The 112,836-nt window shown below is 70.9% G+C and carries 105 protein-coding genes, 1 tRNA gene, 1 pseudogene and 1 riboswitch (1 of these 108 only partly in view); of the genes and pseudogenes, 57 read left to right on the top strand and 50 right to left on the bottom strand.

Features of this window, described 5'->3' with window-relative positions; genetic code table 11:
- The 7 genes from AB0E90_RS34445 to AB0E90_RS34415 all read right to left on the bottom strand — a co-directional run.
- Positions 1 to 607: the 5' portion of a polysaccharide deacetylase family protein gene (locus AB0E90_RS34445; protein WP_360415324.1), read on the bottom strand. It extends 257 nt beyond the left edge of the window; the window shows 607 of its 864 coding nt (coding positions 1–607); the start codon lies at positions 605 to 607; its stop codon lies off the left edge, out of view.
- Positions 604 to 2,064: an amidohydrolase family protein gene (locus AB0E90_RS34440; RefSeq protein ID WP_360415322.1), complete on the bottom strand. Its 1,461-nt coding sequence runs from the start codon at positions 2,062 to 2,064 to the stop codon at positions 604 to 606. The genes AB0E90_RS34445 and AB0E90_RS34440 overlap by 4 nt, the downstream gene beginning before the upstream one ends.
- Positions 2,061 to 2,732, bottom strand: coding sequence for an aspartate/glutamate racemase family protein (locus AB0E90_RS34435; protein WP_360415320.1), 672 nt, complete (start codon positions 2,730 to 2,732; stop codon positions 2,061 to 2,063). The genes AB0E90_RS34440 and AB0E90_RS34435 overlap by 4 nt, the downstream gene beginning before the upstream one ends.
- Positions 2,729 to 3,643, bottom strand: coding sequence for a carbohydrate kinase family protein (locus AB0E90_RS34430; RefSeq protein WP_360415318.1), 915 nt, complete (start codon positions 3,641 to 3,643; stop codon positions 2,729 to 2,731). Before AB0E90_RS34430 ends, AB0E90_RS34435 begins: the two co-directional genes overlap by 4 nt.
- Positions 3,640 to 4,755 (bottom strand): SIS domain-containing protein, encoded by a 1,116-nt coding sequence (locus tag AB0E90_RS34425; RefSeq protein WP_360415316.1) that lies wholly within the window; start codon positions 4,753 to 4,755, stop codon positions 3,640 to 3,642. The genes AB0E90_RS34430 and AB0E90_RS34425 overlap by 4 nt, the downstream gene beginning before the upstream one ends.
- Before the next feature lie 138 nt (positions 4,756 to 4,893).
- Positions 4,894 to 5,859, bottom strand: coding sequence for an alpha/beta hydrolase fold domain-containing protein (locus AB0E90_RS34420; protein WP_360415314.1), 966 nt, complete (start codon positions 5,857 to 5,859; stop codon positions 4,894 to 4,896).
- An 18-nt stretch (positions 5,860 to 5,877) separates the two neighbouring features.
- The gene (locus AB0E90_RS34415; protein WP_360415312.1) at positions 5,878 to 6,639 is read right to left on the bottom strand and encodes a glucose 1-dehydrogenase; all 762 of its coding nucleotides are present in this window, start codon (positions 6,637 to 6,639) and stop codon (positions 5,878 to 5,880) included.
- Positions 6,640 to 6,755: 116 nt separating this feature from the next.
- Between AB0E90_RS34415 and AB0E90_RS34410 the strand changes: the two genes are divergently transcribed.
- Positions 6,756 to 7,301, top strand: coding sequence for a TetR family transcriptional regulator (locus AB0E90_RS34410; RefSeq protein ID WP_360415310.1), 546 nt, complete (start codon positions 6,756 to 6,758; stop codon positions 7,299 to 7,301).
- Between the two features lie 343 nt (positions 7,302 to 7,644).
- Here AB0E90_RS34410 and AB0E90_RS34405 read toward each other — a convergent pair whose 3' ends face one another.
- From AB0E90_RS34405 to AB0E90_RS34380, 6 genes are all read right to left on the bottom strand, one after another.
- Positions 7,645 to 8,394 carry a sulfite exporter TauE/SafE family protein gene (locus tag AB0E90_RS34405; protein WP_360415308.1) on the bottom strand — a complete coding sequence of 250 codons (750 nt, stop codon included), beginning with the start codon at positions 8,392 to 8,394 and terminating at the stop codon, positions 7,645 to 7,647.
- A gap of 21 nt (positions 8,395 to 8,415) precedes the next feature.
- Positions 8,416 to 9,747 carry a serine hydrolase domain-containing protein gene (locus tag AB0E90_RS34400; protein ID WP_360415306.1) on the bottom strand — a complete coding sequence of 444 codons (1,332 nt, stop codon included), beginning with the start codon at positions 9,745 to 9,747 and terminating at the stop codon, positions 8,416 to 8,418.
- Between the two features lie 81 nt (positions 9,748 to 9,828).
- Complete coding sequence (locus tag AB0E90_RS34395; protein ID WP_360415304.1) at positions 9,829 to 11,391, bottom strand: beta-galactosidase; 1,563 nt, start codon at positions 11,389 to 11,391, stop codon at positions 9,829 to 9,831.
- Complete coding sequence (locus AB0E90_RS34390; protein WP_360415302.1) at positions 11,388 to 12,335, bottom strand: carbohydrate ABC transporter permease; 948 nt, start codon at positions 12,333 to 12,335, stop codon at positions 11,388 to 11,390. Before AB0E90_RS34390 ends, AB0E90_RS34395 begins: the two co-directional genes overlap by 4 nt.
- Positions 12,332 to 13,324, bottom strand: a complete 993-nt coding sequence (locus AB0E90_RS34385; protein ID WP_360415300.1) for an ABC transporter permease subunit — start codon at positions 13,322 to 13,324, stop codon at positions 12,332 to 12,334. Before AB0E90_RS34385 ends, AB0E90_RS34390 begins: the two co-directional genes overlap by 4 nt.
- Before the next feature lie 59 nt (positions 13,325 to 13,383).
- The gene (locus AB0E90_RS34380; RefSeq protein ID WP_360415298.1) at positions 13,384 to 15,075 is read right to left on the bottom strand and encodes a hypothetical protein; all 1,692 of its coding nucleotides are present in this window, start codon (positions 15,073 to 15,075) and stop codon (positions 13,384 to 13,386) included.
- A gap of 248 nt (positions 15,076 to 15,323) precedes the next feature.
- Here AB0E90_RS34380 and AB0E90_RS34375 point away from each other — a divergent pair, with 248 nt between their 5' ends.
- The 8 genes from AB0E90_RS34375 (at position 15,324) to AB0E90_RS34340 (ending at position 24,227) form a co-directional block, all read left to right on the top strand.
- Entirely contained in the window at positions 15,324 to 16,478 is a 1,155-nt protein-coding gene (locus AB0E90_RS34375) for an ROK family transcriptional regulator (protein ID WP_360415296.1), read from the top strand.
- Between the two features lie 160 nt (positions 16,479 to 16,638).
- Positions 16,639 to 19,407, top strand: a complete 2,769-nt coding sequence (locus tag AB0E90_RS34370) for a glycoside hydrolase family 3 C-terminal domain-containing protein (RefSeq protein WP_360415294.1) — start codon at positions 16,639 to 16,641, stop codon at positions 19,405 to 19,407.
- A gap of 72 nt (positions 19,408 to 19,479) precedes the next feature.
- On the top strand, positions 19,480 to 19,815 hold the full coding sequence (locus AB0E90_RS34365) for a helix-turn-helix domain-containing protein (RefSeq protein WP_360415292.1): 336 nt from the start codon (positions 19,480 to 19,482) through the stop codon (positions 19,813 to 19,815).
- Positions 19,812 to 20,279 carry an SRPBCC family protein gene (locus tag AB0E90_RS34360; protein WP_360415290.1) on the top strand — a complete coding sequence of 156 codons (468 nt, stop codon included), beginning with the start codon at positions 19,812 to 19,814 and terminating at the stop codon, positions 20,277 to 20,279. Before AB0E90_RS34365 ends, AB0E90_RS34360 begins: the two co-directional genes overlap by 4 nt.
- The gene (locus AB0E90_RS34355; protein ID WP_360415288.1) at positions 20,266 to 20,838 is read left to right on the top strand and encodes a TIGR03086 family metal-binding protein; all 573 of its coding nucleotides are present in this window, start codon (positions 20,266 to 20,268) and stop codon (positions 20,836 to 20,838) included. Before AB0E90_RS34360 ends, AB0E90_RS34355 begins: the two co-directional genes overlap by 14 nt.
- A gap of 77 nt (positions 20,839 to 20,915) precedes the next feature.
- Positions 20,916 to 22,094, top strand: a complete 1,179-nt coding sequence (locus AB0E90_RS34350) for an FIST N-terminal domain-containing protein (RefSeq protein WP_360415286.1) — start codon at positions 20,916 to 20,918, stop codon at positions 22,092 to 22,094.
- Complete coding sequence (locus tag AB0E90_RS34345) at positions 22,094 to 23,530, top strand: GGDEF domain-containing protein (RefSeq protein WP_360415284.1); 1,437 nt, start codon at positions 22,094 to 22,096, stop codon at positions 23,528 to 23,530. Before AB0E90_RS34350 ends, AB0E90_RS34345 begins: the two co-directional genes overlap by 1 nt.
- Before the next feature lie 22 nt (positions 23,531 to 23,552).
- On the top strand, positions 23,553 to 24,227 hold the full coding sequence (locus AB0E90_RS34340) for a tetratricopeptide repeat protein (RefSeq protein WP_360415282.1): 675 nt from the start codon (positions 23,553 to 23,555) through the stop codon (positions 24,225 to 24,227).
- Between the two features lie 151 nt (positions 24,228 to 24,378).
- Here AB0E90_RS34340 and AB0E90_RS34335 read toward each other — a convergent pair.
- Positions 24,379 to 24,465, bottom strand: a pseudogene (locus AB0E90_RS34335) (ABC transporter); the annotation flags it as partial.
- Between the two features lie 261 nt (positions 24,466 to 24,726).
- Here AB0E90_RS34335 and AB0E90_RS34330 point away from each other — a divergent pair.
- Entirely contained in the window at positions 24,727 to 27,063 is a 2,337-nt protein-coding gene (locus tag AB0E90_RS34330) for a bifunctional diguanylate cyclase/phosphodiesterase (RefSeq protein ID WP_360415280.1), read from the top strand.
- A 15-nt stretch (positions 27,064 to 27,078) separates the two neighbouring features.
- On the opposite strand, the gene AB0E90_RS34325 is transcribed toward AB0E90_RS34330, so the two are convergent.
- Genes AB0E90_RS34325 through AB0E90_RS34300 form a run of 6 tightly spaced genes read right to left on the bottom strand, consistent with a single transcriptional unit; the run spans position 27,079 to position 34,481 of the window.
- Complete coding sequence (locus tag AB0E90_RS34325) at positions 27,079 to 28,287, bottom strand: hypothetical protein (protein ID WP_360415278.1); 1,209 nt, start codon at positions 28,285 to 28,287, stop codon at positions 27,079 to 27,081.
- 2 nt (positions 28,288 to 28,289) lie between these two features.
- A complete protein-coding gene (locus AB0E90_RS34320) occupies positions 28,290 to 32,066 on the bottom strand; it encodes an FtsK/SpoIIIE domain-containing protein (protein ID WP_360415276.1) in 3,777 nt (1,258 codons plus the stop codon).
- A 20-nt stretch (positions 32,067 to 32,086) separates the two neighbouring features.
- Positions 32,087 to 32,560 carry a hypothetical protein gene (locus AB0E90_RS34315; protein WP_360415274.1) on the bottom strand — a complete coding sequence of 158 codons (474 nt, stop codon included), beginning with the start codon at positions 32,558 to 32,560 and terminating at the stop codon, positions 32,087 to 32,089.
- 29 nt (positions 32,561 to 32,589) lie between these two features.
- The gene (locus tag AB0E90_RS34310; RefSeq protein ID WP_360415272.1) at positions 32,590 to 33,891 is read right to left on the bottom strand and encodes a WXG100 family type VII secretion target; all 1,302 of its coding nucleotides are present in this window, start codon (positions 33,889 to 33,891) and stop codon (positions 32,590 to 32,592) included.
- Between the two features lie 6 nt (positions 33,892 to 33,897).
- On the bottom strand, positions 33,898 to 34,197 hold the full coding sequence (locus AB0E90_RS34305) for a hypothetical protein (protein WP_360415270.1): 300 nt from the start codon (positions 34,195 to 34,197) through the stop codon (positions 33,898 to 33,900).
- Positions 34,194 to 34,481, bottom strand: coding sequence for a WXG100 family type VII secretion target (locus AB0E90_RS34300; protein WP_360415268.1), 288 nt, complete (start codon positions 34,479 to 34,481; stop codon positions 34,194 to 34,196). Before AB0E90_RS34300 ends, AB0E90_RS34305 begins: the two co-directional genes overlap by 4 nt.
- Before the next feature lie 477 nt (positions 34,482 to 34,958).
- On the opposite strand from AB0E90_RS34300, the gene AB0E90_RS34295 reads away from it, so the two are divergent.
- The 8 genes from AB0E90_RS34295 (at position 34,959) to fusA (ending at position 42,798) form a co-directional block, all read left to right on the top strand.
- Complete coding sequence (locus AB0E90_RS34295; RefSeq protein ID WP_360415266.1) at positions 34,959 to 35,600, top strand: VWA domain-containing protein; 642 nt, start codon at positions 34,959 to 34,961, stop codon at positions 35,598 to 35,600.
- Positions 35,597 to 36,535: a PP2C family serine/threonine-protein phosphatase gene (locus AB0E90_RS34290; RefSeq protein WP_360415264.1), complete on the top strand. Its 939-nt coding sequence runs from the start codon at positions 35,597 to 35,599 to the stop codon at positions 36,533 to 36,535. Before AB0E90_RS34295 ends, AB0E90_RS34290 begins: the two co-directional genes overlap by 4 nt.
- On the top strand, positions 36,532 to 38,172 hold the full coding sequence (locus AB0E90_RS34285; protein ID WP_360415262.1) for a hypothetical protein: 1,641 nt from the start codon (positions 36,532 to 36,534) through the stop codon (positions 38,170 to 38,172). The genes AB0E90_RS34290 and AB0E90_RS34285 overlap by 4 nt, the downstream gene beginning before the upstream one ends.
- 112 nt (positions 38,173 to 38,284) lie before the next feature.
- Positions 38,285 to 39,037, top strand: coding sequence for a hypothetical protein (locus AB0E90_RS34280; protein WP_360415260.1), 753 nt, complete (start codon positions 38,285 to 38,287; stop codon positions 39,035 to 39,037).
- A 6-nt stretch (positions 39,038 to 39,043) separates the two neighbouring features.
- Positions 39,044 to 39,367, top strand: coding sequence for a hypothetical protein (locus tag AB0E90_RS34275; RefSeq protein WP_360415258.1), 324 nt, complete (start codon positions 39,044 to 39,046; stop codon positions 39,365 to 39,367).
- A 14-nt stretch (positions 39,368 to 39,381) separates the two neighbouring features.
- A complete protein-coding gene (locus AB0E90_RS34270; RefSeq protein WP_360415256.1) occupies positions 39,382 to 40,182 on the top strand; it encodes a hypothetical protein in 801 nt (266 codons plus the stop codon).
- Positions 40,183 to 40,199: 17 nt separating this feature from the next.
- A complete protein-coding gene (locus tag AB0E90_RS34265; RefSeq protein WP_360415254.1) occupies positions 40,200 to 40,670 on the top strand; it encodes a hypothetical protein in 471 nt (156 codons plus the stop codon).
- A gap of 187 nt (positions 40,671 to 40,857) precedes the next feature.
- The gene (fusA, locus tag AB0E90_RS34260) at positions 40,858 to 42,798 is read left to right on the top strand and encodes an elongation factor G (protein ID WP_360415493.1); all 1,941 of its coding nucleotides are present in this window, start codon (positions 40,858 to 40,860) and stop codon (positions 42,796 to 42,798) included.
- A gap of 167 nt (positions 42,799 to 42,965) precedes the next feature.
- Here the strand turns inward: fusA and AB0E90_RS34255 are convergent, their stop codons facing one another.
- Genes AB0E90_RS34255 through AB0E90_RS34235 form a run of 5 tightly spaced genes read right to left on the bottom strand, consistent with a single transcriptional unit; the run spans position 42,966 to position 46,963 of the window.
- On the bottom strand, positions 42,966 to 43,547 hold the full coding sequence (locus AB0E90_RS34255) for a hypothetical protein (RefSeq protein ID WP_360415252.1): 582 nt from the start codon (positions 43,545 to 43,547) through the stop codon (positions 42,966 to 42,968).
- Positions 43,544 to 44,833, bottom strand: a complete 1,290-nt coding sequence (locus AB0E90_RS34250) for a hypothetical protein (protein WP_360415250.1) — start codon at positions 44,831 to 44,833, stop codon at positions 43,544 to 43,546. Before AB0E90_RS34250 ends, AB0E90_RS34255 begins: the two co-directional genes overlap by 4 nt.
- Positions 44,830 to 45,630 (bottom strand): ABC transporter ATP-binding protein, encoded by an 801-nt coding sequence (locus AB0E90_RS34245; RefSeq protein ID WP_360415248.1) that lies wholly within the window; start codon positions 45,628 to 45,630, stop codon positions 44,830 to 44,832. The genes AB0E90_RS34250 and AB0E90_RS34245 overlap by 4 nt, the downstream gene beginning before the upstream one ends.
- Before the next feature lie 11 nt (positions 45,631 to 45,641).
- Positions 45,642 to 46,433 carry a zf-HC2 domain-containing protein gene (locus tag AB0E90_RS34240; protein WP_360415246.1) on the bottom strand — a complete coding sequence of 264 codons (792 nt, stop codon included), beginning with the start codon at positions 46,431 to 46,433 and terminating at the stop codon, positions 45,642 to 45,644.
- Positions 46,430 to 46,963 (bottom strand): RNA polymerase sigma factor, encoded by a 534-nt coding sequence (locus AB0E90_RS34235; RefSeq protein ID WP_360415244.1) that lies wholly within the window; start codon positions 46,961 to 46,963, stop codon positions 46,430 to 46,432. The genes AB0E90_RS34240 and AB0E90_RS34235 overlap by 4 nt, the downstream gene beginning before the upstream one ends.
- A 94-nt stretch (positions 46,964 to 47,057) precedes the next feature.
- Here AB0E90_RS34235 and AB0E90_RS34230 point away from each other — a divergent pair, with 94 nt between their 5' ends.
- Together AB0E90_RS34230 and AB0E90_RS34225 are read left to right on the top strand one after the other, a co-directional pair.
- Positions 47,058 to 47,405, top strand: a complete 348-nt coding sequence (locus tag AB0E90_RS34230) for a PadR family transcriptional regulator (RefSeq protein WP_360415242.1) — start codon at positions 47,058 to 47,060, stop codon at positions 47,403 to 47,405.
- Positions 47,402 to 48,181 carry a hypothetical protein gene (locus AB0E90_RS34225; RefSeq protein WP_360415240.1) on the top strand — a complete coding sequence of 260 codons (780 nt, stop codon included), beginning with the start codon at positions 47,402 to 47,404 and terminating at the stop codon, positions 48,179 to 48,181. Before AB0E90_RS34230 ends, AB0E90_RS34225 begins: the two co-directional genes overlap by 4 nt.
- Here the strand turns inward: AB0E90_RS34225 and AB0E90_RS34220 are convergent.
- Entirely contained in the window at positions 48,178 to 49,095 is a 918-nt protein-coding gene (locus AB0E90_RS34220) for a glycosyltransferase family 2 protein (RefSeq protein ID WP_360415238.1), read from the bottom strand. The two genes, AB0E90_RS34225 and AB0E90_RS34220, sit on opposite strands and share 4 nt — an antisense overlap.
- A 167-nt stretch (positions 49,096 to 49,262) precedes the next feature.
- On the opposite strand from AB0E90_RS34220, the gene AB0E90_RS34215 reads away from it, so the two are divergent.
- The 7 genes from AB0E90_RS34215 to AB0E90_RS34185 all read left to right on the top strand — a co-directional run bounded on the left by AB0E90_RS34215 (position 49,263) and on the right by AB0E90_RS34185 (position 55,286).
- Positions 49,263 to 49,832, top strand: a complete 570-nt coding sequence (locus AB0E90_RS34215) for a hypothetical protein (protein ID WP_360415236.1) — start codon at positions 49,263 to 49,265, stop codon at positions 49,830 to 49,832.
- Positions 49,833 to 50,850: 1,018 nt separating this feature from the next.
- Positions 50,851 to 51,588, top strand: a complete 738-nt coding sequence (locus tag AB0E90_RS34210; RefSeq protein ID WP_360415234.1) for a hypothetical protein — start codon at positions 50,851 to 50,853, stop codon at positions 51,586 to 51,588.
- A 63-nt stretch (positions 51,589 to 51,651) separates the two neighbouring features.
- On the top strand, positions 51,652 to 52,188 hold the full coding sequence (locus AB0E90_RS34205) for an RNA polymerase sigma factor (RefSeq protein ID WP_360415232.1): 537 nt from the start codon (positions 51,652 to 51,654) through the stop codon (positions 52,186 to 52,188).
- Positions 52,185 to 53,003 (top strand): hypothetical protein, encoded by an 819-nt coding sequence (locus tag AB0E90_RS34200; RefSeq protein WP_360415230.1) that lies wholly within the window; start codon positions 52,185 to 52,187, stop codon positions 53,001 to 53,003. Before AB0E90_RS34205 ends, AB0E90_RS34200 begins: the two co-directional genes overlap by 4 nt.
- Positions 53,004 to 53,008: 5 nt before the next feature.
- Positions 53,009 to 53,884 carry an ATP-binding cassette domain-containing protein gene (locus tag AB0E90_RS34195; RefSeq protein ID WP_360415228.1) on the top strand — a complete coding sequence of 292 codons (876 nt, stop codon included), beginning with the start codon at positions 53,009 to 53,011 and terminating at the stop codon, positions 53,882 to 53,884.
- Positions 53,881 to 54,699, top strand: a complete 819-nt coding sequence (locus AB0E90_RS34190; protein ID WP_360415226.1) for a hypothetical protein — start codon at positions 53,881 to 53,883, stop codon at positions 54,697 to 54,699. The genes AB0E90_RS34195 and AB0E90_RS34190 overlap by 4 nt, the downstream gene beginning before the upstream one ends.
- A complete protein-coding gene (locus AB0E90_RS34185; protein WP_360415224.1) occupies positions 54,696 to 55,286 on the top strand; it encodes a hypothetical protein in 591 nt (196 codons plus the stop codon). The genes AB0E90_RS34190 and AB0E90_RS34185 overlap by 4 nt, the downstream gene beginning before the upstream one ends.
- On the opposite strand, the gene AB0E90_RS34180 is transcribed toward AB0E90_RS34185, so the two are convergent.
- Positions 55,258 to 55,821, bottom strand: coding sequence for a hypothetical protein (locus AB0E90_RS34180; RefSeq protein ID WP_360415222.1), 564 nt, complete (start codon positions 55,819 to 55,821; stop codon positions 55,258 to 55,260). The genes AB0E90_RS34185 and AB0E90_RS34180 overlap by 29 nt on opposite strands.
- A 2-nt stretch (positions 55,822 to 55,823) precedes the next feature.
- The gene (locus AB0E90_RS34175; protein ID WP_360415220.1) at positions 55,824 to 56,195 is read right to left on the bottom strand and encodes a hypothetical protein; all 372 of its coding nucleotides are present in this window, start codon (positions 56,193 to 56,195) and stop codon (positions 55,824 to 55,826) included.
- Positions 56,196 to 56,318: 123 nt separating this feature from the next.
- Here AB0E90_RS34175 and AB0E90_RS34170 point away from each other — a divergent pair, with 123 nt between their 5' ends.
- The 3 genes from AB0E90_RS34170 to AB0E90_RS34160 all read left to right on the top strand — a co-directional run bounded on the left by AB0E90_RS34170 (position 56,319) and on the right by AB0E90_RS34160 (position 59,256).
- Positions 56,319 to 57,203: an alpha/beta hydrolase gene (locus AB0E90_RS34170; protein WP_360415218.1), complete on the top strand. Its 885-nt coding sequence runs from the start codon at positions 56,319 to 56,321 to the stop codon at positions 57,201 to 57,203.
- A gap of 118 nt (positions 57,204 to 57,321) precedes the next feature.
- Positions 57,322 to 58,629: a ricin-type beta-trefoil lectin domain protein gene (locus tag AB0E90_RS34165; RefSeq protein WP_360415216.1), complete on the top strand. Its 1,308-nt coding sequence runs from the start codon at positions 57,322 to 57,324 to the stop codon at positions 58,627 to 58,629.
- Between the two features lie 99 nt (positions 58,630 to 58,728).
- On the top strand, positions 58,729 to 59,256 hold the full coding sequence (locus AB0E90_RS34160) for a hypothetical protein (protein ID WP_360415214.1): 528 nt from the start codon (positions 58,729 to 58,731) through the stop codon (positions 59,254 to 59,256).
- Here the strand turns inward: AB0E90_RS34160 and AB0E90_RS34155 are convergent.
- A complete protein-coding gene (locus AB0E90_RS34155; RefSeq protein WP_360415212.1) occupies positions 59,240 to 60,127 on the bottom strand; it encodes an aldo/keto reductase in 888 nt (295 codons plus the stop codon). The two genes, AB0E90_RS34160 and AB0E90_RS34155, sit on opposite strands and share 17 nt — an antisense overlap.
- A 117-nt stretch (positions 60,128 to 60,244) precedes the next feature.
- Here AB0E90_RS34155 and AB0E90_RS34150 point away from each other — a divergent pair, with 117 nt between their 5' ends.
- Positions 60,245 to 61,435, top strand: a complete 1,191-nt coding sequence (locus tag AB0E90_RS34150) for an EAL domain-containing protein (protein WP_360415210.1) — start codon at positions 60,245 to 60,247, stop codon at positions 61,433 to 61,435.
- Here AB0E90_RS34150 and AB0E90_RS34145 read toward each other — a convergent pair.
- Entirely contained in the window at positions 61,410 to 62,702 is a 1,293-nt protein-coding gene (locus tag AB0E90_RS34145) for a cytochrome P450 (RefSeq protein ID WP_360415208.1), read from the bottom strand. The genes AB0E90_RS34150 and AB0E90_RS34145 overlap by 26 nt on opposite strands.
- Positions 62,699 to 63,166, bottom strand: a complete 468-nt coding sequence (locus AB0E90_RS34140) for a hypothetical protein (RefSeq protein WP_360415206.1) — start codon at positions 63,164 to 63,166, stop codon at positions 62,699 to 62,701. Before AB0E90_RS34140 ends, AB0E90_RS34145 begins: the two co-directional genes overlap by 4 nt.
- 85 nt (positions 63,167 to 63,251) lie before the next feature.
- Here AB0E90_RS34140 and AB0E90_RS34135 point away from each other — a divergent pair, with 85 nt between their 5' ends.
- The gene (locus AB0E90_RS34135) at positions 63,252 to 64,160 is read left to right on the top strand and encodes an NAD(P)H-binding protein (protein WP_360415204.1); all 909 of its coding nucleotides are present in this window, start codon (positions 63,252 to 63,254) and stop codon (positions 64,158 to 64,160) included.
- A complete protein-coding gene (locus AB0E90_RS34130; RefSeq protein WP_360415202.1) occupies positions 64,157 to 64,873 on the top strand; it encodes a type II CAAX endopeptidase family protein in 717 nt (238 codons plus the stop codon). The genes AB0E90_RS34135 and AB0E90_RS34130 overlap by 4 nt, the downstream gene beginning before the upstream one ends.
- A gap of 15 nt (positions 64,874 to 64,888) precedes the next feature.
- On the opposite strand, the gene AB0E90_RS34125 is transcribed toward AB0E90_RS34130, so the two are convergent.
- The 3 genes from AB0E90_RS34125 to AB0E90_RS34115 are packed head-to-tail and all read right to left on the bottom strand — an operon-like array spanning position 64,889 to position 68,103.
- Complete coding sequence (locus AB0E90_RS34125; RefSeq protein ID WP_360415200.1) at positions 64,889 to 66,265, bottom strand: DNA polymerase IV; 1,377 nt, start codon at positions 66,263 to 66,265, stop codon at positions 64,889 to 64,891.
- A 13-nt stretch (positions 66,266 to 66,278) separates the two neighbouring features.
- Positions 66,279 to 67,007 (bottom strand): nucleotidyltransferase domain-containing protein, encoded by a 729-nt coding sequence (locus AB0E90_RS34120; protein ID WP_360415198.1) that lies wholly within the window; start codon positions 67,005 to 67,007, stop codon positions 66,279 to 66,281.
- A 37-nt stretch (positions 67,008 to 67,044) separates the two neighbouring features.
- Positions 67,045 to 68,103: a ribonuclease E inhibitor RraB gene (locus AB0E90_RS34115; RefSeq protein ID WP_360415196.1), complete on the bottom strand. Its 1,059-nt coding sequence runs from the start codon at positions 68,101 to 68,103 to the stop codon at positions 67,045 to 67,047.
- Between the two features lie 74 nt (positions 68,104 to 68,177).
- On the opposite strand from AB0E90_RS34115, the gene AB0E90_RS34110 reads away from it, so the two are divergent.
- Together AB0E90_RS34110 and AB0E90_RS34105 are read left to right on the top strand one after the other, a co-directional pair.
- Positions 68,178 to 69,290: a hypothetical protein gene (locus AB0E90_RS34110; RefSeq protein ID WP_360415194.1), complete on the top strand. Its 1,113-nt coding sequence runs from the start codon at positions 68,178 to 68,180 to the stop codon at positions 69,288 to 69,290.
- A 42-nt stretch (positions 69,291 to 69,332) separates the two neighbouring features.
- Positions 69,333 to 69,722, top strand: coding sequence for a hypothetical protein (locus tag AB0E90_RS34105; RefSeq protein WP_360415192.1), 390 nt, complete (start codon positions 69,333 to 69,335; stop codon positions 69,720 to 69,722).
- 34 nt (positions 69,723 to 69,756) lie between these two features.
- On the opposite strand, the gene AB0E90_RS34100 is transcribed toward AB0E90_RS34105, so the two are convergent.
- The 3 genes from AB0E90_RS34100 to AB0E90_RS34090 form a co-directional block, all read right to left on the bottom strand.
- A tRNA-OTHER gene (locus AB0E90_RS34100) sits at positions 69,757 to 69,884 on the bottom strand.
- 53 nt (positions 69,885 to 69,937) lie between these two features.
- On the bottom strand, positions 69,938 to 70,222 hold the full coding sequence (locus AB0E90_RS34095) for a hypothetical protein (RefSeq protein ID WP_360415190.1): 285 nt from the start codon (positions 70,220 to 70,222) through the stop codon (positions 69,938 to 69,940).
- 123 nt (positions 70,223 to 70,345) lie between these two features.
- Positions 70,346 to 70,705, bottom strand: coding sequence for a hypothetical protein (locus AB0E90_RS34090; RefSeq protein ID WP_360415188.1), 360 nt, complete (start codon positions 70,703 to 70,705; stop codon positions 70,346 to 70,348).
- Positions 70,706 to 70,883: 178 nt separating this feature from the next.
- Between AB0E90_RS34090 and AB0E90_RS34085 the strand changes: the two genes are divergently transcribed.
- Positions 70,884 to 71,303 carry a DUF2569 family protein gene (locus AB0E90_RS34085; protein ID WP_360415186.1) on the top strand — a complete coding sequence of 140 codons (420 nt, stop codon included), beginning with the start codon at positions 70,884 to 70,886 and terminating at the stop codon, positions 71,301 to 71,303.
- A gap of 2 nt (positions 71,304 to 71,305) precedes the next feature.
- Here the strand turns inward: AB0E90_RS34085 and AB0E90_RS34080 are convergent, their stop codons facing one another.
- The gene (locus tag AB0E90_RS34080; protein ID WP_360415184.1) at positions 71,306 to 72,007 is read right to left on the bottom strand and encodes an SDR family NAD(P)-dependent oxidoreductase; all 702 of its coding nucleotides are present in this window, start codon (positions 72,005 to 72,007) and stop codon (positions 71,306 to 71,308) included.
- An 85-nt stretch (positions 72,008 to 72,092) separates the two neighbouring features.
- Here AB0E90_RS34080 and AB0E90_RS34075 point away from each other — a divergent pair, with 85 nt between their 5' ends.
- A complete protein-coding gene (locus AB0E90_RS34075) occupies positions 72,093 to 72,650 on the top strand; it encodes a TetR family transcriptional regulator (RefSeq protein WP_360415182.1) in 558 nt (185 codons plus the stop codon).
- A gap of 2 nt (positions 72,651 to 72,652) precedes the next feature.
- On the opposite strand, the gene AB0E90_RS34070 is transcribed toward AB0E90_RS34075, so the two are convergent.
- Positions 72,653 to 74,401, bottom strand: a complete 1,749-nt coding sequence (locus AB0E90_RS34070) for a hypothetical protein (protein ID WP_360415180.1) — start codon at positions 74,399 to 74,401, stop codon at positions 72,653 to 72,655.
- 131 nt (positions 74,402 to 74,532) lie between these two features.
- Positions 74,533 to 74,735, top strand: a riboswitch (cobalamin riboswitch).
- Between the two features lie 105 nt (positions 74,736 to 74,840).
- Between AB0E90_RS34070 and AB0E90_RS34065 the strand changes: the two genes are divergently transcribed.
- Positions 74,841 to 77,219: a ribonucleoside-diphosphate reductase subunit alpha gene (locus AB0E90_RS34065; protein WP_360415178.1), complete on the top strand. Its 2,379-nt coding sequence runs from the start codon at positions 74,841 to 74,843 to the stop codon at positions 77,217 to 77,219.
- Between the two features lie 23 nt (positions 77,220 to 77,242).
- On the top strand, positions 77,243 to 78,238 hold the full coding sequence (locus AB0E90_RS34060) for a ribonucleotide-diphosphate reductase subunit beta (protein WP_360415491.1): 996 nt from the start codon (positions 77,243 to 77,245) through the stop codon (positions 78,236 to 78,238).
- 18 nt (positions 78,239 to 78,256) lie between these two features.
- Here AB0E90_RS34060 and AB0E90_RS34055 read toward each other — a convergent pair whose 3' ends face one another.
- Complete coding sequence (locus AB0E90_RS34055) at positions 78,257 to 79,030, bottom strand: (2Fe-2S)-binding protein (protein WP_360415176.1); 774 nt, start codon at positions 79,028 to 79,030, stop codon at positions 78,257 to 78,259.
- Positions 79,031 to 79,307: 277 nt separating this feature from the next.
- Here AB0E90_RS34055 and AB0E90_RS34050 point away from each other — a divergent pair, with 277 nt between their 5' ends.
- Positions 79,308 to 79,496, top strand: coding sequence for a hypothetical protein (locus AB0E90_RS34050; RefSeq protein WP_360415174.1), 189 nt, complete (start codon positions 79,308 to 79,310; stop codon positions 79,494 to 79,496).
- Here the strand turns inward: AB0E90_RS34050 and AB0E90_RS34045 are convergent.
- From AB0E90_RS34045 to AB0E90_RS34035, 3 genes are read right to left on the bottom strand one after another with little or no spacing between them, the layout of a single operon-like run.
- On the bottom strand, positions 79,489 to 80,289 hold the full coding sequence (locus AB0E90_RS34045; RefSeq protein WP_360415172.1) for an ABC transporter permease: 801 nt from the start codon (positions 80,287 to 80,289) through the stop codon (positions 79,489 to 79,491). The two genes, AB0E90_RS34050 and AB0E90_RS34045, sit on opposite strands and share 8 nt — an antisense overlap.
- Positions 80,286 to 81,269 (bottom strand): aliphatic sulfonate ABC transporter substrate-binding protein, encoded by a 984-nt coding sequence (locus tag AB0E90_RS34040; protein ID WP_360415170.1) that lies wholly within the window; start codon positions 81,267 to 81,269, stop codon positions 80,286 to 80,288. Before AB0E90_RS34040 ends, AB0E90_RS34045 begins: the two co-directional genes overlap by 4 nt.
- On the bottom strand, positions 81,266 to 82,042 hold the full coding sequence (locus tag AB0E90_RS34035) for an ABC transporter ATP-binding protein (protein WP_360415168.1): 777 nt from the start codon (positions 82,040 to 82,042) through the stop codon (positions 81,266 to 81,268). Before AB0E90_RS34035 ends, AB0E90_RS34040 begins: the two co-directional genes overlap by 4 nt.
- A 52-nt stretch (positions 82,043 to 82,094) precedes the next feature.
- Between AB0E90_RS34035 and AB0E90_RS34030 the strand changes: the two genes are divergently transcribed.
- Genes AB0E90_RS34030 through AB0E90_RS34020 form a run of 3 tightly spaced genes read left to right on the top strand, consistent with a single transcriptional unit; the run spans position 82,095 to position 85,764 of the window.
- Complete coding sequence (locus AB0E90_RS34030) at positions 82,095 to 82,814, top strand: LLM class flavin-dependent oxidoreductase (RefSeq protein ID WP_360415166.1); 720 nt, start codon at positions 82,095 to 82,097, stop codon at positions 82,812 to 82,814.
- A gap of 38 nt (positions 82,815 to 82,852) precedes the next feature.
- On the top strand, positions 82,853 to 83,221 hold the full coding sequence (locus AB0E90_RS34025) for a hypothetical protein (protein WP_360415164.1): 369 nt from the start codon (positions 82,853 to 82,855) through the stop codon (positions 83,219 to 83,221).
- Complete coding sequence (locus AB0E90_RS34020; RefSeq protein ID WP_360415162.1) at positions 83,221 to 85,764, top strand: DUF4132 domain-containing protein; 2,544 nt, start codon at positions 83,221 to 83,223, stop codon at positions 85,762 to 85,764. Before AB0E90_RS34025 ends, AB0E90_RS34020 begins: the two co-directional genes overlap by 1 nt.
- A gap of 459 nt (positions 85,765 to 86,223) precedes the next feature.
- Here AB0E90_RS34020 and AB0E90_RS34015 read toward each other — a convergent pair whose 3' ends face one another.
- The gene (locus AB0E90_RS34015; RefSeq protein WP_360415160.1) at positions 86,224 to 86,766 is read right to left on the bottom strand and encodes a flavin reductase family protein; all 543 of its coding nucleotides are present in this window, start codon (positions 86,764 to 86,766) and stop codon (positions 86,224 to 86,226) included.
- 166 nt (positions 86,767 to 86,932) lie between these two features.
- Here AB0E90_RS34015 and AB0E90_RS34010 point away from each other — a divergent pair, with 166 nt between their 5' ends.
- Genes AB0E90_RS34010 through AB0E90_RS33995 form a run of 4 tightly spaced genes read left to right on the top strand, consistent with a single transcriptional unit; the run spans position 86,933 to position 93,371 of the window.
- A complete protein-coding gene (locus AB0E90_RS34010) occupies positions 86,933 to 88,876 on the top strand; it encodes an ATP-binding cassette domain-containing protein (protein WP_360415158.1) in 1,944 nt (647 codons plus the stop codon).
- Entirely contained in the window at positions 88,866 to 90,620 is a 1,755-nt protein-coding gene (locus AB0E90_RS34005; RefSeq protein WP_360415156.1) for an ABC transporter ATP-binding protein, read from the top strand. The genes AB0E90_RS34010 and AB0E90_RS34005 overlap by 11 nt, the downstream gene beginning before the upstream one ends.
- Positions 90,598 to 92,325: an ABC transporter ATP-binding protein gene (locus AB0E90_RS34000; protein ID WP_360415154.1), complete on the top strand. Its 1,728-nt coding sequence runs from the start codon at positions 90,598 to 90,600 to the stop codon at positions 92,323 to 92,325. The genes AB0E90_RS34005 and AB0E90_RS34000 overlap by 23 nt, the downstream gene beginning before the upstream one ends.
- Positions 92,322 to 93,371: an LLM class flavin-dependent oxidoreductase gene (locus AB0E90_RS33995; RefSeq protein ID WP_360415152.1), complete on the top strand. Its 1,050-nt coding sequence runs from the start codon at positions 92,322 to 92,324 to the stop codon at positions 93,369 to 93,371. Before AB0E90_RS34000 ends, AB0E90_RS33995 begins: the two co-directional genes overlap by 4 nt.
- On the opposite strand, the gene AB0E90_RS33990 is transcribed toward AB0E90_RS33995, so the two are convergent.
- Complete coding sequence (locus tag AB0E90_RS33990; protein ID WP_360415150.1) at positions 93,310 to 94,101, bottom strand: class I SAM-dependent methyltransferase; 792 nt, start codon at positions 94,099 to 94,101, stop codon at positions 93,310 to 93,312. The two genes, AB0E90_RS33995 and AB0E90_RS33990, sit on opposite strands and share 62 nt — an antisense overlap.
- Positions 94,102 to 94,203: 102 nt before the next feature.
- Here AB0E90_RS33990 and AB0E90_RS33985 point away from each other — a divergent pair, with 102 nt between their 5' ends.
- The gene (locus AB0E90_RS33985; RefSeq protein ID WP_360415148.1) at positions 94,204 to 95,058 is read left to right on the top strand and encodes an MBL fold metallo-hydrolase; all 855 of its coding nucleotides are present in this window, start codon (positions 94,204 to 94,206) and stop codon (positions 95,056 to 95,058) included.
- Here AB0E90_RS33985 and AB0E90_RS33980 read toward each other — a convergent pair.
- Positions 95,026 to 96,162 (bottom strand): epoxide hydrolase family protein, encoded by a 1,137-nt coding sequence (locus tag AB0E90_RS33980; protein ID WP_360415146.1) that lies wholly within the window; start codon positions 96,160 to 96,162, stop codon positions 95,026 to 95,028. The two genes, AB0E90_RS33985 and AB0E90_RS33980, sit on opposite strands and share 33 nt — an antisense overlap.
- 92 nt (positions 96,163 to 96,254) lie before the next feature.
- Between AB0E90_RS33980 and AB0E90_RS33975 the strand changes: the two genes are divergently transcribed.
- The 5 genes from AB0E90_RS33975 (at position 96,255) to AB0E90_RS33955 (ending at position 103,345) form a co-directional block, all read left to right on the top strand.
- The gene (locus AB0E90_RS33975; protein WP_360415144.1) at positions 96,255 to 97,259 is read left to right on the top strand and encodes a methyl-accepting chemotaxis protein; all 1,005 of its coding nucleotides are present in this window, start codon (positions 96,255 to 96,257) and stop codon (positions 97,257 to 97,259) included.
- 18 nt (positions 97,260 to 97,277) lie between these two features.
- On the top strand, positions 97,278 to 98,999 hold the full coding sequence (locus tag AB0E90_RS33970) for an MOSC and FAD-binding oxidoreductase domain-containing protein (RefSeq protein ID WP_360415142.1): 1,722 nt from the start codon (positions 97,278 to 97,280) through the stop codon (positions 98,997 to 98,999).
- Positions 99,000 to 99,066: 67 nt separating this feature from the next.
- Positions 99,067 to 100,551: an alpha/beta fold hydrolase gene (locus AB0E90_RS33965; RefSeq protein WP_360415140.1), complete on the top strand. Its 1,485-nt coding sequence runs from the start codon at positions 99,067 to 99,069 to the stop codon at positions 100,549 to 100,551.
- Between the two features lie 22 nt (positions 100,552 to 100,573).
- Positions 100,574 to 101,521 carry a D-2-hydroxyacid dehydrogenase family protein gene (locus tag AB0E90_RS33960; protein WP_360415138.1) on the top strand — a complete coding sequence of 316 codons (948 nt, stop codon included), beginning with the start codon at positions 100,574 to 100,576 and terminating at the stop codon, positions 101,519 to 101,521.
- A 105-nt stretch (positions 101,522 to 101,626) separates the two neighbouring features.
- Entirely contained in the window at positions 101,627 to 103,345 is a 1,719-nt protein-coding gene (locus AB0E90_RS33955; protein ID WP_360415136.1) for an integrase, read from the top strand.
- A gap of 51 nt (positions 103,346 to 103,396) precedes the next feature.
- Here AB0E90_RS33955 and AB0E90_RS33950 read toward each other — a convergent pair whose 3' ends face one another.
- From AB0E90_RS33950 to AB0E90_RS33940, 3 genes are all read right to left on the bottom strand, one after another.
- Positions 103,397 to 104,356, bottom strand: coding sequence for a helix-turn-helix transcriptional regulator (locus tag AB0E90_RS33950; RefSeq protein ID WP_360415134.1), 960 nt, complete (start codon positions 104,354 to 104,356; stop codon positions 103,397 to 103,399).
- A 62-nt stretch (positions 104,357 to 104,418) separates the two neighbouring features.
- Positions 104,419 to 105,036: a hypothetical protein gene (locus tag AB0E90_RS33945; protein ID WP_360415132.1), complete on the bottom strand. Its 618-nt coding sequence runs from the start codon at positions 105,034 to 105,036 to the stop codon at positions 104,419 to 104,421.
- Complete coding sequence (locus AB0E90_RS33940) at positions 105,033 to 105,608, bottom strand: NADPH-dependent F420 reductase (protein WP_360415130.1); 576 nt, start codon at positions 105,606 to 105,608, stop codon at positions 105,033 to 105,035. The genes AB0E90_RS33945 and AB0E90_RS33940 overlap by 4 nt, the downstream gene beginning before the upstream one ends.
- Positions 105,609 to 105,690: 82 nt before the next feature.
- On the opposite strand from AB0E90_RS33940, the gene AB0E90_RS33935 reads away from it, so the two are divergent.
- Both AB0E90_RS33935 and AB0E90_RS33930 read left to right on the top strand, forming a co-directional pair.
- Entirely contained in the window at positions 105,691 to 106,179 is a 489-nt protein-coding gene (locus tag AB0E90_RS33935) for a MarR family transcriptional regulator (RefSeq protein WP_360415128.1), read from the top strand.
- Positions 106,180 to 106,232: 53 nt separating this feature from the next.
- Entirely contained in the window at positions 106,233 to 109,010 is a 2,778-nt protein-coding gene (locus tag AB0E90_RS33930) for a M36 family metallopeptidase (protein ID WP_360415126.1), read from the top strand.
- Here the strand turns inward: AB0E90_RS33930 and AB0E90_RS33925 are convergent.
- The gene (locus tag AB0E90_RS33925) at positions 108,995 to 109,918 is read right to left on the bottom strand and encodes a TetR/AcrR family transcriptional regulator C-terminal domain-containing protein (RefSeq protein WP_360415124.1); all 924 of its coding nucleotides are present in this window, start codon (positions 109,916 to 109,918) and stop codon (positions 108,995 to 108,997) included. The genes AB0E90_RS33930 and AB0E90_RS33925 overlap by 16 nt on opposite strands.
- Before the next feature lie 100 nt (positions 109,919 to 110,018).
- Here AB0E90_RS33925 and AB0E90_RS33920 point away from each other — a divergent pair, with 100 nt between their 5' ends.
- Positions 110,019 to 110,744, top strand: a complete 726-nt coding sequence (locus AB0E90_RS33920; RefSeq protein ID WP_360415122.1) for an ABC transporter ATP-binding protein — start codon at positions 110,019 to 110,021, stop codon at positions 110,742 to 110,744.
- Positions 110,741 to 112,063, top strand: a complete 1,323-nt coding sequence (locus AB0E90_RS33915; RefSeq protein WP_360415120.1) for an FtsX-like permease family protein — start codon at positions 110,741 to 110,743, stop codon at positions 112,061 to 112,063. The genes AB0E90_RS33920 and AB0E90_RS33915 overlap by 4 nt, the downstream gene beginning before the upstream one ends.
- Positions 112,064 to 112,836: the final 773 nt, after the last annotated feature.

Genomic DNA, 112,836 nt, shown 5'->3' with positions numbered 1-112,836 from the left:
TGGTGCTGTCGTTGAGCTCGAGCGGATACGGGATGGACAGCAGCGGCCCCGAGTCGGTGGTGAGCCACACCGGCTGGTCGTCCATCCGCAGGTCCAGCACGTACCGGTAGCCGGTGGCGGCGAGCAGGTCGAGGGTGCGCGGGGTGTGCGTGAGCCACGGGCTCGACCAGCCGCCGGGCGGCGTTCCCTCGGCGGCGGTGATCCGGTCGGCGACCTCACTCAGGTAGGCCTTCTCGGAGGCGAGGTCACGCCCGGCGAGGGTGTCGGAGTTGGTGATGCCGTGCGCCACGAACTCGGCCCCGTGCCGCCGCGCCGCCTCGGTCACGTCCGGCGCGGTGTCGTAGACCATGGTGTTGAGAAGCACGGTCGGCGGGATGCCGAACTCGGCCAGGCGGTCGAAGAGCCGGAACGCGCCGACCCGGTTGCCGTAGTCGCGCCAGGCCGTGTTGACCAGGTCGGGCGCCTCGACGCCGGGCAGCAGGTCCTCGGTCTGTCCCTCGCCGAAGCGGTACTCCTCGACCCCGACCGCGACGTAGACCGCGAGTTTGCGGCCGCCGGGCCAGCGGCCGCCGGGCCGGGCCGTGATCGGCGAGTAGTCGTATCTCATCGGTTCATCCCCACGTCGGTAGCGGCCGCGCGGCGGACCATCTGCTGGTATTCCGGGAACCATCGGGCCGCGGCGGCGCGGGCCTCGGCGAGCGCGGGCGCCTTGGCCGCGAACACCTCGCGCGCCTCGGCGAGCAGGGCGTCCTCGTCGACGCCGGTCAGCCGCCCCCGCTCGGCGACGATCCGGCCGTCCACCATGGACAGCGCGACGTCGGCGCCACTCTCGCAATAAACCAATTGGCCGGGTACGTCGTTGAGCGGCGTGAACGCGAGCCCGTGCAGGTCGAGCAGCGCCAGATCGGCCAGTTGCCCCGGGGCGACCCGGCCGAGGTCGTCACGCAGCATGGCGGCGGCCCCGCCGCTCCACAGGCAGTCGAGCACCTCGACGGCGGCCGGCCAGCGGTCACTGTCCAGACCGGTGACGTTGTGGATCAGCCCAGCCATCTTGACGACGCCCCACATGTTGACCGCGTCGTCGCAGATCGCCTCGTCCACGCCGAGGCCGACCGGGATGCCACGGTCGCGGATCGCCCGGAACGGCATGATGCCGCTGCCCAGGCGCAGGTTGCTGACCGGGTTGTGGGCCACGATCGAGCCCGCCCCGGCGATCAGGTCCCAGTCGTGCTCGTCGGTCCAGACCGCGTGGATGACGTTCATCCGGTCGCTGAGCAGGCCGAGGTCGGCGGTGTAGCGGACCAGCGAGCGCCCGCCGTGCTTCTCGGCGGCCAGGGTGCGCTGCACCTTGGTCTCCAGCATGTGCGCGTAGAACGGCAGCCGGTGCCGGCGGCTCAGGTCGTCGAGCGCCGCGAAGTAGTCCGGGCTGACCCGCTGCGGCGCCGAGATCGACACGGCCGCGCCGAGCCGGCCACCCTCGGCGCCGTGCCAGCGGGAGATCAGGTGGTCGTAGCGGGCGAGCAGATCGGCGGCCGGCAGCGGGGCCGGTCTGCGCAGCTCGGCGGCGAGCGCCGGGGACGGGTCGCGGAACGGGAGCTTGTCCCCTTCCGGGACCTCCGGCTGATCCAGCGCCACGGTGGCGCGCAGGCCGCTGTCCGCGTACGCCTGCATGACCGCGTCGATGATCTCGGGTTCCGGGTACGGCATGAGGAACGCGTCGTCCTGCACGCTCGTCGTGCCGGTGCGCACCATCTCGATCGCGCCGAGCATCGTTCGCAGGTAGGCCTCGCGCGGTGTGGGCCGCAGCGCCTCGGTGACCGGCGACTCGTACAGCATGAACAGCTCGAGCGGCAGGCTGGGCAGCGAGCCCTTGAGGTGGTTGGCCGGCGAGTGGAAGTGCGCGTTGATCAGGCCGGGGATCAGCAGGTGGTGGCCGTGGCCGTCGATGATCCGGTCGCCCGTCAGGTCCCGGCCGATCGCGGTGATGCGGTTACCCTCGACGAGCACGTCGGTGAGGCGGTCGACGGCCGGATAGGCGTAGACATTCCGGAACAGGACACTCATGGGTGCCGCCAGGTGTTCACCCGGGAGGCGGTCAGGCCCTGCGCGATCAGGCCCTCGACCAGCGGGATCGCCGCGGTCACCCCGTCGATCACCGGCCGGCCGAGCCGGGCGGTCAGCGGCGCGACCAGGTCGGTGAGGCCGGCGCAGCCGAGGATCAGCGCCTCGTCGTCCGCCCGCACCTGCTCCGCGAAGATCCCGGCCAGATGCGCCGAGCCACCCTCCAGGTCGGCGACCGGCACGTCCACCGCCCGCACCGTGCAGCGGTGGCTCAGGCCCAGCGCCTGGACCACCCGCTCGGAGTGGGCGATCGTGCGGCGCGGCAGGGTGACGATCGTGAACCGGTGGGCGATCAGGGCGGCGGTCATCAGGGCGGCCTCGGTCATCCCGACCACGGGGCCGTTGGCCAGCTCGCGCGCGGCCGGCACCCCGGTGTCGCCGAAGCAGGCCACGACGTACCCCTGGATGCCCTGCTCTTCGCCCTTCCGGACCTGGTCGATCACGCCGAGCGCGCCGTAGACCTCCTCGTAGTGGCTCTCCACGCTCGGCACCCCCGACGACGGGGTGCCGCCGATGATCATCGTGTCCGGCCGGGCGACCTTCCGCGCGGCCTCGACCACGGTGTCGGTCATCGAGCGGGTGGTGTTGGGGTTGATCACCATGAGCTTCATCGGGCCGCCCCGATCAGGCCGCTCGTGCCGTGACCGCTCACCGCGAGGCGGGCCACGCCGGCCGCGCGTTTGGCCGCCTCGACCGCATCGCCGCTGCTCAGGTGGGCGGCGGCGAACGCACCGCAGAACGCGTCGCCGGCCCCGGTGCTGTCCACCGGCGTGACCACCTCGGCCGGCACCTCGGTCAGCGTCCCGCCGTCGAGCACCAGGCAGCCTTTTTCGGCGCGCTTGATGACGACGACGCCGGGCCCGTCGGCGGCAAAGGCACGGGCCGCCGCGGCCAGATCATCGGTGCCGGCCAGGATCCGCGCCTCGACCTCGCTGGGCAAGAAGACATCGCAGTGCTTTACCAGCAACCGCATCTCCGGCCCAAGGCCGTCTTCCTGAAGATCAAGATAGATTTTGTACGCCGGGTCAGCGCCCTGCCGAGCCGCCAGCCACGGCACGAGCGCCACCATCGACGCGTTACTCATCGCCGAAACCAGCACCCCGCCGACCACAGCCGCATCCGCGCCGCTCTCCGAGCCTTCGCCCGCGCCGTTCTTCTGGCTTCTCTTCCCAAGCCAGTCGGGGATGTCCGGCGGATAGACCGACATGCGGTCGAAGTGCGCCTCGCCGGTGGTCAGGTCCCAGCTCCGCGTGCCATCCACCCGATATGTCACGACATTGTGGATGGTGGGCTGGTCGCGGCGGGGCAGGTCGCTGATGTCCAGACCGGCTGCCTGCCACTCCCCCAGCGTCGAGGCGGGCAGGTCGTTGCCGATCGGGGCGCACACGCGTACGTCGTCGATGATCTGGTGGGCCGCCAGGGCCGCGAAGATTGCGTCGCCGCCGGCCTGCACCACGCGCCGGCCGTCCGGGAAGACCGCCTCGTCGACGGTCACGTTGCCGACGCACAGCAGGGCGGTCACCGCTGCGCCGCCCGGAACTTGGCCATCGCGGCGTGGTAGCCCATCAGCTGCGCGGGCAGGAAGGTCAGCAGCGGGCTGAGCGCCTCCGGCACCGCCGGCAGGCGCAGCACGTCATCACCGAACGCCGTCTCGCCGGCGCTGGTCACGACGTAGGCCCGGCCGCCGAACCGCAGGGCCTCGCCCCGGGTGTCCACCGCGCGCGGCACCGCCCAGCCGCTCGGCGCCAGAAGAAGCAGCGGTTCGCCGGCCTTCTGCGAGTTGTAGTGGTGATATTCCTCGACCTGAATGGCGAGCGCGTGATCCGGCGTGCATTCCTTGTATTTCGCCGCACCGGCGAGAGCCGCGCCGAAGCTGGGGCCGCCCGCCGAGAACAGGAACATCCGGCTGCCGGCCTCGCGTTCGGCGATCGCCGCGATCGGGTGGCTCAGCCCGCCGATCACCTCGGCCATGAGATCCGGGAGGTGGTCCGGCTGCTCGCCGCCGAGCATGCCGGCCAGCTTCAGCAGCAACGCGAGCGCCGCCGTCGAGGACTGGGTCGGCCAGCCGACCCGGGTCGCCTCGATGCGAAGTGTCTGTTCACTCTCGACATCGAGGGTCGAGCCGGCGGTATTGGTCAGGGCCAGCGTCAGGGCGCCGGCATGCTGCGCCACCAGCGCCGCCTCGACCGTACGGGTGGTCTCCCCCGAACTCGACAACGCGACCACGAGCGTGCGCGCGGTCAGCACCGGGCCCAGGTAATAGGCGAACTCCAGACTCTGCACCGCCTCGACCGGCACGCCGAGCGCGTCCTGCAGGGCCAGCCGAGCGGAGATCATCACCGCGTACGAGTCGCCCGCCCCGACCAGATAGACCCGCTCGATCCGGCGCTCGCGGATCGCCTCGGCCGCCGCGACCAGGGTCTTCTCGTTGGCCGCCCAGGTGCGCCGCACCATCTCGGGCTGGGCGATCAGTTCGGGCCAGGTGGCCTCGGTGCGGGCCAGGCGCTTGGGGTCGAGCGGGTCGTCCGACGGCAGCGTCAGGATCGCGGCGTGCTCGGCCGCCGAGACCCGCGCGATCACGCCCTGCTGGCGCGCATCGAGCGGGCTCCCCACCGAGATCAACGGCGACTCCACGGCACCCTCCCCAACTCGTCAAGTGGGGAAACGGTATACCGTCCTCCGTTTCTCTCCGATCAACAGTTGTTTCTTATCCATTAAATCCAAAGCTCACCGCTGGCCACCTATGAACGGCTCAGACAATCGGTATACCGCTTAGTCGTGCAGGTGGCGCCGGAGGAAGTCGTGCCAGGCCTGTTCGAACGAGCGGGTCAGGGCCGACGCCGGCGCGAAGCGGTCCCAGGCGTGGTAGGCCCGGGCGTACAGATGCAGGTCGGCCGGGACGCCGGCGGTGTTCAGGCTGCGGGCGAACTCCATGCCTTCGTCGCGCAGCAGATCGAACTGGGCGACCGCGACGAAGGTGTCCGGGAGGCCGGCGAGGTCGGTGGCGCGGCCGGGTGCGGAATACGGATGCACGTCGCCCTTGCCGACCCGGTCGCCGAGCACCGCGCCCCAGGCGAACTGCATGTCCGGCCGAGTGAAGATCACTTCCGCGGTGATCTCGAAGCTCGACGGCGTCTCCAGCCGGTCGTCGAGCATCGGATAGAGCAGGGCCAGCAGGCACGGCTGCTGGTCGTGCCGGTCACGCACGATGAGCGCGGTGGCCGCGGCGGGCGCCCCACCGCCGCTGGCGCCGGCCAGCCCGATCCGCTGCGGGTCGATCCGGAGCTCGGCAGCGTGCGCGACGAGGTGGGCGTAGGCAGAATGGCCGTCCTCGGCCGCGCCGGGCGCCGGGGTCTCCGGGGCGAGCCGGTAGACGACCGCGGCCAGCACGCAGTCGAGCTGCAGGGACAGCTCGGTGTGGTAGGCGTCGTCGTCACGGGCGTCTTCGCCGAGCACCTGGGCGCCGGCGTGGAACCAGAGCAGGGCCGGGAGGGTCTGCGTGGCGGCGGCCGGCCGATAGAGGACAACCTCCAGCTCGGACCCGCCGTCCCGCGGGATACGCAGCGTCTCGATCGCGACCCGGGGGTCCGGCGTGCTGGCCGGCCGCGGCATGGAGCGCATCGTCGCGCGCAGCCCGGGGATGTCGGAGAGGTCGAGCAGGGTGCCGTTGGGGGCCTTGGGCATGGCCGCGAAGGCGGCGGCCAGTTCCGGGTCGAGCGCGTCGGTGATTCCAGGCATGACGGGTCCTTTCGTCGTTCAGAAGAGGTTGGGCTGGCCGCTGCCGGCGGTGATGCCACCGTCGACCGGCAGGATCGTGCCGGTGATGAAGCGGGCGTCGGCCGAGGCCAGGAAGCTGACCGCGGCGGCGACGTCGGCGGGGGTGCTGAAACCGGCGAGCGCGCGCCGCTGGTTGAAGCGCTCGATCAGGTCGGCGTGCTCGGTGGCCAGCTCCGCCGGGCCGGTCATCGACGGGGCGACGGTGTTGACCCGGATGCCGTACTGGCCGAGGTCGAAGGCGAGTCCGCGGGTGAAGTTCACGACCGCCCCCTTGGCCGCGTTGTAGGCGGTGAGCCGCCGGTCGCCGCCGAGGCCGGAGGCGGAGGCGATCTGCACGATGCTTCCGCGGCTCTCTTTCAGGTACGGCAGGGCCGCCTGGGCACCGAAGAAGCAGCTGTCGACGTCGGTGGTCATGACCAGCCGCCAGTCCGCGACGGTCGTCTCCACGAACTCCTTGGCCAGGCCCAGCCCGGCATTGGAGACCAGCACGTCGATGCCGCCGAACCGCTCGGCGCCCGCGCCGATCATCGCCCGGACATCGTCCTCGCTGGTCACGTCGGTGGCGACGGCGAGCGCCCGGTCCGGCCCGATCGTGGCCGCCAGGGCGTCGAGGCGGTTCTTGCGCCGCGCCGCGAGCACGAGGTTCGCCCCTTCGGCGGCGAACCGCCGGGCGATACCGTCGCCGATACCGGAGCTGGCCCCGGTCACCACAACCGTCCGACCGAGAAAACGTTGTTCCATGATGACCCTCTTTCTGTCAGGCACTGACGCTACATTGCGTCAGTTACTGACGCAAAGAATCGTCAGTCGCTGACAGTCATGCTAGGGTCGAAACCGTGCCACGGAGCGGAGAACCGGTGAAGTTGCGGCTGCAGGAGGCCGCCCTCGAGCTGTACCTGGAGCGGGGCTACGACAAGACCACGACCGGTGACATCGCCGCCCGCGCCGGCGTCACCGAGCGCACCTTCTTCCGTCACTTCACCGACAAGCGCGAGGTCTTCTTCGACGGCCAGGCGGAGCTGGTCGAGCTGCTGACCACGGCGGTCGCCGCGGTGCCGCCCGGCACCCGCCCGCTGCCGGCCCTGCGAGCCGCGTTCCACGAGGCGGTGCCGCTGATCGAGCACCACCGGCCGGTCACCGAGCGCCGCCACCCGGTCATCGTCGCGACCCCGGCGTTGCAGGAGCGCGCGCTGGCCAAGCACGCCGCGCTGGTCACCGCCCTGTCCGACGCCCTGCGGGCCCGCGGCGTCGCCGACCAGCCGGCGGCGCTGTGCGCCCAGGTCGGCATGGACACCTACGCGATCGCCGTCCAGCGCTGGGCCGCCGACCGCGGCACCGGCCTGCACACCCACCTCGACCAGGCCTTCACCGACCTGCGCCTGGCCGCAAACGCCCTGAAATAACGCGCCGGACCTCAGGGTCCACCCCGGCGACGAGCCCCACTTCCAATTTCCAGGATCCCGGGCCCTCAACCCGCCGCCGCACCACCGAGATCCAGGAAGTCGGCCACTCACGCTCCTTTTTCGCGTACGCGGTGCCCCACTCCCGTGCCAGCCGGCCCCGGCAGGTGCAGCTCACCCTCCGCGCGCCCGCTACGGGCGGGCCCGGCCCGACACCCTCCCAACCGCCGACAGACCTCGGAATCAACCGCCCTGACCTCGGCAAACACCAGTCCGTTCGGCGGCTGTGCGGATGTGGACATCGCCGCCCGTACGGCAAGAGTCGCGACCCCGGCCACGAGACGCCCTAGTGGTCGGCGCGCCACCACAGGTAGGCGGCGAGGGCCAGGGCCGCGACCGCGATCGCCGCGCGCAACGGGCGCTCCGGGAGGCGGCGCACCAGCGTCGGGCCCAGCCAGCTGCCGAGCAGGCAGCCGATCGCCATCAGGGCGGCGGCGGCCCAGTTCACCGGGGCCAGGATCGCGTAGAGCACCGCGGCCGCGAGGTTGGCGGCGCCCAGCGCGATGCTCTTCACCGCGTTGGTCACCGGGAACGGTTCGGTCGCGGCCACCGACAGGACCGCCAGCATGAGTACGCCGGCGGCCGCACCGAAATACCCGCCGTACACGCCGACCAGGAAGATCGTGCCGCCCAGCACCGGCGCCGGCATCGTCCGGTGGCCGGCCCAGCGCCGCAACTCATCCCGCAGCAACAGCAGGGCCGCACCGAGCGCGACCAGCACCGGCACGATCCGCTCGAACGCCGACGACGGGGTGGCCAGCAGCAGGATCGCGCCGGCCAGCCCGCCGATGGCCGCCACCGCGGAGAGCCGGGCCAGCCGGCGGCCGTGACCGCGCAGCTCCGGCCGGGCCCCGGCCGCGGTGCCGACGGTGTTCGACAGCAGCGCCACCGTGTTGGTGACGTTGGCCGCGACCGGCGGCAGGCCGACCGCCAGCAACGCCGGGTAGCTCACCAGGGAGGCGAGGCCGGCCATCGAGCCGGTCAGCCCGCCACCGACACCGCCGAGCACGAGCAGAGTCGCATCGCCCAGGCGCACCCGATCACCGTACCGGCGTCGTCAGTGCCAGGCGTTGTCGAAGGCGTCGACGACGACCCCGCACCCGCTCGGGTAATCGCCGCGGCTGTTGACGAGCAGGGCAATATCAACCTCGATGCTGTACGACATGACGCAGCCCCGCATGCCCCGCCCGCCGGACTGCGCCCACACCGCGCCGTGACCGTGGTAGGTGCCGAACTTCCCGCTGTACGCCTTGAGGCCGAGCTGCCCGTCGACCATCAGCGACCGGGCGCTCGCCGACACCAGCTTGGTGGTGTAGCGCACGTGCGAGATGAACGACGCGATCCCGTTCGCCGACATGTTGTACCCGAAGCCGCCGCAGCTGCTGACGTAGTCGGCCGGGCCCCAGCCGGCCTGGCCGCCGGTCGGGTAGATGTACAGCTTGGTCGGGTTGGGGTCGGAGTTGCTGCAGCTCACCGGCGCGCCGGCCAGCGCCAGGATCGGCTTGAGCCAGCCGAGGAACACGATCCCGGTGAGGTAGTCGACCTGGGCGGGCGTGACGTTCGCGGGCGGCGCGTCGTAGAGCTCGCTCAGGTCCATCCCGTAGGCGATCTTCGGCACCAAGATCCGGAAGATGCTGAAGTTCATGTTCGCGTACTTGTAGCTCTTCGAGCCCAGGTTCTGGCCCACCGCGATGCGGATGTTGTCCCACGAGCCGGTGGATTTGCCGCCGGTGGAGCCGGTGGCGGTCTGGAAGTTCTGCAGCAGGCCGCTGCGGTGCGTCATCAGGTCGCGGAAGGTGATGGCGTCGACCCCGGCGCCCCGCTTCCAGGCCGACGGCAGCCACGGCCCGATCGCGCTGTCGACCGAGATGCCCTTCTGCTCGAGCAGGCGCAGCGTGGCCGCCGCGGTCACCGGCTTGCTGATGCTCGCAATGGTCATCACCTTGGTGGCCGACTGCGGCGTGACCGGGCTGTCCGGCGAAACCCGCGCGGATCCGACGCCGGCCTGCCGGTCCAGCTTTCCAGCTTTACCGATGGCGTACGCGTACCCGACAGTTTTGCCGTCCAGTGTGGCCCGCAGGTTCCGCTCGAACAGGTCCATGTCGAACGTCTTGCCCGACGTGCTGAGCCCGCCGGCCGCACCGGTGGCCGGCGAGTCGTCGGTCTCGATGTCGAGGGGCTCCGCGGGCCGGATCGGCCGCATCAGGCCGGCGAGGGTCCCGTCGGCGGCCAGGCCGGCCAGCGGAACGTACCGCCCGACCATGTCCAGCAGGCGCTGCAACTCAGGCGGCGGCGCGGCGTTCGCGGCGGCGGTTCCCGGCGCGGCAAGCCCGCCGGCGCCGAGGATCAAAGCGGTCGCGACTGCGGTCGCCCGGACGATGGTGCGCATGTTGGTTTCCTTCCGAATCCGCGCGGCGTTGCGCGGCTACGGAGAATGAACCACGGGCGGTCCGGAAATGGGCCGCTTTATCTAGATTTCCAGCAAAGTCAGACCTAGGTCATCGAGGTCGGTGGCTACATACCGCACGACGCCTCCCCCGTAGTGGTTCTCGAGCACCGCCGGCCGCCCGTCCGGGGTGTGCCGCAGCACGGTGGCGGTGGCCGGTTCCAGGTCGTGCTGGATGCGGCGGGCGCCGATCAGGTCGTCCAGGGCGCCCGGCGTGACCCGGCAGTGCTCGTCGACCAGGCCGCTGTCGAAGGTCAGCACGAGGCGGCCACCGCCGCTCACGTAGTCGCGCAGCGCCCGGTGCCCGGCCGCCGGCAGCAGGTAGAGCAGCGGCGCCACGACCAGGTCGTACTCCCCCAGCGACGCGTCCGGCGGCACCACGTCGACCGGGCCGTCGAAGGCGCGGTGCCAGCGTTTGACGGTGGCCTCGTAGCCTTCGGCGCGCGGCGGCAGGTGCGGCGACTGCAGGGCCCACATGGTCTGCTCGTCGTAGATCAGCGCGCTCGTCGCGGTCACCGCGACCGGTTCGCGATCCCGCAACGTGGCGCCGAGCGCACTGATCTCGCGGAAGACCGGGGTGTCCGGGCCCTCGTGCGGCACCATCGCCGGGTGCCACTGCTCGGCGCCGCCCCGGCTCGCCCGCCACTGGAAGTAGAGGATGCCGGTGGCGCCACGGTCCAGGTAGGGCTGGGCGATCTCCCGTGCCTCGACGGACGGCGCGTGTTCCATCAGCATCCACGGGCCGCCGCGGGCCCAGCCGCGGGCCAGGTCGGCGGCGAAGGCGCGCTCGGCCAGGGTGGTGGGGTAGTCGTCGATCGCCACGATGTCGACCTCGCGGGCCCAGCGGGCGTGGTCGACCGGCACCCAGCCGCCGAGCACGAAGTTCGTGGTGACCGGCGCGCCGGAGAGCAGAGCACGCTGCGACCGGTAGTGCTCGAGCATCGCGTCGGAGACGAACCGGCGGTAGTCCAGCAGCTGGGCGGGATTGCTCAGATATTGGGTGGCGCGCGGCGGCAGCACCTCGTCGAAATTGGATACCCGCTGGGACCAGAAGTCGGTGCTCCACGCGTCGTTGAGGGTCGCCGGATCGCCGTAACGGGCGGCGAGCCAGCGGCGGAAGGCCGCCGCGCAATGGTCGCAGTAGCAGGTGGTGCCGTATTCGTTGTGGACGTGCCACAGGCGGAGGGCGTCGTGCCCGGCGTAGCGGGAAGCCAGCCGCCCGGTGATCTCCAGCGAGGCGGACTGGTACGCCGGGGCGTTCACGCAGTAGGTGTCCCGGGAACCGTGGCTCAGCCGTACACCATCGTGGTTGATCGGCATTGCCGTCGGATGCAGCCTCGTGAACCAGGGTGGCGGCGAGGCGGTCGGGGTGGCCAGGCAGACGCCGATCCCGGCCGAGCCGAGCAGGTCGAGCACCCGGTCGAGCCAGCCGAAGTCGAACTCGTCCGGGCCCGGCTGCAACCGCGACCAGGAGAACACGCCGACCGTGACCAGGTTGACCCCGGCCCGCAGCATCAGCCCGACGTCCTCCGCCCAGACCGGCGAGGGCCACTGCTCCGGGTTGTAGTCGCCGCCGAACCGGATCATCCCTTGACCGCTCCCAGCAGCATGCCCTTGGCGAAGTGCCGCTGCACGAACGGGTAGATCACCAGGATCGGGATCAGCGTCAGGGTCACCACCGCCATCTGGATCGACAACGGGGCGATCTGCTGGGTGCCGAAGTACTGGCCGGTCTGGGTGATGCCGGTGCCCGGCATCGGGTTGCCCTGCAGGGTGTACGTGTAGATCACCAGCTGCAACGGCCACTTCTGGTTGTCCGGGAGGTAGAGCAGCGCGTTGAAGAACGTGTTCCAGTAGCCGACCGCGTAGAACAGCGAGATGACCGCGACGACCGCCCGGGACGTGGGCAGCACGATCCGGGTGAGGATCCGCCACTCGCCGGCGCCGTCCATGTAGGCCGCGTCGATCAGATCCCGCGAGGTGCCGGCGAAGAATCCGCGCATCACCAGGATGTTGAAGACGCTCACCGCGCTGGGCAGGATCATCGCCCAGTAGTTGTCGTAGCCGCCGAGCCCGGAGACGACCATGAAGGTCGGGATCAGGCCGCCGTTGAAGAACATCGTGACGACCAGCAGCATCAGGATGAAGCGGTGCCCCCACGAGCGGGCGCGGGACAGGCCGTACGCGCAGAGGACCGTCACGGTCACCGAGATGAGCGTGCCGACCAGGGTGATGCCGAAACTCGCGATCAGCGAGCTGATGACCAGGTTGTTGGTGAAGATCTGCCGGTACGCCTCGACGGTGAACCCGTGCGGCACCAGCACCATCCCGCCGGCCTGGTTGATCGACCCCTGAGTGGAGATGCTGGTCAGCACGATCATGTAGAGCGGGATGAGGACCACCAGGACGATGAACACCAGGACCGCGCCCTTGCCGGCCTGCCCGGCGACGGTCGGTGGCTCCTCCCAGATGGGCCGGTTGCGGTTGCGGCGGGTCTTCTCGGCCGCGCTGGCCAGTGAGGTCGCGGTCATCGTCGGTACAGTCCGTCCTCGCCGAACATGTGGGCGATCTTGTTGGCGGTGAGAATGAGGATCAGCGACAGCACGCCCTTGAACAGCGACGCCGCCGCCCCGATGCTGAAGTTCGCGTTCACCACGCCGTAGAAGTAGGCGTACGTGTCGAGCACTTCGGAGGCGTCCCGGCCGACCGCGCTGCGCTGGATCAGCATCTGCTCGAAGCCGATCGTGAGCACGTTGCCCAGTTGCAGCACCAGCATGAGCACGATGATGCTGCGGATGCCGGGCAGGGTGATGTGCCAGAGCCGGCGCCATCGGCCGGCGCCGTCCGCCGCGGCCGCCTCGTACAACTGGGTGTCGATGGCGGCGAGGGCGGCCAGGAAGACGATGATGCCCCAGCCGGCTTCCTTCCAGACCACCTGCGCCGTGATCAGCAGCTTGAAGGTGCCCGGGTCGGTCATGATGTCCCAGGTGCCGATGCTGTGCGCGCGCAGGAACTGGTTGAGCGCGCCGGCCCCGCCGAGCATCTGCTGGAAGATGGTGATCGCCAGCACCCAGGAGAAGAAGTGCGGCAGGTAGACCACCGACTGCACGAAGGTGCGCACCTTGGTGCTCAGGACCGAGTTGAGCAGCAGAGCCAGCAGGATCGGCACCGGGAAGAAGAGAACCAGCTGCACCAGGCTGAGCGTCAGGGTGTTCTGAAAGGCGTGCCAGAAGTACGGGTCGTGGAAGAGCCGCTGGAAGGTGGTGAACCCGGTCCAGGGGCTGTGCATGAAGCCCGCGTAGATGCTGTAGCTCTGGAACGCCGTCACGGTGCCGAACATCGGCGCGTAGTTGAAGACGAGAACCAGCAGGATCGCCGGAATCGTCATGAGCACCAGGGACCGGTCGCGCAGGAAACGGCGGCGCCGGTCGGCCTTTTTCAGGGTGCGTTTCTCGGCGCGGGTGAGCGGCGCCGGGGGCTGCGCCGCGGCGGCGGGGGGCGCTTCGTGAATGGCCGTCAAAGCTGTGGCTCCTAGTGTTACCGGCCCGTGGGTGGGATCACCCACGGGCCGACCGCCGTCTACTGGCCGGTGCCGTACTTGTTCTTGACGTCCTCGTAGAACTTGCGCAGTTCCTCGCCGCCCGAGCTCTTCCAGGTGGCGAGCGCGTCGGTGAAGGCGGAGATCGGCTTGCGGCCGTAGCGGACGTCGAGGGAGACGTCGACCATCGGCTGGTTGAGGTTCGCGTACTGCGCCGGCTCGGTGATGTTCATGCCGTAGAACGAGGGCTTGACCGCGTACTTCACCATGTCCGCCTCCCAGGCGGCGTAGTCCTTCGCCACCTGCTCGTGCCCGGGGGTGACCGGGACCGGGGTGAGCGGCGTGACCAGGAACTGGTAGCTCGTGGCCACCTCCTTGCTGCCCTTCTCGGTCAGCTGGGGATTGCTGTCCTTCATGGTGTAGTCGACGGCTTCCTTACCGAAGTTGACCGTCAGCCACTCGGCCGAGCCGTACGGCGCGGCCAGGTAGTTCGCGATCGACAGGCACTCCTTGATCTGGTCGGCGCTGAGCTTGCCGTTGAGGAAGGAGTACATGTTGGAGGCCGGGTTCATCGGCTGGGCCGGCTTGCCGTCGGTGGCCAGCACCTTGAAGGCCGCCCGGACGTAGGACGGATTGGCCGCCTGACCGGACTGCGCGTCCGACCCGCTCCAGCCGCCCGGGCCGTCGCCGGTGATGACCTCCTTGCCGCTCCAGAAGCGCTGCTTGCCCTCCTCCTTCTTGCCGGCGAGGGCGTCCGGGTGCACGTAACCGGCCTTGGCCTGCTTGGCGAACCAGTTGAGGGCCTCGACGTACTCGGGCATCTCGTACCGGCTGACGACCTTGCCGGAGGCGTCGACGGTCCACCGGTACGGGTCGCCCGGGAAGTGGAAGACGTGCGCCAGGTAGTCGAAGAAGTCGCCGAACGCCCAGCGGCCCGCCTTGGGGTCGGTGAGCTGCTTGCCGAGGGCCTCCAGGTCGGCCGGCGAATTGATGCTGCCGGCGTTGATGCCCTCTTTGTCGAAGATGTCCTTGCGGTAGAAGAGGGCGCCGCCGGCCGAGGCACTGCTGTAGTACGTCGGCAGACCGAACAGCTTGCCGTTCCAGATGCAGGACTGCCAGGCCCCGGTCGGGATGGCGGCGAGGTTCGGGTACGCCTTGATGGCGTCGCCGGAAAGATAAGGCCCCAGGTCGGCGAACTTGTTGACCGCGTCGGCGAAGCCGAGGTTGCCCATGTTCCAGCTAGGGATCATCAGCCAGTCGGGCAGCTTGTTGCCGGCGAAGAGCGGCGGCAGGATCTTGTCGTAGTTGACGCCGTCCGCGGGCTGCATCTTGAGGTTCGCGCCGAGGGCCGCGTTGACCGTGTCGTAGTAGGTGTTGTTCTTCGACGACGGGATGGAACCCCACAGCGGGGTCATCGCCGTGTACGCCCCGCCCTTGCCCGGGACGCCCGTCGTGGCGGCGACCGGGCTGGCCGGGTATTTCAGGAAGACCGGGGTCGAGAAGAACCCGTTCGCCCCGGCGGCGCTGGGGATGTCCGGCTGGAGAGCGGTGGACGGAACGTACGCCGGCAGGATCTTGTTGAGCTGGTTCTTGTCCGTCGTGCCCGGGCCGCTCGAGGTCTTGGCGTCGCCGCAGCCCGCGAGCAATCCGCTCCCCGCGAATGCCATCGCGCCCAGACCGGCCAGCTCCAGGAACCGCCGGCGGTCGGCGCGGACTCCATCGAGAGGACTCACTATCTTCCACTCCCTTCCGGGATTCAAATTTGTTGTTTGCTCGGAGGCTAAGACATCGATAACCTTTAGTTGGGTCGTTAAACAAACAAAGTAGCCGCTGCCATCCGACCTCACAACCCCCACCGGGGGTGCGGCATGATGGGCGGCGAGAGCATCGGACCGGGGGCAGGGGCCAGTTGGTGTTCACCAAAGACGGCGGGCCGCAACGTTCGGATTTCGCGGACGTAAGGGCCACCAACCTCGCGGTCGTGCTGCGTCATCTGCGGATCAACGCGCCGTGCTCGCGTGCCGAGATCGCCGCCGCCACCGGCCTCAACAAGGCGACCGTGTCGAGCCTCGTCACCGACCTGATCGACCGGCGGCTGGTGCGCGAGGTCGGGATGACCGAGAACCGGATCGGCCGCCCGGCGATGATGCTGGTCCTGGACGGCTCCCCCTATGCGGCCATCGGCCTCGAGGTGAACGCCGACTACCTCACCGCGGTGGCCCTCGACCTCGGCGGTGAGCGCCTGCTGTCCTGGCGCCGCTCGTTCACCGGCGCCTCCACCGCCCCCGGGCCGGCGATCGCCTCGCTGGCCGCGCTGGCCAAGCGGGCGATCGCCAAGATGGCGCACGAGCAGCGCCGGGTGCTCGGCCTCACCGTGGGCGTGCCCGGCCTGGTCGACCCGGACGGCGTGGTCGAGCTGGCGCCCAACCTCGGCTGGCGCCAGGTCGACCTGCGCAAGTCGCTGCTCAGCGCGCTGCAGGAGCCGGCCTATCCGCTGCTGGTGGAAAACGACGCCAACCTCGCCGTGCTGGCCGAGCAGCGGTTCGGCGGCCGCAGCGGCGCGGCGAACCTGGTCTACCTGGTCGGCGGGGCCGGGGTCGGGGCCGGCATCATCAGCGACGGCCGGCTGCTGCGCGGCAGCAGGGGCTTCGCCGGCGAGTTCGGCCACCTGCCGATCGACCCCTCCGGCCCGCTGTGCGGCTGCGGCCGGCACGGCTGCGTGGAGTCGCTGGCCGGGCTGGGCGCGCTGATCCGCCGGGCGCTGCCCGAGGCCACCGTCCTGCCCTCGGAGTTCGGCCCGCACGTCGACGAGATCCACCGGCTGGCCAAGGCCGGCGACGCCCGGGTGCTCGACGCCCTCGCCACGACCGGCCGCCACCTCGGGCACGGCATCTCGATGCTGACCAATCTGATCAACCCGGAATATGTCGCGCTCGGCGGATATTTCACCGTGCTCGCCCCCTGGCTCATCCCGGACGCCGAGCGCGAGCTGGTCGCCCGCTCGGTGGCCGGCGACTGCGGCGGCACCCAGGTCGTCGCCTCGACACTGGACTCCAGCGCGGCGGCGGCGGGCGGGGCGAGCCAGGTGCTCGACGCGATCGACGCGGGAGCGCTCCCAACTCTGACCTCGGGATAGATCATCATCGCTTGACGAGCCAGATCGACTGCGGTAGACATCTCGGCAACTCCCCGAAACAACTTCGACACATGCGCGACCCGTGTCGAAGCGCTTCGACTGTCCATCGTCGCCGTCCGGTGAAGCGCCTTCGACAACCGCCTCCCCGACGGATGTGACCATGAGCGAGACTCCCCGTTTCCGCCAGCCCGACGTGCCCCTCACCGAGCGCGTCGACGATCTGCTGGACCGGCTCACCCGGCCCGAGAAGATCGCGATGCTCCACCAGCACCAGCCGGCGATCGACCGGCTCGGCCTGGCCTCGTTCCGCACCGGCACCGAGGCGCTGCACGGTCTCGCCTGGCTCGGCGACGCCACCGTCTTCCCGCAGGCGCTCGGCCTGGCCACCAGCTGGAACCTCGAGCTGATCCGGCAGGTCGGCGCGGCCGTCGGCGCCGAGGTGCGCGGGCTGCACCACAAGGACCCGACCCGCTGCGGCCTCAACGTCTGGGCCCCGGTGGTCAACCCGCTGCGCGACCCCCGGTGGGGACGCAACGAGGAGGGGTACGCGGAGGATCCGTTCCTCACCGCGCTGGCCGGGGACGCCTACGCGCGCGGGCTGGCCGGCGACCACCCCCGGGTGCTGCAGACCGCGCCGACCCTCAAACACTTCCTCGGCTACAGCAGCGAGACCGACCGCTGCACCATGTCGAGCAACCTGAGCCCGCGGGTGCTCCGCGAATTCGAGCTGCCCGCCTTCCGGCTGCCGATCGAGCGCGGCTCGGCGGTGGCCGTGATGGCCTCCTACAACCTGGTCAACGGCCGGCCCGCGCACGTGACGCCCTACCTGAACGACGAGCTGCGCACGTGGACCGGCGACGAGATCTTCGTGGTGTCCGACGCGTACGCGCCGAGCAACCTGGCCGACCCGCAGCAGCAGGCCTGGTTCCCGGACCACGCCGAGAGCCACGCCGCGGCGCTGCGGGCCGGCATCGACAGCTTCACCGACGCCGACGACCACTCCGAGGTCACCATCGAGCGGATCGACGAGGCGATGCGCCGCGGCCTGGTCACCGACGACGACGTCGACCGGGCCGTCCGGCGGGCGCTGACCCTGCGGGTGCGGCTCGGCGAGTTCGACCCCGACGAGGCGAACCCCTACGCCGGCGCGACGTCCGAGGTGATCAACTGCGCCGAGCACCAGGAGCTGGCGCGTCAGGCCGCGCGCGAGTCGGTCACCCTGCTCAAGTCGGAGTGCTGCCTGCTTCCGCTCGACCCGGCCCGGCACCGCACGGTCGCGGTGGTCGGCCCGCACGCCGCGAAGAACTACACCGATTGGTATTCCGGGACGCTCCCCTACTCCTGCACGGTGCGCGACGGCCTCGCCGAGGTGTTCGGCGACGCGCGCATCCTGCACACCGAGGGCGTCGACCGGATCGCGCTGCGGCTCGGCGACCACTATCTGTCGGCCGACGCCGACGGCGTACACCTGGTCGATGAGATTGCCGGTTTTGATCTCTTCGACTGGGGCAACGGCGTCGTCACGCTGCGGTCCACGGTGAACGGGATGTTCCTGCGGGCGAGCGAGGCCGGCCTCACCGCCGACTCGGCCGGACCGTCCGAGTGGGTGGTGCGGGAGATGTTCCGCCTCGACCGCCGGGCCGACGGCACCGTCGCGCTGCGCACCCACTCCTCCCCCGGCAACACCGAGCTCGGCTCGCTGACCGCCCAGCTCGATCTCGGCCCGCGGGCCGCCCGGCTCACCCTCGAGACCCTGGTGGACGGGGTCGCCGACGCCGCCGACCTGGCCGCCACGGCCGACGCGGTGATCGTGGTGGCCGGCAACCACCCGCTGGTCAACGGCCGGGAGACCGAGGACCGCGCCGATCTCAAGCTCCCGCCGGCCCAGGACAAGCTGCTGCGCGAGGTGTACGCGGCCAACCGCAACACCGGGCTGGTGCTGGTCTCCGGCTACCCGTACGCGGTGGAGTGGGCCGACGTGCACCTGCCCGCGGTGCTCTGGATGTCACACGGTGGCCAGGAGCTCGGCCACGCGCTCGCCGACGTGCTCACCGGCCGGGCCGACCCGGGCGGGCGGCTCACCCAGACGTGGTACCGCAGCGCCTGCGAGCTGCCCGACCTGCTCGACTACGACATCATCACCAACGACGCCACCTACCAGTACTACCGTGGCACCCCGCTCTACCCCTTCGGGCACGGCCTGTCGTACGCCACGTTCGACTACTCCAACCTCGACGTCTCCCGCTCGTCGGCGGCGCCCGGCGACACCGTGACCGTCACGGTCTGGGTGACCAACACCGGCAGCCGCCCGGGCAGCGAGGTCGTGCAGCTCTACACCCACCAGCAGCTGTCCCGGGTCAAGCAGCCGCTGCGGCAGCTGCGCGGGTTCGCCAAGATCGCTCTGGAGCCCGGCCAGTCCGAACTGGTCTCGTTCGAGCTCGCGGTGGACGACCTGCGCTTCTGGGACGTCACGACCAACCGGTTCGTGGTCGAGACGGCCCGCCACAAGGTCATGGTGGGGCGCTCGGCCAGCGACATCCGGCTCACCGCGACGCTGTCGGTGCGCGGCAGCCGAATCGGGCCGCGGCCCGCGCTGGGCCGCCCGATCGCCGCGGTCGACCACGACGAGTACAGCGGGATCACCCTGGTGGCCACCGGCGACCCGGTCCGCGGCGAGGCGGTCCGCGCGGCCGAGGACGGCGCCTGGTGCTGCCTGGCCGGCATCGACCTGACCGGCGCCCGCTCGGTGGCGGTCGAAGGCGACGGCCCGCCCGTCGTCCTGCGCCTCGACGACCCCTACGCCGGCGCCGAGATGGCCACCGTGCCGCCCGGCACCACCGCGAGCACCGCGCCCGCGGACGGCGTGCACGACCTCTACCTGATCCTCGACGAAGGCACCCGGGTCACCGAGATCACCTTCAAGCCGTGATTCGGCGGGCTGGACAACTCGTACCAGGCCCGCTAGCTTGAGTTTCAACCGATGAGTTGAAACGAGGTGGCGATGCCGGCTGACACCCTGTCGAAGGTCTTCGCGGCGCTCGCCGACCCGACCCGCCGTGACATGGTGGCCCGGCTGTCGGTCGCCGACGCCACCGTCAACCAGCTCGCCGAGCCGTACGGGATGACCCTCCAGGCGATCTACAAGCACCTGCGGGTCCTGGAGGAGGCGGGCGTGGTGAGCCGGGCCGGCGGTCCGCAGCCACGCCCGGTGCACCTCGAGGCCGGCTCGCTGGACCCGATGGACGAGTGGATCGAGCGGTACCGCCGGCAGGCCGCCGAGCGCTACCAGCGCCTCGACCGTGTGCTGGCCGAGATGAACGAGGAGCACCCGAGATGACCACGGTGGAGGCTGATCCGGTCGTTCCGATCATCCGCATCAGCCGCGACTTCCAGGCCACGCCCGGGCAGCTGCTGCGGGCGCACACCGACCCGGAGCTCTTCGCCCGGTGGATCGGCCCCGATTCGCTGCGGACCCGCATCGAGCAGTGGGACGCTCGCACCGGCGGCAGTTACCGGTATGTCTCGGTCCGCGACGGTGCCGAGTTCGCATTCCACGGCTGCTTCCACGAGATCCGGCCGGACCGCATCGTGCAGACCTTCACCTACGCGGGCAGTCCCGACCAGGTGCTGCTGGAGACGCTCCGGTTCGACGACCTCGGCGGCGGCCGGACGCGTCTGCGCACGCAGTCGCTGGTGGAGAGCTTCGAGGTCCGCGACGCGTGGCTGAAGAGCGGGATGGAGACCGGCGTCGACGAGGGTTACGCCAAGCTCGAGAGGATGCTGACCGATGACACTGTCTGACCTTGACCCGGCCGAGCGGCACCGCACCGTCGCCGGCACGTTCGCCGAGCGGGCCCGCGGGGCGAAGGACTGGGACGCTCCCGCGCCGGTGCCCGGCTGGACGGCTCGCGACGTGGTGCGCCACCTCGTCGAGTGGTTCCCCGGCTTCCTGGCCGGCGGCGCCGGCATCACGCTGCCGGCCGGGCCCGGCGTCGACGACGACCCGGTCGCCGCCTGGCAGAACCAGTACGACTCGGTGCAGGCGGTGCTGGACGACCCGGCCACCGCGACGCGGGTGCTGACCAATCCGCACATCGGCGAGGTCCCGCTGGACCAGGCGATCGACCGCTTCTATACCTCCGACGTCTTCATGCACACCTGGGACCTGGCCCGCGCCACCGGCCAGGACGACCGGCTCGACGAGGGCTTCTGCGCCGCGCTGCTGGGCGGCATGGAGCCGATGGAGGAGATCATCCGCAATTCGGGCCAGTACGGGCCACGCGTGGCCGTCCCCTCCGACGCCGACGCCCAGACGCGGATGCTCGGGTTCATCGGCCGCGACCCGTTCTGGACGCCCTAGCTTCGCTCAGGTTCGACGGCAGATTGCCGATGCTCCCTTTGGTCGGACCTGGCGGGCCGCTGGCAAGGGAGCAATCGATGGACGTGCGTGAACAGCGGTGGTTCGGCGTGGGGCACAGCGTGCTTGCCGATCCGGCTGAGGCCGGCGCGCAAGCGTGCCGCGCCGCGCTCGAGGGGCGCCCGGCCACCCTGCTGATCGTCTTCGCGTCCATGTCGCACGCGACCGAGGAGATGGCGGCGGCGGTCCATGCCGCGGCCGGCGGCGACGTTCTCATGATCGGCTGTTCCACGTCGGGTGAATACACCGCCGACGGGCGCGGCCGCGGTGTGGTGGTCAACGCGATCGGCGGGCCGGGATTCGCCGCGTCGGTGCGCGCCGTGCCGTACGACAGCATGGATCTCTACACGGCCGGCGCGAGCGCCGCGTCGTGCCTGGACGACATCGACGCCGAACACCGCGCGGTGCTCCTGCTCGGCGACGGGCGCAGCACCGACCAGCAGGAGATGGTGCGGGGCGCCTACTCGGTGGCCGGCGCGCAGGTCCCGCTGATCGGCGGCTGCGCGGGCGACGACATGCAGCAGACCGGCACCCGGCACTTCTTCAGCTCCGGCACCGAGGTGCTCGTTCTGCCGGACGCCGTTCTCGGCGCCGCGCTCGGTTCGACGTCGCCGCTCGGGATCGGGGTGGCGCACGGCTGGCACCGCAAGGGCGAGCCGATGGCCGTCACCAGCAGCGAGGGCGGCAAGATCTTCGAGCTGGACGGCGAACCGGCGCTGGACGTCTACGCCCGGCTCACCGGCTGCCCGCCCGAGGTGATCGCCGACCCCGGCGCCTTCCTGCAGTTCGCCGCGGTCCGGCCGCTCGGCCTGGCCCGCCGCACCGGCGAGGACATCCGGATCATCTTCGCGGCCGACCAGGACGATCGGTCGATCTCCGGGTTGGCCGACACGCCCGAGGGCGGCCTGGTCTGGTTCATGGAGGCCGACCCCGGCGCGATCACCGACGCCGCGTCCGCCGCCGGCTCCGCGGCGGTCGCCGCGGTCGGTGACGCGGATCCGCTCGGTGTGCTGGTCTTCGACTGCTGCGTGCGGACGCTCGCGCTCGGTCCGGACGGGACCGACCTCGCCACGCAGCGGCTGGGCGACACCCTCAAGCCGATTCCGTACGGCGGTTTCTACTCCAACGGCGAGATCGCCCGCACCCCAGGAGCGAAGGGCATGCACCACTTGACGGTGGTCGCCCTCGCGGTGAGCTGATGGCCGACTGGTCCCTCCTTCAGCTCACCGAGTTCTTCAGCGCCATCACCCGCGCCGGCGACGTGGCCAGCGCGGCACGGATCGCCGTGCAGCGGGCGACCGAGGCCACCGAGGCCGAGGTGGCCGCCGTCATCGGCGGCGGCGAGGTCGGCGCATCGGTCGGCCTCGGCCGCAACCCCGATCCGGCCCTGTTCACCGGGCTGCGGGCGTCGGCCGAGACCACGACCTTCCCCGGCATCGGACCGATGTACGTCACCACGCACCCGCTCGACCGGGACACCGACGGCCGGCTGCTGCTCGCCCGCGCCGACGAGTCGTTCACCGCCGAGGAGCGCCAGATGCTCCAGGGGATGGCCCGGGTGCTCGGCCTCGCCCTTCGGGGCCTGCGCACCCTCGAGAACGAGCGCCGGCTGCGCCGCGAGCGGGAACAGGAAGCCGATGCCCGGCTCGCGCTGCTCGAGGCGCTCGAATGGCGCGAACGGCTGCTCGAGACCCTGCTGGGCATCCAGCGGGCGGCCAACCAGCAGACCCCGCTCGGCGAGGTTCTCCGCTCGATCACCGACGGCGCCCAGCTGCTGCTCGACGACGTCACCACGGCGCTGGTGCTGCGCGAGTCGGGCGACGCCGGCGGGCTGACGGTCGCGTCGCTCACCCGCGGCGCCGGCGCACCCCATCCCGGGCCCGACGTGCTGGTCGACGCCGCCCGGCGGGCGATGGAGGCGAACTGCTCGGCCGCCGACGGCTCGCTGGCCGCCGTGCCCGTGCACATCGGCGACGACGTGGCCGGCGGGTTCGTCATCGCCGGCCACGCGGACACCGGCCGGAAATCCGAGTGGCGCGACGTGCTCGCCGCCTTCGGCGAGCAGGCCAGTCTCGCGCTGACCGGCGCCTCGACCCTCGCCGCGGTGCACGCCGCCCACCACGACCCGCTCACCGGGCTGCCGAACCGGTCGCTGTTCCGGCAGCGGGTCCAGCGCACGCTGGCCGCCGGCCCCGATCCGGCGACCGCGGCGCTGCTCTACCTCGACCTCGACCTGTTCAAGCAGGTGAACGACACCCTCGGGCACAGCACCGGCGACGAGCTCCTGCGTGGCGTCGCCGACCGGCTGTCGGGCGTGCTCCGCAGCTCGGACATGGCCGCCCGGCTCGGCGGCGACGAGTTCGCCGTGCTGGTGGAGCCGCTCACCGGGGTGGAACAGGCGCACGACATCGCCCAGCGGGTGCTCGACGCGATCGCCCGGCCCTTCGAGATCGCGGGCCGGGTCGTCACCACCCGCGCCAGCGTCGGCATCTCCTACAACCGGATCGGCCACAGCGTCGAGGAGCTGGTCGAGGAGGCCGACCTCGCGATGTACCGCGCCAAGAAGACGCTGCCCGGCACCTACCGGGAGTTCGAGCAGTCGATGCACACCGGGCCCGCGTTCCATTCGGCGTGACGCCTCTGGTGGACTGGGTGGCGTGACCGATCCCCCGGACGACCTGCGCGGCGCTTTCCGGCGCGGCGGCACCGCCGACGTGTTGCGGATGGCCGGGGCCGAGGTGGCCCGGGCGCGGGCCGCCGGCGACCCGGCCGGCGAGGTCGAGGGGCTGTACGCGATGGCGCGGGTGGCCCTGCGCGGCGACGACCTGCCCCGTGCCGGGGAACTGGCCCGATCGGCGCTGGAGGTCGCGGTGCGCGCCGGCGACCGGCGGCTGGAGGAACGCCCGCGGCACGTGCTCGCCGCGGTGGCCCGGCTCGCCGGCGACTGGCCGGCGGCCCGCGAGCGCTACCTCGCCGGCATCGCGCTGAACGAGGAGCTGGGGCAGCCCGAGCAGGCGAATTCCGAGCGGTACAACCTGGCGTTCGTCGAGCTGCACCTAGGCAACCGGGACGAGGCCCGGCAACTGATCGCCACCGTCCGGGCCGGCCGGCATTCGCTCGGCCCGTACCTGGACGTGGCGGCCGCCGCGCTGGCCTCGGCCGACGGCGACCAGGCGGGCGCCGCGCGCCTGGTCGGCGCCGTCGACCGCGCGTTCGCCGCCATCGGCCAGGTTCCCGACCCGGACGACGCCGCGGAGCTGTCCCGGATCCGCGCCGCCGCCGTCGCCGCGCTGGGCGAGGCGGCGTTCGCCCGCGAGCACGCGGCGGGTTAGCGGCGCAGTGCCCTACGTGCGAGGGCGTTGCCGGCGAACTGGCCGGCCTGGACGATCACGATGATGGTGGCGACGGTGATGTAGACGACCGGCCAGTTGTAGCGCTGGGAGCCGTAGGTGACCGCGAAGTCGCCGAGCCCGCGACACCGGCCACCTTGAGCGGATAGGCGACGTTGCCGGCGACCGTCCGGGAACGGAACAGGTTGAACTGCTGGAAGATCATGCCGATGTCCCGGCGTACGGCTCGGCGGTCTTTCTCCCGCGTCGTTGGGGATCGCGACCTCGGCGTCGGCCGGCAGCTCGCCCGGCGCCTTGTACTTCAGCGAGTACAGCGGCAGCGGGTAGACCGCGGTGGCCCGATCGGATCGGCGGAGCGCTCACCATAACCTATCTCTCCCATAGGCTGAATGTGTCATGCATTCCTCTACGCCGCCTGAGGTATCCTCACTTTCTGGGCGTTTAGGGCGTTTTGCGTGGTCAGGCATGGCAACGTGAGACCGTGGGATTCGAGTTGGCGCCGCCGCCTGCCAACCGGGCGGGGGCCTTTCTGTGGGCCGGTGCGGTCGCGGCCCTCCTCCTCGTCCCGTTCGCGTTCGTGGTGTCCACGCTCGGCGGGCTGGCCGCCCTCATGCTGGGCAGCGCGACCCTGGTCATGGTGGCGATCGCCGGCGGCGTACGCCTGCATCGGCCGCCGTTTCCGCGGGCCTGGTGGCTGATCTTCACGTCGGTCGGGCTGGCCCTCGCCGGGAACGTCATCTTCTCGACGCTCGTGCCCACGTCGATCGCGCAGAACGGCGCCGCGATCAACCTCATCTACGGCATCACCTACCCCATCCTGTGCGCCGGCGTGGCGCTGCTGCCCAACCACGGCCGGCCCGGCATCGCGCGGGCCGGCGCGATGGAGAGCGCGATCATCGCGTCCTGTGTCGCGGTGATCTGGTGGATGGTGTTCGTCGACCCGACGCTGATCGACAGCGACGACATCCGGACCCACGCGTCCCTGCTGGTCGAGCCGTTCCTGGATCTGATCCTGCTCGGCCTCGGCATCCGCCTGTGGCTGCTCAGCGACCCGGGCTCGCTCTCCTACCGGCTGGTTGCCGCCTCCTGTGTGGCCCGGCTGACCGCCGACACCGCCTACCTGACCGTCGGCAGCAACATGGGCTACCCGACCCGGGTCAGCATCGCCGGCTGGGTGGTCTGCAACGGACTGCTCGCGGTGGCCGCCCTGCACCCGTCGATGAGACGGACGGTCCCGCTGCCGCCCGACGGGTCCACCGCGGACCGCCGCGACGCGACGCCCATCTACGTCGGCGCCGTGGTCGCCACGCCGGTGCTGACCGGCGGCTTCCTGCTCCACGAGGGCCTCGCCGACACCCTGAACACCCTCGACGTCGTCGTCCCGATGATCGCCACCGCGGTCACGTCGGCGCTGGTCGTCGTGCGGATGCGCCAGCTCAACCGCACCGCGGCCCGGCGTGCCGCGGACCTCGAGGAGGCGCTGCGCTCCGAGGCCGAGCTGCAGCAGGAGTTGCTGTTCCGCGCCTCGCACGACGTGCTGACCGGGCTGCCCGGCCGGACCGTGCTGCACGACCGGCTCACCGCCTGCCTCGACCCCGGCCCCGGCGGCGCGTTGCTGCTGCTCGACATCGACGACTTCAAGGAGGTCAACGACCGGTTCGGGCAGACCGTTGGCGACGACCTGCTGGTCGAGGCGGCGGCCCGGCTGCGCGACCTGATCGTGGACGGCCTGGTGGCGCGGCTGCACAGCGACGAGTTCGCGGTGCTGCTGGAGGGCGTCCCGCTGACCGACGCCTGGGCCACCTCCGAGCGGGTGCTCACCGCGATGCGGCGCCCGCTGGCCGTGCAGGGCCACGAGCTGTTCGCCACGGTCAGCATCGGCCTGCGCGACCTGGAGGGCGACCTGCCGGCGGCCGACGTCGTCCGGGACGCCTACCTGGCGCTTCATGCCGCCAAGGAGGCCGGGCGCAACCAGATGGTGCTCTTCGACCAGCAGCTACGGGAGAAGCGGCGGGAAGCCGCGCGGACGGTGGAGCGGCTGCGCGAGGCGATCACGCGGGACGAGTTCCTGGTCTTCTACCAGCCGCTGATCCGGCTCGCCGACGAGCGCATCACCGGCGTCGAGGCGCTGATCCGGTGGCAGCCGGCCGGCGAGTCGATGGTGCCGCCGGACCGCTTCATCGGCATCGCCGAGGACAGCGGGCTCATCGTGCCGATCGGCGCCTGGGTGCTGCGCGAGTCGTGCCGGGTGGCGGCCGGCTGGCACCGCCGGCACGGGACGCTGGTCTCGGTGAACGTGTCACCGCGGCAACTGCGCGAGCCGGACTTCGGGATGATGGTGCTGGACGCGCTGAAGACCTCGGGGCTGCCCCCGGAGGCGCTCATCCTGGAGATCACCGAGGGCGTGCTGGTCAACTCGGGCAAGGTCACCGAGCAGGCGATCAGCCACCTGAGCATGCTGCGCACGCACGGCGTCCGGGTGGCGATCGACGACTTCGGCACCGGCTACTCGTCGCTGGCGTACCTCCGCGACCTGCCGATCGACCACCTCAAGATCGACCGCGCGTTCATGCCCGCTCCCGGCGCGCCCGACCCGGCCGCGCTGACCCTGGTGAAGGCGATCATCGAGCTGGCCGCGGGCCTGAACCTGGGCACGATCGCCGAGGGCGTGGAGACCGCCGAGCAGGTGGCGCTGCTGCGCGAACTGGGCTGCCAGCGGGTCCAGGGCTTCTTCTTCTCCCGCCCGGTCCCCGAGCCGGACGCGGCCCGCCTGATCCTCGAATCGGCGACCGCGGCCGGCACCGGCGCGAATCGCTGACGCGGCGCCCGGGCGTCAGGTCAGGCCGGCGCCGGTCTCGACGTCGACCTCCACGGCCGGTACGGACGATCCACCGATCGAGGTGGTGCCGGTTCCGACATCCAGTCTCGGGGCCGGGCCGGGCACACCATCGGTGTCGAGCACGCCCACCTGGCTGCCGTCGGGCAGGACGATCCAGGTGCCGTCGACCTTGGCGTTGCGCACCTTGGCGGAAGAGCGGTAGAGCCCGGACGGCTTTCGCACCGCCGGAATCTTGAAACTGGTGGTGCGGCCCTTGACGGACACCGAGCCGCTCGAGGCCAGTCCGGTGAATTCGCCGGTCATGGTGTTGCCATTGCGTCCGGTCAGGGCGATTCGGCCGTCCGCGGCGGTGCCGCGGTACCACGCCTCGACTTTCTTGCCGTCACAGAAGTACGCGAGCGCCTTGCCGTCGCGCATCGCGAGATAGAGCGTTCCGGCGCCGTCCGGGAGATGAGCGGCCATGGTGGCTCGCAGCGTCTGCGCCACCGGTGTCGTCGAAGGGGCCGGACTCGCCGATGGCACTGCCGTAACGCTGGGCGCCGGGCGGGCCTGGTCGTCGTCCGTGCCGTGGAGGTGGGCCGCCAACCCGGCGAGTGCGAGAAGGGCCGCGACCACCGCGACGGCCAGCACCGGTTCCACGATGCCGCGGCGTTTCCAGGGCTTCGGCGCTTCCACGGGCTTCGGGGCTTCGGCGAGTTCCGGCCCGCTTTCGACCTTCGCGGGAGGTTCTTCCGCGGTTTCTTCCTCCGCGGAAGGAGTCGGCGGTGCGGGCGCCTCCGTGGTGGCCGGAATCGGGCCGCTCAGGCGGGTGGCGATCGCGGCGGCCGAGGGACGCGCGGCGGGATCCGCTGCCCGGCAGTCGGCCAGCTCCTCCGCCAGCGCCGGGAACAGCTCGGCGAGGACGGCGCCGAGGCTGTAGACGTCGGCGGCCGCGGTTACGGGGGTTTCGCCGCCGATCTCGGGCGCGGACCAGGCATTGCGTTCGGCGCCGACGGCCCCGAAGCCGGTCACCCGGACCAGCGGCGGGTCGCTCCCGCGAACGACGAGGATCACGTCGGGCGTCAGAGCGAGGTGCTTCGCGCCTGCCTCATGCGCCGCCGCCAGCGCGGCGGCGACCTGAGCCCCCGCGATGCGTCCCGCCGCGCTCGACCACCCGGCGGCACGGCTGCGCAGGGACTCCTCCGGCGCTGTCTCTTCGGCCATGGTCATTCCTTCCGCTGCGGCTCGACCGGAGTCAGGGTCCGGATCAACGCCTCGGGCCGGCCCGGACTGATCAGCTGGGCGACGCCCGGCGCCAGCGGCCGGCCCCGGAGATTGCCCGGCAGCATCTCGCTGCGGGACGCCACGGAGAAGTGCATCCGCCGGGCCGCCGATTCCAGCATTCGCTTGACCAGCATGTCGCCGGCCCGGATCGCGGCGTTGGTGGCGATCTGGTTGAGCACGATGCTCACGCCCACCCGCTCGGACACCAGCGCGTACGAGGCCAGGTCGGTCAGCGTGCCGGGCCGCCCCAGCGGGCTCAGCGCCTGCACCAGCTCGAAGTCGTCGACCACGACCAGGACCGCCCGGTCAGCCGGCGTCGGCCCGCTTGCCATCCGTCCTTCGAGGAGCTGCTTCAGGTCACCGACCAGCGCCTCGAGTTCGCCCGGCGAGGTCGCCGAGCCACGGATCGGCAGCGCGCCGAGCTTCGTCAGCAGGCCACCGCGGAAGTCCACGACGTACGCGTCGGCGCCGGTGCGGGCCGCCTCGTCGAGCAGGCGGGCGAGCGTCGATGTGCGACCGGATTCGACGTCGCCGTACATCAGCAGGTTGCCGTCGCGGCCGGGCCGGAACGGCGCCGGCCGGAACCCGGACTCGTTGACACCGAGCAGGACGCCGCCCTCGCCGGTCACGGCGTCGCGCGCCCGGCCGAACTCCGCCGCGGACAGGTCGTCGAGGAGCAGGAGCCGCCGGGCCCGGGGTCCCGGCACGGCCGCCACGACCGTCGCCACCACGTCGTCGAAGCTGGCCGGCACGGCGGACGCGGCGGCGAAGAAGAGCGCGGCGATCTGCGACTGCAGCCCACCGGGACCGAGCGCGCGCCCGGGACCGGCGCCGGCCAGGGTTCCACCCCGGGACCGGCCGAACTGGGAGTCGCTCGCATCGTTGAGCCGCAGCTCGAACCGCGTCGCGATCTGTTCCAGCTTGCGCGCGTTGACGTCGGTCCAGCGCGCGGTGGTCAGATGCAGGTGCAGCCCGAAGTTGGCGCCCTCGATGAGCAGCCGCTCGACGACCGGCTCGTACTCGGGATACCGCTCCTTGAAGGCCGCATAGTTGTCGATCACCAGAACCGTGTGTGCCTGCGTCTGCTCGTCGGCGAGCCGCGCGGCCAGCTGTCGCTGCTCGGCCATGCTGCTCACCCGGTCCCGGCGGAAACCCACCGCCCGCTCGTCGAGCAGCGTCACCAGCTCGGCCAGGATGCGGGCCACCCGGTGCGGTTCCTGGGGTGTGGCGTAGGCGCCGACGTTGGGCAGCCGCCCCGCCGCAGCCAGCAGACCACCACCGAAATCAAGAACATAGAAGCGGAGGAGGTACGCCGGGAAATGCACCGCCGCCTGCACCAGTTCGGTGGCCATCGCGGAGCTCTTGCCGGTCTGCGGCGCGCCGACGATCGCGACGTGACCGCCGAGCCGGGCAACGTCGATCACGGCCGGCTCCTGGCGCCGGCGCAACGGGTCGTCGCGCAACCCGATCGCAAGTGGCAGTCCGCTTTCGACCGGGGTCGAGAGCTGGGCGACCCGCGGATCGTCCAGTGCGAGGAACTCCATCCGCGCCGAGTTCGGCAACGGCCGCAGCCACAGCGGCGGGGCCGGCGGCACGGTCTTCAGCCGGTCGACCACGAGGGCCAGATCGGTCTGCGGGCCCTCACCGGCGACCGAGACCATCGAACCCTTGAACCGCTGCAGGGTGCCGGCTGCCCGGAAGAACCCGTGCCCGGGCAGCGGAGGCAGCTCGGCGGCGGCCTTGGAGCCGATCGCCGCGCTGCTCTCCTCCGGGGTGAAAGTGCGCAGCGCGATCCGGTAGCTGAGATAGCTCTCCAGGCCACGGATCCGGCCGACCTCCAGCCGCTGGCTGGCGAGCAGGAGGTGGACGCCCAGGCTGCGGCCCTGGCGCCCGACCGAGAGCAGGACGTCGAGAAACTGGGGGTCGGCCTCGAGCAGCTCGCCGAACTCGTCGATGATCAGGAGCAGGTACGGCATCTCCGGCAGGTCCGGGTTCTGCTCCCGCATCGCCCAGTAGTCGCGGATGCCCTGCAGGTCCTGGCCGGCCGCGGCGAGCTTGCGCTGGCGGGCCAGCAGCTCGCCGGTGAGCGAGCTGCGCATCCGCTCGATCAGGGTCAGGTCGTCGAGGATGTTGGTGATCAGGCCGGTGCAGTGCGGCAGCTCGGCGAGCAGCTCGAACGCCGAGCCGCCCTTGAAGTCCACGAAGGCCATCTGCAGCTCGTCCGGGCTGTGCGTCAACGCCAGCGAAGTGATCATCGAGCGCAGCAACTCGCTCTTGCCGGAGCCGGTCGCGCCCACCAGCAGGCCGTGCGGGCCGTCGCCGTTGACCGCTCCCTCCTTGAGGTCGAGCGTGAACGGCCGGCCGTCAGCCAGCACTCCGAAGGTGGCGGTGAGGAAGCCGGCCGCCTCGCGGGCCCGCTGCGGCCGGATCGGGCGCTGGTCGAGCAGGTCGAGCAGTACGTCGCCGGACGAGTCACCGACGAACGAAAGATCGCTCACCAGTTGCCGCCGGCCGATCACCGCGGCCACCCGCTCCGCCTCCGCCACCTCCGCGCCGATCGCGGCGAACCGCACCGGCGGCTCCGCGCTGCGGACCGGCTGAAGCGTCCCGTGGCCCCGGCCGTCGACCACCAGCACGGCGGAGGCCTCGGCCGGGCTGTCCCGCCGCGTCTCCGAGATGGTCAGGATGGTGATGCCGAGGTCGCTCGCGCGGGACAGGGCATCCTGCAGCTGCGGGATCTCCTGCAGCTCGGACAGCGGGTGATAGGCGTCGAGCACGAGGATCAGGTGGGCCAGGCCGGCCTTCGCCGTCGACCAGTCCGTCTCGTCGAGCAGTTGCGCGCGCGGCTCGACGATCCGGGCCAGCGCGCTCGCGAGTGCCTTGGCGTCCGTCGTGACGGCCGCCGACTCGGCATGATGCGTCATGTGCGGGATGGCGGTCGCCCAGGACCACTCGTGCGCCCGGTCCGGCGGGGCGGCGACCAGCAGGGAGAGCTCGTCCGGTCCGCAGCAGACGACCGCCTCGAGAAGCATCGACCGGGCCAGGCCGGCCGCGGCGGCCCGCGGCCCCTCGACGCCGATCACTGCGTGCTGCTTCATGGAGACGGCGAAGGGCGCATCCCGTACGGTGGCCGCGGTCTTCTTGATCTCCTCGGCCCGATCCTGCAGATCGGTCATGACGTCGGCCTCGATCGCCGCCGCCTTGCCGATGTCGACGCCGAGGCCGGACGGCACATCCGCCACCCCGACCGCGACGTCGAGGAAGTCGTCGTCGGTGAGCCGCCGCTCCCAGAGCCGTCCGCCCGCGATCCAGTCCCCGAGCTGCGTGGGTGCCGGGTGGTCGAGCTCGATCGCGGCCCGGATCTGCTTCTGCGCGGTGACGACGTCGCTCTCGACCGCGCCGACCATCGCCGCGTAACGCTCGGCCCGCTGGGCGTTCCGCTTGCCGGCGGCCTTGAGATTTCCCCGGTACATGACCAGCGGTGTGGTCATCGCCGCGAAGGTGACCAGGCCACCGAGCACGATCATCTGAATCTGCCCGGCGATGATCCCGAAGACCAGGATCGTCCCGGTGGTGAGAACGGGCAGAAGCACCATCGCCGGTTGCGGCGGCTGCGGCTTCTCGACGGTCGGCGCGGCCGGCAGGTCGAACTCGGTCCGGACCGGCCGCTCCCCCAGCCACCGCCCCCGCCGGTGAACGGGCGTCAGATCATTGTCCACGGCGGGCTGCCGAGAAGGCTTCACAGGTCATCGGTGGTCCGGCTCGCCGGATCGAACGCTTCCCACCGGGGCCGGCTCACGGCGCTCGGACTCGTGCCGTCCGGCATCCACGTCGGCTCGGAAACACCCAGTGAGACGCCGACGAGCACACCGTTGCCCCGGGTGAGCGCCAGCGGAGCGGCAATCCGGCGACTCATCTCGGTGAAGATCTCTTCCGCTTGCCCGAACTGCGTGGCAAGGTCGGCGCCTTTCTGGTGAATCTGCAGCATCAAGCTGTAACTGTCGAGAAGCGTCCGGTCCGGGCCGGACGCATCCGGGTCTCCGAGGAAGTTTTCCCGCAGCACGCAGGTCACCAGCCCCGATTCAGCAGCGCGCGTCAAGATCGGGTCGACGGAAGCCACTTCGAGGCTCATCCCCGTCGCCTCCGCGATCTGCTCGGCGACGTCTTCGGGGTCCGCTTCGGTGGCGACGTAAATGTGGTCGAAGGTTGGCATGGTCTAACCCAATCCCGATTCCAGTTCGCTCAACGCAGTGTCTTGAGGGTGCCGTCGCCAAGGATGACCCGAATACTTTCCGGAACGCTCAAGTGGCCACCCTTCGCCTCCGCCTGGGCCTCGCGACCGAGGATTCGGTCGTACGCTGCCTGGGCTTGTTCGTCGGTCAGCCCGATCGGCCGTCCGTCGACAACCACCCCGCCGCCGCCCTTCTGGTCGACCTGGTCGGCGGCCTCCAGAATATCGTCCTTCAGCGCATTGGAGGGGTCCTCGGTCTGCTTCAGCATCGATTTGAATTCGGTTACGGTTCCTGGATCGTCCGGCCCCTTGCGCACCATGACGTCTGGATTCTTGACATCTGGCGAATCGTCGGGGGTGCGGGCATGCACCATTTCGCCTTTATCGGCCAGATATTCCGCGATCGGCTTCTCATGCGACAGCAGCCGGCCTTCCGGATCCTCCACTCCGGCCTTGAAGTCCGAGCCCAAGGGAGACTTGTGGTTACCGGGGTCGAAGCCTGGCTCGCCCTTCTTGACGCCGTTCGTCTTGCGGGTCTCGTCCGCTTTGATCTCGGCTAATCTTTGTTGCTTTTCTTCTTTCGACAATTTGCGGGCAGGAGAACCACCCTTGTTGCCGGACGTTTTTCCCTCGCCGGCGATGTTCGACTTGCTGAGCTTCGGGCTGTCGCTCTTACGTCCACCGGGCAGGAAGAGTGACGTCAGGGCGTCTTCCGCGTCGTCGCGGTAGTGGATGTTGGCGGTCGGGTCGTGGTCGCTGCGAGCGACAGCGTTCAGGGTCGCCTCGAACGCCACGTTCTCCGCGAAGTTGACGACGAAGCGGGCCGCCAGTACGGCGGCGAAGTCCGCCAGCGCCAGCAGGGCCGTTCGAGCGGCGCTCTGGGCCGCCGCGGCGGCAGTCACCGCCAAGGTCACCTCGGCCACGTCGGCCGCGCCCGCCTCCGGAGCGCCGACGCCTAACGTCGCGATGGTCACCACGGCGCCCACTACCAGGCCGGCGACCGCGGCATCGTAGGCCAGGAGGGCCACCCGAAGGTCGTCGGCCGCACTGCGCAACTTCTTGGCGACGTCCTCCATCTGCTTGCATCCGTCATCGACCGAGGCGGCGAATTCCGTCCACGACTGCTCGAAGGCCGTGCGGGCCTCGCCGTGCCAGGAGCCGATCTGGCCCAGGACGTTGCTGCGCGCCTGGTCCATCGTGCCCTGCAGGTGGGCGGCGTAGTACGACCACTGCGCAGCGGCGTCATCGATCTGGTCCGGATGACCCTTCGGCTTCTCGGGGATGACGTATTTCTTGATGTCTCCGATGCCCACAGCGACTCACAGTTGGTCTCGGACGGTGTTCGTCGACTCCGTCTGGGCGTACACGGTTGCGGCGATCTTGACCCGTTCCGAGAACTCCCCGACCGAGAGGACGAGCTTGCTGATGTTCTCCACCCATTCATTGGCCACGTCGGCGTAGGCGGCCGCGGCATCGGCGTCACCCAGCACCGACATGTCCTTCGGCCCGGAGATGGACATCGCGAAGTTCTGGCCCAGATGCTGGATGTCGTCGCTGGTGTTCTGCATCTGCCAGGCGAGGACAACCAGATCGGACGGGTCGACGGAGAAATCGGTCACGAGAAGCTGCCGCGAACGGCGGACTCGGTGCCCTCGTAGTTGGTGGCCGCGGACTGCATCGTCTGGCCGATCTGGGAGAGCGTCTCGTGCAGCGCGCGGACGTCGGAGTCCCACTGCCCGTACAGGGTCTGCAGCGCCGTGGAGGCGGAGCCCTGCCAGCTGTCACCCAGGCCCTGGATCTGCGCCAGCAGCGCGGAGCGCTGCGCGTCGATCTCGGATGCGCCGGCCGAAACCTGCGCTGCGACGCCGCGGATCGCCTCGGGAGAAACGGAGTAGTCAGACATGGGTAGCCCTTCGACGGCGTTCGCGATAGTTGATGCTTAAAGTCTGACGTTAGCATTCACATTCGTCATGCAGAAGACTTTATTTCCGCTGGGCGAACCGTCATAGTTGCGCTGCCCGAAGACAAAACATGAGAAGGCCGAATGTCCCAGCTTCACGTTTTACTGCTTGGTCCCGAAGGCACGTTCGCGCGCGTGGCGCTGGCCGATGATATTGCCATTTCGGCGCAATGGGAGACGATCACCCGGGCATTGAACCTGCCGGATGGTCGCAACCTTTCGATCCGAAAGGATGATGGATCTCCCCTGGATCAGGGTCGTCCTTTGGCATCGTCCGGAGTGCGTCCGGGAGATTTGATAATCGTCGAGATACGCAATGCTCCGCGATCTGGATTCCTGGGCAGATTTGGACGGCGCCCGGAGGAATCGGACGCCGAGGTCGTGCCGTCGGCATATCGGGTGCTTCCGTGCTATCTGGTCGTGGACACCTCGGCCTCGATGTCCGGCGACCCCATCGGCCGGGTCAATCAGGAGTTGCCGAGGCTGCGCTCCAAAATGCTGCGAGAGCCCGAACTCGCCGAGGTCTGCCAGCTTTCCGTGGTCAGCTTCGACGAGACGGCCGACGTGCGGTCGCCGCTCACCGATGTCGCCCGGATGGAGCTTCCGGGCCTGACCGCCGAGGGCACCGGCACCAACTACGCGCACGCCTTCGCGCTGTTGCGGACCACCATTGCGGCCGACCTCTACGAGCTCTACCGGACCGGTCGTCGCCCGTACCGGCCGGTGGTGTTCTTCCTCAGCGACGGTCAGCACAACCGGCCGGACAACTGGCGTGCCGCCCTCGACCGGCTCACCGACCGCTCCGAGTTCTACGGCGCGCCCAACGTCGTGGCGTTCGGCTTCGGCGAGGCCACCGAGGAGACCATCCGGGAGGTCGGCCGGAAGGCCGCCTACATGCCCGCGGAGGGTACGCCGTCGGCCAAGCTCGACACCTTCATGACGTTTCTGCTCAGCTCGCTCACCAACTCGATGGCCGGGGGCGGCGGCGGAGACCGCGACGACCCGTTCGTCGTGCCGCCGTCCGCGCCCGCGGGCTGGCGCGCGATCAAGATTCAGCGATGAGCGGCCCGCTCCCGCCGGAGTCCGGCATGGTCCGCAAGGTGCTCGGCTATCTCGGGCGCCCGCCTTCCGGATCGGACGCGCCGGCCGACGGCGTGGTCGTCCGTCAGGTCGGGCAGCCGCTGACGGTGGGCGAGCCCATCGTGCGGTCGCCGGAGGACGACGCGCTCACCGTGAGCTCGTGGACGACGCAGCCCCGGCTCAGCGCCGACGGTGGCGCGCTCGGGCCGCTCACGGTGCGGGCCGCCTCGGTGAGCGGCCGGCGCCACGCCCGGCAGGGGGCGAGCCGGGAGGACGCGTACGCCATCTGCCCGGCATCGGGCGGCGCGGTCGTCGCGGTCGCTGACGGCGTCGGCCACGAATCGGCCCGGTACTCCGCGGTCGGCGCGCAGATCGCCGCCGTCGAGGCCTGCCGCCTGGTCGCGGAATGCCTCGACCGCAACTGGGCCGTCGACGCCGACGATCTGTGCCGGGTGATCGGCGCCGCGATGATCCAGCGCGCCGGGTGGTTCGTGCCGGTCGAGTACGAACCGCGGTCGCTCGCCACCACGCTGACCGTGGTCTGGGTCGCCACCGACGGAAGGTACGCGGGCTTCCGGATCGGCGACGGCGAGATCTTCGAACTCACCGGAGCGGGGCTGGCACCGGCCGGCCCGTCCGCGGGCGGCGCGTTCACCGAGACCTCCGCCCTGCCCGCCTCGTGGTCGGCCGCGGAGACCTTCGCCGGCCGGTTGCCGCCGGAGTCCGCCCTGGTCGTGGTGACCGACGGGCTGTCGGTGCCGATGCGGTCCCCCGACGTCGCCGCGCATCTGAGCCGCCGCTGGCACCGGGTGCCGACGATCGTCGAGTTCCTTGACGACGTGTCCTTCGAACGGCGAGGCGAGTCCGACGACCGAACCGCCGTGTGCGTGTGGTTCCGTCCCAGGGCCGCCCGATGACCGACTGGCTCGGCCCGGCCCAGCCCTTCGAGCGATCCCTGCTTCCGCCGGCCGGGGAGTCCGTCGGTCATCCCGGCGCCAAGGGTGTCGTGCACGTCGTCGACGAGTCGGCCTACTACAAGGAATACCTGGAGCCGATCGACGACCCCGGCCATCTGGACGAGCTGATCGCCTGGCGGCGATCCCTGCCCGCGGGCGACCGGGCCGTCCTCGACGCGCACTGCGCCTGGCCGCTGCGCCGGGTGACGGACGGCGGCCGCACCACGGGCTTCCTGATGGCGCCGGCGCCGGCCGACTTCTGGGCCGACATGCTCGGCGAGCGGCACACCGTCGAGCTTCAGCACCTGGTGCACACGGCAGCGGCGAGACGACTCGGCCTCACCGTGCCGGACCGGACCGAACGGCTCCGGCTGGTGCAGGATCTGGCCGAGCTGCTGGCGTTGCTCGACTCCCACGGCATGATCTACGGCGACGTCAGCGAGAAGAACGTGCTGTGGACACTGCGGGGCACGCCACGCATCTACCTGATCGACTGCGACAACGCCCGGCGAGCCGGCAGCCCGAACCGCAACGCGGCGATGGCCCGCAACGACGCCTGGCGCGACCCGTTGCTCGGACCGGACGACATGCCGGACGCCGACAGCGACCGGTTCGCGCTGGCGGTCTTCTTCTACCGCGTCTTCTACGGCGTCACCGTCTCGGTCGACCAGGGGAACGGCACGGCGCTGTTGCCGGACGACGCTCCGCACCTGCCCACCCTGGAGCGGCTTCTCGGCGCCGGGCTGGGTTCGGTGCGCCCGCGGCCGGCCGCCGCGCAGTGGGCCGCCGCCCTGCGCGACGCGGATCCGGCCGGCGTGGCCGCACCGGCAGCGGCGGCGCCCGTCCGCCGCCGTCCGACGAAGATGTTCGCTTCCGTCGCGGTGGGTCTGGTCATCGCCGGGGCGGTCGCCGTCCCGCTGGTCATCCAGAGCATCCACGCCGGTCCGACGCCGGCCCCGGCGCCGTCCGCGTCATCCGCACCGGCTCCCACAGTCGCACCTTCACCGTCGCCCGCGCTGCTCGACCGCAAAGAGGCGTTGGCGGCGTGGGCGGCCGGACCGGTGAAGATCCGCGTCGATCACTACCTCTCCTACCTCGATCGTGCGGAGAAGCGATCCGATGACTACACGTGGGTCCACCTGCGGACCTCGGTGACCAACAAGACGTCCGACCCGCTGGACCTGACGAGCGCCGAGCAGAATCTGGTGCTGGTGATGGACACCGAGCCGAAGCTGGTCGACGGGGACGCCACGTCGTTTCAGATGGACGGGCTGGTGGCGACGCAGCCCCTCTTCGGCGCCGGCTTCAGCGACGGCTGTGCCATCACTTCCGATGACGGCACCGAGCACGACATCACATGGACCGGCAAGAGCGTGGCCGCGGGATCGACGTTCACGTCGAAGCACGTCAACGGCAACGGCATCACCTATTGGTTCCCCCCGATCTCCAGCAAGGCCACCGACGACGTCACCGTGGCGCCCGGCAAGCTGCACATCCTCGGCATCGGATGGCGGGACGCCTATGGGGAGATGCAGGGTTTCACGCCGGTCTCCGCCTGGAAGGGGCCGAACTCGCAGAAGGCATTCCTCAGTCCGTAGCGGAGCCGCCGGCGGCACGTTTCGGGGCGGCGTGGCCCGGTACGCATCGACTACGCTGAGCGCTTCGCCGACGGGGGATCGGCGCTGGTGCGGATCGGAGTGGGAGCCCATCGTGGCGGGGCTGGACAGCAACGCGATGTCGGAGCTGTTGACGCAGCTGGGGCAGCTCGGGCGAGAGGCCGCCGTGCTCGACGGCCGGCTCCGCGCGGCGCAGGCGGCCGTGGCCGAGGCATCCGGGCGAGACCCTTCCGAGCAGGTTCGCGTGGTGCTGGACGCGGCCGGCCGCATCACCACTGTCGAGTTCAAGGCCTCATGGCGGTCCCGGTTGGACGCCGGCGAGCTGACCGGCGCGGTCCTGGCCGCCCATCAGGAGGCCGGGCGCCGCCGGTTGGAGACGTGGGCGTCCGAGGTGAGCCGCACGGCCGGCGACACCGCCCCCTCGGCGCCACCGGAACAACGTCCGCCGCCTCACCTCGCCGGGCACGGCTCCGTCCACGACCTGTGGTACCTGTTGCAGGACGCCTCCGACCGGCTCGAGGACCTCTCCCGGGAGGCGACGACTCGCGGGTCGGCGGTCACCACCGGGCACGACCCGGGCCACCATGTCACCGCGACGCTCACCGGCGCGGAGCTGACCGGGCTGAGCCTCGCCCCGCCCTGGCCGGGTCAGGCCGGCGCGGAGGAAATCGGCTCGGCGCTCACCGCGGCGATCGCCGACGGATACCGTGCCGTCGACGATCTCGCCGCGCAGTCGCTGACCCGGCAGTGGCCGTTCCCGGAGCTCGACCGGTTCACGTCCGACCCGGCCGCGCTGCTGACCGCGCTCGGCCTTCCCACACCCGGCGCGCCCGACGAGCAGAGGTGAGACGACATGCCGCCGCCCAATGAGGAGCAGGTCAAGGCCGCGATCGGGGCGCTCCGCACGGACGCGTCGACCTGGGACGCCGCGGCCGCGGAGCTGCGTGACGCCGCCGGAGCGGCCGGCCAATTGCAGCTGAGCGCGCTGCACTTCTCGTACCTGGCCGACCAGCTCGGCCTGACCGAGACCTACCAACTGCTGCAGCTGCGGCTGTACCGCCTGCTCAACGAGGGCGCCGACAACCTCGGCGAGCTGGCCGGGGCGCTGCGGGCGGCGGCCGACGGCTACGAGCAGGACGAGATCAACGCGGTGCACCGGATGACCGGCATCTACTGAACAGGAGCACCACCATGGGGGTTGCCCTGCCGCTGTCCGAGGCGGAGTTCAACGACACCCTGCAGCGGGTCGAGAGCGGCCTGCAGCAGGTCGCCGACCTGGCCAACCAGATCGTCGACGCGTGCAACCGCTTCGGCCGGTGGCTCGGGCCGCTCTGGGACGACGTGGTCGAGCTGCTGTCGAAGTTCGTCGCCCTGGTCGAGAAGTTCATCTCCGAGGTCGGCAAGTTCTTCACCCGGCCGGGCGTGCCGTGGACCCTGTGGAGCCACGGCACCACCTGGACCGAGCAGGTCGGCAAGCGCGCCACCGACCTGATCTCGCAGGCCACCACCGGTCAGACCGAGATCGACGAGCGGTGGCAGGGCGCGGCCGCCACCGCCTATCTCGGCACCCTGCCCGACCAGGCCAAGGCGCTGGCCGCGATCAAGGCGGCCACCGACGACATCGACGACGCCCTGACCAAGGTGGCCGGCGGCATCATCGCGTTCTGGCTGGGCGTCCTCGCCGCCGTCGTGCCGTTCGTCGTCGAGCTGTTCGGCTGGGGCGCGGCCGCCTCCACCGGGGTGGGCGCCCCGCCCGCGGCGGCCGGCGCGGCCGCTTCCACGGTCAAGGTGCTCGGCATCCTCGCCGCCGTCGTCACCGCCGCGACCGCCTACCTGACCTCGGTCTCGAGCCAATACAAAGACCTGCTCCAGCGAGTCAACAACAACGACGGCTTCCCGCGCGGCTACTGGCCCCGGTCCACCACCGGCATCATCGCCGACGGCAGCCTCAACGGCGACAACAACACCAACTGGCATTTGCGTACGTCGTGAGCAGTCCCGGAGAAGACATGAGCAGCGACCGCGTACACGTGCCGGATCCGGACCTGATGCGCCGGGCCGGCCGGCGCATGATCTGGCGGCTGGTCGTGCTCCTGCTTCTGACCTCGCTTCTCGCCTCGTGGGGGATCTCGCTGATGGCCCACGGGGAGATCTCCGGTCTTCCGCTGGCCGCCGCCGGCGTGGTTCCGGGCGTGGCCGGGATCGTGCTCGTCATCTCGACGCGCCGGATCCGGCGGACGCTCGACGGCGACACCGTCTCCCGGGCGGCGATGCTGGCCGCCCGCCGGGTCGCCCACGGTGTCCGGACGACCGTCCTGGCGATCGTCCTGGCGCTGCTCACGTTCGGGCTCCTGCGCGCCGTCACGCCGGGCGAGTGGTGGACCATGCTGATCACGGTCCCGGTCAGTGCGGTGCTCCTCGTGCTGGCGGGCACCGCGAAAAGGCTGGCCAAGGCCCAGGACCGGTCGCTGGCCGGGTAATTCGATCGACGGCGGGACCGGTGGCTCGTACCCTCGGCGGTGTTGTCGTCGCGCGAGGAAGGGAACCGTCATGGTTGTCGTCCTCGCTGCTCGTTTCGAGCTGATTCTCGTGTCTGGTGTGCCCAGCTCCGGCTGCGCCACCGGGGCTGGACGTTCCTGACCGCTCTTTGAAGCGGCCGGGCGGGCGCTGTCGCCGTCCACACCCATTCGAAAGACCAGAATCATGCGTGTACGCAATATCGGCGTCCTGGCTCATGTCGACGCCGGCAAAACCACCCTGACCGAACGCATCCTGTACGCCACCGGCGCGACCTACAAACGCGGCGAGGTGCATGACGGCACGACGGTCACCGACTTCGATCCGCAGGAGCGGGAACGTGGCATCACCATTTTCGCGGCCGCGGTCAGCTGTGACTGGGCCGGCCACCGGCTCAACCTGATCGACACCCCCGGCCACGTCGACTTCTCCGACGAGGTCGAGCGGTCGTTGCGGGTGCTCGACGGCGCGGTCGCGGTGTTCGACGGCGTCGCCGGCGTGCAGCCGCAGAGCGAGTCGGTCTGGCGGCAGGCCGACCGGTACGCCGTGCCCCGGATCGCATTCGTCAACAAGCTCGACCGGGCCGGCGCCGACTTCACCGCGGCGGTGGCCTCCATCCGGGACCGCCTCGACGTCGCGGCGATCCCGGTGCAGCTGCCGATCGGTGCCGAGGGCGGCCTCACCGGCGTGGTCGACCTGGTCCGAATGACCAGGCTGACCTGGCCCGGTGGCACCCTGCACACCGAGCCGGCCGGCGATCCCGCGACGTTGCGGGCGCGCCGGGAGCTGGAGGAGGCGGTCGCGGAACGCCATCCGCGGGCCCTCGACGAGCTGGGCGCGATGTCCGAACGGACCCTGCGGACGGCGCTGCGCGACCTCACCCTCGCCGGCGAGGTGGTCGTGGTGCTGTGCGGGTCGGCGTACCGGAACATCGGGGTCGAGCCACTGCTCGACGCGGTGGTCGACTACCTGCCCGGCCCGGCCGGCGACGCGGGCGGTTCGCTGGCGGCGCTGGTGTTCAAGCGGGCCGGCCGGCTCGCCTACCTGCGCGTCTACGAAGGCACGATCGGCAAGGGGGACGTGGTGTGGGACGCGGAACGTGGCCGCAGCGAGCGGGTGGCCCGGGTGGTGCGGGTGCAGGCCGACCGGCACACCGACCTGGACCGCGCGGTAGCCGGGGACATCGTCGCGGTGGCCGGGCTCAAGGACGCCCGGGCCGGCACGACCCTGTCCACCCGGGCGCGGCCGGTCCGGCTGGAGGCGCCGCGGACGGCGGAGCCGGTGGTGTCGGTCGCGGTCGAGGCCCGCACCCGGGCCGACGCGCAACGGCTGCTGCCGGCGTTGACCGCCCTGGCCGGCGAGGACCCCTCGCTGGCTGTCCGCACCGATCCGGAGACCGGGCAGATCCTGCTGTCCGGCCTCGGCGAACTGCACCTGGAGGTAGCCGTGACGACACTGCGCCGCACCGCCGGCGTGCAGGTGACGGTCGGCCGCCCGCAGGTGGCCTACCGGGAGTCGGTCGTGCGCGGGGTTTCCGGGGTGCCGTACCGGCACATCAAGCAGGACGGCGGCCCGGGCCAGTTCGCGGTCGTCACACTCGACGTGACGCCGGCCGACGGGACCGGCTTCACGTTCGCGTCCACCGTCACCGGCGGGCGCGTCCCGGCCGAGTTCGTGCGGGCGGTCGAGGCCGGCTGCCGGGAAGCCCTGGTGGCCGGCCCGGTCGGCGGCCACCCGGTGGTGGGTCTCGCGGTCACCCTGACCGACGGGGCCACCCACCCGAAGGACTCGTCCGAGGTGGCGTTCCGCGCGGCCGGCCGGTTCGGGTTGCGGACGGCCCTGGCCGCCTGCGAGCTGACCGTGCTGGAACCGGTCGTCGAGCTCACCGTGACGGCGCCGGCCGACGCGCTCGGCGCCGTCCTCGGTGACCTGTCCGCCCTGCACGGCCAGGTGACCGGCTCGACCAGCCGAGCGGTCACCGCAGTCGTGCCGCTGGCCGGCCTGTTCGGCTACGCGACCCGGCTCCGCAGCCGCACCCACGGCCGCGGCACGTTCACCACCCGCCCGGCCGGCTACCGCCCAGCCGCCTGACCCGACCGCCCGCGACCGGCAAGCCCGACCCGCAGCCCGCGGGCCGGGCCCCGGGCTGGGCCCCGGGCCAGGCCCCGGGCTGGGCCGGCCGGCTGGGCTGGCCGGCTCGGCTGGGGTCGGCTCGGCTCGGCTGGGCCGGCTCGGCTGGGCTGGCTGGGCTGGCTGGGCTATCTGCGGGCCGGGCCGGCCACGGTGTAGGCGAGCAACCCGGCGAGCGCCAGCAGGCCGGCCGTCACGGTCGCGGCGGCGCTCGCCGGGGGCTGCGCCTGCCAGGTCAGGACGCGGCCGAGGGCCGGGTCGGGCCGGGCGAACAGGACCGCGGCCAGCGTCCAGCCCAGCGGCAGGAACCACGACCGGGCCGTGCCGACCGTCGCCGCGCCCAGGGCGGTCAGCCCCAGCAGCCCGGCCGCGTCGCGCACCACCAGGCCGGCCGGCCCGAAGCGCGCCCCGGTCGCGAGCGTGGCCAGCAGCGGAACCACGACGACCAGCAGGGCCACCAGCACGTGCGCGACCCGGCGGGGCGGCCACGGCATCGCGGCCGTGGCCTCCAGCGCGTCGTCGGGACCGCCGAGGGTGGCGGTCAGGACCGCGACCATCAGCAGCACGGTCAGCACGACCATCTGCATGCCCACCGAGCCGCTGTTCGAGGACACCGACCACAGTGTCCACATCAACGCGGCGCAACCGACGGCCGCGGCCAATGACACCGGCGCGCGCCGAGACCGCAGGTAGAGAGTCAGCCACCTCACCGGGCACTCCGGCTGAGGATGTTGCTGTCCGTCGTGCAGGTCAGGGCGGCCGTGCGCAGCGCCACCACCTGGGCCTGCGCCTCGGCGGCGGGCGCCGCGCGCAGGGCTTCCCACCGCGCCACCGCCTCGGCCAGGTCGGGCGAGTCGCTCGCCACCGGCTGCGTCCCGATCAGCCAGTAGGCGGCGGCCAGACTGTCCGCCGAGGCGGTCGGCCGGTCGCACTGCGGCGGGGTCTGGAAGGCCGCCGACACCACGTCCGCCGCCGTCACGCTCTCGCCGGTCACGATCCGGACCAGGGCGACGTCGTCGTGCCAGACCGGATAGACGTCCGGATAGGTGGTGGTGTCCTCGTGCACCTGGGTGGGCGCGCCCGGCAACTTCGCCAGGATCGTCAGACCCTGCCTGGCCGGCGACGTCACGTCGGCAAGGAGTCCGGAGTGGACCCGGCTGACGCACACCCGCGGCTCGTCGTCGGCGCACACCAGCGCCATGGCCGCCTGGTCGACCGCATCGGTGACATACCGGTTGTCGCGCGGCATGATCGCGATCGCCAGGGTGGCGCCGAGCACCACCGGCAGCACCGCCGCGACGCGCAGGCGCCAGCCGCCCGAGGCGAGCAGCAGCACGGCGGTGGTCGCGAGCGCGGCCAGCCAGATGGCCTGGGACAGGCTGGCCCGGCCGGGCACGGTGGCGTAGGCGCCCGGCATGTTCATCTCGTAGATCGGCGAGAACACCAGCGCAAGCCAGCCCCGGGGACGGGTCGCACCCGGGATGAGCAACAGCAACGCCAGGCCCGCGACGCCCAGCGCCGGGGCGGTGACCAGCGAGGGCAGCAGCCGGCCGATCGCCTGGCCGAGCCACGCCGCCGCGATGAGTGCCAGGGCGCCGACGGCGGTGACGACGAAGACCGAGACCGGGAAATACCGCGCGGTGCCGATGATCCACAGTCCGCCCGCGATCCCCATGGCGAGGTAACCGCACACCACCGCGATCGCCATCGCGCCGAGCGTCGGCACCATCCGGTGCGCTCGCGGGCGCGGGGTGCTGGCGAACAGCTCCCCCACCTTGGACCGGTGCTCCCGGCTGGACTGCCAGGCGCCGGCAGCCAGCGCGAGGGGCCAGAGCAGGGCCAGATAGAGCCGCTGCGACATGGCCAGCTGCATCCACCCGGAGGCGAATTCGATGCCCTCGGCGAAGTAGAGCGAGATCGTGCCGATCACCAGCAGGATCAGAGCGGTGCCGAGCGCGGCCGAGCGGCGCAGCTCGATGCGCAGGACGCGGCTCATCGGGCCGCCCCCGCCCGGTGCCGGCGCAGCAGGGCGGAATAGCCCCGCTCGGCCGGGCTGTCGCCGGCGTCGCCGTCACCGCCCTGAGCGATCAGCTCGTCGACCGCGCCCTGGTGCACCAGCCGGCCCTCATTCATCACGATGACGTCGGTGCAGGCGGCCACCACGTCCTCGACCAGGTGGGTGGAGACCAGCACGCAGCTGTCGACCCCGACGTCGCGTAGCAGCTCGCGGAAGTCGAGGCGCTGCTCCGGGTCGAGCCCGACGGTCGGCTCGTCAAGCAGCAGGACGGCCGGGTCGTTGACGATCGCCTGGGCGATGCCGGCCCGGCGCAGCATGCCGCCGGACAGCGTCTTCATCCGCGCGCCGGCCCGATCGGTGAGGCCGACCCGGTCGATCGCCCGCTGCACCGCGCCCGGGACGGTGGCCTTCGGCATCTCCTTGAGCCAGGCCAGGTATTCGACGAACTCCCGCACCGTGAAGCGCGGGTAGAAGCCGAACTGCTGGGGCAGGTAGCCCAGCCCGCGCCGGACGAGGCGCAGGTCGGCGCGCCCGTCGACCGCCTCGCCGAGCACGGTCAGCCGACCGCCGGCCGGGCGCACCACGGTGGCCAGCGCCCGCATCAGCGTGGTCTTGCCGGCGCCGTTCGGCCCGAGCAGGCCGTGCACGCCGGTGCCGAGGGTCAGGTCGAGCCCGTCGACGGCCAGGTGCCGGCCCGCGCGGACCTGCAGTTCCTGGGCATGGACGGCCCAGGGATAGGTGGTGGGGGCCGCTTCGGCCGCGCTCACCGTACGCATGTCGATTCCTCTCAGTTGTGGCTGGAGAGCCGGCGGAAGCTCGCGGACTTCATCGCGGCGAGACCGGCGAGGATCAGGGTGAGCAGCGCCCAGAAGCCGGAGGTGCCGGATTGCAGCAACGCCGGTGGGTGGACGGTGGCGATGGTCGGCACGACCACGGCCAGGGTCCAGAGGGAGCCGAGCCAGACGGCGGCGCGCCGCACGCCGATGAAGCCGCCCAGGACGATGGTGGCGGCGGAGAACGCCAGGCACGGGAGCAGCGCCAGGGCCAGCGAGACCCCGGTCCGGTTGCTCGCCAGGGCGAGCGCCGGGATGATCACGGCGAGCACGGCGGCCGTGCGCCGGAGCAGCATCAGCAGGCCGGCCGCCGGGGTGCCGGCGATCAGCTCCCACGCCGGATCGTGGCGGCGGCTCCAGGCGACCGCCACCCCGGGCAGCGGCGCCACCGGGGCCAGCAGCAGCACCAGCGGCACCCGCGGCTCCAGCGCCTGAAGCAGCACGGCGCCGCCGAGAATCGCCACCGTCATGGTCAGCCATGGCGCCAGGTGCCAGACGAACCAGCGGTTGCGCACGGTCAGCGAACGCCGGCGCGGCGCCGGGGCCGGCCCGGCCGCGATGCCGAGGTCGACACCGGCCGCGACCCGCGCGATCAGGGCATCGCCGGCCATGCAGTCGGCCAGCAGGGCCCGGCAGCCGGCGCATTCCTCGAGGTGCGACTCGACCGACCACATCGTGACCTCGTCGAGGACCGCGGCCCGGTCGGCGTAACGGGCCAGCAGCCCGGGGCTCAGATGAGTGGTCATGACAGCGCCTCCCGCAGCGCGATCCGGGCCCGCCGGGCCCGTGTCTTCACGGTGTTTTCCGGGACGCCCAGCAGCAACGACGTCTCCCGCACCGACAGGCCGTCGAGCACCATCGCCCGCAGCACCTGTCGCGCCTCCGGCGGCAGTTCGAGCAGGGCCTGTTCGAGGTCGTGGCCGACCCGCCCGGCCAGCACCTCGTCCTCGGCGGCGGGGGCGATCGTCTCGGTCAGCGCCACCGCCGGCATCTGGTTGTGCCGGACCCGGCGGCGGAACGCGTCGACCAGCCGGTGGGCGGCGATGGTCCACAGCCAGCCGACCGCGCTGCCCGACACGGCCGCCCCGGCGAAGCTGCCGGCGGCCCGCCAGACGGCCAGGTACGTCTCCTGCATCACGTCGGCGACCAGTTCGTCGTCGGCACAGCGCCGGCGGAGCCGGGCGAGCAACCACGGCGACGTACGCCGATATAGCTCGTCGAACGCACGCCGGTCCCCCGCGGCGATGCGGCGCACGAGCTCGTCCTCTGATTTCACATTCAGCAAGACGCCAGCATCATCGCCCCGGGTTCGATTGAGGGAGTGACATGGGTCACTTACTATAAGTAGATCATCGACATATGGTGATCGCATGACTCAGCGGATGCGTGAACCCACGTACTTCCTTCTCACCGCGCTGCTCGACGAGCCGCTGCACGGCTACGCGATCATCAGCCGGGCGGCCGAGCTCTCCGGCGGCCGGGTTCGGCTGGCCACCGGCACGCTCTACGCGGCGCTCGACCGGCTCACCGACGAGGGCCTCGTCGAGGTCGTCCGCACCGAGATCGTCAACGGGCGGGCCCGGCGCTATTACGCGCTCACCGCCGACGGCAGCACGGCACTGCGGGCCGAGGCCGAGACCATGGCCGAGGCCGCCCGGCTGGTCATCGACCGGGGCGCCCACCTACGCTCCCCCGGCTTGGCCGGCGGTGCGGCATGACGACGAAACTGGAACGGTCGTACGCGCGGTTGCTCCGCCTCTACCCGGCCGGCTACCGGCGCGAGCGCGGCGACGAGATGCTCGACGTGCTGCTGGCCTCCGGCGCCACCCGGCTGTCGCTGCGGGAACGGCGCGCGCTGATCCTCGGCGCGGCGCGCTGCCGGGCCGGCGCGGCCGACCGGCGCGATCTCGGCACGACGTGGCGGCAGTCGGCCGCCCTGGCCGCCGCCGTGCTGATGGTTTACGGGGCGGGCGCCGCCATCAAGGTGGAACCGCACGAGTACGTGCCGGCCGCGCTCGGCGTGGCCGGCATTCTGCTCGTCTTCCGCGGCTGGATGCCGGCCGCCATCGGCTGTGTCGTCGTCGCCTACGCGTTTCCGATGCTCAGCGACGGGCGGCTGACCTATTCCTGGTCGTTCGAGTGGCTGCTGGCCGCCGTCCTGCTGATCCCGGCGGCCATGCGCGGCGGCCGGCCAGGGTGGCGCCAGGCCTATCTCCTCCTGCTGGCGGCCGCGTTGCTCGACCCGTCACTGACGCCGTCGATGCTGCAGACCGGCTGGCTCGTCCTGCTGGCCGTGGTACTCGCCTGGACCGTGGTGGACGAACGAGCCGCGATCGCGGCCGGGCTGATGCTCACGATCGGCGTGACATTCCAGACCGTGGCCGAATTGTCCGGCATCGACATCGAAACGCCGTACATCATCATGTGGGTATTGTGGCCGGCCGCAATGCTCGCGGCCGGCGCCCTGGTTGCCCGTCGCCGGGCCCGCATTTAAGCGGCGCGCTGAGCCGGCGCCTGACTCTGGGTCTCGGCGGTCAGCAGCGCGTCCACCGTCCCGTACCAATTGCCGCCCGGGATGGCCAGCACCGGGACCGCGTTCCGCGCGGCCCGGCGCTGGACGGCGCGGCGGTGGAATTCGCTGAGGATCGTCCGCAGCACCCGGGTGCCGTCCCGGAACGTGTTGAGGTTGCTGGTGCCGTGGATGCGCAGGTGCTCGACGCTGGGCACCTCGGTCACCCGCATGCCGCCGGCCGCGACCCGGATGTTGATCAGCGTCTCGATCTCGAAGCCGTCGCCCCACAGCTTGCCGCCGCCTTCCGGGGCCGGCAGCTCGGTCGAGGGCAGGTCCATCACCGGCACCGCGCGCCGCCAGAAGGCGTTGTAGCCGTAGCAGAGGTCGGTGAACCTGGTGCCGAAGAGCTTGTTGACGAACAGGTTGAGGCCCATGTTGCCGACCCGGCGCAGCGGGGTGATGTCGTCGCTGTGGCCGCCCTTGCCGAAGCGCGAGCCCTTGGCGAACTCGGCCCCGTTGATCAGCGCCTCGACGAAGCGGTGGATCTCGGCCGGGTCGGTGGAGCCGTCCGCGTCGATCATCACGATGGCGTCACCGGTGCACGCGGCAAACCCCACGGCCAGAGCATTTCCCTTGCCCGTACGCGTCTGGCGCACCACCACGACGTCGGGGCGCAGCTCGCGCGCGACCGCCACGGTGTTGTCCACCGACCCGCCGTCGACCAGGATGACCTCGTGCAGGCCGGCCGGCAGCGCGCCGAACACGTGCGGCAGGTTCAGCTCCTCGTTCAGCGTCGGGATGACCACGCTGACCAGGGGCAGACGGCGCGGCTGACCGGGCAGGGTGCTCCGGCGGTCCGGCGTGGAACGTACGGTGCTGCGGCGATCCTGCGTCATTCGGAATCCTCCGTCGTCGGCGCCGTCTGCGCCTCCACCAAAACTAACAAGATCGAGATAAGTCATGACATGACCGAATGGCGGAGATTGACTGATACGCCCGGCCAGCCCCCTACCACTCCCGCCCCACCCGCCCACAACAGCCACAAATAGGGGAAGTTGGTGTGATGAGCACTGCGGACGACGAGAACTGGACCGGCGGGTTCTACGAGCTCTGTCTGGCCCTGGGCCCGGCCGACGACGGCAACCTCGACCGGGCAGTGCGGGCTCTGTGGCGTGCCGCCGGCGTCGAGGGCTGCCGCGTTCGCGGGATCGACGCGGCGGGTCTCGTTGACGTCGAGCTCGGCGCGGCCGCGCTTCACGCACACGGCCACCTGCTCGGCTCGCTGGCTCTGCCGTCCGGCGCACGGGTCGTCTGTGGCGGATTCGTGTCCCGGTACGACGACGTCGACACCCTCGAGCTCTACCTGCCGCTCGGTTCGCTGGTCCGGGTGGACCGCAGAATCGGTGCCTTCCCCTTCGACGATCACAGCGGCGCCGAGTCGTTGACGTGGCGCGCAGCGCTCGACAGGTGGCTCGCCGACATCGCCGCCATCGTCTACCGCGAGGTGCCGTTCCAGCGGGCCGTCATCGGCTTCGAAGTCGACGAGGACCGCGACTTCACCGGCGACAAACGCTACGCCGCCACCCTCACACCCGGCCCGAACGGCCTGGAATACGACCCCGCCAACACCTGACCTCGCCGCGGCACACCGATCCCAAAGCCCTTCTCGAGATTGGTCATTCAACTGCCGTTCGCTTTTCCGGAATTGGCATGATCCAAGATTAGCGGCCGCTCTCCGCGGTGCGGAAGAATGCATTCATGTCGCAGCTTCAGCTCTTCACCAGATCTGAGCTCGCTGCTATGCGTGATCACACGAGAGCTCGTAATTATTCGGCGGAGGCGGACGAGTTTCGGCGTGAGCATGCGCGTCACCGGAAGTGGGGCCTCGCAAGGCGCCATGCCCGGAAGCTGTGCCGGTCGCACGGTTGCTCGGCCGAGTGCGGGGCGGTCGGCCTGCATGATCACTTCGAGGAGGTTCCGCCGCTTATCTGGGACGACGAGACCACCGTCGCGCAGCCACCGCAGCGCGCTCCGGGCACCGAGGCCCGAGTCGCGCGGGATGTGCCGCCGAACCGCGAGCAGCAGCCTGACCACGCCGGCCTCATCGATCAGGCGCCGATTACCCGGGCTGAACCGGCAGTGCAGGCCGAGTCCGCCCGCGAGCCGCGAGCACTCGATCAGCTGCCAGCAGCACCCCCGGAGCAGGTGGCCGGCCCGGCAGAGCCGGCGAACCGGCGTAAGCCGGGCGGCCGCTGCGGGCCTGCGGGGCGGGGCGAACGACGTCGAACACCTCAGGTCGCCAACCTGGCACACGCCGCTGGCTACACCACTCCTGGAAGCCGGCCGACGCGCCATTCTGTGACCCGGATCAGTGGTCGGATGAATGTGCGGCCACCGCCGCGCCGAGAAAAGAAATGACGTTATTTCCGCCCTCGCACCTGACTGCGAAAACCCTTTTTGCTGGAGTGAGAACGCGCGATTGAGTTTCCTGTAGCGAGTGGAACGGCGATGCCGAGTTGGCTGAAACGCTGGTTGGGAGAAAGCGCTTGCGTGCGGCGGCACGGGGCGCGCCGGTCTCGCGGGTTGCAGCTGCTCGGACACGTGGTTCCGCGCCGCGACCCCAGGGAGTGGTCTTGGTAGCGTGCCGCACCGTGGAGGCGGGAGTGGCTGGTGTCGTCGGGCGGCGCCCGGTGCGCCGGATGGTGGCGGTCGGGCTGACGGCGGTTGTGCTCGGTGCGCTGGCCTTCCTGGCCGATGGCGTCGACGGGGTGGCCGGGCGGATCGTGGTCGTGGTGGTGAGCAGCGGCCTTGCGTGGGGGCTGGCGGCAATGCTGACCGGCTGGACGGCTGCCGGCCGCCGTAGTGCGATGACCGGTGCGACCCTGCTGCTGGTCTCGGCCACGCTCGTCTACTACCTGCTGATCCTCGTGGTCAGCCGGCGGTGGAGCGGCGGCTCGCTGCAGGACGGGTCGTCGGCGGACTGGTACGGGTTGCGTTCGCTGGCCGTCATGACCACGGCGTGGCTGTTGATATCGGTGATCGCGGGGCCGGTCTTCGGCCTGCTCGGCCGGCTGACCAGAACCATGCCGGTGCCCGCGGCGGCGCTGGCCGCCGGTGTCGCGTGCGGGCTGTTGTCCGGCGAGGGCTGGCAGGAGATCACCGCGACGCCACCCTGGCCGGTAGAGGCGGCGGGCGGCGGTTTCCTTCGTGGAGTCGGCGCCGCGCAGCTGGCCGAGGTGCTGCTGCCGTTCGCCGTCCTCGCGTGGCTGGCTGCCGTCCGGCGACTATGGAGGGCCTGGCCGATCCTGCTCGGGGCGATGATCCTCACCGCGACGCTGGGCGCACTGTTCTGGCACCTGCTCCGCACCGCCGCCGACCAGCTGGGCTGAACCAGCGGAAAGTTCGCACCGGCGAGTGAAACTTTTCCGGGCCGGCGACGCGACAGTGGAGGTATGGAGGGTCTTCCGAGCGACGAGGCGCTGCTGATCGGCGTCGCCGAGCGCGACATCGGCGCCTTCCGCACGCTCTACGAGCGGCATGCCGGCTGGCTCGGGCTGCGGCTCGGCCGCCGCTGCAACGACCGTGACCTGGTTGCCGACGCCGTCCAGGACACGTTCGTCGCGGTCTGGCGGGCACCGCGCGGCTTCCGCGGTGACGGCGACATCGCGGCCTGGTTGTGGGGCATCGCGATCCGCCGGCTGGTCAGCCGTCTTCGCAAGCGGACCGACATCGCGGCCGTGTTCGACACCGCCGGGGCCACCCCGGCGGCGGAGGACCAGGTCCTGCTGTCGGTCGAGTACGGCGACATCGGCGGGGCCCTGGCCCGGCTGTCGCCGGAGATGCGCGCCGTGATCCAAGCCGTCGTGCTGGACGGCCTGACCGCCAAGGAAGCCGCGCAACTGCTGCACGTGCCGATCAGCAGTGTCAAGACGCGGTTGTACCGGGCCAAGGCTCTCCTGCGGGCCACGCTAGCGGAGGAACCGTCATGAGCACCTGGCACATCGACGAAGAAATGCTGCGGCGGTACGTCGAGCGGACCGACTCGGTGGCCGAGGGCGCCTCGGTCGACCAGCACCTGCTCACCTGTGCGCGGTGCCGGGCCCAGGTCAACGCCGCGGCCACCGGGTTCGACCTCGCGGCGGTGTGGGACCGCACTCGCGACGCCGTCGAGGTCCCGCTCCCGTCGCCGTTCGAACGGCTGCTGCGCGCCGCCGGGCTCCCGGCGAACGAGGCACGCCTGGTCGCGGTGGCCAGCGCATTTCGCGGGGTGTGGCTGGTCGGTGTGGCCGCCGTGCTCGCGTTTGCCGCGCTCGCGGCGATGATCGGGCAGGACCGCGGGATCTGGCTCTTCCTGACCGTGGCGCCGCTCGCGCCGTGTGTGGTGGTCGCGTTCAGCTACGACCGGCGGTGGGACCCGGCCCTGGAGCCGGAGATGGTCGCGCCCTACCCGGCCCTGCGCCTGGTCCTGCTGCGCACGATCGCGGTGCTCGCGCTCGCGTTGCCCGCCGTGCTGCTGTTCGGGCTGGTGGTGCCGGGTGCGGCGCCGTTCGCGTGGCTGCTGCCGGCGGTCGGCTTCGTCGCGGTGGTGCTGGCCGCGTCCACCTGGGTCAGTCCGCTGAACGCGGCCGTCGTGGTCAGCGCCGGCTGGTTCGCCGCGGTCTGGCTCATGGGCGCACGGTCGGCCACGCCGGCCGCGATGCTGCAGGCCCGGACGCAGGTGGCGTTCCTGGTGCTGGCCGCGGCGTCATTCGGAATCTTTCTGGTACGCGGGCGCCACCTGCGCCGGCTTCGACCCTGGAGGTAGCGGCGATGACCGCTTCGATCAGCCTGCGCGGCGTGGGGCGCTCGTTCGGGGCCACCCGGGCGCTCGCCGGCGTCGAGCTCGACCTGGAACCCGGTGTGATCGGGTTGCTCGGCCCGAACGGGGCCGGCAAGACCACGTTGTTGCGGCTGCTGGCCACCGCGTTGCCACCGAGCCAGGGCACGGTGCGCGTGCTGGGCCGTGATCCGGCCGTGCCCGCCGAACGCACCGACATCCGTCGCCGGCTGGGCTACCTGCCGCAGGAGATCGGCTTCCCGCGCGGGTTCACGGCGTTCGCGTTCGTCGACTACATCGCCCTGCTCAAGGAGTGGACCGAGCCGGCCGCCCGGCACGCGGAGGTGCGCCGGGTGCTGGACCAGGTCGGGCTGTCCGATGTCACCACCAAGCGGATCCGGGCCATGTCCGGCGGCCAGCGGCGACGGGTCGCGCTGGCCCAGGCGCTGCTCGGCTCACCGCCGGTGCTGATCCTGGACGAGCCGACCACCGGCGTCGACCCCGAACAACGCGTCACGTTGCGGACCGTGCTCGCGGAGATCGCGCGTACGTCGATCGTGGTCCTGTCCACTCACCAGACCGAGGACGTCGCGGCCCTGTGCGAGCGCGTCGTCGTGCTGGACCAGGGCCGGATCCGGTACGACGGCCAGGTCACCGAGCTCGTCCGCCAGGCCGCCGACCGGGTCTGGCTCGCCGACCAGCCGGATCCGGCGGCGACCGTCTCCTGGCGGACCGGCACCGGGCGGTACCGCAACGTCGCCGCACACGCCCGCGACGGCGTCGAGCACGTCGAACCGTCTCTCGAGGACGCCTACCTGCTGCTGCAGGGCGCACCGCGGAACCCCGAGACCGAAGAGGTGGCGCCGTGACGGCCGCCGCGCTCGCCGCCCGCGAGCTGCGCCGGTTCGTCGTCAACCCGGTCCTCCTGCTCGCCGCGGCCTTTACCGCATGGGCGACCGTGACCACCCCCAGGGCGATCACCGAGATCGACACCGCGAACTGGTACGTGGCGGTCTTCCTGGGCGGGTTCGGCATGATGGCCACGTTCTGGCTGACCCGATCGATGCGCGGCAGCGAGCCGGTCGCCGGCGTCACCCCGACGACGCTTCCGGTGCGCACTGCCGCGCTCTGCACGGTCGCGGTCGTGCCGTTCCTCTACAGCGTGCTGCTCCTGATCGGGTTCCTGCACTTCTACCCGATCGGCGACCGGATCTACGGGGCCTTCAGCTCGCCGACGCAGGCCGCTGTCCTGGTCGGGCAGTTCGTCGTCCCGTCGCTCGGCGGTTCGCTGCTCGGCGTCGCGCTCGGCCGCTGGGTCCGGTTCCCCGGCGCCGCGTTCGTGCTGTTCCTGCTCCTGTTCGGCTGGGGCAACCTGGTGACGCTCCCGTCCCTGTCGCATCCGGACTCGACGGCCGCCACGGCGCTGCGGCTGTTCGCGCCGTTCTCGTTCTTCACCTTTGCCGGCAACGGCCCGGACGTCACGACCTGGCGCGGATCGCCCTGGTTCTTCCTCGGCTGGCAACTCGCGCTGTGCACGATCGCGGTCCTGGTGGCGCTGCTGCGCGATGCCGAGGGCCGGGTGCGTTCCCGGGTCATCCGCGCCCTGGCGACCACACTGGCGCTGGCCGTGATCCTGCTCGTGCTGGCCGTCAACGGCGGGTTCGCCCAGGCCGTACACGCATGATGGTCCGCTCGATGCTCCGGGCCGGCGCGTGGCCCGCGGTTTTGGTGATCAGCGGAGCGGCAGTCCTGATGGGCGGCTGCGGAGTCGCGTTCCCCGCGACCGCCACCGCGCTGCTGCCGATCGCCTTCACGCTGCTCGCCGCCGCGGCCGCGTTCGTCCTCGACGAACCGGCCAGCCTGGTCGTCGACGTGACACCGACCGGGCCCGCCAGGCGCACCGGGATCCGCGCCGTGGCGCTGCTCGCCCCGCTCGGCGCCGGCGCGGCGCTCCTGCTCGCCGGTGCGCTGCGCGGGCTGACGCTGCTCTGGGCGCCGACCGCGCTCGCGCTCGCCGGCAACGTGGTGCTGGGATTCGCCGTGGCGTGTGTGGCCCGTACGCGGACCGGTGAGCCGGGCCCGCGCGCCTCGGGCGCCGTCGTGCTGGTCCTCCTGGTGCCCACTCTCCTGCCGGCGGTAGCCCGCCGGGTCAGCACGTTCCCGCCCGGCGGCGACGGACTTTCGTCGAATGCCGTGTGGTGGAGCGTCCTCGTCGCGGGCGGGGCAGCCGTCGCGGTGTCGGTCAGCGGCCGGCTACCCGGCCTCCGGTGACCGGCGGTCCGGAAATCGACGGGCGGCACATGGGAATGGCGCAGGCCAGGGCGAGGACCAATCCCAGGGACGCCCCCAGGGTGCCGAACCAGAGACCCTGCGGTGTGGTGTAGCCGAGGCCCGCGGAAGGCTTGGGGGCCAGGAAGGTGACGACCACGCCGGCCAGGTTGACGATGCCGGCCAGGATCCGCATCCCGACCGGGCCACGGCCGGAGATCGCGTAACCGCCGGCCATCGCGAGCAGAGCGAGGCCGATCGGGGCGGGGTCCAGGGTGGCGGTCGCCAGGGTCGGGACGAGGCCGATCAGCAGCGGGGCGAGGATGAGCGACCGGTGCTGGTGGCCGCTCCGGCGCAGGTACTCGGCCCAGCCGAGGAGCGCGCCGACGACAGTGCCGGTGGGCAGGATGATGCCGAAGGTGCCGGCCATGGTGAAGGTCGAGTCCGGGCCGGCCAGTTGCGCCATGAAGCCGCGCAGACTGGCCGCCCAGGCGAGCCCGGCGACGCCGCCGATCACGATGAAACGGCTGCGACCCATGGTCACGCTGCGCGGGGCCGTCGGCGCAGCAGGATGAGGGCGACGATCGTCGCGGCGACGACGAAGCCTTCGACGGCCATGACCCAGGCGGGCGCGCCGGCAACGAACGCGCCACAGGCAAGGATGGCGGAGACGACGCGAGCAGTGACGACGGTGATGAGCCCGGGCCGGCTGCCACGCCGGGCGGGGACCAGGGCGACCAGCGTGACGAGCCCGAGCACCGCGAAGGTGATACTCACGCCCAGCGGCGGAGCGATCGAGGAGCTCACGACCCCCAGCAGTCCGATGTCGATGAGTCCGAGGAGGGCGAAGACGGCGGCCGGGGCCGCCGGCAGGTGGGCGGATCGGTCAGTCGCCTGGGCTGTGGTGATCATGGCGCTTCTCCGTTGCTCGACACGGCGGGCGGAAGACCCTCCGTACCTCAGCTGTCGCCTCCCTGGCCCAGAAAAGTTTCACCCCCCATCACCGACTTTCCGCCGGCGCACAGAATGAGGACCATGACCCCGTTACGTTTTCCGCCGCCGAAGCCGGTCACCGAGTCCGACCGCGTCTGCTGGCGGGACGCCGTCGTCGCCGAGCCGGCGGGCTACCGGCCGCTGGGCCTCGACCTGTTCCGGCCGGCCGGCGCGCAGACCCCGGTCCCCCTCGTCATCTGGGTGCACGGCGGCGCCTGGCTCTTCGGCACCAACAAACGCGAAGGACCCGAGCTGGCGTACGGGCGGATCGGCGAGCGGATCCTCGAGGCCGGGTACGCGCTGGCCCGGGTCACCTACCGGCTCAGTGCCGAGGCGACGTTCCCGGCTCAGCTGCACGACGTCAAGGCGGCGGTGCGCTGGCTGCGACACCACGCCGCGGAGCTGGGCCTGGACGACACCCGGTTCGCGGTGTGGGGCGAGTCCGCGGGCGGCCACCTGTCCAGCCTGATCGCGCTGACCGGCGACGATCCCGAGCTGGCCGGCGACGAGGGCATCGTCGGCGTCTCGGACGCGGTCAGCGCGGGCGTGACCTGGTACGGGCCGAGCGACCTGCTCACCATGGCCGGGCAGAACCATCCGCAGGGCATCCAGGACCACGACGCGCCGGACTGTCCGGAGAGCCTGCTGATCGGCGCGCCGGTGCAGGAGGCGCCGACGAAAGCGGCCGCCGCCAGCCCGGTCAGCTACGTCTCGGCCGGTGCCCCGCCGTTGCTGCTGGTGCACGGCGACGACGACCGGGTGGTCCCGGCCGGGCAGAGCCAGGAGCTCTACGACCGGCTCATCCAGGCCGGCGCCCCGGTGGAGCTGTGGATCGTGGCCGGCGCCGACCACTGCTTCGTCGGTGCCGGCCTCGGCCCGATCATCGAGGAGGGGCTCGAGTTCCTCGCCCGGGCCCTGACCGGGTGAGAGCTGCTCGCAAAGGGGCAGGGCCGGGCGCTCAAGGGGCAGGGCGCTACCGGCAACCTTGTTAAACGTCGGACCACTGCGAATCATGGGAGACCCCCATATTCCCCGGAGGTCCAAAATGCGGTGGAAGAGAGCGCTCTTCCTGGTTCCCGTTGTCCTCGTCCCGCTGGCCATCGCCGGCGTCGTGACGCTGAACGCCGAAGCTGCGGTGCCCCCGACCCCGGCCGGCTTCACGCTCACCTGGAGCGACGACTTCAACGGCAGTTCCGGAACCGGCATCAACCAGAGCCTGTGGAAGTACGACACCGGGCCGGGCAGCAGCTTCGGCACCGGCGAGATCGAGACGATGACCAACAGCACGTCGAACGTCTACTACGACGGCCAGGGTCACCTGGTGCTGCAGGCGAACCACTCCGGTTCCGACCCGCGCGCCGGGTGGACGTCCGGGCGCGTGGAGACGCAGGCGGCCACGTTCGGCGCGGCCGCGGGCGGCGTCGTACGCATGGAATCGATCCTTCAGCAGCCCAACGTCACCACCGCGAACGGCGCGGGCTACTGGCCGGCGTTCTGGATGCTCGGCGCGCCGCTGCGGTCCGGGGTCACCTGGCCGAAGTCCGGCGAGATCGACATCATGGAGGACATCAACGGCCGCAGCTCGGTCTTCGGCGCCCTGCACTGCGGCGTCAACCCGGGCGGGCCCTGCAACGAGTCCACCGGCATCACCTCCGGTGAGCGGGCCTGCGGCGGCTGCCAGACCGGCTTCCACAACTACGCGGTGGAGATCGACCGCTCGAAGTCGCCGGAGCAGATCCGGTTCTACCTCGACGGCAACAACTACTACACGATCAACGCGAACCAGGTCGACGCGACGACCTGGGCCGACGCCGTCGACCACCCGTTCTACATCATCTACGACCTGGCGATCGGCGGTGGCTTCCCGGACGCGTTCGGCGGCGGCCCCAATGCCGCCACGGTCTCCGGCGGCAAGCTCGTCATCGACTCGGTGGCGGTCTACAACAAGGGCGCCGGCGGCTCCACCACGACCGGGCAGACGATCATCGGCCCGGGCAACAAGTGCGTGGACGTGTCCGGTGACGACACCGGCGGCGACGGCACCGCGGTCCAGCTGTGGGACTGCCAGTCGGGCGCCAAGGACCAGCACTGGACCCGGAGCGGCCAGACCCTGCAGACCCTCGGCAAGTGCCTGGACATCGCGGGCGGCGCCAACGCGGCCGGCACCAAGCTCCAGCTGGCCAACTGCAACGGCGGCGGCTACCAGAACTGGGTGGCCAACTCCAACGGCTCGATGTCCAACCCGACCACCGGGCGGTGCATCGACTCGCCGAACGGCGCGACCGGCAACGGCACGCGTCTGCAGATCTGGGACTGCAACGGCTCCGCCGCGCAGAGGTTCGCTCTGACGTGACCCCGGGTGGGCTCCGGCCGCCGGCCGGGGCCCACCCGCAGGTGCAGGAAAGCCGACATCGCCTGTACAGGCCCACCCAACGGTGGGAGATTGGCGGTGATGCCGGAACGCGTGCGCAGGGAGCCCGAGCGGGAGATCGGCGACAGTCCGCCGGTCCGCACCCCCGTGCCGCCGCGGCTCGGCAGCAACCGGATGAGCGAGATCGCGTGGGGCGACCCGGACGGCGGCCTGCGGCTCGGTCTGGCGGCGGCCGGCGGATCACTGGAGGTCTCGCTGGCGAACGTGGGGGACAAACCGCTCACGGTGCTCAGCTACATCGCGACCGGCGGCCGGGACCACCTCGACTGGTTCACCGTCACCCTCGCCGGCGGCGCGGACCGGCCGCACCAGCTGCAGTTCATCGACGACCGGGACCGCTCCGCGAAGGTGCGGGAGGAGCTCGAGCCGGGCGGGTCGCTGACACACGTCATCGACCTCGCCGACTGGGCCGCCCGGCCGATCAACGCCGGCCGGCCGCTCGCCGCCGGGCACTACCGCGCGACGGCGAGCTACCAGGTCGAGGGCGAGCCCGGTGCGTGGACCGGCCGCCTGGACAGCGGCGAGACGAAGTTCAGTCTTCCGGGATGACCCGGTCGAACATCGCCGGGCGCGGCACGTCCGGGTCGGGCCCGTTGCGCACGCCGGTGTCCAGCGCGTCGATGCTCGCCAGTTGCTCGGCGGTGAGGTCGAAGTCGAAGACCGCGAAGTTCTCGGCGATGCGGGCCGGGTTGGTCGACTTCGGGATGGCCGAGCGGCCGTGCTGCAGCTGCCAGCGCAGCATCACCTGGGCCGGGGTCCGGCCGACCGTGGCGGCGACGGCGCCGACGACCGGGTCCTGCAGGACGTTGCGGCGCTCCTCGCCCCAGCCGGGATAGAACGTGATGCCGCCGATCGGCGACCAGGCCTGGGTCAGGATGCCGTGCTCGTCGTCGGCCTTGCGCACATCGGGCTGGCTGAAGTACGGGTGCAGCTCGATCTGGTTGACCGCCGGCACGATCTCGGTGCGGTCGAGCAGGTCGGTGAGGTGGTGCCGCATGAAGTTGCTGACGCCGATCGCGCGCACCCGGCCGTCGGCGAGGAGCTTCTCGAGGGCCTGATAGGCGGCGACGGTGCGGTCGAACCGGTCGGGAGCCGGCTGGTGCAGGATCAGCAGGTCGAGCCGGTCGACGCCGAGCTTGCGGGTGGCCTTGTCGAAGGCGTGCAGGGTCTCGTCGTACCCGTAATCGCTGACCCACACCTTGGTCTCGATGAAGATGTCGCCCCGGTCCAGGCCGGAGCGCTTGATGCCCTCGCCGACCTGCCGCTCGTTGCCGTAGGCAGCGGCCGTGTCGATGTGCCGGTAGCCGACGTTCAGCGCGGTCTCGACCGCGGCCGCGGTCTCCTCGGGCGGGCTCTGGAAGACGCCGAGACCGAGCGCGGGCATCCCGACGCCGTTGTTGAGGATGAGTTCCTGGGTCATGCCGTCGACGCTAGGCGGCGCGCCGGCCGCATGAGAGGTACCAGCGTTACCTCTCAACTGACGGTCACGGGAGCCGATGGTAGGCGAGCCGTAACCCGTAGCAACCGAGGAGCCTTGATGCCGGAGCGCAGCGAGACGGCGCAGCAGGTCGCGGACCTGCTGCGGACCGCCCGGCAGTCACTGGGGGTGGGCCTGGCGTTCCTGAGCCGGCTGGACGGGACGGTCCAGCACCTGGAAGTGGTCGAGACCGAGCTGCACCTGCCCGACGGCACGACGTACCCCCAGGAGACCTCGTTCTGCCAGGCGATCCTCGACGGCACGCTGCCGCCGGTGATGTCGGATGTCACCCAGTTCCCGATCGCGATGGCGCTGCCCGGGGCCGAAATGGGGCTCCGCAGCTTCATCTCGGTGCCGGTGCAGCTCAGCGACGGCAGCGTCTACGGCACCTTCTGCGGCGCCGGCACCGCCGCCGACCCGCGGCTCAACGACCGTGACCTGGCGCTCATGCAGGTCCTCGCCCGCGCCGCCGCCCTGGTCATCGAACCGGACATCCGGCAGCAACGGCGCAACGCCGCGATCGAGAGCCGGCTGCGCCCGCTGCTGCAGCGCGGCGGCCCGGTCGTCCTGCTGCAGCCGATCGTCGATCTGGCCAGCGGCCGCCGGGTCGGGTCCGAGGCGCTCAGCCGATTCCCGCAGGAGTGGGACCAGGCGCCGGACGAGTGCTTCGCCGACGCGGAGTGGATCGGCGAGCGGGAGAACCTGGAGATCGCGGCCCTGCGCCAGGCCGCCGCCTATCTCCCGGAGGTCTCCGGCTACATCGCCATGAACATCTCGCAGGCCACCCTCTACACCCGGGCCGGTCAGGAGTTCCTGGCCGGGCTACCGCTCGACCGGATCGTGCTGGAGCTCTCCGAGCACGACCGGGTCGACGACTACGACCGGTTGCGGGCGGTGCTGGCGCCGCTGCGGGCGGGCGGGATGCGCCTCGCGATCGACGACGTCGGCGCCGGTTTCTCCTCGCTGCGGCACATCGTGGCCACCTCCCCCGACGTGATCAAGCTCGACCGGAGCATCGTCGACGGCGTCGCCGCGGATGCCGTGCTGGCGGTGGCGGTGCACGCGCTGGTCGAGCTGGCCGGCGCGGTCGGCGCCAAGGTCGTCGCCGAGGGCATCGAGACCGCGGCCGACGCGACCACCCTGCCCGGCCTGGGCGTCGACCTCGGCCAGGGCTGGCACTTCGACCGCGCGACGACCGCGGCGGACCTGCGCGACGAGTACGTCCTCACCGGCGCGCTGCTGCCACGGTGAACCGCTTCCCCGGGTTGGGCCCGGGCGTCGCGGTGATCCGCAGCGGCCGGTCCGGCATCGTGAAGGTCAGCCCGCGGACCAGCATCGCCATCGTCGCGACGGCGAGGACCTCGGTCATGCCGGCGCCGAGACACGTGTGGCTGCCGACCGAGAACGGCGCGTAGACCGAGGCGCGCCGCCCGGCCACGAAGTCCCGGTCGATGTCGAACCGCTCCGGGTCCGGGAAATGCTCGGCGAGCTGGTGCGGCACCGACGTGGCCACCAGCACCCGTTGTCCGCGCTCGACCCGAAACCCTTCAAAGTCAAAATCGGCGATTGCCGTACGGGCGGAGCCGGGTGCCGGCGGATAGACCCGAAGCGTCTCCAGCACCAGGCCGTGCAACGCGGGCAGGTCGCGCAGCCCGGCGAAATCGAGCTTGCCGCCGGCGTAGGCGCGGTCCACCTCGGCGGTCACCCGCTCCAGCACATCGGGGTGCGCGAGCAGCGCGTACAGCATGAAGCTGTACAGGTAGGCGACCGTGTTGATGCCGGCGAAGTAGCCTTGGAGCGCCATCCCCGCCCGTACCTCAAGCGGATAGATCTTGCCGTTTTCGTCGGTGGCCTCGAGCGCCCGGTCGAGCAGGTCGGGCGTCTCGCCGCGGGGCTGTGCGGCGCGCTCGGCCAGAGCGGCACGGGCGAACTCGTGGATCTCGGCGCGGGCGCGGCGGTAGGCCGGCCGCTTCAGCGCCACCGGCGGCCATTTGCCGGCGATGGTCACGTCGAGGACCAGCTCGAACGCCGACCGCAGGGTGTCGAACCGAGCCGCCGAACTGGCCCCGGTGAAGGCGACCGACAACTGGGCGGCAGCCAGCCGCTGACACCGGTCGACCACGGGCAGCGCCGGCTGCCCCGGCCACTCCCCCAGCGCCCGCTCGGTCTCGGCGACCACGTCGTCCCAGCGGGCGGCCAGCAGCTCGCGCGACAGCCCGGTCGCCAGCACCTTGCGCAGGTGCCGGTGCGGCCGGCCGCGCAGCACGTGCACCCGCATGCCGAACTCGCGGTTGAGCCCGCCGAAGCTCTCCTCGCTGGAGAACACCTCGTCACCGCGCTCGAGCAGGAACCGGTTGGCCCGCTCGCCCGCCATGATCACGAACGCCTGGTTCAGCGCGCGAACCCGGAAGATCGGACCCATCTGCCGATGCGTGTCCACCAGGAACTGCTGGACATCACCCATCATCCGCAGGGCGTTGCCGAGAACCGGAAGGCCGGGCGCTCCGGGCGGCTTCATCGCTCCATTCTGGACGACGCGAGCCAACCGAGCCAGGTCAGGTTCGGGTGGGGCGGGACGCGGTCGCGGGCATCCGGGCGCTCCCCCGGGCCGCGGCCGATGACGTCCGTGCCGGCCGGGGTGACCAGGGATTTCTCGAACGTGAGCACGATCAGGTCGCGGTCGTCGCTGAGGTGTGTCACCCGCCATCGGCTGCTCAGGGCTTTGAGGAGGCCGCGGCCCCGCCAGGTGAACACGCCGGTCTCGTCGTCCAGGCGGTCGACGCCGGCGATCCGCCGGGTGGCGCCCGACCTGGTCCGGTAGCTGACCACGTCACGCAAGGTCAGGGACGGGGCGGGGATCACCTCGTACGAAAACGTGGGTTGCTGCCTTTTGCCGGAGAGCCACATCGGGAACGTCGTGGCCAGCACCCGCCACTGTCCCGGCAAGGTCTCCCGCAGCGTCGCCGGATCAGGCACGGTCACGAACACGCTCCCCGGGTGACGAGGACGGCCGGTGTGACGTTCACGCTCGCCCGGTAGCCCTCTCGAAAGAGGGTACTAGGACGGGGTGACCAAGACGGTTCTGGTGAGTGGCGCGTCCGGCTTCATCGGCTCCCATGTGGCAGCGCGCCTGGCCGAGGAGGGTCACCGGGTGCGGGCGATGACCCGGCGGGCCCGGGATTACCACGGCGCGGGCGAGCCGATCGAGGCGGATGTGTCCGATCCGGACAGCCTCGCGCCGGCGTTCGCCGGGGTCGACGTGGCCTACTACCTGATCCACTCGCTGGGGGCGAACGACTTCGAGCAGCGCGACGCGGCCGCCGCCCGCAACTTCGCCGAGGCGGCGGGCGCCGCCCAGGTCGAACGGATCATCTACCTCGGTGGTCTCGGCGACGGTCAGCTTTCGCCGCACCTGCGTTCCCGCCGTGAGGTCGAGGAGCTCCTCGAGTCCGGTCCGGTGCCGGTCACCGTGCTGCGCGCCGCGGTGGTCATCGGCCACGGCGGCATCTCCTGGGAGATGACCCGGCAACTCGCCGAGCGCCTGCCGGCGATGGTGACGCCGCGGTGGGTACGCACCCGCACCCAGCCGATCGCCCTGCCGGACGCCGTCCGTTACCTCACCGGGGTGCTGGAGCCGATCGAGGCCCGCGGCCGCACCTACGAGATCGGCGGCCCGGAGGTGCTGCGATACATCGACATGCTGCAGCGCGTGGCCAAGATCCGTGGCACCCGGCTGCCGAACCTCACGGTCCCGCTGCTGACCCCAAGATTGTCCTCGGCGTGGCTGCGATTCGTCACCGACGTCGACGCGGCGACCGCCCGCAACCTGGTCGACTCGATGAACACCGAGGTCGTCGTGCGGGACGACGCCATCACCCGGCTCGTTCCCGGAACGCCGATCGGCTACGACGACGCGGTGCGGCTCGCCCTGGCCGACCGCGAGCAGGCCACCCGGCAGGCCCAGGCGGCACGGTGACTCCGGCCTGGCTGGCACGCGCCCGGCGGGCCGTCGGGCCGTCCCTGATCGACCAGGTGGAACGCGACCACCACCAGACCGACCGGGAGTTCCGCAAGCGCCGCATCGTCGTCGCGATCACCCTGGTGGCCGGCGCCGTGCTGCTCGGGATCTCCCTCTCGGTTCGCCCGGGCGACGACGTCTTCTACCTGCTCACCGGGCTGGTCGCGCTCACCTGGGTCGGCGGGGCGCTGCTGTCCGGGCCCTTGCACCTGGGCCGGATCCCGTTCCGCGAGCGGTTGCGGCGCCCGATCGTCACGCCGATCGTCACCGGGCTCGTGCTGGGCGCCATCTTCGTGGCCGGCTCGCTCGTCGTCCGTGAGCTGCCGCCGCTGCGTGAGCTCGTCAACAGCGTGCTGGCCCACGCCCGGTACGGCGCGATAGTGCCGATCGTCGTGGTCACCCTGCTCAACGGCGTGGCCGAGGAGGTCTTCTTCCGCGGCGCCCTGTTCGCGGCGATCGGCCGCCGGCACGCCGTACTCATCTCCACCACGATCTACGCCGCGGCAACCGTCGCGACCGGCAACCTCATGCTGGTCTTCGCCGCGTTCCTGCTCGGCCTGGTGCTGGCCCTGCAACGGCGCGCCTCCGGCGGCATCCTCGCCCCGATCCTGACCCACATCACCTGGTCGACGACGATGCTGTTCGCGTTGCCCGCCCTGATCCGCCAGTGATGCGGTGCCAGCCCGTCACCGCAGAACCTGCTGCTGCGACAACGCGTGGCCGGCCGGGCCGGGCCAGTCGGGTGGATCGGCCTGGTGCAGGGCCGGGTCGTCGACCGCGAAGGTGCGGACCGGGCCGGGTGGGGTGGCCGGACCCTCGAAGCGGACCGTCACCCGCCCGTGGCCGCTGCCCCAGACCCAGCCCGCGCCGTGGTGGTCGTGACGCAGATCCTGGCCGGGCCGCCACACCATCGACGCGGGCTCGGCCGGCGCCGGCGCGACGGCCGGTGTGGTGGCCGCCGGCGGGGTGACCGGATCGTCGTCGATCGAGGCGCCGAACAGGTCTTCCTGGACGAAGTCGGCGAGCGTGGTCGCCCCGACGCCCAGCAGCCGGATGCCGACCGAGGTGTCGACCTCGGCCAGCAGGCGCCGGGCGAACTGCGCGACCAGCCGGGGGTCGTCGGTGGGCTGGGCCCGGGTCGCCGAACGCGTGATCGTGGTGAAGTCGTGGTGGCGGACCTTGATGGTGATCGTGCGGGCCGACAGGCCACCGGCGCGCAGCCGCTCGCCGACCCGGGTCGCGAGCAGGTCGAGCTCGTTGTTGAGCCGGGCCCGGTCGGTGAGGTCGACGTCGAAGGTCTCCTCCGCCGACACGGATTTCGCCTCGCGCTCGCCGACGATCGGCCGGCCGTCGTCGGCGCGGGCGAGCCGGAACAGGCCGGCGCCGTGCGCCTGACCGAACCAGTCGATCAGATCCGGCAGCCCGACCCGGGCGAGGTCGGCGACGGTGTGCAGGCCCGAGCGGCGCAGCCGCTCCGCGGTGGCCGGGCCGACACCGGGCAGCCGGGTCACCGGCAGCGGATCAAGGAGCGCCCGCTCCTGCCCGGGCGCGCAGATCGTCAGGCCGTCCGGCTTGTGAAGGTCCGACCCGATCTTCGCGACGAGTTTGGACGTGCCCACCCCGACCGACGCGGTGACCCCGCCGGTCGCCGCCGCGATGGTCTTCCTGATCTGCTCGGCGAGCCCGGTGACCCCAGGCACGGACAGGTCGTGCCGGCCGGCGGCGGCCAGATCGAGGTACGCCTCGTCGATGGAGACCTGCTCCACCAGCGGCGACACCTGCGCGAGCAGCGCCATCACGACCTCGCTGGTCTTGCGGTAGGCCGCGAACCGGGGCGCGAGGAAGGCGGTGCCGGGCGGGCAGCGCCGCCGGGCCTCCGCGGTCGGCATCGCCGAGCGTGCCCCGTAGGCCCGCGCCTCATACGACGCGGTCGCGACGACACCCCGGCCGGCCACCGCGCCGACGATGACCGGCCGGCCTCGCAGCGACACCTTGTCGCGCTGCTCGACCGCGGCGAACATCGCGTCGAGGTCGACGTGGGCGATGCTCGCCTCCGCCCTCACCGCTTCCCACCGTTCACGGACTCCAGTGTCCGCCAGGGGTATGACAGATTGCGCCGGCGTACGCGTGGATGAGCCCGATATCGCTTCCCCAGCCTTCGAGCACGTCGGCATGGCCGTGGTGCCGGGCCAGGGTCTCCACCGCAGGGAAAAGGGACAGCGCAGCCATCCGGAGACGGTCCGGCATCAGCGCTGTGTTCCAGCGGTCAGGGAGAGGGAAGGTCTCCAACTCCCACCGCAGGTATTTGTTGTACGGACGAATCCTCCCGTGCAGGGCGAATACGGTTTCCAGCAGCCAGGGAAGGCTTTCCGCCTCATCGAGGAGCGCGGCATCGGCAAAGCCGTCCCGGCGGCTCTTGACGCAGCGGTAGAGCTGGTTCACGTACGCGTCCAGGCCGGCGCGCGCGTGCCGAGCCGCTTCCTCGGCCGAGAACGTCGCCTGCCGGCGGACCAGCTCGGCGATGCCACCGTCCAGCCGGTCCAGCAGCACCTTCGCACCGCGATAGCCGTACCGCGGCCAATGCACAGAGGTGTCGGCGAGCGCCGCCACGGTGCAGACCACCTCGTCCAGCTCGCCGGTGCGCGTGCTGTGCCGGCTGGGCTGTGCCTGCTCCGCAACCACGATGGTCACGTCGTAGTCGGACCGGATGGTCTCGGTGCCACGCGCCCTCGAACCGGTCAAGATCACGCCCCGGACGCCGGGATCCGCGGTTGCGCGCGCGAGGACCTGACCGAGGATGTCCACCGCCCAGAGATACCAGATGCCGGATGGATCGGCTGAGTCAGCGGGCCACTGGTCGCTGCCATCCGGCGTACGCGCCGTCGTGTTGGTGTGCGAGGTTGATCAGCTCTTTCTCGTTTTCTTTGTGTGCGGGGTCGGGCGCCGTGCCGGGGAGCGTGACGTAAAGGCACCACACCCGACGACGGGGTGAGTCGTATTCGTCCGATTGCCGGAACTGTTGTTCGACATTGCCAGTGATCGCGCGGTCGGCCAGCGCGGCTTCGGCGGCGATCGCCTGTTCTTCGCTGAAGAAGTGCAGGCAATGTTTTGCCTCCGGCCGTGACGAGGTGAACGGGCCGGTGTAGCCGGCGAACGCGTCGTGCAGGCGACGTGTGATGTCGAAGATCGATGTGGTCATGTCGCCGAAGGTGTCGCCGCGCTGAACGACGTTGGCCCGAGCCAGGTGTTCCTTGAGTTCCTCGATCAGCTCGGCCGGGATCAGCTCGGCTTGGATCCACTGATCGACCGCGTGGCCGATCACGGCCAGCGCGATCATGTCTTGGTCCGGCAACGGATGCGGCACCGGACCAGTGGTGAGCCGATAGAGATTGCCTCCCGCGAAGGGGCGCATGCTGACGCCCGATTCCTGCAGCCGCAGTGCACCGTCGGTGAACCGATGACTCGGCAGGCGGCCAAGCCGACCCATGACGGGGTTGATAACCACTGCGCCGGAATGCATCGAGCGGCGGGCGCGCCCGACCAGCCGCCGCCAGAGTTTGATGGTTTGCGGGTCGCTGCCGACCCCGGCCATGAAGGTCTCCCGCAGGTCGGTGTCGCTCCGCTGACCGAGTTGTACGACGAAATAGTCGTGGTTCATGCCTTTGAGCCGGTAGAGGTCCGCGCCCTTCGGCAGCAGGAGCGGTTGCGTCCCGAGGATGAGGAAGTCCGGCGCGGGCACAATCGCCAACGCTTTGCCGAAGTCGCCGTTCTGCACCGCGACGGCCTGTTCGGCGAAGTACGTGCCCAGGCCGGCATGCAGGGAGAACTCACGCACCCACTCCGTCGCCATCGCAACGACCTCGGAATTGGTGGCATGGAACTGAAGGGCGACACCGGTCATCCCCTGACGATCTCACGACGTACCACTTCTGATTTGCTGGATGAAACGCGCGGCCGGACTTCAGAATGGGTGATGTGTCGAGCGCGGAAGACTATGCCTGGTTCCAGATGACCGACCTGGGCTTGGCGGTGGGATCCTGCCTGACGTTCGTCAAGGACGTGCCGGATCTGAGCGAGGAGGAACCGGACCCGGGCGACCCGCGATGGGTCTTCGACGAGCAGGCGGCCGGGCGGGCCCTGGCCCTCGCCCACCACGTCACCGGCATCCGCCTCACCGAGGACACCCTGACTCAGCCGGTCTACCTGGCGGTCAGCGTTCCGGCCACCCGATCGCCGGGCGCCGACGAGACGGTGCCGCCGTTGTACTTCCACGACGTGGAGCCAACCGTCGATCAGCCGGAAACCATGGACCTGGACGGTACGGAACTGATCGTCGCAGCAATCGGTCAGCCACTGACCGTACGGCCGTTCGCGCAGTACGGCTACGACTTCGCGATTCGGTACACTGTCCACTCCGTACTGCAGGCGCCCCATGCCGACCCGCAACCCGACGAGGCCGACAGCGTCTGGCTGCTCGTCGACGTCGAGGCGGTCGGGGTGCGCGGCCCGGTCGACGCCGCGCCGCACGACTTCGCGTTCGTCGCCGCCGACCGTTCCCGGTACTGGCCGGTCGGCATCGGCGACAAACCTCAGCTGGAGATAACCAGCCTGCAGGCCGGCGAACGGGCGTCATCTGCGGAGCCATCCGCCTGGCTCCGGGCGCTGTCGCTCAGGTGCGAGTGCCGGATTCGTAGCGCGTCGGTAGAACGGCTCGGGGAACGGAAGGTGGAACTGTTCGCCTTCCACGCGCACCGTCACCGGCTGGGCCACGGCGTGCCATTCGCAGGCCCACACCTGCCCCAGTGTCAGCACCGGCGGCCGCGTCCCGTCGGTGAGTTCGACGGTGGGGGCAGCGCTGCCGGGAAGTTCTCCGTAGACAAGCCACCAGGACGGAATGCCGCGCCATTCACCGCCGCGGGCCTGCGGCTGGGACAGCCCGGTCCAGCGCACCCATTCATCCAGGTCCGGCACGCGTACGCCGTCGGCCTCGTCCTGGTGTTGCCCGTCGTTGAGGTCGCGCCAGAAGCCATCGCTGCGCCACTGCAGCAGCCACCCGATGCCAGGAAGCCTCAGCGTCGTGATGTCTGATGTCCCCTGGTCAGAGACTGAGAGGCGGGCGGTCGTCGTCGGGTGGAACGCGCGCCACTCGTACTCGAAGCTCGGGCGCCGATTCCCCTCGATCAACGCGAGCAGATCGAGCACCGCGGAACGGTCACGGGCCAGGGCGGCAAGATCGCCGCCGGCCTCGGCGTGCCGGCGCAGGAAGTCGCCGGCCACCTGGATCGCGTGCGGCCCCAGCAACCGGTGAACGTGATCCTGCATAAAATTCAGGACCTCATCCGGTACGCCGTCGCGGGCATACGCATCCTCGGTGAGCAGCCACACTTGCAGGGCCTCGACCGCCTCGGCCGCAGGTATCCCCTCGTCCTCCACGCCCAGATCCTGGCAGCTACCAAGGCCAGGCATCCGACCTTCGGCAGTTCCGGAAACTCGGATGCCGGCGTCCGGCTGATGCGCTGAGTCTAGCCTCCAGAACCAGCCCCACCGGCCGGCGCGGACCGGAGGGGATTTGAACCCCTGGTGGGGCGCGGCACACCGGTGGCCCCACGCGCCGTCAAGTCGTCCGGGTGTGCCCGGCTTTCGACTCGGAGCGCTGCAATAACCCGGCTCTACCACCGGTCCGATCGCAGTATGCCGCCTTCCTCCGTGTCGGGCACCTGAGTTTTCAAGCAAACTCAACGGCCATTTTGTCTCACCCGGCAGGCAATTGTTTTGATTGGTCGGGCAATTTCTGTTTCGGCACTGGAGGGGTTTCCGAGATTGGCATGATCGTAAATTAGCGGACGGTACGCCGGGCGCGGGAAAATGTATACATGCGATACCAGCAGCTTCAGTTTTTCACCCGGCCGGTGACTGCTGCCATGCGTGATCGCACGAAAGCACGTAACTATTCGCCAGAGAAAGACGAGTTCCGCCGCGACCACGCGCGGCGGCGGAATTGGGGGCTTGTTCGACGTCATGCGCTGAAGTTGTGCCGGCTGCACGGCTGCTCCCGCAGGTGCGCGGAGGTGGGCCTGCACGATGACTTCGAGGCTGTGCCGCCGCTGATCTGGCCGGACGAGGCGACCTGCGTGCGGCGGCCGTCACCGGCAGGGCCGCGCGACGAAGTCCCCGCGACGCCTGGCGGGTCGGGCTCCCTCGACGGCGCCTTCGATCCGGCCGGTCAGGTCGAGGATGTCGGGGACGGCCTCCAGCACGGTTACTTCCACCAGGGCGCCGTCGCGGCCATGTCGGCGGCGGTACTCGTCGTAGGGGTAGTCGGCGATCGGCAGCCAGGATCGATGCCCTCGCATCGGTTGGTTCTTCTGGGTGGCGTCGAGGCCGAACAGTTCGATCAGTTGCCGCGTCGAGAGCAGTCCGTGCCGTTGCACCGAGGGCCACGCTGTCGCCGACATCGTGTGAAAGACCCGCGGATGGCGTGCGACCAGTTCCTCGACGTCCATGCCGGCCATGATGCCGGACGCCGGCCGTCGCGGAAACGGTCGACACCGGTGGGGTCAGCACCACTGCCCAGAGGGGTGATAGCACCATGGACGGCTCGGTCGGCAGGTCAAAGGATGGAGTCGCCGGAATCCACAGTGTACGGGGGCAGGCATGCATCGGACCGGAGGCCGAGTCTCGATGGAGCCGGAGACCGGGCGACCGCCGATCCGCGGCTGGCTCATCGTCTACCTCATCGTGTTGGCCGGTCTGGCAGCGCACGGGCTGGAGCTGACCATTGCATCGCTCATCATCAGCGCCGATCCGTCACTGGCCGGGCTGGAGTCATTCGTACCTTTACCGGCGCTGCTCTTCTACGTAATCACCAATACGCTACTGATCCTGTACGCCGTTCTCCTGTTCGTGCTCATTCTCCGGAGAAGGCGATCCGCTATCGCGCACAGCGTCGTTTACAGTGCTCTGTCGGTGGCCTTGCTGATCGGATGGCACGCCTTTCACATGAAGTCAGCGCTGGGTGTCGCCATCGATACGATTCCGAGCATTTTTATAGTTCTTTACGTTCTCATCTCCAAGCGAGTCAGCCAAACTCTTCGACGATAGTCTTAGGGGTAGCTGGTTTCCGGCTGGCGGGTGGCGTTGTGCATGGTCCAGAGCAGTTCGGCCAAGCGGCTGGGGGCGACCGAGGGGATTTCGGGGACGGGGGCGCCGGCTGCCTTGGCCGCCTGCATCTGGGTGTGGAACGGCGTGTTCTCGATCGCCGCGCCGATGTAGAGCGCGCCGACGTAAACCCCGTCGCCGGCGACCGCGGCGTGCAAGGCCTGGAGGAAGTTGCGCTGCGCGGCCAGGACGAGGCCGCCACCGATGCTCGGGTTGCCCTGCAGGGCGCTCGCACCCTGGGCGCTGAGGATCGCGCCGTCACCGCGGGCGATCATGGCGGGCAGGAATTCGCGCACCAGGTCCATCAAGGCGTACACCCCGAGGGGCATGAGGTCCTGCACGCGCTGGGGTGTCAGATCGAGCACCGGAACGAACCCGTTGGCCGCGGCGCCGTAGTAGAGAGCGTCGGGTTCGCCGACCGCGGTGCGGATGCGGGCGGCCAGTTCCGGGAGGGCGCCGGTGTCGGCCAGGTCGGCGACGATCGCGTGCGCTTCTGCCCCGTCGCTGGTCAGTTGCTTGGCGAGTTGGTCGAGCGGCTCCGGGCGACGGCCCACGAGGGCGACGGCCCAGCCCTCGTGTGCGTAACGGCGGGCGACGGCTTGACCCAGGCCCGGACCGGCCCCGAGCACGGCGATGGATCTGGACACGGTGATGGCTCCTCGAGTACGGCAGACGAATAAACTTACCGTAGGGTCAACTTAACTCTGCCGTCAAGTTGCTATCGTGAAGGCCGTGCACCTGCGAGCTGATGCCGCCCGAAACGTCACCCAGATCCGCTCCGCCGCCATCGCGGCATTCCGAGGACGCGGACTGAGCACGCCGCTGGAGGAGATCGCCGCGGCGGCCGGGGTCAGCAAGGCCACCATCTACAACCGATTCGGCGGCCGGGAAGGACTCATCGATGCCGTGATCGGCGAGCTGGTCGCGGCCGAGATGCACGCGATCATGGACAGGGCGCAGCGAGTCGACGACCCGTGGGAGGCCATCGCCGCCTACGTCAGCGACCGGCGCGATCTGCAGTACCGCGAACCCGCCTTCACCGACGCGCTGCTGATGCTCTACCCGAACTCCGCGCAACTGGTCGCACTCGCCGACGCGGCTACCGACATGACCGAGAGGCTCCTCCGGCGCGGCCACGAGGCCGGGGTCCTCCGCCCGGATTTCACTGTCGGCGACCTCTACTACGCCGACGTCGCCAACGGACTAGCCCTTCGCGCCGTACCGACGCACTCGCGCGTGGACTACGACCGCCGCACCCGCTTCTTCATCGACAGTCTTCGCGGGCGCTGAGCTCAGCTGACGGTGAACAGGACGTCGGGGCCTATTTCGGTTCGGGTCAGGCCGGGCATGGACTGGACGCCGAGCGCGGGCTCGTACGGTGTTCCGGTTGCCTTGTCGCGGACCACGATGACGCTGCGGATGCCGTACTGGCGCAGGGTGGCCAGGCTTGCCTGGCTCGGGAAGCTCTGCATCACGTCGCGCACTGCCTGGCGTTCCGGCGGGTTGTAGCTGGCTACGCCGTTGACCATGGTCGGGAAGCCGTCGGTCGACCACAGCATGATGTTGCTGTCGATGCCGTCGTCGGTGGGCAGCACGATCAGTGGCGCCGGCGCCTGGGCCAGCGCGGCCGGTTCGGGCGGGAGCTTCACGTGGGCCAGGTCGGGCATGCCCTCGGCCAGCACCAACAGCAGCAGTGGGACCGTGACCACGCGGGCGGCGATCGACGACCACTCCGGCAGGGTGGCTCGGCAGGCCGCCTGGGCCAGCGCGGTGACGAAGCCGGCCGCCAGGATCGCCAGCAGGATGGTCGGCCAGAGGATCAGCCGGCCGGGGGTGCGGCTGCCGTCGAAGCCGGGCACGTAGAGGTAGATCAAGCGGTAGAGCGGGCCGTTGGTGCCGAGCGCGCACAGGATCCCGGCCAGCGTGCCGACGAACAGGAACAGGCGCTGCCGCAGTGACCAGACCGACAGGAACAGGCCGCCGAAGGCAAGGAAGTAGAGCACGAAGCCGCAGAGCATCACCTTCTCGTTGTCGGCGTTGCCCAGCGCGGCCCGGGCGTCGTTGTGCAGCCAGCCGAGGGGCAGCGAGAACAGCGGGGCGACGATCAGGCTGCGCGGGGTCGGGGAGAACGCGGCGACGTAGTCCCAGGAGCGGGACACGTTCGGGAACAGCTCGCGGACCTGCTGGTAGGCGTACGCGAAATAGCCGGTGACCGCGGCGAAGAACAGGCCGCCGGCCAGGTCGCCGAGGACCAGTGTGCGGCCGAGGGCCGGGCGGCCGGTGATCAGCCAGGCGATCGTGGCGGTCAGGCAGGCGGCGGCGAGCATGTAGACGAAGCCGAGCCCGATGCCGAAACCGAGGCTGACCTGCCAAGCCGCGACCAGCCAGCCGGCGACCGCCCAGCCCGGCCGGACTCGGTCGCGCAGGTAGCCGCGGGTCAGCGACCACCCGTGGCCACGGGCGAGCATCGCGAACGCGAGGGTGATGCCGCCGGTGGACAGGATGTTCAGGTGGCCGACGTGGCCGTACCGCCAGGGCGCGTAGGCGAGGGCGGCGCCGGCCACCGCGCCGGCCACCCGGTTGGCGCCGAGCTGGCGCACGAGGGCGTAACCGCCGAGGAAGGCCAGCGCGAAGGCCAGCACGAACAGGATGTTGTAGCGCAGGACGGCGGCGTCGACGCCGTGCCCGATCAGCCCGGCGGGGACGTACCCGAAGAGGCTGTCGTTGAGCGCCAGGCCGTACGTGTTGGGGTAGAACGCGTTGGTGTCCCAGAAGCCGCGCAGGTTGTGCAGCAGCGCGTGCCCGTCCCAGGCGACCAGCCAGGCCTGCGCGGTCGTGTCGCCGCCGTCGCCGACGATGGTGTGCACCGGGTCGCCGATGGTCGCCGGTTTGACACCCCCGTAGACCAGATCCTTGGCGTACGGCGGGATCAGCCAGATCATGGCGATCGCGAGCAGCACCGACCCGACGGCGGCGGCGGTCAGCTCCCGGCCCTTGACCGAGGGTTTCTTGGCGACATCGGACAACGCGTTCCCCCGCACGTTGAGATCCCGGCAAAACGAGTGACGCTAACACGTCACTCGCATCTTTATAGAAGCACCTCGATGTCAGGCCGGCGAGCGACACGCCGTACACATCATGTGGTGTTGCTCTTTCCTTCCCTTGCCCATATATAGTGATCGCCGCAGCTGGTTCGGCCACCGTCCACGGTAGTCGAGGCAACAGGGAACCCGGTGTGAATTCGGGACTGCCCCGCAGCGGTAAGTGGGAACGAAAGCCGTCATCAGCACTGGGCCCCGGCCTGGGAAGCGACGGCCGGTAGGCAAGAACGAGCGCCCACGAGTCCGAAGACCTGCCAGCGCGCCGCACGCCGACCGGTGTGCGGCGGTCGAAGGCCGCGTGGGACGGCCGACGCCATCAGCCGGGCTGAGCCTGCCCGGCGGCGTCCTCCTGCGCGTCCGGCGTGACGAGGGGACGGGAATGACGACGACGCAGGAAACCACCGTGCCGGAACAGCGGCGGCACGTGATGCAGGTGCGCAAGCGCAACGGCGATCTGGAATCGGTCGACGTCAACAAGATCGTGAAGGCGGTCGAGCGCTGGGTCGGCGATCTCGACGAGGTCGACCCGCTGCGGGTGGCGACCAAGACGATCAGCGGGCTCTACGACGGAGCGACCACGGCTGAGCTGGACAAACTGTCCATTCAGACGTCGGCGGAGCTGATCGGCGAGGAGCCGCAGTACTCCAAGCTGGCGGCGCGACTGCTGGCCGCGTACGTCGAGAAAGAAGTTCGTCTTCAGGAGATCGCGTCGTTCAGCCAGTCGATCCGCTACGGCCATGAGAACGGGCTCATCGGCGATGCGACGGCCGCTTTCGTCCGGCGTAACGCGCGCAAGCTCGACGACGCCGTCGACGAGGACCAGAACCTGCGGTTCGAGTACTTCGGGCTGCGCACCGTCGCCGACCGTTACCTGCTGCGGCACCCGGTCAGCCGGCTGGTCGTGGAGACGCCGCAGTACTGGCTGCTGCGGGTCGCGTGCGGCCTGTCGGAGACGCCGGCCGAGGCGATCGGCTTCTACCGCCTGATGTCGTCGCTGGCCTATCTGCCCAGCTCACCCACCCTGTTCAACGCCGGCACCCGGCACACCCAGATGTCCTCCTGCTTCCTGGTCGACTCCCCCAGGGACGAGCTCGACTCGATCTACGAGCGCTACCACCAGGTCGCCAAACTTTCGAAATTCTCCGGCGGGATCGGCATTTCGTGGTCGCGGATCCGCGGCCGGGGCGCGCTGATCCGCGGCACGAACGGCAAGTCCAACGGCATCGTCCCGTTCCTGAAGACCCTCGACGCGGGCGTGGCGGCGGTCAATCAGGGCGGCCGGCGCAAGGGCGCGGCCTGCGTCTACCTGGAGCCGTGGCACCCGGACGTCGAGGAGTTCCTGGAGCTGCGCGACAACACCGGCGAGGATTCCCGGCGTACTCATAATCTGAATCTGGCGAACTGGATCCCGGACGAGTTCATGCGCCGGGTCGAGGCCGACGGCGACTGGTCGCTGATCGACCCGTCCGACGCCCCGGAGCTGCCCGATCTCTACGGCGAGGCGTTCGACGAGGCTTATCGCCAAGCGGAAAAGAAGGCGGTCAAAACCGTCAAGGCCCGGGAGTTGTACGGGCGGATGATGCGCACCCTGGCCCAGACCGGCAACGGCTGGATGACGTTCAAGGATCCGTCGAACCGGCTGTCCAACCAGACCGGCGAGCCCGGCAACACCATTCACCTGTCGAACCTGTGCACCGAGATCCTCGAGGTCAACAGCGACGACGAGACCGCCGTGTGCAACCTCGGCTCGATCAACCTCGGTGCGCACCTGACCGAGGGCGGCGTCGACTGGGACAAGCTGCGCGCGACGGTCCGCACCGCGGTGGTCTTCCTGGACCGGGTGATCGACATCAACTACTACCCGTCGACGCAGGCGGCCACCTCGAACCCGCGGTGGCGGCCGGTCGGGCTCGGGCTGATGGGCCTGCAGGACGCGTTCTTCGCACTGGGGCTGCCGTTCGACTCCGCGGCGGCGAAGGAGCTTTCCACCCGCGTACAGGAAGAAATTTTCCTTACCGCCCTGGAATCCAGCGTGGAGCTGGCGTCGCGGTTCGGGCCGCATCCGGCCTACTCGGAGACCCGCGCGGCCCGGGGTGACCTGCACCACGACCTCTGGGGCGCCACCGCGGAGCAGACCGGGCGCTGGGCGGCTCTCAAAGCTCGCATCGCCGAGCATGGCCTGCGCAACTCGTTGATGATCGCCATTGCCCCGACCGCCACCATCGCTTCCATCGCCGGTTGCTACGAGTGCATCGAGCCGCAGGTGTCCAACCTGTTCAAGCGCGAGACGATGTCCGGCGAGTTCCTTCAGATCAACAACTATCTGGTACGCGAACTGAAGGCTCGCGGCCTCTGGACCGCGGCGATCCGTGAGCAGATCAAGCGGGCCGAGGGTTCCGTGCAGGGCATCGCCGGCCTGCCCGCCGACGTGCGCGAGATCTTCCGCACCGCGTGGGAGCTGCCGCAGAAGGCGCTGATCGACCTGGCCGCCGCCCGAGCGCCGTACATCGACCAGTCGCAGTCGCTGAACCTGTTCATGAGCGCGCCGACCATCGGCAAGGTCTCCTCGATGTACCTGTACGCCTGGAAGGCCGGCCTGAAGACCACGTATTACCTGCGCTCGCGGCCTGCGACGCGCATTCAGCAGGCCACGGTGGCGGTCACGCCTGTCTCGGTGGCGACCCTCCCGGTGGTCTCCGACGAGGAAGCCCTGGCCTGTTCCCTGGAAAACCCCGAGAGCTGCGAGGCCTGCCAGTGACCACTCTTCCCGCCCGCACGCAGATGCTGCTCGACCCCGGCATGGACCTGACGCTGCGGCCGATGCGCTACCCGCACTTCTTCGACCGCTTCAAGGACGCGATCAAGAACACCTGGACCGTCGAGGAGGTCGACCTGCACGGTGACCTCGCCGACCTGGCCAAGCTGTCGGCCGCCGAGCAGCACCTGGTCTCCCGGCTGGTCGCGTTCTTCGCCACCGGCGACACGATCGTCGCCAACAACCTGGTGCTCAACCTCTATCAGCACGTCAACTCGCCGGAGGGCCGGCTCTATCTCTCCCGGCAGCTGTTCGAGGAGGCCGTGCACGTCCAGTTCTACCTGAACCTGCTCGACACCTACGTGCCGGATCTCGACGAGCGCACCGCGGCCTTCGCGGCGGTGGAGAACATCCCGTCGATCGCCCGCAAGGCCGAGTTCTGCTTCAAGTGGATCGACTCGATCTACTCACTCCGGGAACTGCGCAGCCGCGACGACCGCCGGGCGTTCCTGCTCAACGTGATCTGCTTCGCCGCGTGCATCGAGGGCCTGTTCTTCTACGGCGCCTTCGCGTACGTCTACTTCCTGCGCTCCCGCGGCGTGCTCCAGGGCCTGGCGTCCGGCACCAACTGGGTGTTCCGCGACGAGAGCATGCACATGGCGTTCGCGTTCGACGTGGTCGACACGGTCCGCGCCGAGGAGCCGGACCTGTTCGACGACACCATGATCCAGCAGGTGAAGGACATGCTGGCCGAGGCGGTCGAGTGCGAGGTCCAGTTCGCCGCCGACCTGCTCGAACAGGGCGTCTCCGGGATGAGCCTGGGCGACATGCGGGAATACCTGCAGCACGTGGCCGACCGGCGGCTGGCCCAGCTCGGCATCGACCCGCTCTACGAAAGCAAGAACCCGTTCGCGTTCATGGAGCTGCAGGACGTCCAGGAGCTGTCGAACTTCTTCGAGCGCCGCGTCTCGGCGTACCAGATGGGAGTCTCCGGAAGCGTCAGCTTCGACGACGACTTCTGACCCCCTGACCGGGCGGGCTTACCGCCTGAGCACGGCCTGCCACTGCTGACGCCGGACGTCGTCCGGCGTCAGCACGCAGTCGCCACACGTGCCGCCGCCGGGTATCCGGTAATACAGACAACAGTTACGGCGTACGAGGAACCAGCGCGCTCGTTCCATATCCGGCCGCACCAGCTCCGCGGTCCCGCGCAACGGCGCCAGGTCCAGCACCCGCTCGACGACCGCCGCGGCCCGCTCGGCGGCCTGCCGGGGAGCATTGCCGGCGATCATTCCGGCCGCGCCGCCCAGCGCCGAGGCCACGTTCCCCCACAGCACCTGCGGGGACAGCGCGAACCGCGCTCGGTAGACCTCGAGGATCGGCTCGACCAATCCGCGGACAGCCGTCCGGTTGAGTGCCTCCGCTGCGTCCTGACCAGCGCTCTCGACAGCGGTCAGGCCTTGGAACGCGATCGGGACCGGGCCGCCGGCGACCGGCCGCCACCACATCCGCGCCGGGTCCGGGGCCGGGAGAGCACCGGCGACGGCGTCGGCGGCCAGCAGCGGTGAGAGCAGCCGCGACGCCAGACCGAGGAACGTGATCGAGGCGACCTCGCGCTCGCCGATGTCGTCGCGGCCCCGCCCGGACATCCGGATCAGGGTCTGCCGGCCGGTCTCGACCCGCTCCGCGATCACGTCGGCGTCCAGCAGATCGGCGAACGGCCGCCACCCGGGCTTGCCGTCGAACGGCTGCCACGCGAAGTAAGGCCCGAGCCGGGCAGCGGCGGCCAGCCCCGGTTCCGCGTCGATCGGCACAATCTCACCCTACGCGGGCAGCGCGCCCTGACCGAGCCGGTGCTGTTGGCGGCCGCGCGGTCCGGCGTCCGGCTCGTGGACTCGGCGAGCCTGGCCTGGTGGGCCGGGATGCAACGACGCTGATCGCCCCGGCACCACGGCCCGGCCTATCGGAGAAGGACCAGCTTGCCGCGGTTGTGGCTGGTGGCGCTGCGTTCCTGGGCCCGGCCCGCCTCGGTGTCCACCGCCCTGGTCGAGCGGCTGCGCCGAGTTCGCCGAGCGGTGGGACCGGCACGAGGTGGCGGTCCGCCCGCAGAACCGGCTGCGCCTGCAGCACCCGACGGTCGGCCTGCTGGAGTTCGACTCGGAGACGCTCTCGACCTCCAGCGAGGACCAGCGGCTGGTCCTGCTCACCGCGCCGCCCGGCACCCCGACCGCTAGTTACCTCGAGGTGCTGCGCGTGGTCGGGCAGAAGACCTTCACCTGAGGGCCAGCAGCCGCTTCTCGGCCAGCCCGAGCACGGTGTCGCTGAGCTTCCCGAGCGCGGCGAGCAGCACGATCGCCAGCAGCATCACGTCGGTGCGGCCGGTGTTCTGGCTGTCGATCAGCAGGAAGCCGAGACCCATCGACGAGGCGATCAGCTCCGCGGCCACCAGGAACAGCCAGCCCTGGGCCAGGCCGAGCCGCAGCCCGGACAGGATGCCGGGGGTCGCCGCCGGGAACAGCACGGTGGCGACCAGCCGCAGGCCGGACCGGCCATACGCGTGGCCGACCTCGACCAGATGCGGGTCGACGTGGGCCAGCGCCGCCGACACCGTGGTGTAGACCGGGAAGAACGCGCCGATCGCCACCAGCACGATCTTCGGGGTCTCGCCGATGCCGAGCCAGAGCAACAGCAACGGCACCCAAGCCAGCGACGGTACGGCGCGGAGCGCCTGGATGGTGGGCGAGATCGCGGCTTTTATCGTCGGGTACAGGCCGACCAGCGCGCCCAGCGCCAGCCCGAGGGCGGCGCCGGCGGCGAACCCGATCAGGACCCGCTGGGTGCTGATCGCCACGTGATGCCACAGCTCGCCCCGCCCGGCCAGCTCACCGAACGCGGCCGCCACCTCCCCCGGCGGCAGCAGCTGAGCGGCCGAGTAGACCCCCGAGGCGGCCAGCAACTGCCAACCCCCGAGAAGCAACAGCGGCAGGAGTACGCCGATGGCGCCACGCGGAAATCGGCGCCGGACCGGGTTCTCCTGGTCGACGGCGGCCCGCACCTTTTCGGCCAGGCTCACGTGGCGCTCCGCGCGGCGGCGAACCGCGGTTCCAGCAGGGTGCCGATGGCGTCACGGGCGGCCTGTTCGCTCTTGACGTTCCGGTCCGCGACCAGCACCGGCAGGATCTTCTCGAAGACGTCACGCTGCGCGGCGCCGGGGACCGGGTCGACATCCAGACGCGTACGCTCGCTCAGCACCGTCTTCGCGACGGCCGGCGAAATCTTCGCTTCCCGCGCGTACAACTCAATCGCTTGATCGGGGTTGTCCTGGATCCAGCGGCGAGCCTTCTCATAGGCGTTGACGACCGCCTGGGCGAGGTCCGGGTGCGCCGCCAGAAAAGACTCCCGAGCATTGAGTACGACGTAGGAGTTGAACGCCACGTTGCGGTAGATCAGCTTCGACCCGGCGTCGGTCTCGCTCTGCGCCATCAGTGGGTCCAGCCCCGCCCACGCGTCCACCTGGCCGCGTTCCAGGGCGGTCCGGCCGTCGGCGTGCTGCAGGTTGACCACCGTCACGTCGGCCGGCTTCAGCCCGGCCTCATCCAGGGCCCGGAGCAGGAAGAAGTACGGGTCGGTACCCTTGGTCGCGGCGATCCGCTTGCCGCGCAACCCGGCCACCGAGGTGATCGCCGAACCCTTCGGCACCACGATCGCGGCCCACTCCGGCTGACTGAATACGCTGATCGTCTTGATCGGGGTGCCGTTGGCCCGGGCCACCAGCGCCGCCGCGCCCGCGGTCGAGCCGATGTCGAGCACGTCGGCCCGCAGACCCTCGTTCGCCTTGTTGCTGCCGGCCGACAACTGCCAGGTCACGGTGACTCCCTGGGCGGCGAGCCCGGTCTCCAGCCACTTCTGCTCGCGCAGGACCAGACTGGCCGGGTTGTTGTAGGCGTAGTCCAGGCGCAGCGTCGTCGTCGCCGCCGGGGCCTTCGCCGAGTCCTCGCCCTTGACACACCCGCCGAGCAGGACGACAGCCAGCAGCGCCGCAAGGATCCTCATGCGTGTTTCCTTCCCTGGAGGGTTCGCACCCCGAGTTCGGTCAGCAGTGCGGTACGCAGCTCGGCCAGGGCCGAGTCGCCCCGGTCCCGCGGGCGGGCGCCGGGAACCGGCAGCACCAGCCGGATGCTCTCCTCGCCCGCGCCGAGGAGGACCACCCGGTCGGCCAGGTGCAGCGCCTCCTCCACGTCGTGGGTGACCAGCAGCACCGTGGTGCCGGCCGTCCGCTGCACGTCGGCGAGCAGGTCCTGCATGCGCAGCCGGGTCAGGGCGTCGAGGGAGGCGAACGGCTCGTCCAGCAGCAGGACGCCGGGCTGAAGGGCCAGCGCCCGGGCGAGAGCGGCCCGCTGCGCCATGCCACCGGAGAGCTGACGCGGGCGGTGCCGGGCGAAGCCGCCGAGCCCGACCAACTCCAGCAGGCGGTCCACCTCGGCGGCCGCGGCCGGGCCGGTCACGCCGCGCGGCAGCCCGTACGCCACGTTGCGGTGCAGGGTGCGCCACGGCAGCAGGCGCGGCTCCTGGAAGACGACCGCGCAGCGCGACTCGACGCCACGCACCGGCCGGCCGTCGACCGACACCGAGCCGGTGGTCGGCGTGTCCAGGCCGGCGGCCAGCCGCAGCAGCGTGGACTTGCCGCACCCGGACGGCCCGAGCAGCGCGATCACCTCGCCCGGAGCGACGGTGAGGTCGATGCCGGCCAGCACCGGGCGGGCCTGGCCGGCCACCGTGAACGCCCTGCTCACTCCCGCGAACTCGAGACCCGCCGCCGCACGCATAGCCGGGATTCTATCTATAATTTCTACCGGCTTACTAGGCTATAAATGGGTTATGAGATTCCGGCTGTGGCGTGCGGAGAACGTCAGTTGGGACGGCCGGTTCCGCGGGCCGCTGACCGAGGTCACCAGCCTGCCGCGGCCGTACGCCGGCGCCCCGCGCGTCTGGCACGGCTCGGCCACCACCCTGACCTCGGCCGAGCTCGCCGCGAAGTGGGGCGACCCGCTCTTCTCCGCCAACGCGATCCAGCCCCGGGACAACTACACCGTCCTCATCGACCACTACCGGCAGCGGTACGCCGGACACGGCCACGATCCACGGTTCGCCTACGTCGCCGCGGGGGCCGGCTTCCTCTACCTCGCCGACACCACCCAGCAGGCGCGGGAGGCGTTCGGCCCGACGTACGAGCGGATCGTCGCCTACTTCAACCAGCCGGGAAACCACACGCCCGGCAACGAGATGACGTTCGGCAGCATCGACGACGCGATCGCGCGCGGACCGGTCCTGGTCGGGTCGCCGCAGCAGATCGCCGAGAAGATCCTCTGGTTCCACGAGGGGTTCGGCCACGACCTGCAGTCGTTCAGCCTGCCCACGATGATTCCGCACGAGCAGCAGCTGAACATGCTCGAACGGCTGGCCGCCGAGGTGCTCCCGGTGGTCCGCAAGGCCGCGCCGACGACGCTGTGGAGCGAGACGGATCCGTACGGTGGGCGCCCGGCCGCGCACGGCCGCACCGTCGCCGACGCCGCCGCGGAGGTGGCGAAAATGTCGTAGGCATCGGGCATCATCGTCGGCACACACGGGGAGGGTTCATGGCCGAGGTGATCGTGCGGGACGAGACGATGGCCGGCCGCGCCATCGATGAGTGGGTGCTGCCGGGCCTGCCGGATCGGATAACGGCGCGGGAGCTGGTGCGCCTGCGGGTGCGCGAGGAGGTGGCCCGGTTCAACGCCGGGCCGGCGCGCCACGACACCTTCGGCGGGCTCGTCCGGCCGGCCGACCCGTCCCGGCCGCGCCTCGACTGGGCGGCTCAGGCCGAGATCGCCTGCGCCGGGTTCGCGAGCAACGCGTTCGTGATGATCGCCGGCGACCGCCAGGTGGAGGACCTCGACGAGGTCATCGACCTCGAGCGGGCGCACGCGGTGTCGTTCATCCGGCTGATCCCGCTGGTGGGTGGCTGATGACCGACCCCGCCGACGAGCTGGCCGAGCAGATCATCCTCGGCGCGGGCCCGGCCACGCTGGCCGGCGTGCCCGGGCCGGTGCGCCGCACGGCTCTGCTGCGCATCCACAAGCACATCTACTCCAACGACAGCTCGACGTTCGGTTACTTCGGCCGGGCGCTGGCCGTCGAGGAGTTCCTGGAAACACCGTGGAGCCGCGCCGACCTGGAGTGGGCGCTGCACGTGCTGCTGCTCGACGAGCCCGAGCGCACCCTCACCGACGCCCTGTTCTGGGTGCCCGCACTGATCGCCGTCTCCCTCGACCAGGCCGAGCTCGACGGCTTGAAGGAGCAGCTGACCGCCGCGTTCGACGCGCTGAACGACAACCCGATGGTCCCGCCGGAAGCCCTGCGCCAGTTGGCCCGGCTCTACGGCAAACCGCTCAGCCGCTTCAACGAGGGGGTGCCCGGCGACCTGATGATGGCGGTGCGCCACGCCCGCGGGCACAGCGCCGACCTGATGTGGCTGCTCACCGACCCGCAGGTGCACGACCTGTTCCGGTTCGCGTCCGAGCTGGCCAAGCCGGCGCCGGCCAAGGCGTGGCTGCGCGAGGCCGACGAACGGCTGGCCGCCGCCCCGAAAGCAGCCGAGGCGGTGACGCTGCTGCTCGGCGCCTACCGCACCGGCGCATCCCAGGTCCACGACTACGTCGACTCCCTGCTGCGCGGCCTGATCTGGCTGCAGTCACGCACCCCCGGCGACGACAGCACCGCCCTGCTCAGCGACGTCGCCACCGTGGTCGGCGCACCGGCCCGCCGCGGCGGCGCCCAGGTGATCGCCCCCAAGGCCGCGGCGGCGGCGGTCGACGCGCTGGCCGGGCTTCCCGGCGACGCGCCGGTCCGCGCATTGGTCCGGCTGAGCCTGACCGTGCGCAGCAAGGCTCTGCTGCCACGGATCCGCACCGCGCTGGACCGCAGCGGCCAGCAGCGAGGCTGGGAGCCGGGCGAGGCGGTCGAGCTGGCGATCGACGACCACGGCCTCGACCCCGACGGCCGCCGCGCGTGGCCGCTCGGCGACGGCGCGGAAGGCGTAGTGGAGGTCACCGGCGGCCGGGCAAGGCTGCGCGCCTACCGCGACGGTGCACCCCTGAAAGCCGTGCCACCGACATGGAAGGACGCCCTCGCCGAGGCCCGCGCCCAGCTGACCGAGATCAACAAGTCCCTGTCGGTGGAGCGCCTGCGGGTGGAAGCCCTGTTCTCGCAGGACCGGGCGTGGAGTGGGGACACCTGGTCACAGCGCTACCTGGACCACCCGATCACCGGACCCACCGCCCGCACGTTGATCTGGCAGTCCTCCCCAGACGGCACAACCTGGACCTCAGGCCTCCCCGAACGCACCCCCAACGGCTGGACGCTGTCCGCCCCGCCCTCCCCTGCCGGCCCGGCAAGCCCCGCCGACTCCGGCGCCGTCAGCCCTGCCAGCCTTCCCGGCGCTGCCAGCCACTCCGGCTCTGCCAGCCACTCCGGGCCGGCCAGCCTTTCGGGGCCGGCCAGCCTTTCGGGGCCGGCCAGCCTTTCGGGGCCGGCCAGCCTTTCGGGGCCGGCCAGCCACGCCGGCCTTCCCGGCGCTGCCGGCCCCGCCGGCGCCGATGATCGGCTGGGCGGCGGGACTCGGGTGCGGCTCTGGCATCCGGCGTTGGCCGGGGCCGACGAGGTCGCCCGGTGGCGGGACCGGATTGTCGTGGCCGGGCTCAGGCAGCCGGTCAAGCAGGCGTTCCGCGAGGTCTACCCGCTGACCCCGGCAGAGGAGCAGACCGGCACCTATTCCAACCGGTTCGCCGGGCACATCCTGCACTACCGGCAGGCCAACGCGCTGATGCGCGAGCGCGGCTGGGCGGCCAACTACCTCGGCGGCTGGAGCGACGGCTACCACGGCGAGGCCAAGAAGGAGTTCGGCGGCGGCGAGTGGCAGGCCGCTTTCTTCCACGACTGGGTCGAGTCGAGCACCTGGGAACGGCCGTACTGCACGACCGACCAGGTCCGCTTCGGCCGGCGGGACGGCCGGGCCTGGGCGATCACCCGGCTGCGCGAGGTGCCCCCGCTGGTGTTCAGCGAGGCGATGCGCGACGTCGACCTGTTCGTCGGGGTGACCTCGATCGCCGCCGACGACGACTGGCAGGACCGCGGCGAGCACCGGGCATATTGGCAGAGCACCGCGTTCGCCGAACTGACCCCGCGCGGCGAGACCCGCCGCGACGCGCTGGCCCGGCTGCTCCCCCGCCTGGCCATCGGCCCGCGGTGTGAGCTGCAGGAACGCTTCCTCCGGGTGGAGGGCAAGCTCGGCGCCTACCGCATCCACCTCGGCTCGGGCAACATCCTGATGGAGCCGGACGACGCCTACCTCTGCATCGTCCCCGATCGCACCAAGGCCAAGAAACTCAGCCTGCCGTTCGACGACGACCCAGTGCTCTCGGTAATCCTCGCCAAGGCCATCATGCTCGCCGCCGACGACAAGATCACCGACGAAACGATCACCCGCCAGCTACGCCAGAACCGCCTCTGACTCCGCCCACCGCCCAACAAACCCCGCTACCGCAGCGACCGGCCGGCCTCCTTCCGGCCGGCCGTTCGGCTGCCGGCGTCAAGGAGAGTGCGGGCCCTGCATCGAGTAAGCGGAGGCGTCTCGTGCGCCGACCCAACTCCGACCCGAGCCGCAAGATCTTTACAAGGCCGAGGCCCGACCTGGTTGCAGATTGTCGGGGTCCCGGCGCGAGCGGAGGGCCCGAGATCCACGAAGTCGGCGCCCCGGCAAGGCCGAAACCCAAACCCCTTGAAACCGGCCTCTCGGCACGAGCTGAAACCCCCGAAACCTTGAAACCGGCCCCTCGGCACGAACTGAAACCCCCGAAACCTTGAGTTTGGGCCGCGGCGCGAGCTGAGGCCGGAATTTGGGGAGTGAGGGTGGGGCTCGGCGGTGGGGCGGTCGGACCACGGCAGGAGGTGCACAACGACGTCACGCCGATCAGGGCGTGCGGCTTGCCTCGGGGGCGTGGAAGCGGCCGTATTCGCCGGCGTGGTAGACCAAGGGGGTTGCGGCTGGGTCGGCGTGGGAGTCGCCGGAGATCGGGGTGGCCAGCACGATGGTGTGGTCGCCGGCTCGGACTCGGCGGGCTACTCGGCAAATGATTCTGGCCAGCACGCCGTCCAGCAGGGGCACGCCGTCGGGGCCCGGGGTCCAGGCGCCGTGCGTGGCGAAGCGGTCTATGCCCCGGGTGGCGAACGTGCGGGCCACCGTTTCCTGGTCTCGATGCAGCACGTGGACCGCGACCGTGGCGGCCCGGGCGACCGCGCGGGCTGCCGACGCCGCGTCGGCCAGGCAGAAGGACACCAGCGGCGGCTCCAGCGACACCGAGGTGAACGACGTCGCGGTGAAGCCGGCCGGGGGCTCGCCGGCGGCGGTGACCACGACCACGGCGGCGGCGTGCCGGCGCAGCAGCGTCTTGAACAGGTCGCCGTCGATCGCGAGGGATGAATCGGGGGCGTGGTGGCGCGGGATGACGGTCATGGTGCGCCTCCTTCCAACACCTAAATCCTATGGGTTTAGTCGCCTTTTGATTGATAGCGATTCGCGTTCGGACCGATGACGAATCGTCGTTGGACGTGACCGGCCGGGCAGCTCAGGATGACCTCGAGGTATTTCCTATCTTGCCGACAGGATAAGGAGCTTATGGATGGCCGGATGGCTGGACGACGCGGGCGTCGACTACTCCCGTGACCCCGCCGACCTGGCCGTCGCCCGGCTCGACCGCTCCGGGTGGCCGCCGGCGGGACGGCCGTCGGCGGTGGTGCGCCCGGCCGACGCGGCCGGCGTGCGCCGGGTGCTGCGCCTGGCCGACGAGGCCGGCACGCCCGTGGTGCCGCGGGGCGCCGGCACCGGGCTGTCCGGCGGCGCGACGGCCGGCGACGGCACCGTCGTGCTGGACCTGACCCGGCTGAACCGGATCACCAGCCTGTCGCCCGACGACGGCACCGCCGTGGTCGAGCCGGGGGTGATCACCGCCGACCTGGACGCGGCGGCCGGCGAGCACGGCCTCACCTACGCGCCCGACCCGGCCAGCGTGGCGATCTCCACGATCGGCGGCAACATCGCCACCAACGCGGGCGGGCTGCGCTGCGCGAAATACGGCGTGACCCGTGACTCGGTGCTCGGACTGCAGGTGGTGCTGGCCGGCGGGCGCCAGATCAGCACCGGCACCGCCACCTTCAAGGGCGTCACCGGCTACGACCTGACCCGGCTGTTCGTCGGCTCGGAGGGCACGCTCGGCGTGATCGTCGAGGCCACCGTACGGCTGCGGCCCCTGCCGTTGGGGACCGCGACGATCGCGGCCGCCTTCCCGGACATCGAGGCCGCGGCCGCGGCGTGTTCGGCGCTTTCCCGCGCCCGGGTGCAGCCCGCGATCGCCGAGCTGCTGGACGCCGGCGTTCCCGATCCGGAGTTGCGCGCCCGGCAATACCCGCACGAGCTCTCCGGCGGCCTGCGCCAGCGGGCGCTCATCGCGATCGCGCTGGCCGGGAAGCCCAAGCTGATCATCGCGGACGAGCCGACCAGCGCCCTCGACGTCACGGTGCAGAAGCGGATCCTCGACCACCTCGGCGGTCTCGTCCGCGAGCAGGGCATCTCGCTGCTGATCATCACGCACGACCTGGCGGTCGCCGCCGACCGGGCCGACCGGATCGTCGTCATGCAGAACGGCCGCCTGGTAGAGGAAGGTTCGCCGTCGGCCCTGCTGCACACGCCGCGCTCGCCCTATACCCGCCAACTGATCTCCGCGACGCCACGGCTCGCTCCCCGCTTCGACGTCCGCGATCAGATCGCGCCCGAACCGATCCTGACCCTCACCGACGTCAGCAAGACGTTCGCCGCCAGTGACCTGCGCCGGGGCGCGCGCGGCTTCAACGCCCTCGACAAGGTCAGCGTGACCGTGCCCCGCGGGCAGACCCACGCGCTGGTCGGCGAGTCCGGCTGCGGCAAGACCACCACCCTGCGCATCGCGCTCGGCCTGGAGAACGCCACCAGCGGATCGGTGGTGCTGGACGGCGACGAGATCAGCGGCCTGTCCTGGAACAAGCTGCGGCCGTTGCGCCGCAAGGCCCAGCTCGTGCACCAGGACCCGTTCGCCACGCTCGACCCTAAGTTCACCATCGCCCAGTCGATCACCGAGCCGCTCGTCTCGTTCCGGATCGGCAACCGCAAGAGCCGCCTGGAACGGGCCAAGGAGCTGCTCGACCAGGTCGCGCTGCCGTCGTCCTACCTGGACCGGCTGCCCAGCGAGCTGTCCGGCGGCCAGCGGCAGCGGGTCGCGATCGCCCGCGCCCTCGCCCTGCGCCCCGACCTGATCATGCTGGACGAGCCGGTGTCCGCCCTCGACGTGCTGGTCCAGGAGCAGATCCTGCAACTGCTCGCCGACCTGCAGGCCGCGCTCGGGCTGTCCTACCTGTTCGTCTCGCACGACCTGGCCGTCGTCGCCGCGATCTCGCACACCGTCTCGGTGATGAGCCACGGCAAGGTCGTCGAGCAGGGCCCGGTCGCCGAGGTCTTCACCAACCCGCAGAGCTCGTACACCCGGGAACTGATCGACGCCATTCCCGGTCGGCGCGTGGTCGATGCTGCCTGATCGCCGTTCCGCCCTGGCCGCCCAGTTCGCCGGGGCCCGGGCCCACCCGCTGCCCGCCCTCGTCGCCACCGTCACCGGCCTGCTCAACGGCGCCACCATGGTGGTCGGCGCCAGCGCCATCGGCTGGTCCACCGACCACCTGGTTATCCCGGCGCTCGCCGGGCGGCCGGTGCCGGCCAGTGCGTGGTGGATCAGCGCGCTGCTGATCCTCGGCATCTCGGCGGTGCGCTGGACCACCATCTTCATCCGCGGCATCGCCACCGGCCGGGTGCAGTACCGCGCCCAGGCCGAGACCCGCCGCGCCGTCGTGCGCCGTTACCTGGAACTCGATCTGGGCTGGCACCGCGGCCGCTCCCCCGGGCAGCTGCTCGCCCACGCGGTCTCCGACGTGGACGCGCTGTGGTCGCCGATGCAGTGGGCGTACTTCGCCGTCGGCATGGTCTTCATGCTCTTGCTGGCCCTCGCCGAGCTGTTCCGCCGTGATCTCCCGCTCGGCCTGGTCGGTCTCGGCCTGGTCGCCGGGGTGCTCGCGCTCAATGTCTTCTATCAGCGGCTGCTGGCGCCCCGGGCGCGCGAGGCGCAGGCCGCCCGCGGCGTGGTCGGCGGCGTCGCGCACGAGTCGATCGAGGGCGGCCCGGTGGTGCGCAGCCTCGGCCTCACCGACGTCGAGGACGCCCGGTTCGCGCCCGGCGTCGAACAGTTGCGCACCGCCGACCTGCGGATGGCGTCGGTCAGCTCGATCTTCGATCCGCTGCTCGAACTGCTGCCCACCGTCGCCGTGCTGGTGGTGCTGGCGGTCGGCGCGCCCCGGGTCGCGTCCGGCGAGCTGACCGTCGGTGACCTGGTCGGCGTCGTCTACCTGCTGATCACCATCTCGATCCCGCTCAACGTGATCAGCCGCTTCCTGTCCATGCTGCCGATGTCCAGCGCCGGCCGGGAACGGGTGCATTCGGTGCTGGAGAGCCCGGACGTGGTGCGGTTCGGCGCGCGGAAGCTGCGCCACGTGCGGCCGCTGCGGGTGGAGCTACGCGACGCCGGCGTGACCCGGCAGGACCGCCGGATCCTGCACGACGCCTCGCTGACCCTCGAGCCGGGCACGATCACCGTCGTGGTCGGCGCGGTCGGGGCCGGCAAGACGACACTGCTCGACCTGGCCGGCGGCCAGGCGCATCCGACCGCCGGTGCGGTGCTGTTCGACGGCGTCGACGTGCGGGAGCTGGCCCGCGAAGCGGTGCCGGCCACCGTGGCGGTGGTGTCGCAGGCGCCGTTCCTGTTCGCCGAGTCGATCCGCGACAACCTCGCCCTGTCGCGGACCTACTCGGACCAGCAGGTGTGGCGGGCGCTGCACCTGGCCGCCGCCGACGAGGTGGTGCGCGGGCTGCCGGACGGGCTGGACACGATCGTCGGCGAGCGCGGCGCGACCCTCTCCGGCGGGCAGCGGCAGCGGATCTGCATCGCCCGCGCGGTGCTGCGCGAACCGCGGCTGCTGGTGCTCGACGACGCCACCTCGGCGCTCGACCCGCGGGTCGAGCGGCAGGTCCTCGAACGGCTGGTCGCCGCGCATGGCCCGACCGTGCTGATCACCACGAACCGGCCGGCCGCGATCGGGTTCGCCGACCGGGTCGTGGTCGTCCGCGGCGGCCGGATCGTCGCGGCCGGCACCCGGGCCGAGGTCGCCGGAAACGTCGAATACCGCCGGGTCACTCTGGAAAGGACCGGCGATGAGCGCTCCCGTGCATCCTGAACTGCTCGCCCGGCTGCACCACCCGGTACGCACCGCCGTGCGAGTCTCGCCCGTGCTGCGGGACGGGCTGGGGGTCACGATCCTGCTGGCGCTGCTCGCCGGGGCCGGGCGGATCATCGCGCCGCTGACCGTCCAGCACGCGATCGACGCCGGGCTCGGCCCGCACACCATCGGCCCGGCCGTCGCGATCGGCGCCGCCGCCGTGCTGCTGGCCGCCGCCTCGTCGATGCTGCTCAACCGGCGCATCCAGGACCGGGTCGAGCGGGCCCTCGCCGGGCTGCGCCGGGCCGGGCTGCGGCGGGTGCACGAGATGGCCGCGAGCACCGCCGACCGGGTGCCGAGCGCCGACCTCGTCACCCGGCTGACCAGCGACGTCGACCAGGTCACCACGTTCCTGCAGGGTGGCGGCATCCAGTTCCTCACCAACGCCGCCCAGCTGGTGATCGCCACCGTCATCATGTGCGTCTACAGCTGGCAGCTCGCGTTGCCCGTACTCGTCATCGCCGCTCTGCTGTTGATCGTCATGATGGTGATGCAGCGGCTGATCGCCCGGCGCTACGACCGGGCCCGCACCGACCTGGCGCGGATGCAGACCGCGGTCGCCGAATCGGTGCTCGGCGCGCCGGTGATCCGCTCCACCGGCAGCGACGACCGCGCGCGAGCCAAGCTCGACCAGGCCGTCGACCGGGCCCGCGACAGCCTGCTGCACACCCTGCCGCCGCTGCACGGCAACACCTCGCTGGGCGAGCTGGCGATCTCCACGATGACGGTGTCGGTGCTGCTCGGCGGGGTGTGGCTGTCTTTATCGGCGGGGCAGGTCGTGGCCATGGTCTTTCTCGTGACGTTCTTCGTCCGGCCGCTGCAGTTCCTGGTGCAGAGCCTCGGCGAGGCGCAAAATGCGCTCACCGGCTGGCGCCGGGCCCTTGAGCTGGTCACCACCCCCAGCGCGGTGATAGATGACGGCTCGGCGTTGCCTCCAGGTCCGGTTGGTGTACGCGTTGAGCACGTCTCCGCCCGCTATGGCCGCGGCCCGCTCGTCCTGCACGACGTGACCGTCACGATTTCGCCGGGCGAGCACATCGCGATCGTCGGTCGCACCGGATCCGGCAAATCGACCTTCGCCAAGCTGCTGACCCGCCGCATCGAGCCGGCGTCCGGCTCTGTTCTGCTCAGCGGCATCCCGGCGGGGTGTGTCGCCTCCTCGGCCGGCCGGGTCGTCATCGTCCCGCAGGACCCCTTCCTGTTCGACGGCACGATCGCCGAAAACGTCCGCCTCGGCTCCCCTTCCGCCTGCGACGCCGACGTCCTCGACATCATCGACCGGCTCGGCCTGCATGAGTGGTACGCCACCCTGCCCGAGGGCCTGGCCACCCCCGTCGGCCTGCGCGGCGAACGCCTCTCGGTCGGCGAACGGCAGCTGGTCGCGCTGGCCCGCACCGCCCTGGCCGACCCCGACCTGGTCGTCTTCGACGAGGCCACCTCCGGCATCGACCCGGCCACCGACGTGGCGGTGCAGCGCGCCCTCGCCGTACTGACCCGCGGCCGCACCACCGTCTCGATCGCCCACCGGATGATCACCGCCGCGACCGCCGACCGGGTCCTGGTCTTCGACGACGGCCGGATCGCCCAGTCCGGCCCGCACCGCACCCTCGCCCGCACACCGGGCCCGTACGCGGCCCTCGTCGCAGCTTGGAATCGCTCATGACCCGTCTCGGCTTCAACACCCGCGTCTCCTTCCCGACCGGCGAGGCCGCCCGCGGCCTGCGCGACGGCATCGAGCTGTTCCGGGCCGCCGAGGAGCTCGGTTACCAGTCCGGCTGGGCCTATCAGCGCCACTTCGACAACTACCTGTCCTCGCCGCTGCCGTTCTTCGCCGCGGCCGGCCAGCACACCAGCCGGATCACCCTGGGCAGCGCGGTCATCCCGGCCCGCTACCAGGAGCCGATCCTGCTGGCCGAGGCGGCCGGCACCACCGACCTGCTGATCGGTGGCCGGCTCCAGCTCGCCTTCTCCAGCGGCACCGACGTCTGGGACCCGGTCTTCGGCGGAGTGTCCACGGACGCGCGCACCGAGGGCCAGCGGCGGCTGGCCCGCTTCGTGTCGGCGGTGGCCGGCGAACCGGTGCACACGGTGACTTCGCAGCGAGGCGTCGGCGGCCCACCGCCCGGCACCGTCCTGCGGGTGACGCCGCACAGCCCCGGCCTGCGCGACCGCATCTGGTACGGCTCGGGCAGCATCGCCTCCGCGGTCAACGCCGCCGAGCAGGGCCTGCGCCTGATCACCGGCACGATCCTGCACGACGTCCCGCCCGGCGTCTCCTTCCCGGTTCACCAGGCGAACCTGATCGCGGCGTACCGGTCGGCCTGGCTCGACGCGCACGGCACCCCGCCCCCGCCGACCGCGGTGGCCGCGTCGATCCTGCCCGCCACCACCACCGAACTACGGAACCGCTACGCCGCCTACGACCTGGAGCGGCGCACCCACGGCCCGGCCGCGTCCCGGCCGAAGGGCGCCCTCGAACCCACCCTGTCCGCAGCATTGCCGCCGGGAATGCTGATGAGCCCGGTCTACCACGGCGATCCAGGCGCGGTCGCCGAGGCGGTGCTGGCCGACCCCGGTCTGTCGGCCGCGGACGAGCTGGTGCTGTTCCTGCCACCCGCCTTCGACCTGGCCGACAACATCCGCCTGCTCAGCGACCTGTCCCTGAAGGTTGCCCCGGCACTGGGCTGGACACCTGCGGGCGCAGCTTGAAGATCAGGATGCCGAGATACTTGTTCATCCACGCCTGCTTGTGCGGGTAGCGGAGCGCGGCCTCCTCGCTGAGCCGTGGCTCGACGGCGGTCTCGATCCACAGCCCTGCCGCACTGAACACGTTGAGCAGGTCGGACATGGTGAAGGTCCGTTTTGTCAGCGCGATGTGCTCGTTCCAGCCGGTGCGGTAGGTGTAGTCGGCGGCGGAGAAATACTCTTCGCCGAGCGTGGTCCCGTTCTGCTCCGCGCGTTCGACCGCGTACCGGATCGGCTGGGTCCTGGTGAGCAGAATGAATCCGTCCGGGTTCAACATCGCTCGCGCGGCTCGCAAGGTGTGCACCGGGTCCTTGGCATAGCCGAACGACTGCAGGAACAGGATCCGATCGAACGTGCGACCACTCAGCTCCGGCAAGGATTCCGGGTCGGACAGGTCACCGTGAATCAGCTCGGCATCGGCCGGCGGCGAGGTGATGAACTTCCCCCCGATGTCGACGCCGGCGGAGGCCACCGCGCCATCACGCACGAGCTCCGCGAGCTTGCCACCGTTGCCGCAGCCCAGGTCCAGAATCGAGCGTCCGGCGACCTCACCGAGGAGTTCCCGCTGGGCCGGCCACTCGACCAGCCGGTCCAGCGAGTCCGGCCGGGCCCGCGCCTTCTCGTAGTCCGCAGTGAGCTCCCGCCACGCCTCGCTGTCCGATCCCGCCGCTGCCTGGCGGTCATGTGCCGTCATGCACGGGAGCGTAGCCGTGGCCGCCTTCCTCCTTCACCGGGAGCTAATCTGAGTCCTACGGCTGACCCGGTGACCAGGAGATGGACAGATGAGCGTTTTCCGTTGCGTGCGCGTGGCCGGCCCGTGCTGAGGCCGGTCGCGGAGGGCGTGCTGGTCCACGTCAGTGAGTTCATCCAGAGCAACGCCGTCGTCGTGGAAGGCCGCGACGGCGTGCTGCTCGTCGACCCCGGGGTGCAGGACCACGAGCTGGCCTGCCTTGCCGACGACCTGGCCGGTAAAGGCCGGACCGTGGTGGCCGGCTTCTCGACGCACTCGCACTGGGATCATCTGCTCTGGCACGCCAAGCTCGGCTCGGCCCCTCGCTATGGCACGGCCCGCTGCGCGGCCGATGTCCGGGAAGAACTGTCCGACCCGGATGCGAAGGCCAAGATCACCGAGCACCTGGAGCCGACCGGCATGGCCGATCAGGTCCCGCTCGACCGGTACGGCCTGATCACCGCCCTGCCCGCCGGGACGGCGCAGGTGCCGTGGGACGGGCCGCCGGTGCGGATCATCGAGCACCAGGCGCACACCCCGGGCCATGCCGCGCTGTTCGTCGAGGAGCTCCGGGTTCTCGTCGCCGGCGACATGCTCTCCGATGTGCTGATCCCGATGCTCGACCTGTTCGGCGCCGCCGCCGACCCGATCGAGGATTACCTCGCGGCGCTCCGTCTGCTGGAGGGCGTGGCCGACGGCGTCGATGTCGTCATCCCGGGGCACGGGTCGGTCGGCGGCGCCGGCGAGGTGCGGGCGCGGATCGAGCGGGACCGGGCGTACGTGCTCGCCCTGCGCGCCGGTGAGGTGCCCGATGACCCGCGGATCGGCCCGTCGGCTCAGCCCGGCTACGAATGGGTGAGCGACATGCACGACGGGCAGGCCAAGCGGCTAGCCGCGAAACGGGCGGAAGAACTCGCGTAGCTCGTGGGCGTAGAGCTCGGGCTCCTCGAACGGGGCGAAGTGGCCGCCCCGGCCGAGGTGGGTCAGGCGGACCAGGTTCGTCGAGCGTTCCAGCCACTCGCGCGGCGGCTGGGCGATGTCGGCGGGGAACAGCGCGAAGCCGGACGGCACCTCGACCCGGCGGGCGAGCTGCGCGGGCGGGATCGCGGCGTTGGCGTGGTACATCCGCATCGACGACGCGATCGTGCCGGTGAACCAGTACTCGCTCAGCAGGGCCAGGACGTCGTCCTTGGCGTATGAGCCGGCCGGGTCGCTCCACGCCCGCAGCTTCTCCACGATCCAGGCGGCGAGGCCGGCCGGCGAGTCGGTCAGGCCGAACGCGGCGGTCTGCGGCCGGGTCACGTGCATGCGCATGTAGGCGCCGCCCTCCGCGGCCCACTCCCCGGCCCGCCGGATCCAGGCGCGCTCGGGTTCGGACAGGGTGGCCGGGTCGATGGCCGGCGACGGCAGTCCCCCGTCCATCCGGTGCACGGCGACGACCCGGTCCGGGTGGTCGAGCGCGAGGTACCGGGCGACGTGGCTGCCGATGTCGCCGCCCGCCGCCCCGAACCGCGGGTAGCCCACGGCGGTGGCCAGCTCAGCCCAGAGCGCGGCGACCTCGATCGAGTTCAGCGGAGTGCCGGGGCGGTCCGACCAACCGAACCCGGGCATGTCCGGCACCACCACGTCGAACGCGTCGGCCGGGTCGCCGCCGTGCGCGGCCGGGTCGGTCAGCAGGTCGATGACCCGGGTGTACCGCCAGGACGAGTCCGGCCAGCCGTGACAGAGGAACAGCGGCAGCGCGCCGCCGCCGGCGCGGGCGCGCACGAACTGCACCCGATGCCCGCCGACCGTGGCGCGGAACCGTGGGTGGCGGGCCAGCCCGGCCTCCCACGCGCCCCAGTCGAAGCCGTCCGCCCAGTAGGTGACGAGCTCGGTCAGGTACGACAGGTCGGTGCCGAGCGCCCAGCCGGCGTCCTCGGGCGCGTCCGGCAAGCGGGTGGCGCGCAACCGGTGGCGGAGGTCCTCGATCGCTGCCGGCCCGGCCCGCGGGGTGAACGCCTCGAGATCGAACCCATCCGTCATGGGACCGACGGTAATCCTGCGGAATCCGGCGACGAACCCGCCCGGGTCGGCGACACTTGTGGTTCGAAAACTGTACAAACCAGGAGTTCCGCATGGCGTTCGGCTCTCGCCGGGATCGTACCGACACCCTCTCGGTCTTCGGCCGGTCCGAAGAGGCGGAGGCTCAGCTGTCGGCCGAGCTCGAGGCGTTGCGCCTGGAGCTCACCGACGAGCGGGCCCGGCACTCCACCGAGATCCAGCGGTACGAACTGATGATCGAAGCCGCCGGGATCGGGCTGTGGGACATGGACGTGGTGGTCAACGACCCGGTCAACCCGAACAACGTGTTCCAGTGGTCGCAGGAGTTCCGGCACATGCTCGGCTTCACCGACGAGCGGGACTTCCCGAACATCCTCAGCAGCTGGGCGTCGCGCCTGCACCCGGATGACGTGGATCGGGTGGTCGCGGCGTTCATGGGCCACCTCAACGACCGAACCGGCCGTACGCCGTACAACATCGAATATCGCCTTCAGTTGAAGAACGGCGAATACCGCTGGTTCATCGCCACCGGCGCCACCAGCCGCGGACCGGGCGGCGTCCCGCTGCGGGTGGCCGGCGCGCTGCGCGACATCGACAACGAGAAGCGGCTGGCCGAGGCGTCCGAGCAGCAGCTCGCCCAATTGTCGAGCGGGTCGTCGCAGCTGGCCGGGGTGAGCGCCGACCTGGCCCAGGCGGTCAGTGCCGCGGTCGCCCGGGCCGCCGCGGCCACTCAGACCATCGCCCACCTGGACGCCAGCAGCGCCAAGATCGGCGAGGTGATCAAGCTGATCACCGGCATCGCCTCGCAGACCAACCTGCTCGCCCTCAACGCCACCATCGAGGCCGCCCGCGCCGGCGAGTCCGGCCGGGGCTTCGCCGTGGTCGCGCACGAGGTCAAGGAGCTGGCCAACGAGACCAGCCAGGCCACCGACAACATCTCCAAGCAGGTGGAGACGATCCGGGCGCAGACCAGCGAGGCGGTGCACAGCATCGAGGAGATCGACGCCTCGATGCAGGCGCTGACGTCGACCCAGCAGTCCATCGACGATCTGATCCAGGCCTCGACACAGAGCTACTGATCGCAGGACGATGCCGGGATGGCAACGCTGCGCTCGGTCAACGTCGGTCTGCCCAAAGACGTGTCCTGGCAAGGACGAACCGTCCACACCGGCATCTGGAAGGCCCCGGTCGACGGGCCGGTGATGGCGCGGAAGCTCAACCTCGACGGCGACGGGCAGGGCGACCTCGGCGGTCACGGCGGCGAGATGCGCGCCGTCTTCGTGTACCAACTCGGCGCGTACGACCATTGGCGGAAGTTCCTCGGCCGCGACGACTTCACGTTCGGCCAGTTCGGCGAGAACTTCACCGTCGACGGGCTGGCCGACGACGAGGTGTGCGTCGGCGACCGCTACCGGATCGGCGAGGCACTGTTCGAGGTGACCCAGCCGCGGGTCACGTGTTACCGGGTCGGCATCCGGACAGCCGAGCCACGGATGCCGGCGCTGCTCGTGCAACACCACCGGCCCGGCTTCTACCTGCGGGTGCTGCAGGAGGGCGAGGTGCGCGCCGGCGACGAGATCGTCAAGGTCGCCGACGGCCCGGAAGCCATGACGATCGCCGAGGTGGACGGCCTGCTCTACCTCCCCGGCCACCCGCGCGACCGGATCGAGCGGGCGCTGCGCATTCCCGCGCTCAGCCCCGGCTGGCAGGGCTCGTTCCAGGCGATCCTCACCGCACCGGCCAACGGCAACGCCGGTCTCGTCGACGCCGCGCCACCGCCGGCCTGGCCCGGTTTCCGGCCGCTGCGGGTCACCGCGGTCGAGGCGGAGAGCACCACCATCACCTCGATCCGGCTGGCCGACCCGGACGGCGCCCCGGTGCCGGCCGCGCTTCCGGGACAATTTTTGACCGTACGGCTCCGGCCGGGTCTCGTCCGCAGTTATTCGCTGTCCGGGCAGCCCGGCGGCACCGGTTACCGGATCAGCGTCAAGCAGGAAGCACACGGCGAGGCCAGCGGATACCTGCACACCCACGTCCGGCCCGGCGACCTGATCGACACGGCCGCACCCCGCGGCTCGTTCGTCCTGCGCCCGGCGCCGACCCCGGTGCTGCTGGTCAGCGGCGGCGTCGGGGCGACCCCGGTGCTGGCCATGCTGCACGCCCTCGCAGCGGAGAAGTCCACCCGCGAGGTGTGGTGGCTGCAGGCCGCCCGCGACAGCGCCGAACGCCCGTTCGCCACCGAGGTGGCCGAGCTGCTCGCCGGCCTGCCGCACGCCCACTCCCACGTCTGGCTCAGCCGCCCCGCCCCGGCCGACAAGAACTACGACACCAACGGCCGCCTGACGGCAGATCTGCTGCGTACGCTCCAGTTGCCGCCCGACGCCGACGCGTACCTCTGCGGCCCCGCCCCGTTCCTCACCGGCGTCACAGCGGCACTGGTCGAGGCCGGCGTGCCGGCCGCCCGCATCCACACCGAGATCTTCGGCGCCCGCCCCGGCCTGACCCCCGGAATCGCCGCGACGCCGGCCCGCCCGCCGCACGCCCCGGCCGGCGAGCCCGGCACCGGCCCGGCTGTGTCCTTCGCCCGCAGCGACCTGACCGTCCCGTGGCCGGCCGACTGCGGCAGCCTCCTCGACCTGGCCGAGGCCTGCGACGTGCCGGCCCGCTGGTCCTGCCGGATAGGCGTCTGCCACAACTGCGAAACCGGCCTGCTCGCCGGCTCGGTAACCTACGACCCCGACCCGATCGACCAGCCCGCCCCCGGAAACGTCCTGATCTGCTCAACCAAACCCAGCGGCCCGGTGGTCCTGGACCTCTGATGGTCATTTCGTGTGACGGGTGGGCCGTTCGGGCGGTGGCGGGCGGTGATCTTTCTATGTTCGGGGGATGAGTCTTCTTCGGGCCTGTGCCGGTGTGGTTACCTCGCTGCTGGCGTTCGGCGGTGGGGCGGTCGCCGACGACGTGGCGCCGCGTGTGCCGGTGCCGGTGCTGGACTGGGCCGACTGCGGGGACGGGGTCTATCAGTGCGCGGCGGCACAGGTTCCGGTCGACTACCGGCGGCCCGGTGGGGCTCGGCTGACGCTGCAGCTGCGCCGGCATCCCGCGGCGAAGCCGGAGGCTCGGATCGGCACGCTGTTCCTCTACGCCGGCGGGCCGGGCAGCTCCGGGTGGGACTGGGTGCAGAGCTTTGCCACGTCGGTGGTTCCGGAGATCAGCGATCGGTTCGACATCGTCGGGTTCGATCCGCGTGGGGTGCACCGCAGTCAGCCGGTCAGCTGCCTGGATCAGCCGGATTATGCGGCGCAGTGGGGGCGGGCGGTGCCGCACTCGTTCGCCACCACCGTTCGGCTCGCGCGGGAGTGGGATGCCGCCTGCCAGGCGCATTCCGGTGGGCTGTTGCCGTATGTCGGCACCGCATTTCAGGCTCGCGATCTCGACCTGCTGCGGGCGGCCGTGGGCGACGACAAACTGACGTATTTCGGCGGGTCCTACGCCACCTACGTCGGCACTGTCTATGCCGCGATGTTCCCGCAACGTACCCGGGCAATGGTTTTGGATTCCGGTTATGACCCGCGGAAATACGCCGACGACCCATACGCGTACGACTACGGGCAGTACCGTGCGACCGAGTCGGCGACGCACCGTTTCCTGGAATGGTGTGCCGCCCACACCGATCAGTGCGCGTTCGGGACGGGCGATCCGGTGGCGAAACTGCGGGCCGTGCTGGATTCGCTCGACGCCCGCCCGCTGCGCGACGCCGCCGGGAACGTCACGGTCAACGGCGCGACGATGCTGGCCGAACTGACGGCCCGGCTCAACAGTGGCACCCGGCGGTGGACCGCGCTGGGAACGGACCTGCATCTCGCGGAGTCCCGCACCGGGCCGCTGATGTACGCGATCGCCCCGTCCGACGCCACTTTCAACGCGGTCAACGTCGCGGTCGAATGCGCCGACCGCCTCTTCCCGGCCAGCCGCACCGAACTGCAGGCCCGGCTGGCCAAGGTCGCGGCCGACTTCCCGCTCACCGCGCCGGGAATGGTTTACGGGCCGCCGGCCTACGACCAGACGCACGCGCCGGCCTGTCTGCAATGGCCGGCCGCGCAACTCAGCCGTTATGCCGGTTCGTATGCGGCGCACGGGTCGGCGCCCATTCTCGTCTCCGGGAACACCGGCGATCCGGATACTCCGTACGCCGATTCGGTCGCCCTTTCGCACACCCTGGAGAACGGCCATCTGATCACCTGGCAGGGCGAGGGGCACACGGCCCGGCGTAAGAGCGCCTGCATCGAGAATTACATGTACGAATACCTGCTGCGGCTCACGCTTCCACCGGCCGGGACCGTCTGCCGGGACGCGCCGATCCCGGGCTGACGATGCGGCGTACGGTCCGAATATGAAGATCGTCGTGTTGGATGACTATCAGCGGGTCGCGCGGGCGTACGGGCCGTTCGACTCGCTGCCGGACGCCGAGGTGGAGGTGCTGCACGAGCACCTCGCCGATCCGGTCGCCGCGCTGCGTGGCGCCGAGGTCGTGGTGGCGATGCGGGAGCGAACGCCGTTCCCGGCCGAGATCTTCGACCAACTGCCCGACCTGCGGCTGCTGGTCACGACCGGGATGGCCAATGCGTCCATCGACCTGGCAGCGGCCGCGGCGCACGGCGTCACGGTCAGCGGCACCGGCATGAGCGGTTCCGCGCTGAGCTCGAACACCACCGAGCTGACCTGGGCGCTCATCCTCGCCGTGCAGCGGCACGTGGTGGCCGAGGACCGGGCGCTGCGCGACGGCCGCTGGCAGACCACGATCGGCACCGACCTGAACGGCAGCACGCTGGGCGTACTCGGTCTGGGGCGGCTCGGCACGCAGGTGGCGCGGATCGGCCGGGCCTTCGACATGCGGGTGATCGCCTGGAGCCAGAACCTCACGCCGGAGCGGGCGGCCGAGGCCGGCGCGACCCTGGTGAGCAGGGCCGAGCTGTTCGCCACCAGCGACGTCCTGACGGTCCACCTCAAGCTCAGCGCCCGCACGACCGGCCTGGTGGGCGCGGCCGACCTCGCCACCATGAAGCCCTCCGCCATCCTGGTCAACACGTCGCGCGGCCCGATCGTCGACCGCGGCGCACTGGCCACGGCGCTGACCACCGGCAAGATCGCCGGCGCCGGCCTGGACGTGTACGACGTCGAGCCGCTCCCGCCGGGCGACCCACTGCGCGGCGCCCCCAACACGGTGCTGCTGCCCCACCTCGGCTACGTAACCGACCGCACCTATCGCGTCATGTACGAACAGGTCGTCGAGTCGATCACCGCGTGGCGCTCCGGAACACCACTGCGCGTACTGACCTGATACGCCGAGCGTATTAACAACATTCCATCGTGGAATGCTCCACGTGATCGTCCGAATTTGGCATAACAAAAGGCGGTTCCCAGCAGATCGGCGAGGCATTGCCGAGTGGCATCGCTCTACTGTGTAGCGGTGATGCCCGAAAATCCGATTGATATGTACGACAGCCATATTCGTGCTCGCATGATCGACTTCTTCACACTCGGCGGGCAGCTATGGACGCGCCGACTGTGGGACGTGGGCTCGTTGCTCGCGCTGGAGGAACTGCTGGAGGCGTGCACCTGGGCCCGGCATCGCGTGCTGTCCGTCGGCGCGGTCGACTGGCAGCGCTACGAATTGTTGAAGGTCATCGGCCCCGACCTCGGCCTTGGCGACCGCGACTTGCGCGCCGAGCTCACCGCGCTGCTGAAGAATCCGCTGTCCGATCCCAGCCCCGCTCACCGCCGGCTCCGCGAGGTGGTCGAGCACGCCCGCGGTGGCTACCTGACTCGCTGGGCAGCCGCGGCCGCCCGGCCACCGGAGCAGCGCCCGCGCCCGGAACGGATCGCCCGCGTCGTCGCGGCACATCTGCTCGATCTCGGCTACGACGTGAGCCACCTGGCGGGATGGATGGGAGAGCTGGCCCGGCGGAGGGCGACCGCTGAGGACGTCCTCCAGGCTGCGGTCACGCTCGATGCGGCCGCACCGTCGGAGTTCACCGTGCTCGCCGTGCTGGATAGTGCGCCCGATCTGAAGCAGGCTCAGAAACATGAAGTATGGGTCTCTGGCCGGGAAGTCGTGGACTGGCTGCGGCAGCGGGGGCATCCCACCAGCGGCGTCCGCGCCGCCGGCGGGTTTGTCTATCGGGTTGTCGCGCGAGATCCGTTCGGCGCAGCGAGCCAGGCACGCGAGTTCGTCGAGCGCATGGTGGCGCGATCGTCTTTCATACGAAGCGACGGGGGCGTGATCAGGCCCGCCTCACAGCTGTGGGTTGATCAACACGCGGAACCGATTCCGTTCGCCACCCCGGCCAGGGGCGCTGACCTGCGAAATCTGGTGAACGGCGGGCGCCTCTACCAGGTCGAGGGGCCGCGCACGGTAATCGACGATGCCCTGGAGCTGGCCGCGCCGGTCAACCACGGTGCTCTCGGTCCCGCGGTGGCCGGGGCGTGGGCCGCGGTCGAATCGCTGCTGTCACATCCGGACGATCCCAGCGAGGAGGAACGCTCCGGCAAGGCTGTCGCGGCCGACCGGCTGGCCGCCATCATCGCCTGCTCGTGGCCTCGCGCGGAACTGACCACTCTCGCCTACCGGTATCGATCTGATACCTCTGACTCACTCGCCGATGCGCTGGCAACCTGCACGAGCAGCCGAGAACGAGCGTTCGTAATGGTGGAGGCTCTGACGGCGGGCAACGGGCCAGAAATGGCCGACTGCTTCCGGGGAAACTCGGACATTGCGGCGGTGCACCGAATGCGACGAGTCGTCGCCAACCCCACGGGCGAACTTGCTACTGCCGTCGCCGTCTTCCGGATCGCGATGAGGCGTCTGTACCGGACCCGCAACATCGTTCTTCACGGTGGCTCCACCCAGGGAGTGGCTCTGAAGGCCGCGCTGCGCATCGCGGCGCCCTTGGTGGGCGCCGGGCTCAACCGGATCACTTACGGCACACTCGCCGAAGGCCTTGCACCGCTCAACCTCGCCGCCCGGGCTGAGGTCGGATTGAAACTGGTCGGAGGTGAGACCGGCCTGACCGTGGCCGATCTCCTCGAACCCCGCCGACAGCGGCCGGAAAATCTCGGGAAAAGCAAAGGCCCCAGCCAAATGGCGAGGGCCTTTGCGATCTGAGCCGAACTATACACGGAGTCCGGGGCCCGAGCCAATTGCAGAAGCGCCGAGTCAGCGGGCTGCGGAGCGGGTCACCGACGGGGCCACGCCGTAGACGTCGGCGTAGGCCGCGGCGAAGCGGCCCAGGTGTGTGAAGCCCCAGCGGTGGGCGGCCTCGGCCACGGTGGCGCCCTCGCCGCGTTCGAGCTGGTCGTGGACCCGGTGGAGGCGGACCCGGCGCAGGTAGGCCAGTGGCGACATGCCCAGGTGCTCCCGGAAGCCCTGCTGCAGCGAGCACACGCTCACGCCGGACAGCGCGGCCAGCGACGCGACCGTGTAAGGGCGCTCCGGCTCGGACCGGATGGCGTCGATGGCGACCCGGACGTGGCGGGGCCGGGCCGGGCGGACCGGGCGGCGGAGCAGTTCGCGGTAGGGGTTGTCGGCGGCGTACAGCAAGGTGGTGATCATTGCTTCGGACAGGGGTCTGGTGATCAGCGGGCTGTGCAGGGCGCTGCGCAGGTCGTCGAAGACGTCGGTGAAGACCCGGAACAGGCGCAGCCAGGCCGGCTCGCCCCCGGTCGGCAGCGACGGGCGGAAGTCGACCGGGCCCGGGATGTATTGGTCGATCAGGCCTTCCAGCTGCCGTTCCAGGTCGTCGCGGCGGATCTGCAGGTAGGTCATGTCGGTGTGGGGCAGGACGTGGTTGCGCCGGGGCGCGCGGACCGGGCCGTAGATGCCGGCCACCTCGGGAGTGATCCGCCACCGGCCCGGCGCCTCGTCGACGTGCAGGCTGCCTCGGTGGACGGTGGCCACCGCGTACACCTCGGTGCTGGTTGTCGTGAGGGTCAGGTCGGCCGGGATCTGCGAGCGGGCGACACGGATCCGGCCGACCGACCGGTCGTCCAGGTGCAGGCCGGGCGCGGCGAAGGCCGGCGACGAGGCGGACAGTTTGACGTGAGCGTGTTTGGCATACCACTCGATGATCTCGTCGAGGTCGGCCGACACCCAGGCGGCCGGCGCACTGTGTTCCATCCACACCCTGTCTTACGCTCGGTAGCCATCACACTACGACAGCGCACCGCGCGGGCATCAGGTCATTCGGCCCTGTTCAAGCGCAGCCATTCGGCCAACGCCGCCAGGGCGGGGGCCGCCAGGCCGTGCCCGACCGGGTCGCGGCGGGCTGTCGTGACCGCGCCGGACTCGTCCGACAGATAGGTCCACGTGCGATCGAGCAGCTGGCGTGGGATGACGGTGTCGTGCTCGCCCTCGGCCACGAACACCGGCAGCCCGGACAGCCGGCCGGCCTCGACCGGGACGCCCGCGTCGAACGGCAGGGTGCCGTAGAGGATCGCGGCGCCGGCGTAGCGGGACGGGTCGTCGAGCACGAGGCCGCCGGCGAAGGCCGCGCCGCCGCTGAAGCCGACCAGGATCACCGGGCGGTCGACGGAGTCGAGCCACTTCCGGAACCAGTCCATCGTCTCGCGCAGCGACGAGGCGACCGGCCGGCCGATGCCGCGGTTGGCGAACCAGGCGAACCCGCCGCCCTCGGCGATCGGGGCGCGGACCGCGGCGTACGCCAAATCGGCCGGGAGATGATCGGCCAGGGTGAGAATCTCGCGTTCGTGGGAGCCGCGGCCGTGCAGCAGGACCACCAGAGGCGCCGCCGGGTCGTCGCTGCCGGCGGCAGCGACGACCGGAGAAGCGAAGCTCACTGAGCGACCGCGAAGCCGCCGGTCCAGCTGACCTTCTCGCCGGCGGCCAGGGTGATCTGCAGGAAGCCGATCGACTCCAGCTCGCGGGCCCGGTTGAGGCCGCCCGCGTCGACCGCCCGCAGGCCGGCCGCACCGACCACGCCGGCGAGCAGCGCCTTGGCGTCCGCGTCGTCGCCGGCGATCAGCACCGTGGTGGGCGCGCCGCCGACGGAGCCGGCAACCAGCGTGCCCGCGAAGTTGGTGTTGAACGCCTTGAGCACGGTCGAGCCGGGCAGGGCGGCGGCGATCTCGGCGGCGGCCGAGCCGTCGGCCGGGACGGTGAGGCCGTCGAAGGTCTCGAAGTTGAGCGGGTTGGTGATGTCGACGACGACCTTGCCGGCGAGCTGCGCGCCGCGCTCGGCGATGACCTCGGCCACCTTCGGGTACGGCACGGCGAGCACCACGATGTCGCCGGTCACCGCGGTGCCGCCGTCGGCGCTGCCGACCAGCTCGACGGTGTGGCCACCCTTGGCGACCAGCCCGGAGATCGCCTGTCCCATGTTTCCGCTGCCGATGATGCTGATGTGCGCCATGTCGGTCTCCTCGAATAGCCGAGCAATTGGTTGTAGCTACAACCTACTCGACAATGGTTGTAGAAACAACTAACCTGTGAGCGTGGACACGCGATGGCTCACCCCGGAGCAGCTGGCCGCCTGGGTGCGGCTCACCGCCGTGCTCGAGCTCCTGCCGGCGGCGCTCGACAGTCAGTTGCGGCGCGACGCCCAGCTGACCCACTTCGACTACTACGTGCTCGCGATGCTCTCCGAGGCACCGGAGCGCACCCTGCGGATGACCGCGCTGGCCGAGCGCACCACCGCCACCCTGGCCCGACTGTCGCACGTGGTGGCGCGCCTGGAGCAGCGCGGGCTGCTGGAGCGCTTCCCGTGCCCTGCGGACCGCCGCGCCACCAACGCCCGGCTGACCGCCGACGGCTGGGCGAAAGTGCAGGCGACGGCGCCGGGGCACGTCGAGACAGTCCGGGAGTACGTGGTGGACGCGCTCACCCCGGAGCAGGTCACCCAGCTCGGCGAGATCACCGAGGCGATGCTCCGGCGACTCGATCCGGACGGCTTGTATCGGAGATACGACCCGGACTCACGTTGATATGAGTCAATTGTGTTGTTGATCTGCGTCGATGGCTGCGCCAGTCTGACCGGGTGACACACTTCAGACGTACGCTCATCGCCGGGGCCTCGGTCCTGGTCGTGGGATTGATTCCGGCCGGCGCGGGTCCGGCGAAGGCCGCTCCCCCTGCGACCCGCCCGGGAGCGACCGCTGCTCCGGACAACTACGACGCGCGCCGCGACCCGGCCGTGGCCGGCTCTCGGAAGACCAAGGCGGCCGGGGCCGACAGCCTGCGCGACTCGCTCGGTCAGCAGGGCATCGTCGACATCGACTCGTTCACCGGCACGCCTCGGCAGGTGGCCAAGCTCGACGGCTTCCTGACCGGGCCGTCCCGCAAGCCGGCCGTGCAGGTCGCCCGCGACTACCTCAAGGCGCACGCCGACCTGTTCGGCGTCGACCCGGCGACGCTGAAGCTGGGCCGCGACTACAAGGACATCGAGGGCACCCACCACCTGAGCTTCCTGCAGCAGGTCGGTGACGTGCCGGTGTTCGGCAACGGCATCCGGGCCGACGTGGCCCGCGACGGCTCGCTGATCCAGATGACCGGCTCGCCGGTGCGTCAGGTCCCGGCCTCGCTCGCCGGCGCCCGGCTGACCGGCGCGCAGGCCCTCGACACCGCCCGCAAGGACGCGCGCGAGACCCGGCCGACCACCAGCGACAACGCGAAGCTGGTCGCCTTCCCGACCGGCGGCGGCCTGCGCCTGGGCTACCAGACGCTCACCATGCAGGCCGGTTACCTGCACGTCGTCGACGCGCAGAACGGCCGCATCCTCTACCGGCAGAGCCTGACCGATCACGACGCCGGGCCGGACGCCCTGGTGTGGGACAACTATCCGGGTGCGCCCGCCGGGGGCAAGCAGAAGCGGGTCTCGCTGGGCAAGTGGATCTCGCCGAACGCGACGACGCTGACCGGCAACTCCGCGCACGTGTTCTCCGACCTGAACGACAACGACGCCGCCGACGCGGGCGAAGAGGTCGGGCCGAGCTCGCCGGGGCGCTTCGCCTATCCGTTGAAGCAGTTCACCGGCCCGCTGTGCTCGGCGCAGTTCCAGTGCACGTGGGACCCGGCGGTGGCCTATTCGTGGGACGCGAACCGGGCGATGGACGCCACCCAGCTGCTCTACTTCACCTCGGTCTTCCACGACCACCTGCTGGCCGCGCCGATCGGGTTCACCCGGGCCGCCGGCAACTTCGAGACCCGCGACGGCGATCAGGTCGAGGTCAACGACCTGGACGGGGCGAACACCGACAACGGCTTCCCGGACGGCAACCACGTCGACAACGCCAACATGGCCACGCCGCCGGACGGCACCCCGCCGACCATGCAGATGTACCTGCAGCCGGCCGCGAACACGACGCCGGAGGAGGACCCGTGGGTGCCGTCCGACGTCGGCAACGAGGCGTCCTCGGTCTACCACGAGTACACCCATGGTCTGTCCAACCGGCTGGTCGTCGACGCGACCGGGGTGTCCACCCTCAACGGCCCGCAGTCCGGGGCGATGGGCGAGGCGTGGAGCGACTGGTACGCCTACGACTACCTGCAGAAGGAGGGCCTGGAGAAGGACACCCGGGCGCCCGGGGAGCTGGTGGTCTTCGAGTACTCGACGGCCGGGGCGAACACCATCCGCACCGAGCCGCTGGACTGCCCGGTCGGCGCTTCCGCCACCGTGTGCCCCGGCACCGCGACGGCGGGCTCGGGCGGTTACACCTACGGCGACTTCGGCAAGATCTCCCGCCGCGGCGCCGAGGTGCACGCCGACGGTGAGATCTGGGCGCAGACGCTGTGGGACCTGCGCGCCAAGCTCGGCGTCAAGCTCACCGAGTCGCTGGTGACCCGGGCGATGGAGCTGTCCCCCGCCGACCCCTCCTACCTCGACATGCGCAACGCCATCCTGATCGCCGATCGCGTGGTGGCCGGCGCCAAGCACAACAAGGACATCTGGAAGGTCTTCGCGACCCGCGGCATGGGCTTCTTCGCGGCCACCGTGGACGGCTCGGACACCGAGCCGATCGAGGACTTCTCGACGCCGCCCGCGCCCGGCTCGGCCCGGAGCTCGATCACCGGCACCGTCATCGATCAGAGCACCGGACTGCCGGCCGCCGGGGTCGCGGTCACCTTCGGCGGGCACAGCTCCGGCTTCGCCGGCTCCTACGCCACGGTCACCGACGGCGCCGGGCACTACCAGATCAAAAACATCTTCGTGGGTACGTATCCCAAGGTCGCGGCCAGCGGCTCCGGGTACGAACGACAGGTCAAGACGGTCACCGTGACCAGGACGCCGGGCACGGTCGACTGGTCGGTCCGCCGTGACTGGGCCGCGTCGGCGGGCGGCGCCCAGCTGGCCGGCTTCAACGGCGACGACTACAGCGGCTTCGGCTGCGGGCCGGGCCAGACGATCGACATGTCGCAGGGCACCGGCTGGAGCTCCGACGCAGTGCTCACCGGCGGCACGGCGATCGAGCCCCGCTTCGTCACCATCCAGCTGCCGAAAGCGGTCGCCGTCACGTCGATCGAGGTCAACCCGACCGGCAACTGCGGTGACGACGCGAGCTCGTCGACCGGCGACTACCGGGTGGAGACGTCACCGGACGGCGCCGCCTGGACGGTCGCCGCGACCGGCCACTTCGGCCCGGCCGACCGGGACCGGATGAACGCGGTCCCGCTGTCCGCCGGCACCACCGGGGTGCGGTTCGTCCGCTACACGATGCTCGGCACGCAGGTCGCCGACGAGGGCGGCACCTGCCCCGGCGAGTTCACCGGCTGCTCGTACGTCGACACCGTGGAGGTGGGCGTCTACGGCGCGGCCTGATCGGGAGCGTGGGTGATCCGCTCTTCGCGGATCGCCCACGCCAGGCCGTCGAGAAGTCGCTGGAGGCCGAAGTCCAGCAGCATGTCCAGGCCGAAGTCGCTGCCGGAAGCGGCGAAACGGGCCATCATCGGGAGCCTGCCGGTGGCCAGGACGGCATCGAATCGCCTCTGCTGGGTGGCGAACCAGTCGTGGTCGGTCATCCCGGTCTCCTGCTCGGCCTGGGCTTCCTCCTCCAGGCCGACGGCCGTTCCGCGGACGTAGTTGGCGACCGTCACCGCGGCCCGGAACTGCAGTTCCGGAGCGAGGCCGAGATTGTCCAGGGCCTGCATCGCCCACTCGGTGTGCGCCATGGCGTTCGGGGCCAGCAGCGGCCGGGTGAAGGAGACCGCCTGGGCGAGCCAGGTGTGCCGCCTATACATCGACCACTGCAGGCGGGCGAGGGCCTCGACGCAGGCCCGCCAGCCGTCCCGCTCCGGCGACAGCGCCGGCGGCGGGTTGGCCCCCATCACCTCGTCCATCATCAGCAGCAGCAGCTCATCCTTGTCCTCGACGTGCCGGTAGAGCGACATCGTCGGCAGGCCCAGCTCGGCGGCCAGCCGACGCATGGACAGGCCGGCCAGTCCTTCGGCGTCGGCGACAGCGATGGCGGCGCGCACCACGCGGTCGCGGCCGGGCGCGCTCCGCGGTGGCGCGGAACGGTGCGTCACCACGGTGCCGATGCCCGGGGTCGACTGCACCAGGCCGCGCAGGCGCAGCTCGGTGATGACCTTGGTGGCGGTCGCCATCGCCACCCCGTAGTGCTCGACGATCTGGCGGGTCGACATCACCCGCGCGCCCGGCGCGAGCTCGCCGGAGGTGATCCGCTCCGCGATCTCCCCGGCGATGCGGCGAAAGACCGGCTCGTCCACAACACCCCCTAGTGCACTAGTGCACCGCAGTCTAGTGCACTGTGGAATAGTAGTGCTAGCACTACTTACTCGCCGTGTAGTGCACTTGTACGCTGTACCAATGACTGACGCGGTTCGATTGGAGTCCCTCCACAAGACCTACGACGGCGGCGTCACCGCGCTGGGCGGCGTCACCGCCACCTTCGCCGCCGGCAGCTTCACCGCGGTGATGGGGCCGTCCGGCTCCGGCAAGAGCACCCTGCTGCAGTGCGCGGCCGGGCTCGACCGGCCCACCTCCGGCCGCGTGTTCATCGACGGCACCGAGCTCACCGCGGTCAAGGACACCCCGATGACGAAGTTCCGGCGCCGCCGGGTCGGCTTCGTCTTCCAGGACTACAACCTGCTGCCGGCCCTGACCGTCGAGCAGAACGTGCTGCTGCCGCTGCGGCTGGCCGGCCTCCGGGCCGATCGGGCGCGCTGCCGCTCCGTCCTCGGTCAGCTCGGCCTCGGCGAGCGGTTGCATGACCGGCCGGAGAAGCTGTCCGGCGGGCAGCGGCAGCGGGTCGCGATCGGCCGGGCCCTGGTCACCGAGCCCGCCGTGATCTTCGCCGACGAGCCGACCGGCGCCCTCGACCTGCGCTCCGCCCGCGAGGTGCTGACGCTGTTGCGGGCGGTGGTGCACGAGCACGGCCGGACGGTCGTGATGGTCACCCATGATCCGACTGCCGCGGCGTACGCCGACTCGGTCCTCTTCCTGGCCGACGGCTGCCTGGCCGGCGCGCTCAGCGCGCCCACCGCCGACGCCGTCGCCGAACGCCTGGCCCACCTCGGGGAGGTGGCGGCATGATCGCCGTCGCCCTGCGCAACCTGCGGCACCGCCCCGGCGGTTTCGTCGCCACCTTCCTCACCGCCCTGCTGGGCGCGGCGCTGCTGATGGCGTTCGCGTCGCTGATCGACACCGCGGCCGGCGCGGACCCCGGGAGCGCCGACTCACTGTCCACCACGGCCGGCGTCGGCGGCGGCTGGTGCCTGGTCATCGTGGCGTTCGCCGTCACGTCCACCATGAGCCTGTCCGTCCGGCAGCGCGCCGAGCAGGTGCAACTGCTGCGCCGCATCGGCGCGACCGGCCCGCAGCTACGCCGCATGATCGTCGGAGAGGCCGCGGTCGTCGCCCTGGTCGCCTCGGCGGCGGCGGTGCCGGTCGGGCTGGCCCTCGGTCGCGTCCTGGTGGATCTCATGCGCAACACCGGGCAGGTCGCGGAGCCGGTGCCGGCCGCCTTCGGGGCGGTCGCGCTCGGCATCGGGTTCGGCGTCACGCTGCTCGGCTCGATCGTCGCCGGCGTCGCCACCGCCCGGCGCACCGCGGCGCCCCCGGGCGGCAAGCCCGAGCGGCCACGGGCCCGGCGGATCGGCGCGGTGATCTTCCTGCTCGCCGCCACCAGCTGCGCCACACTGACCGCGACGCTGATGGACGGCAAGGGCATCGACGCGATGCAGACGGCCGGGCAGGCCGGCATCTGGGCCTCGCTCGGGCTGGCCCTGCTCGCGCCGGAGCTGCTGCGGCTGGTCACGGCGGTGCTGGGCGGCCCGGTCCGCACGCTCGGCCGGGCCGCCGGCGAACTCGCGGTCGCCGGGGTTCGCGCGCGCACCCGGCAGCTGGCCGGCGCGGTCATGCCGGTGCTGCTGTTCACCGGCATCGCGACCGGCACCATCTACATGCAGTTCATCGAGAACAAGGCGGCGGCCGGGCAGATCGAGCCGGACTACGCCCAGGACGTCAAGACGCTCAACTTCGTGGTGATCGGCATGATCACGCTGTTCGTCGCGGTCATGCTCGTCAACACACTCGTCGCAGCCACCGCGGCCCGGCGCCGCGAGTTCGCCCAGCACCGCCTGGCCGGCGCCACCCGCGGGCAGCTGACCGCGATGGTCGCGCTCGAGGGCCTGCTCGTCACGATCACCGGGGCGCTCGGCGGGACGCTGGCCTCGCTCTTCACGGTCGTCCCGTTCGGCTCGGCCCGGGCGGATCGCCTCTGGCCACAGGCAACCCCGCTTGCGTACGCCGTGATCGTCGCGATCGCGGTGGCCCTGACGGCGGCGGCAACGGTGGGCGCCACCCGGCGTCAGATCCGCGGTCCGGCCGCCCTCGCGGCCCGCGGAGTCTAGATCATCAACGGCGGGCGCGTGCGCGATTCCAACAATTCGATCTTATCCGACAAGTTGCCTCCTCCGCCCGGCTACCGGACCAGAGGCGTTGGTCAGCTCCACTCGGGACGTTCGGCTCTGTCAACTCGTAGGCTTTCGCGGAAAGAATGGCTTTAGTTCCGGATGTCGGTTATGCGCCCTTCGAGCGGGTATGACCACGGCTGGCGGCTTGCCGGCTGGCAGAACCCGACATCCGGAACCTCCAGCCCTTCAGCGGCGGATCCGGAGCTCGGAGCGCGCGCCTGCCTCGGTTGCCCCGGACCTGCCTGTCAATGTGAAGGATTTCAAAGCCTGTCGGCGGCCGGGAAGGCGTCGGGGCCGGGCCCGCCCGTAGCGGGCGCGCGGAGGGTGAGCTGCACCTACCGGGACCGGCCGGCACGGGAGTGGGGCACCACGTACGCAAAAAAGAGCGTGAGCGAAACGCGCGACGCCGCGGCAGACCTTCAGCCCCACGGACCTACCGGCGGCTCTCGGGTCACGGTCGGGGCGGGCGAGCCAGGCCGTTTCCCCGCACGGGCCACGGCAACCGCGACCTCGCCGGACCGGCCCCACCACGCGATCAGCGAGCCTCGCCGGGCGGCAGGAGAGGCCGCTTTCCTGCATGTAGGGCCTTCGGTGCACCCGGGAGGGGCCACTTTTCTTGACTCGGCTTTTAAGGTCGGTTGGGGTTTTGTCCCTCGACGGAGGGATGGGTGTGAGACGGCCACCTGGTCACTCTGAGAGTAAGACGACTA

It is taken from the genome of Actinoplanes sp. NPDC026619, assembly GCF_040638295.1.
Taxonomy (GTDB): domain Bacteria; phylum Actinomycetota; class Actinomycetes; order Mycobacteriales; family Micromonosporaceae; genus Actinoplanes.
Note: the sequence above shows the minus strand (reverse complement) of the source record. Positions and strands in the feature narration are given on the sequence as shown.

Excerpts from the sequence above, each read along its gene's own strand:
- AB0E90_RS34115 (WP_360415196.1), bottom strand. The coding sequence starts at position 68,103 with ATGACCGGTGTCGCCCTTCAGTTCCATGCCACCAATTCCGAGGTCGTT.
- AB0E90_RS34020 (WP_360415162.1), top strand. The coding sequence starts at position 83,221 with ATGACCGACCCCGCCGACGAGCTGGCCGAGCAGATCATCCTCGGCGCG.
- AB0E90_RS33915 (WP_360415120.1), top strand. The coding sequence starts at position 110,741 with ATGATCGCCGTCGCCCTGCGCAACCTGCGGCACCGCCCCGGCGGTTTC.
- AB0E90_RS34395 (WP_360415304.1), bottom strand. The coding sequence starts at position 11,391 with ATGATCCGGTTCGGCGGCGACTACAACCCGGAGCAGTGGCCCTCGCCG.
- AB0E90_RS34230 (WP_360415242.1), top strand. The coding sequence starts at position 47,058 with ATGACTCAGCGGATGCGTGAACCCACGTACTTCCTTCTCACCGCGCTG.
- AB0E90_RS34040 (WP_360415170.1), bottom strand. The coding sequence starts at position 81,269 with ATGAGGATCCTTGCGGCGCTGCTGGCTGTCGTCCTGCTCGGCGGGTGT.
- AB0E90_RS33960 (WP_360415138.1), top strand. The coding sequence starts at position 100,574 with ATGAAGATCGTCGTGTTGGATGACTATCAGCGGGTCGCGCGGGCGTAC.
- AB0E90_RS34220 (WP_360415238.1), bottom strand. The coding sequence starts at position 49,095 with ATGACGCAGGATCGCCGCAGCACCGTACGTTCCACGCCGGACCGCCGG.
- AB0E90_RS34355 (WP_360415288.1), top strand. The coding sequence starts at position 20,266 with ATGACACTGTCTGACCTTGACCCGGCCGAGCGGCACCGCACCGTCGCC.
- AB0E90_RS34005 (WP_360415156.1), top strand. The coding sequence starts at position 88,866 with ATGCTGCCTGATCGCCGTTCCGCCCTGGCCGCCCAGTTCGCCGGGGCC.
- AB0E90_RS34170 (WP_360415218.1), top strand. The coding sequence starts at position 56,319 with ATGACCCCGTTACGTTTTCCGCCGCCGAAGCCGGTCACCGAGTCCGAC.
- AB0E90_RS34420 (WP_360415314.1), bottom strand. The coding sequence starts at position 5,859 with ATGCCTGGAATCACCGACGCGCTCGACCCGGAACTGGCCGCCGCCTTC.
- AB0E90_RS34000 (WP_360415154.1), top strand. The coding sequence starts at position 90,598 with ATGAGCGCTCCCGTGCATCCTGAACTGCTCGCCCGGCTGCACCACCCG.
- AB0E90_RS34025 (WP_360415164.1), top strand. The coding sequence starts at position 82,853 with ATGGCCGAGGTGATCGTGCGGGACGAGACGATGGCCGGCCGCGCCATC.
- AB0E90_RS34415 (WP_360415312.1), bottom strand. The coding sequence starts at position 6,639 with ATGGAACAACGTTTTCTCGGTCGGACGGTTGTGGTGACCGGGGCCAGC.
- AB0E90_RS34285 (WP_360415262.1), top strand. The coding sequence starts at position 36,532 with ATGACCGACTGGCTCGGCCCGGCCCAGCCCTTCGAGCGATCCCTGCTT.
- AB0E90_RS34195 (WP_360415228.1), top strand. The coding sequence starts at position 53,009 with ATGACCGCTTCGATCAGCCTGCGCGGCGTGGGGCGCTCGTTCGGGGCC.
- AB0E90_RS34015 (WP_360415160.1), bottom strand. The coding sequence starts at position 86,766 with ATGACCGTCATCCCGCGCCACCACGCCCCCGATTCATCCCTCGCGATC.
- AB0E90_RS33965 (WP_360415140.1), top strand. The coding sequence starts at position 99,067 with ATGAGTCTTCTTCGGGCCTGTGCCGGTGTGGTTACCTCGCTGCTGGCG.
- AB0E90_RS34205 (WP_360415232.1), top strand. The coding sequence starts at position 51,652 with ATGGAGGGTCTTCCGAGCGACGAGGCGCTGCTGATCGGCGTCGCCGAG.
- AB0E90_RS34275 (WP_360415258.1), top strand. The coding sequence starts at position 39,044 with ATGCCGCCGCCCAATGAGGAGCAGGTCAAGGCCGCGATCGGGGCGCTC.
- AB0E90_RS34145 (WP_360415208.1), bottom strand. The coding sequence starts at position 62,702 with ATGAAGCCGCCCGGAGCGCCCGGCCTTCCGGTTCTCGGCAACGCCCTG.
- AB0E90_RS34250 (WP_360415250.1), bottom strand. The coding sequence starts at position 44,833 with ATGAGCCGCGTCCTGCGCATCGAGCTGCGCCGCTCGGCCGCGCTCGGC.
- AB0E90_RS34085 (WP_360415186.1), top strand. The coding sequence starts at position 70,884 with ATGGAGCCGGAGACCGGGCGACCGCCGATCCGCGGCTGGCTCATCGTC.
- AB0E90_RS34365 (WP_360415292.1), top strand. The coding sequence starts at position 19,480 with ATGCCGGCTGACACCCTGTCGAAGGTCTTCGCGGCGCTCGCCGACCCG.
- AB0E90_RS34390 (WP_360415302.1), bottom strand. The coding sequence starts at position 12,335 with ATGACCGCGACCTCACTGGCCAGCGCGGCCGAGAAGACCCGCCGCAAC.
- AB0E90_RS34180 (WP_360415222.1), bottom strand. The coding sequence starts at position 55,821 with ATGGGTCGCAGCCGTTTCATCGTGATCGGCGGCGTCGCCGGGCTCGCC.
- AB0E90_RS34090 (WP_360415188.1), bottom strand. The coding sequence starts at position 70,705 with ATGGACGTCGAGGAACTGGTCGCACGCCATCCGCGGGTCTTTCACACG.
- AB0E90_RS34270 (WP_360415256.1), top strand. The coding sequence starts at position 39,382 with ATGGGGGTTGCCCTGCCGCTGTCCGAGGCGGAGTTCAACGACACCCTG.
- AB0E90_RS34035 (WP_360415168.1), bottom strand. The coding sequence starts at position 82,042 with ATGCGTGCGGCGGCGGGTCTCGAGTTCGCGGGAGTGAGCAGGGCGTTC.
- AB0E90_RS34325 (WP_360415278.1), bottom strand. The coding sequence starts at position 28,287 with ATGGCCGAAGAGACAGCGCCGGAGGAGTCCCTGCGCAGCCGTGCCGCC.
- AB0E90_RS33940 (WP_360415130.1), bottom strand. The coding sequence starts at position 105,608 with ATGGCGCACATCAGCATCATCGGCAGCGGAAACATGGGACAGGCGATC.
- AB0E90_RS33995 (WP_360415152.1), top strand. The coding sequence starts at position 92,322 with ATGACCCGTCTCGGCTTCAACACCCGCGTCTCCTTCCCGACCGGCGAG.
- AB0E90_RS33980 (WP_360415146.1), bottom strand. The coding sequence starts at position 96,162 with ATGACGGATGGGTTCGATCTCGAGGCGTTCACCCCGCGGGCCGGGCCG.
- AB0E90_RS34225 (WP_360415240.1), top strand. The coding sequence starts at position 47,402 with ATGACGACGAAACTGGAACGGTCGTACGCGCGGTTGCTCCGCCTCTAC.
- AB0E90_RS33990 (WP_360415150.1), bottom strand. The coding sequence starts at position 94,101 with ATGACGGCACATGACCGCCAGGCAGCGGCGGGATCGGACAGCGAGGCG.
- AB0E90_RS33920 (WP_360415122.1), top strand. The coding sequence starts at position 110,019 with ATGACTGACGCGGTTCGATTGGAGTCCCTCCACAAGACCTACGACGGC.
- AB0E90_RS34095 (WP_360415190.1), bottom strand. The coding sequence starts at position 70,222 with ATGACGTCGAACAAGCCCCCAATTCCGCCGCCGCGCGTGGTCGCGGCG.
- AB0E90_RS34030 (WP_360415166.1), top strand. The coding sequence starts at position 82,095 with ATGAGATTCCGGCTGTGGCGTGCGGAGAACGTCAGTTGGGACGGCCGG.
- AB0E90_RS34360 (WP_360415290.1), top strand. The coding sequence starts at position 19,812 with ATGACCACGGTGGAGGCTGATCCGGTCGTTCCGATCATCCGCATCAGC.
- AB0E90_RS34165 (WP_360415216.1), top strand. The coding sequence starts at position 57,322 with ATGCGGTGGAAGAGAGCGCTCTTCCTGGTTCCCGTTGTCCTCGTCCCG.
- AB0E90_RS34060 (WP_360415491.1), top strand. The coding sequence starts at position 77,243 with ATGCTGCTCGACCCCGGCATGGACCTGACGCTGCGGCCGATGCGCTAC.
- AB0E90_RS34240 (WP_360415246.1), bottom strand. The coding sequence starts at position 46,433 with ATGACCACTCATCTGAGCCCCGGGCTGCTGGCCCGTTACGCCGACCGG.
- AB0E90_RS34150 (WP_360415210.1), top strand. The coding sequence starts at position 60,245 with ATGCCGGAGCGCAGCGAGACGGCGCAGCAGGTCGCGGACCTGCTGCGG.
- AB0E90_RS34160 (WP_360415214.1), top strand. The coding sequence starts at position 58,729 with ATGCCGGAACGCGTGCGCAGGGAGCCCGAGCGGGAGATCGGCGACAGT.
- AB0E90_RS34265 (WP_360415254.1), top strand. The coding sequence starts at position 40,200 with ATGAGCAGCGACCGCGTACACGTGCCGGATCCGGACCTGATGCGCCGG.
- AB0E90_RS34440 (WP_360415322.1), bottom strand. The coding sequence starts at position 2,064 with ATGAGTGTCCTGTTCCGGAATGTCTACGCCTATCCGGCCGTCGACCGC.
- AB0E90_RS34200 (WP_360415230.1), top strand. The coding sequence starts at position 52,185 with ATGAGCACCTGGCACATCGACGAAGAAATGCTGCGGCGGTACGTCGAG.
- AB0E90_RS34290 (WP_360415264.1), top strand. The coding sequence starts at position 35,597 with ATGAGCGGCCCGCTCCCGCCGGAGTCCGGCATGGTCCGCAAGGTGCTC.
- AB0E90_RS34010 (WP_360415158.1), top strand. The coding sequence starts at position 86,933 with ATGGCCGGATGGCTGGACGACGCGGGCGTCGACTACTCCCGTGACCCC.
- AB0E90_RS34185 (WP_360415224.1), top strand. The coding sequence starts at position 54,696 with ATGATGGTCCGCTCGATGCTCCGGGCCGGCGCGTGGCCCGCGGTTTTG.
- AB0E90_RS34245 (WP_360415248.1), bottom strand. The coding sequence starts at position 45,630 with ATGCGTACGGTGAGCGCGGCCGAAGCGGCCCCCACCACCTATCCCTGG.
- AB0E90_RS34175 (WP_360415220.1), bottom strand. The coding sequence starts at position 56,195 with ATGATCACCACAGCCCAGGCGACTGACCGATCCGCCCACCTGCCGGCG.
- AB0E90_RS34435 (WP_360415320.1), bottom strand. The coding sequence starts at position 2,732 with ATGAAGCTCATGGTGATCAACCCCAACACCACCCGCTCGATGACCGAC.
- AB0E90_RS34215 (WP_360415236.1), top strand. The coding sequence starts at position 49,263 with ATGAGCACTGCGGACGACGAGAACTGGACCGGCGGGTTCTACGAGCTC.
- AB0E90_RS34350 (WP_360415286.1), top strand. The coding sequence starts at position 20,916 with ATGGACGTGCGTGAACAGCGGTGGTTCGGCGTGGGGCACAGCGTGCTT.
- AB0E90_RS34065 (WP_360415178.1), top strand. The coding sequence starts at position 74,841 with ATGACGACGACGCAGGAAACCACCGTGCCGGAACAGCGGCGGCACGTG.
- AB0E90_RS34300 (WP_360415268.1), bottom strand. The coding sequence starts at position 34,481 with ATGTCTGACTACTCCGTTTCTCCCGAGGCGATCCGCGGCGTCGCAGCG.
- AB0E90_RS33975 (WP_360415144.1), top strand. The coding sequence starts at position 96,255 with ATGGCGTTCGGCTCTCGCCGGGATCGTACCGACACCCTCTCGGTCTTC.
- AB0E90_RS34400 (WP_360415306.1), bottom strand. The coding sequence starts at position 9,747 with ATGCGCACCATCGTCCGGGCGACCGCAGTCGCGACCGCTTTGATCCTC.
- AB0E90_RS34370 (WP_360415294.1), top strand. The coding sequence starts at position 16,639 with ATGAGCGAGACTCCCCGTTTCCGCCAGCCCGACGTGCCCCTCACCGAG.
- AB0E90_RS33970 (WP_360415142.1), top strand. The coding sequence starts at position 97,278 with ATGGCAACGCTGCGCTCGGTCAACGTCGGTCTGCCCAAAGACGTGTCC.
- AB0E90_RS34155 (WP_360415212.1), bottom strand. The coding sequence starts at position 60,127 with ATGACCCAGGAACTCATCCTCAACAACGGCGTCGGGATGCCCGCGCTC.
- AB0E90_RS33950 (WP_360415134.1), bottom strand. The coding sequence starts at position 104,356 with ATGGAACACAGTGCGCCGGCCGCCTGGGTGTCGGCCGACCTCGACGAG.
- AB0E90_RS34315 (WP_360415274.1), bottom strand. The coding sequence starts at position 32,560 with ATGCCAACCTTCGACCACATTTACGTCGCCACCGAAGCGGACCCCGAA.
- AB0E90_RS34345 (WP_360415284.1), top strand. The coding sequence starts at position 22,094 with ATGGCCGACTGGTCCCTCCTTCAGCTCACCGAGTTCTTCAGCGCCATC.